Here is a 112,915-nt window from a genome sequence, read left to right as displayed (position 1 = left end):
CTTCGTCGTACGCGAAGAGTCGGTCGTCTTCGTCGTACGCGAAGAGTCGGTCGTCGTAGGTGAAGAGCCGGTGTCAGATCCGGACCTCGACCGTGCGGGCCAGCCGGTCGTGCAGGCCGCGGCCGTCGCGGTCCCAGATCAGGGCCGGGATCGCGACGCACAGCAGGGCCGAGCGCAGCAGGGCGCGCAGCGGGTTGACCGTGCCGGTCTCCAGGGTGACCACGCGCAGGCCGAAGAGGCGCTTACCCGGAGTGAAACCGATGGTGCCGACGGTCAGGACGCTCATCAGGAAGAAGAGCAGGAGGGCCCAGTTGCTGGTGGCCTGGCCGTAGCCGTCGGTGATGAGACCGTATGCGATCAAGACGCACAGACCCCAGTCGACCGCGAGCGCTCCGAGCCGCCGTCCTGGGCGGGCGATGGAGCCCGGCCCCTCCTCCGGCAGACCGAGCTGCTGCCCCCGGTATCCGAAGTCGACACCTGCGTCCTCGGCGGCCGCGCGAGGGCCCGAGAGCCAGGATCCGATTGCTTGCCTCTTGTCCACGCGTCCACGGTACTGGGCGCGTTTTGCGATACGGACAGGTGGGGTGCGGTACGGGATGTCCGGTTAACGTGGGCGAAACAAATGGGTCACGCCCGAGAAATCACCCGTCCCTAGGGTCGAAGACAGCGTGTGCCACCGCACTGGCCGCACGAACGAACTACCACCCCGGCACGGACGGTCGGGAGTAGGAGGAGCTGGATGTTCCAGAACGCCGACGAGGCCAAGAAGTTCATCGCGGACGAGGACGTCAAGTTCGTCGACGTCCGATTCTGCGACCTGCCGGGCGTCATGCAGCACTTCACGGTGCCCGTCGAGGCGTTCGACCCGGACGAGGAGCTCGCCTTCGACGGATCGTCGATCCGTGGTTTCCAGGCCATCCACGAGTCCGACATGGCGCTGCGCGCGGACCTGTCGACCGCCCGGGTCGACCCGTTCCGCCGGGACAAGACCCTCAACATCAACTTCTTCATCCACGACCCGATCACCGGCGAGCAGTACAGCCGTGACCCGCGGAACGTGGCGAAGAAGGCCGAGGCCTACCTCGCCTCCACCGGGATCGCCGACACGGCGTACTTCGGTCCCGAGGCCGAGTTCTACGTCTTCGACAGCGTGCGTTTCGCCACCACGTCGAACGAGTCCTTCTACCACATCGACTCCGAGGCGGGTGCCTGGAACACCGGTGCCCTCGAGGACAACCGTGGTTACAAGGTCCGCTACAAGGGCGGCTACTTCCCGGTCCCGCCGGTCGACCACTTCGCCGACCTGCGCGCCGAGATCTCCCTGGAGCTGGACCGGGCCGGCCTGAAGGTCGAGCGCCAGCACCACGAGGTGGGCACCGCCGGCCAGGCCGAGATCAACTACAAGTTCAACACGCTGCTCGCCGCCGCCGACGACCTGCAGCTCTTCAAGTACATCGTGAAGAACGTGGCCTGGCGCAACGGCAAGACCGCGACCTTCATGCCGAAGCCGATCTTCGGTGACAACGGCTCGGGCATGCACGTCCACCAGTCCCTGTGGACCGGCGGCCAGCCGCTCTTCTACGACGAGGCCGGCTACGCGGGCCTGTCGGACACCGCCCGCTACTACATCGGCGGCATCCTCAAGCACGCCCCGTCGCTGCTCGCCTTCACCAACCCGACGGTGAACTCGTACCACCGCCTGGTCCCGGGCTTCGAGGCCCCGATCAACCTGGTGTACTCGCAGCGCAACCGCTCCGCGGCCATGCGTATCCCGATCACGGGCTCCAACCCGAAGGCCAAGCGCGTCGAGTTCCGCGCGCCCGACTCCTCCGGCAACCCGTACCTGGCCTTCTCGGCCCTGCTGCTCGCGGGCCTGGACGGCATCAAGAACAAGATCGAGCCGGCCGAGCCGATCGACAAGGACCTCTACGAGCTGGCTCCCGAGGAGCACGCGGGCGTCGCGCAGGTCCCGACCTCGCTCCCGGCCGTCCTCGACTCCCTCGAGGCCGACCACGAGTTCCTCCTCCAGGGCGACGTGTTCACGCCGGACCTGATCGAGACGTGGATCGACTACAAGCGCGCGAACGAGATCGCCCCACTGCAGCTGCGTCCGCACCCGCACGAGTTCGAGCTCTACTTCGACGTGTGATCGACGCCTGATCGGTCTCGGACCCAGGCACCGCGCCCGCGCCCCCGCTGTCGTACCGACAGCGGGGGCGCGGGCGTATGTTCTATTCTTCTGCCGCTGACACGACACGGGGGTGGATCGGATGCCCGAGCACGAACAGGACGACCAGGAGCGCGAGTTCGACCTCAGGTGGGCGGACCAGGCCGAGCACAAGGAGCCCTCGGCCCGGGCCCGGATGCTCGCCGCGCGCTGGAAGGAGAACCCGCCCGGTCCGGTGCCGTTCCGGGCCGACCCCGAGCATGTGGCACGGCAGAGCCGCCGCTCGGGCTGGGTGTCCACGGCGATCGTCCTCGGCTGCGTCGCCGGGGTGATCGTCCTGCTGGGCTACATCAACTTCCGTACGTACTGAGACCACGTACCGAGATCACGTACCGAGACCGGGGTCTTTGCTGGTCCTAGGGCCGATCACGACCCGTTCATGGGCGTCGCCGGGTGCACACTGGGCAGTGGGACGAGTGCCTGAGTGCGCGGGGTGATGCGAGATGCAGAGCCGGTTCCGGAGTGATCGGCGGTTGACCGCCCGTATGGGGATCACGCTGTTCCTGCTCGGGTTGTTGTACGTGGGGTTCGTCGCCGCGTTGATCGTGCTGCTGAAGTCCTGGGTGCTGGTCGTGGTCGTGGCGGCGGCGCTGCTGGGGGCTCAGTACTGGTTCTCCGACCGGGTCGCGCTGTTCGCGATGCGCGGGCGGGTCGTGGAGCGGGAGGAGTATCCCGAGCTGCACGGGGTCGTCGACCGGCTGTGTGCCCTCGCCGACATGCCGAAGCCCGTGGTCGCAGTGTCGGACATGGAGATGCCGAACGCGTTCGCCACCGGGCGCAATCCCGATCATGCCGTGGTCTGTGTGACCACGGGGCTGCTGCGCCGGCTGGAGCCGGACGAGCTGGAGGGTGTGCTCGCGCACGAGTTGTCGCATGTGGCGCACAAGGACGTCGCCGTGATCACGGTGGCCTCGTTCCTCGGCGTGATCGCGGGGCTGATCGTGCGGTTCGCCTTCTACTCGCAGCTGTTCGGCGGCGGGCGCCGGGACCAGAACACCGCCGTCGTCTTCGCCGCCGTACTGGGCGTGTCGGCGGCCGTGTACGCGATCAGCTTCCTGCTCATCCGGGCCCTGTCCCGGTACCGGGAGCTGGCCGCCGACCGGGCCGCGGCGCTGCTCACCGGGCGGCCGTCGGTGCTGGCCTCCGCGCTGACCAAGGTCTCCGGCGACATCGCCCGGATCCCGACCAAGGACCTGCGGACGGCGCAGGCCTTCAACGCCTTCTACTTCACTCCGGCGCTGGGCCGGGAGCCGAGCGTCGCGCAGCTCTTCTCCACCCACCCGAGTCTGGAGCAGCGGCTCGACCAACTGGGGCGGATCTCGGCCGAGTTGGGTGAGGCGACGGCTCCCGGAGGGGCGTGAGATGGGGCTGCTGGACATCCTGCTCGGCCGTACGAAGCCGGTCGCGCCCGATCTCGACCAGCTCTTCGCGCTGCCGTCGGCGGCGGTGACGCTTCAGGCGGCGGCCGGGTTCCGGCCGACCGGGAGTGGAGCGGTGTGCTTCGCCCCGGTCGAGGGGGCGATCTTCGAGCAGACACACCGCGAGGTGCAGGCGCTGCTCGACGCGGACGCCGAGCGCGAGGGCCGGCCGGTGGAGCTGGCCCGGGACGGCTACGGCTACTCCTGGCTGGTCTCCCGGCGCACACCCGAGCAGCTGCCGGAGCTGGTCAACGACCTGCACGCGGTGAACAGCGCGATGGAGGTCAACGGCTTCGGGCCACAGCTGCTGTGCTCGCTGGCCGGGTTCGAGGACGAAGGTGACGAGGGCAGACGGCTCGCCCTCGTCTACCTCTACAAGCGCGGCACCTTCTACCCCTTCGCGCCACTGCCCGGCCGGGCGGAACGGCGCGACAACCCGCTGGAGCTGCGGGTGAAGGCGGCGCTCGCGAACGACCTGCGGATCGAGCAGGACCTGAACCGCTGGTTCCCGGTGTGGGGTGCCCCCGGCCTGTGACCGGGGGCACCTCGGGCTACCGGCCGAGCTGGTCTCACTTGCTCTTGTCGCGCTCCTGGCGACGGGCCTCGAAGGGACGCTCGCGCCGGTAGCGGCGCTCCCACTTGGCCTGCATGTCGCGGCGGTCGCGGTAGGAGCGGTAGTCCGCGGGCACGGAACCGCCCGACGAGGCCCCTCCCCCGGCCCCGCCGCTCGGCACGGAGGAGCTCCGGCCGTACTGCAGGTAGAGGAAGAGCACCGCGACGGCGGCCAGCCAGTAGAGGTGGTTGTCGAATCCTAAGATCACCAGGACGACGGTCCCGGACATGACGATGGTGCCCATCACGGGCCTCCGTGAGCGTGGTTCGATTCTGGATCTTGAGCGGTGACCGATGTTCCGGCGGGGCGCTGGGGAAGGGCGACCGTCCGTCGGTGCGTAGAGAGTAGCTCCGAGCCCTCAGGGTGGCGCCTGCCCTGCGGGAAGCGGCGTGAGCTGCTCCGTTACGCGTGTCCAGCGTAGGGATCCGGTCACCGGGCGTGCACCTCCTTTTCCCGGGACCCAAGTGCCGTGAATGAATGGGGCACATGACCGAGCTCTCCCCTTTCACATACGCCCACGACGGTGAACTGCTCAGCGGTGTGTACGGCGGTGACGCCGACGGCCCGGAGACCGCCACCGTCGTGCTGCTGCACGGCGCGGGCAACGGCAGCAAGGAGCGGCTGCTCCCGCTGCTCGCCGAGTTCATCTCCCGTGGCTGCCGTGGGCTCGCCTTCGACTTCTCGGGGCACGGTGAAAGCACCGGCGAGCTGCGGGAGTTGAGTCTGCGGCGGCGCCTGGAGCAGGCGGTCGCCGTCATCGACGCGCGTGTGCCGGCGGGCGGTGCGCTGATCGTGGTCGGCTTCAGCATGAGCGGGCAGACGGTGGCGGACCTGGTCGGCCACTACGGGGAGCGCGTGGTGGCGGTGGGGTTGTGCGCGCCCGCTGTGTACGCGCAGGAGGCGTGGGATGTGCCGTTCGGTGAGGGGAACGGGCGGTTCAGTGAGATCATCCGCAGGCCGGACGGCTGGCGTGCGGCTCCCGCGCTCGATGTGCTGCGGGCGTACGAGGGGCGGGCGGTGCTCGCGGTGCCGGGGACGGACGCGGTCATCCCGCCGGCCGTGACGGAGGCGGTGCAGGACGCGCTGGCCGCTCGCGCGCAGTTCACCCGGTTCGAGGTGCCGAACGCGGAGCACATGCTGGGGCTGTGGTTCCAGGAGCACGCGGAGGACCGCCGGCAGTTCGTGACGGCCGTACTGACCGGCCTGGGCGACCGGGGCTGGACGGCCACCCGGTCGTGGCTGGCCAAGCAGCTGCCGCAGGGGCGGACCGTCACCGGCACCGCCTTCGCCAAGGGCGGCTGGAGCTCGCAGATGCGGCGGCTCACCTTGGACGACGGCGCCGAGTTCGCGCTGCGTACGTTCGTGAAGCCCTTCTTCCGCGGCCACGCACCCGGTCTGCTCTCCCGTGAGGCGTCGATCCTCACGCTGCTCGCCGCCCAGGAGGGCATTCCCGCGCCCCGGTTGACCGCCGTCGACGCCACGGCCGAGCACTGCGACCACCCCTCGCTGCTGATGTCACTGCTGCCGGGCCGGGTGCGGGTCGACGAGGAGGACCTGGAGCGGCGCCTGGATCTGCTCGCGGACCAACTCGCCCGGATCCACCGGGTCGTACCGCAGGAGCGGCCGCGTACGTATCAGGCATGGACGTCTGCGGATCGGGTGCGGACGCCGGGCGGCGCGCTCTGGGAGCGAGCCGTGGACGTGATCCGCCAGCAGCCTCCGGCCTACGACGGCTGCTTCCTGCACCGGGACTTCCACCCCGGGAACGTCCTGTTCAGCGGTGTGGGCGCGGAGCTGCGGATCAGCGGTGTCGTCGACTGGGTGGAGACGTCCTGGGGCCCGGCCGACCTCGACGTCGCCCACTGCTCAACCGCGCTCGCTCTGCTGCACGGGCCGGAGTACGGGCTCGGCTTCCGGGCGCGGTACGAGGCACACGGCGGACGCCGACTCGCCGCCCCGGGAGACCACCTGTACTGGCGGTTGCTGGACGCCCTGGCCTACTCCCCCGACGCGGCCAAGCTCGCGGGGCCGTGGCGTGAGCTGGGGCGGACGGATCTGACGGTGGAGGTGCTGGGCGGGCGGTTGGCGGCGTATGTGGGCGGGCTGCTGGAGTGGTACGGCTGACGCCGCCCGATTACGTAGGGCTGACGCCATACCCCGGACACGTACGGCTGACGCCGCCCGTCGGACACGTTCGGCTGACGGCGTCGGACCCCGGGCTCGGGCCTGACCGCCGTTGTCAGTGGGGTCCGGGAGGATGCAGTCACTGGCGGAGTGACGGCGTGACGGGTGGAGGCCGGGATGGGTGGCGGGTTGCGGTACATCGGGGTGGCGGAGCGCCGGGCCCGGCTGGGGCTGCGGCATCGGCTGGCCGGGGCCGCCCGGGCGGCGGGGCCGGTCGAGGTCGCCGAGTCGCTGGTCGCGCTGCACGGCACCGATCCGGCGACCGTGTACCTGGCCGTGGGCGCGCGGCTGGCGGAGCCCGCGAGAACCGTCGCGCGGACCGAGCGGGCGCTGTACGAGGACCGGGCGCTGGTCCGGATGCACGGCATGCGGCACACCGTGTTCGTGTTCCCTGCGGAGCTGACGGCCGTCGTGCACGCCTCGACCGGCCTCGCGGTCGCCGCCCGGGAGCGGGCCACGCTGGTCAAGCACATGGCGACGGCGGGGGCGCCGGACGCGGCCTGGCTGGCGGAGGTCGAGGAGTCGACGCTGGCCGCGCTGGCGCGGCGCGGGCCGGCGACGGCTGCCGAACTCGCCGAGGACGAGCCGCGGTTGCGTGAGCGGTTCGTGTACGGGGCCGGCAAGAGCTACGAGGGGGTGCACACCGTCTCGACGCGGCTGCTGCGGGTGCTGGGCGTCGAGGGAAAGGTGGTGCGGGGGCGGCCGCTGGGCTCCTGGACGTCCTCGCAGTTCCGGTGGGCGGTGGCACCCGACCATCCCGAGCTGGACGTGTCCGAGGCCCAGGCGGAGCTGCTGCGGCGCTGGCTCGCGGTGTGCGGGCCGGCGACGGAGGCCGACCTCAAGTGGTGGACGGGGTGGAAGGTCACCGAGGTGCGCCGGGCGCTGGCGGCGATCGGGGCGCAGGCCGTGTCCCTCGACGAGGGGACGGGGTACGTCCTCGACGGCGACGTCGGTCCGGTGGCCGGGCCCACGGAGCCGTGGGCGGCGCTGCTGCCCGCCCTCGACCCGACGGCGATGGGGTGGCAACGGCGGGAGTGGTATCTGGCGCCGGAGCTGTGGCCGTCGCTGTTCGACCGGAGCGGCAATGTGGGGCCGACGGTGTGGTGGGACGGGCGGGTGATAGGCGGGTGGGCCCAGCGGCCGGACGGGGAGATCGTGTGGCGGCTGCTCGACTCCGAGGGCGTCGGGCGGGACGCGGAGGCGGCGATCGCTGCGCAGGCGGAGCGGTTGCGGGGGTGGGTGGGGTCGACGCGGGTGACACCGCGGTTCCGGACGCCGCTGGAGCGGGAGTTGTCGGCGTAGGGCGGCCGCCCGGAGTGGGCAGGGCAGTGCCGGGTGCCCTCGGTCATTGTGGGCACCCGGCGTCGTGGCTTACCTCGAATACCTCATGAACGCCCGCACCATGTGGCACGTCGTGTCCGACGGCGGATGGACGCCGATCGTCTGCGCGGTGCTTCGGATCGTGTCGTTGTGGGCCTGGTTGGGCATGAGGACGCCCGAGTCGAGCAGGGCGATCGCGAGGCGCATGGCCTTGAGGCGGCGGTTGTGGGTGATGTACCACTCGCGCGGACGGCCCGGCGGCAGCGGCCGCTTCTCCACGGGCGCGTACGGCAGGTCGAGCAGCACCGGGTGCTTCGCGGTGGACTGGGTGGGCAGCGGCTTGCGGGTCGGCTTCGGCTTCAGTGCGGCAGCGGGCACAGGCATCCTCCTGTCGCGGTCAGGGCGCTCGCCGGAGACTTCGGCGTCTTCGGCGATTCCCTCGAACACTGCTCCCAGTCTACCGGCCCCCACTGACAATCAGGGAGGCCGCGAAGTCCAGCAAACGTCCAGGTGAACAAGGGATTTGAAGCCCTGTCACACCTGCTCCGCGAGGTGCGCATGAGGTGGCGTCAAAATCGAACATGGCTTATGCGGGCTAACGTGTGCGGCATGGAAATCTGGATCAACCCGGCCTGCTCCAAGTGCCGCAGCGCGCTCACACTCCTCGACGCCGAAGGCGCCGACTACACCGTCCGCCGCTATCTGGAGGATGTGCCGACCGAGGACGAGATCCGGGAGGTCCTCGAACGACTCGGGCTCGAACCTTGGGACATCACCCGGACCCAGGAAGCCGTCGCCAAGGAGCTCGGAGTCAAGGAGTGGGCCCGGGACGCCGCGGGACGCGACCGGTGGATCAAGGCGCTCGCCGAGCACCCGAAGCTGATCCAGCGGCCCATCATCACCGCGGAGGACGGCACCGCCGTAGTCGGGCGCACCGACGAGGCCGTCCGGGACGCCCTGTCCCGCAAGAGCTGAACGATCGCCACCCTCGTGTGACGCAGGTTACGTAGGTGACTCCTGTAAACCGCTGAGTAACCTCGTTCGGTATCTCGTACATAGCGGCGTACGCTCCCCTACCTCTCAGGAGGCGCGCATGTCGCGTAGGAGAACTCTCGGCACGAAGAAAAAGCTCGCGTTGTTGGTGAGTGCGGTGGCGGTGGCCGGAGGCGGTGCCTTCGTCGTGGCCGGCACCTCGAACGCCTCGCAGAGTCCCAGGACTCTCTCGGCCGCGGACTCCGACGTCTGCCAAGGCCTTGCCACCGCTCTCGGCAACAACCAGAAGTTCATCGACGGTCAACGGGCCGATCCGGACGCGCAGTCCGAGGCGCGGATCGCCAACCGCGAGGCCGTCATCGCGCAGATCAAGGTCCAGCAGGAAGCGTCCGGGTGTGCGGTTGGGGAGTCGGCTCAGGACTCCCAGGCCTCGCAGCCGGCGCAGACCGCTCCCGCGGGGGAGGCCGGCGGCACGGGGGGCGCCGGCGACTCGGGGGACACCGGGAACGCCGGGAACACGGGGAACGCGGACGGTGGTGCCGCGGCCTCGGGGCAGCAGGTCTGCAACGGTTCGACCGTCACGCTCTCCGGCGAGGGCGGGGCTCCGGCCGCGTCCAGCAACCAGTTCCCGGCGGGTACGAAGCTGAAGGTCACCAATCTGGACAACAACAAGTCCACGACAGTTGAGGTCACTTCGGTCTCCGGTAGCTGTGTGCTGCTCAACAACGCCGCCTTCGAGCAGGTTCGTGAGCCCGGCAAGTTCCTGATCCGCCGGGCAGTGATCGAGAAGGTGGGGTGAGGGTCGGGTAACACGGCGTACGTCGCACCTCCGGCGGATGGGCGGGGATGCCTGCGGCAGCCCGTTGCTGTCCGGTGGGGGTGCGCGTAGCGCCTTGGGGTGCGTTGTGGGTCGGGGCCGTGTCGGGGGGTGCGGCCGCGTGGCTCATTCCCTTCGCATACGAGGCGTCGGGCCGTTCCTGACCAGGGGCCCGACGCCGCCGTATCGCCTTCGCGGGGGAGCTCACAGCGTGAGACGCGCCACACCACCACCAGGTAACACGGGGTTCACATTCGAGCAACGGGCGGGAAATCGCCTGTTGACAGGCTCGCGGGCATCAAGAGCGGCGCCTCAGTGCCGCAGCGCCGCAGCACCCGCAAGTGCGCCTAGACCCACCCCCGAAGGATGTGGCCCGTGACCTTCAAGGCTGAGTACATCTGGATCGACGGCACCGAGCCGACGGCCAAGCTCCGTTCCAAGACGAAGATCATGTCGGGTGAGCCCGCCGGTCTGGACGCGCTGCCGATCTGGGGCTTCGACGGGTCCTCCACGAACCAGGCCGAAGGCCACTCCTCGGACCGTGTCCTCAAGCCGGTCTTCACCTGCCCCGACCCGATCCGCGGCGGCGACGACATCCTCGTCCTGTGCGAGGTCCTCAACATCGACATGACGCCGCACGAGTCCAACACGCGTGCCGCGCTCACCGAGGTCGCCGAGAAGTTCGCCGCTCAGGAGCCGATCTTCGGCATCGAGCAGGAGTACACCTTCTTCCAGGACGGCTACCCGCTCGGCTTCCCCAAGGGCGGCTTCCCGGCCCCGCAGGGCGGCTACTACTGCGGTGTCGGCGCCGACGAGATCTTCGGCCGTGAGGTCGTCGAGGCCCACCTGGACAACTGCCTGGCCGCCGGTCTCGCGATCTCCGGCATCAACGCCGAGGTCATGCCCGGTCAGTGGGAGTTCCAGGTCGGCCCGGTCTCCCCGCTGGAGGTCTCCGACCACCTGTGGGTCGCCCGCTGGCTGCTCTACCGCACCGCCGAGGACTTCGGCATCGCCGCGACGCTGGACCCGAAGCCGGTGAAGGGCGACTGGAACGGTGCCGGTGCGCACACCAACTTCTCCACGAAGGCGATGCGCGAGGGCTACGACGCGATCATCACCGCGTGCGAGTCGCTCGGTGAGGGCTCCAAGCCGCTCGACCACGTCAAGAACTACGGCGCCGGCATCGACGACCGTCTGACCGGTCTGCACGAGACCGCCCCGTGGAACGAGTACTCCTACGGCGTCTCCAACCGTGGTGCGTCCGTTCGTATCCCGTGGCAGGTCGAGCAGGACGGCAAGGGTTACATCGAGGACCGCCGTCCGAACGCCAACGTCGACCCGTACGTGGTGACCCGCCTGCTCGTCGACACCTGCTGCTCCGCGCTGGAGAAGGCCGGCCAGGTCTGATACGCCCAGTGGCTCCGAGAGCCCAGTAGCTCCCGAGGGGGGCGCCCACCAGGACGGTGGGCGCCCCCCTCGCGTTGTCAGTGGGGCGTCAAGGAATCGTCCAAGCAGTGAGAGGAGGGTCCCTTTCCGTGGGCGGTGTCTGCTTCAATGGGGGCATGGCCAGCTTCCCGAAGTACTCCTCGACAGGTCGCCATGACCTCGAGCCCTTCTGGCCTTCCCGTCAGCACGACGACTTCGACCGGGTGTGTTGCCGCGCGGTGAACGCGCGGGCCCTGTAAAGCCGTAACTTCCCCGGCCTTCGGCCAGCGCGAAACGACGTACGTCTCCTCAACGGACTTCTCGACGGACTCCTCGCGCGAAAAGAGCTGACCTCTCATGGCGACCACTCGTTCTCTGTCCACCGCCGCCACGCTCAACTCCCCCGGCCCGAACGGTTCACGGCATCATCTACGTGCCGTGGACCGGGACGAGGTGATCGACGTCGCGGACCTCCTGCCGCCGGGTGCCACCTGGCTGCCCGCCCCCCAGCACTCCCTGCCCACGCTCCCGGGGCAGCCGCCGATGATCGGCTACCTGGTGCTCGTGCCGGCCGACCAGCAGGCGCCGGTTCCGGGTCCGGCCCGGGGCGCCGACGGCGACCCGCTCGTCACCGTCGACAACGTGCGGCGCACCGCGGCCGTCGACGGGCGTGAACTCGACCTCACCTACCTGGAGTTCGAGCTGCTCGCCCACCTGGTGGCCAACCCGCATCGCGTGCACACCCGGGACCAGCTGGTCACCACGGTGTGGGGATACGGGCATGTGGGCGACGGCCGTACCGTCGACGTCCACATCGCCCGGCTGCGCCGCAAGCTGGGCGCCGAGCACCGGGACACCATCCGGACCGTGCGGCGGGTGGGGTACAAGTACGCCCCGCCGACCGGGCGTTGACCTGCTCGGCCGCTCGGTCGAAAGCCTTCTGCTGACGGCAGAGTCCTGTTCCGTCCCGCGCCCGTGCCGGGCAGAGTCGGCGGTATGAGACTTCTGGTGCTGGGTGGTACGGAGTTCGCGGGACGGGCCGTCGTGGAGGCGGCCCTCGGGCGCGGCTGGGACGTGACCGTCTTCAACCGGGGCCGGCACGAGCCGCCGGCCGGGGTGCGGTTGCTGCGAGGCGACCGCACCGCCTCCGACGGGCTCGCCGCCCTCGCCGAGCACACCGGCGAGTGGGACGCCGTCGTCGACACCTGGTCGGCGGCGCCCCGCGCGGTGCGGGACGCGGCGCGGCTGCTGCGGGGCCGCGCCGGGCGGTATGTGTACGTGTCGAGCCGCTCGGTGTACGAGTGGGCACCGCCCGCGGGGTACGGCGAGGACGCGCCGCTGGTGGAAGGCGCCGAGGCCGGTGCGGACCAAACCGACTACCCGCGGGACAAGCGGGGCGGCGAGCTGGCCGCCGTCGAGGAGTTCGGGGCGGATCGCTCGGTGCTGGTGCGGGCGGGGCTGATCCTCGGGCCGTACGAGAACGTCGGCCGACTGCCGTGGTGGCTCGGTCGTATCGCGCGCGGCGGGCCCGTCCTCGCGCCCGGGCCGCGAGATCTTCCGCTCCAGTACATCGATGTCCGTGACCACGCGGAGTGGATCCTCGGTGCGGTGGAGCGGGAGCTCAGCGGGCCGTACAACCTGACGAGCCGGCAAGGGCACACCACCATGGGTGAGTTCCTCGACGCGTGTGTCGCCACCGTCGGCGGCAACGCCGAACTGCGCTGGACCGAACCCGAGGTGATCCTGGACGCGGGCATCGAGCCGTGGACCCAGTTGCCGGTGTGGGTGCCGCCGGGCAGCGACATGCACGACGCCCTGCACAGCGCCGATGTGTCCCGGGCCGTCGCGACCGGACTGCGCTGCCGGCCCGTCGAGGAGACCGTCGCCGACACCTGGCGGTGGCTGACGGACATCGGCGGCACGGCGCCCATGCGGCCGGACCGGACGTCGAAGGGGCTCGATCCGGAGGTGGAGGCGAAGGTGCTCGCAGGCGCGGGGGGTGTACCTGACACCACCTCCTGATCGGGGGGCTCGGCCCCGTGACCTGCTCCCCCGCCTCGTCCAGACTTGCGGCATGACGACCACAGAGACGAAGAGCGGCAGCAGGGCGCGGGGCATGGTGCTCGCGGCACTACGGGGACTGGGACTGGCGCTGGTGCTGCTGCCGGGGGCCGTGCTCTGTTTCACGCTCTCCCTGGTGTCCATCGCGCTGATCCCGATCGGCGTGGGCATCGTCACGACACCGTGGGTGCTCACGGGGGTTCGGGCGTTCGCGAACTGGCGGCGGGTCATCGCGGCGGAGTGGGGCGGGGTGCGGATTCCGCCGGCGTACCGCCCGATACCGAAGGACGCCAATCCCTGGGTCCGCACCTTCGGGATGCTGCGCGATCCGGCGACCTGGCGAGACCTGCGGTGGCTGCCGTTCGACATGACGGTGGGCTTCACCACCGCGCTGCTGCCCGCCGTGCTCGTGCTCTACCCGCTGGAGGGGTTCGCGCTGGCGGCCGGGCTGTGGCGGACCATGACGGGCGGACCGTATGTCGAGTACGGGCCGTACTGGTACGGCTTCGTGCCGGTGAGCGACCAGACGTCCGCGTTCGGCGCGGCAGCCCTGGGCGCCGTGCTCCTCGTCCTCGCCCACCGGTTCACCGTCCCGCTGTTGCACCTCCACTTCCGCCTCACACGGGCCGTCCTCGCCTCCAACCAAGGTCAACTTGCCGAGCGCGTACGGGTATTGACCGAGACCCGGCGCGACGCCGTCGACACCTCCGCCGCCGAACTGCGCCGTATCGAACGGGATCTGCACGACGGGGCGCAGGCCCGGCTGGTCGCCATGGGCATGGACCTCGGCACCATCGAGATGCTCGTCGAGAAGGACCCGGACCAGGCGAAGAAGCTCCTCGCACACGCCCGCAAGTCCTCCGCCGACGCGCTCGCCGAACTGCGCGACCTGGTCCGTGGCATCCATCCGCCGGTCCTCGCCGAACGCGGACTCGGTGACGCCGTAAGGGCGTTGGCGCTGCGGATTCCCGTGGCCACCGAGGTGACCGTGGAGCTGCCCGGGCGGGCGGAGGCGCCCGTGGAGTCCGCGGCGTACTTCGCGGTCAGCGAGGTGCTCACCAATGCCGTCAAGCACTCCGGCGCCGACCGGATCTGGATCGACCTGCATCACGTGTCCGAGGGCGCCGGCATGCTGCGCGTCACCGTCACCGACAACGGCAAGGGCGGTGCCGTGATCGGGGCCGGTTCGGGCCTCGCCGGGATCGAGCGGCGACTGGGTACATTCGACGGCGTCCTGGCCGTCAGCAGTCCCGTGGGCGGCCCCACCATGGTCACCATGGAGATTCCTTGCGCGTTGTCCTAGCCGAAGACCTGTTCCTGCTGCGCGACGGACTCGTCCGGCTCCTTCAGGCCTACGACTTCGAGATCGCGGCGGCCGTGGAGACCGGCCCCGAGCTGGCCCGCGCGCTGGCCGAGCTGGAGCCGGACGTCGCCGTCGTCGACGTACGCCTGCCGCCGACGCACACCGACGAGGGGCTGCAGTGCGCGCTGGAGGCCCGGCGGAAGAAGCCGGGGCTGCCGGTGCTGGTGCTGTCCCAGCACGTGGAGCAGTTGTACGCGCGGGAGTTGCTCGCCGACGGCAGCGGCGGGGTCGGGTATCTGCTGAAGGACCGGGTGTTCGACGCGGAGCAGTTCGTGGACGCCGTACGGCGGGTCGCGGCGGGCGGCACCGCGATGGACCCGCAGGTGATCCAGCAGCTGCTGTCCCGGCGCGCGGCCGACGACCAGCCGCTGGCGCGGCTCACGCCCCGCGAGACGGAGGTGCTGGAGCTGATGGCGCAGGGGCGGTCGAACGGGGCGATCGCGGAGCGGCTCGTCGTCACGGAACGGGCGATCGCCAAGCACACCGCCAATATCTTCGCCAAACTGGGCCTGGAAGTATCGGACGACGACAACCGTCGCGTGCTGGCGGTTCTCGCGTATCTCGACCACGGCCGGTGAAAACGGACCCGGCGTGCACCCGCCGTCAGGGATCAACAACTCCCGGTGTTTATGGGGCTGTTGAGCACACAGCGTTCTCACGAATCTCTCAACAATTTCCGAGGCGACTGAACACCCATGGGACGCCCTCCGTATGAATGGGAGCCGCTTCACTCCTGTCGGGCGCCTCGATGCCCCGAAAAAGGAAGTCAGAGGAGTTCCATGGGACGCAACACGAGAAAACGCCGTACGCCGCTGGCCACCAAGGCCATAGCCGCATCGGCGGCCCTAGCGCTCGGTGGGGGCGGGCTTGTATGGGCCAACTTCTATGCTTCGGCACACGAGGACAACTCTGGGTGGAACCAGACGAAGTCCACGAACGCCCAGGTCGCGACGATCAACTGCCCTGATGTCGGCCAGAAGCTGACGAAGGTGCCGAAGAGCGCGCGCAAGGGCGTCGCCAAGGAGCTGGCGCTGCTGGACAGGCAGGTCACGGACGCCTACAAGCGTCTCGCTGAGACGCGGCAGGCCCAGGCCGGGGACGCCAACTTCGTCAACAACGCCATCCTCGGCCCGCTGAAGTCCAAGCGCGTGGCCACGCTCGACCGGATCGGCATCAACATCAACCGGGCCGGCGGCCAGCGACCGCAGAACCTGGACCAGCTCGCCCAGTGCCAGGGCGTCCCGGCCGAGCAGCCGGAGACCAACGACGGTCAGCAGGGCGGGGACCAGAACCAGGACGGTCAGGACCAGAACAACGACGGTCAGGACCAGGGCGGCCAGGACGGCGGCGGACAGGACCAGGGCGGCAACGGCGGTCAGGCCGGCAACGGTCCGAACGCGGACGACTTCGTGGACATCACCCAGGTCCAGGGCAGCGCACAGCTGGGCGTCGGCGCGAACGGCCTCCCCGCGAACGGGGACAGCGGTTCGACCGGCAGCTTCACCACCAACTGCGGCACCAACGAGAACGAGAACCGCAACTCGGACAACGTGATCGTCGCTCCCGGTGTCAGCAACGGCGCGCAGCACCAGCACGACTACGTCGGCAACCAGGCCAACAACGCTTTCGCGAGCGACCAGGACCTGGCGAACGGCGACACCACCTGCCAGAACCAGGGTGACAGGTCGTCGTACTTCTGGCCGGTGCTGCGGGTGCAGGACGGTCAGAACGACATCGACGCGAACGCCCCCGGCGGCGGTCAGGACGGCAACGTCGGCACGATCGTCCAGCCCAGCGAGGCACAGCTGAAGTTCGTCGGCAACAAGACGAGCGATGTCGTCGCGATGCCGCAGGCCCTGCGCATCATCACCGGTGACGCCAAGTCCTTCGTGAACGGCAACAACAACGCCAACGCGAACTGGAGCTGCACCGGCTTCGAGGACCAGGTCCAGCTGCACGACAAGCTCCCGATCTGCCCCGAGGGCAGCTCCGTGGTGCGGACGTCCAACTTCCAGAGCTGCTGGGACGGCCAGAACATCGACAGCGCCAACCACCGCACGCACGTGGCGTTCGTCCAGGCCGACGGCACCTGCGCCAACGGCTTCCAGGCGATCCCCCAGCTCCAGGTCCGCCTGGTCTACGACGTGCCGGCCCCGCAGATCCAGAACGGACAGGTCCAGAACGCCTTCGCGGTGGACTCCTTCCCGGACCAGCTGCACAAGGCGATCACCGACCACAACGACTTCATCAACTTCTTCGACGAGAACACGATGAACGAGATGGTCAACTGCATCAACAGCGGCCAGGACTGCCAGTAACAGTCCTGAACCGGTAGCGAAAGCCGGCGGTGGGATCTCCTCCACCGCCGGCTTTCGTCTGTCCCGGATCTCTGCGGTCAGCCGTGGTGGCTGCCGCTGTTGTGACTGCCTCCGGGATTCATGTGCTCGGAGCCTTCCTCCATGGTTCCGCCCAGCTTGCTCTGCAGCGTGGTGACCGTCTTCTCCTGGCCGACGGCGACCCATTTGCGACCGACGAGGTAATAGCCGCCGTAGTCCTTCGCACCGCTCAGCCACTCGGCCTGGCCGCGGTCGGTGGCGAAGGTGGCGAGGATGTACTTGTCCTTGCCGGTCTTGCAGATGGCCTGCCGGATCTCGTCGGCGTCCGTCTGCATGTCGGGCTTGCACTTGACCTCGGCGGCCAGCTTCTCCAGGCTGCCGGTCGCCGTCCGCGGAACGGCCGCCTCGCTGTCCCCGCCGGATCCACAGCCCGCCAGTGCCAGTACCGTCGCCGCGCCGGCCAGCGCGAGCCTGGGTCGGGTCAACCTCATGTGTTCCTCCGGTCCATGCCGCACAGAGCCCCGGCGGGGCCCTCGTCTCCCATACGGCTGTGGCATGCGATGCGCTCAAATCCGAGGCTCTCACGGGCACGGGTGTGCGAGTGTGGGTCGGTGAACCAGGACTGGGAAGATCGCGTGGGCGCCGTCTGGGCGACCTTCGACGCCTACGCGGAAGCCGAGGCGGCCGACTTCCGCGCCGCCATCGACGCCCTCGTCGCCGAGCTGCCGGACGACAGCCCGCTGGGCCCCTTCGAGCAGGCATGTGCCTGGGACTCGACGGGTCACTCGGACCGGGCGGTGCCGCTGTACCGGGAGGCGCTGGCGCGCGGGCTCAGCGACGTGAGCGGCTACAAGGGGCGGCGGGCCAAGATCCAGCTGTCCAGCTCGCTCAGGAACATCGGGCAGGCCGAGGAGGGTGTCAAGCTGCTGACACCCGAACTTGACGCGCCCTCCGACGAGCTGGACGACGCGGTCCGGGCGACGCTGGCGCTGTGCCTGTCCAGCCTCGGGCGTGACCGCGAGGGGCTGGCCCTGGTGCTGGGCGCTCTCGCGCCGCATTTGCCGCGTTATCAGCGGTCGATGGCGAATTACGCCCGAGCACTGCTGGAGTCGGAGGACTGAGCCGTCTCGGGGAGGGCGCCCGGGCGGTCCGGGTACCGGTGACCAACGGACCATTCGCTCGTTCTGCTGAACGTGCAGTCACAGGATGTCGCCCCGCGCCCCGCCCCCTCCTCGGCCGACCCGGTCGTCGATATCGAGCGGGCCGAGGCCGCGCTCGTCGAGCACTATCCGCGTCTCGTCCGGCTCGCCTACCTGGTGCTGCCGCCGAGCCTCGGCCGCAACCGGCGTGTGGTGACCGCGCACTCCCTCACGCAGCGCGCGCTGCCCCGGGGCCGGGCGGCGGCCACGCCCGCGATCCCGGCCCAGTCGACCGGCCGCGACGGAGACCCCGGGTACGCCTTCCTCCGCCTCCAGGTCCTGCGTACGGCGCTGGAGGCGGGACTGCCGCTGCGGCGCCTGGCCTGGCCCAAGCGCTCCCAGCTGCCGCCCCTGCTGCCCCAGGTATGGGGCCTGCGCCTCTTCCCCCGGTCGGGCGGCGCCGACGAACTCGCCCTGGACCAGCAGTTGTCGGCGCTGTCCGGCCCGGCGCGGGCGGCCTACGTCCTGCGCGGCCTGGAGAAGCTGAAGGACGGCGCCGTACGCGACGTACTGTCGGCGGCCGGCGTCGAGGACGTGGACGACGCGCTCGACGAGGCGGAAACCGTGGCCGCGCGGTACGCCCTGCTCGACTCCCCGGAGTTCGACCCCTGCTCGCTCCAGGCCCGCCCCACCGACCTGATGCGGCGCAGGCAGCACACGAAGGCCGCGCTCGCCGCCGGAGCCGCCCTCCTGGTGTGCGGGGCACTGCTCGGTCTGCCCGGCGAGGGCTGGGGCCCGGGCGGTGCCGCCGCCCCCTCGTACGCGCAGAACCCGGCGGCCGAGGCCGCCCTCGATCCGGCCCAGTTGACGAAGGTCCCCGCCCTGGCCTGGCAGTCCTCCGCCCGCACCGACTTCTCCGTGTGGCCCGCGCGCGGCGACCTCACCGACGATTCGGCCCTGCTGCGCCGCGCCCTCGCCGTCTGGGCCCGCCCCGGCGAGACGGTCGCGGTCTCGGCGACCCCCGGCACCCCGGCGGGCGGCCCGCCCGGGGCGCCCCAGCTGCTGTACGCCGGTACCGTCGACAACGCGCACGTGGTGCTCATCTACGACGGCCTGCGCATCGTCCGCTACGCCGAGCCGAGGGAGGGCACGGCCGGCGCCGCCCTGGACTTCTCCCGGGTCGACGGCGCGACCAGGGCGGAGGCGAGCGCGGTGGTGCTGAGCCGGGCCGACGGCAACGTCCGCTATCTGGTGGCGCCCTGGGTGAAGAAGGCGGCCGAGCGGGATCTGCTGAAGCCACGCACCGGCGCGATGGCCCTCACCCTGACCGACGGCATCACCTCTCCGCTGGCGAGCCCCGCCACCCAGCAGACCGGCACCTGCACGTCGTGGAACGTCCTGCAGCTGACCGACAGCACCGGCACCCGCCTGCTGACCGACCTCGCCGAGCTGGTCCCGGCCCGCCTCACCACCGGCCGCCCCGGGTCGGTCAAGGACGCGGCCGGCCCGGCGGACTTGCGCACCTGGGCGCCGTACTCCTGCTGGCTGGGCGCGATGCGCTCCGCGGGCGTGCGCACGGTCAACGCCTGGGCGTTCGCCCGGCAGGCGCTGCCCGACGGGACCGGCTCGGCGGACTGGGTGTGCACACGCACCGAGACCTGGCGGGGCGGTGGCGAGCGGGTGCTCGCCCAGTTCCGGGCGCCGGGCGCGGCGCAGGCGACGGTGGCCGCGAAGGCCGAGAACGTATCGGCGTGCGGAGCCCGGGATCCGCATGTGCTGGCCGGGGTGTTGTGGAAGGCGAACACGGGCGGCTGGTATCTGCTCGCGGCCGGCACCCGGGACACGGAGTCGATCCGGGCCACGGGCGGGGTCCGCGGCAGCACCGAGGGCAGCCTTCTCACGGCGCGGGCCAAGCAGGGCGCGCAGAGTGAGCTGAAGGGGACGCTGGAGAGCGGGCGCACGATCAGCGGGCTGCGGTGAGGCCCGGCCGGGCGCCTTGCTGACAGGAATGTAAATAGGGGCGCGCGCGGGGGTTCACCCCAGACCTACCCGTCAGTACATTGACGCCATGTCTAATACGCAGGACCGGGTGCCGCTCAAGGCCCGCAAGGTGTCCTTCTCCTGGGACGACACCCCGTTGCACTGGGTGCCCGGGGATCCGCTCACCACGCACACCATCAATGTGCTGCATCTGCTGCTGCCCGCCGGTGAGCGATGGTTCGTGCACGTCTACAAGCAGGTGCTGCCGTACATACGGGACGAGCGGCTCCGCGAGGACGTCATCGGGTTCATCGGGCAGGAGGCGATGCACTCGCAGGCCCATGACGAGGTGCTGCCGCATCTGCGGGAGCAGGGGCTCGATCCGACGCCGTACACCGCACAGGTCGACTGGTTCTTCGAGAAGCTGCTCGGCGACCGCACCCTCCCGCCGGGCCGGGCGCGGCGGTGGTGGCTGATGGAGCGGGTCGCGCTCATCGCGGCCATCGAGCACTACACGGCCTTCCTCGGCAACTGGGTGCTGAACGCCGAGGAGTTGGACCGGCGGGGCGCCGACCCGACCATGCTGGACCTGCTGCGCTGGCACGGTGCCGAGGAGGTCGAGCACCGGTCGGTCGCCTTCGAGCTGTTCATGCACGTCGACGGGAGCTACCGGCGGCGCGTGCGGACCTGGGCCGCCGCCTTCGCCACGCTGGTGTTCCTCTGGCAGCGCGGGGCACGGTTCTTCATGGAGAACGACCCGACGCTCGCCGAGGGGAAGGCGAGCTTCAAGGAGTTCTACGTCCGCGGGCGGCGAGGCCTGCTGCCGACGACCGGGGACATGGCACGGTCCATCCCCCGCTATCTGAGCGGGAGTTACCACCCGTCGCAGGAGGGCTCCACCGCGCAGGCCGTCGCCTATCTGGCCTCCTCCCCCGCCGCCATGGCCGCAGAGAAGGGCTCCCGCTGATGCCGAAGCCGCTGACCGTCGCGGTCGTCGCCGGTGCCGCGCTGCTCACCCGGAGGGCGATGCGCCGCCGTATCAAGGTCTCGCCGCTGTGGCCGTGGCCCGCGCTGGAGGAGCCGGTCTCCGGGCGGCCCCGGTCCCGGGCGCTCCGGCTGACGGTGACCGCGCGGGAGGCGGTCGCCGAGGGGGTCGTACAACTCCGCCTGGAAGGCCACGACTTGCCGCGCTGGGAACCCGGCGCGCACGTCGATCTCGTCCTGCCGTCGGGGCTGGTGCGGCAGTACTCGCTGTGCGGGGACCCGGAGGACACCTCGTCGTACACCGTGGCGACCCGGCTGGTGGAGGACGGGCGAGGTGGCTCGCGCGAGGTGCACGAGCAGGTGCGGGAGGGAACGGAGCTGGAGGTGCGGGGGCCACGGAACAGGTTTCCACTGGTCACGGCCCCGTCGTACGTCTTCGTCGCGGGCGGTATCGGGATCACTCCGATCCTGCCGATGCTGCGGGCGCTGCCCGCCGGGACCGAGTGGCGGCTGCTGTACGCCGGGCGGACGCGGGAGTCGATGCCGTTCCTGGAGGAGGTCGAGAAGCTCGGCGGGGACCGGGTGACCGTCGTGGCGGGGCGGCCCGATCTCGACGCGCTGGACATCCCCGAGGGGGCCGCCGTGTACTGCTGCGGCCCGGAAGGGCTGATGACCGCCGTGGCGGAGAGGTGGCCGGGGGTCCACCTGGAGCGGTTCACGCCCCGGACCCTTTCAGGTGGCGCCTTCGAGGTCGAACTCCGGCGCAGTGGGCGGACGTTGACGGTTCCGGCGGACTCCTCCGTGCTGGCGGCCGTGCGGGCGGAGCTGCCGAACACCGCGTACTCCTGCGAGCAGGGGTTCTGCGGGACCTGCCAACAGCGGGTGCTGGAGGGCGAGGTGGACCACCGGGACGAACTGCTGACGGACGCGGAGCGGGCCGACTCCATGTTGATCTGCGTCTCGCGGGCGCGGAGTGACCGACTCGTACTGGATATGTGAACACCGGCGGTCGGTCCGGTCCGTTCGGGGCCGGATTCGATCGGTAAGGTGTTCGCATGACTACCGGGGTACGCCGAAGAATGGGAGTCGAGGAGCGGCGGCAGCAGTTGATCGGCGTCGCCCTCGAACTGTTCAGCCAGCGCTCGCCCGACGATGTCTCCATCGACGAGATAGCGTCGGCGGCGGGCATCTCCCGTCCGCTGGTCTACCACTACTTCCCCGGCAAACTCAGCCTGTACGAAGCCGCGTTGAAGCGTGCCGCGCAGGACCTGGCGGCCCGTTTCGTCGAGCCGCAGGAGGGGCCGCTGGGGGCCCGGCTGCTGCGGGTGATGCGCCGGTACTTCGACTTCGTCGACGAGCACGGCCCCGGTTTCTCGGCGCTGATGCGCGGCGGCCCAGCGGTCGGCTCGACGGCGACGAACGCGCTCGTCGACTCCGTGCGGCAGGCCGCGTATGTCCAGATCCTTTCGCACCTGAAGGTGGAGAACCCGCCCGCGCGCCTGGAACTGGTCGTCCGCTCCTGGATCTCGCTGGCCGAGTCGACGGCGCTGATCTGGCTGGACGGGCGGCGCATCCCGCGCGCCGAGCTGGAGGCCCAGCTGGTGCACGACTTCGCCGCGCTGGCCGCGGTCAGCGCCGCCCACGACGACGAGATGGGCGAGCTGCTGCGCCGCATGCTGAAGGAGGAGCCGGCCGACGATCCGTTCGGCGACCTGGTCACCCGGCTGATCTCCTTGGCATCCTAAGACCCTGTCGGACAGGGCCTAGCGTTCGAACTTGCGGTAGGACGAGTCGAGGTCGCGCACCTCGGCGGAGGCGTGCAGGACGAACGCGTCCTCCTCCACGTGCTTCCGCAGCAGCTCCAGGACGGCCTCGGTCAGCTTCGCCTTCGTCTCCTCGGTGCGGCCGGCCAGCAGTCCGAGCGTGACGTGCACGACCGCGTGGCCCTGCTCATCGGGGTCCTCGTAGCCGAACACCGTGTACTCGCTCCGACGGAACTGCGTCTTGCACGCCTCCGGCTTAGCCGCCGCGATCTCGACGGTGGCGGAGTGGAGCGCCCGCGCGAACCCCTCCCGGTCGAAGGCGTGGGCCAGTACGCCGGAATAGTCGACGGTGATCTGCGGCATGGGCACTCCTGTTCTACGGCAGCATCTGGGCTCACCCTAACCGCAGCGCCAGCATCGCGATGTCGTCCTCCCGGCCCCGCCCGAAGCAGCCCAGCAGCGTGTCGCACAGCGCGTCGAGGCCGTCCGGTGCCTCGGTGGCGGCCGTGCGCAGCTGCTCCATGGACGTGGCGAGGTCGATGCCGCGGGTCTCGATGAGGCCGTCGGTGACCATGAGGAGGCGGTCCCCCCGGTCCAGGACCAGCTCGCTGGGCTCGGGCCGGTCGAGGGCGAGCCCGAGCAGCGGGCCGTCCACCGGGACGTACTCGGCGTCGCCCGCGTCCCGCAGGATCAGCGGCGGAATGTGGCCCGCGTTGGCGATCCTGATGCGCCCGGTCCCGGGGTCGACCAGGGCCAGGCAGACCGTGGCGGTGACATCGGGGTGGTAGTGCTGAAGCATCCGGTCCAGCCGGGCCGCGAGCGCGCCGGGGTCGCTCTCCTCGACGCAGTAGGCGCGCAGCGCGTGCCGGATCTCGACCATCACCGTGGCCGCGTCCAGCGAGTGCCCGACGACGTCCCCGACGGCGGTGAGCACCCCGTGGTCGGTGCGCAGGGCGGCGTAGAAGTCCCCGCCGATCTCGGCCTGCCGGGACGCGGGGACGTACCGGACGACGACGTCCACGCCGGGCAGCGCGGGGAGCCGGTACGGCCGGGGCAGGAAGCTGTGCTGCAGGGTGAGGGCGATGTCCCGTTCCGCCTGGTACATCAGCAGCGGTTCGGCGGCGAGGGCGGTGGCTTGGGCCAGGCGCTCCGCGGCGCGCTCGGCGGGGAGTGACGCGGGGAGTGCCGCGATAGAAAGTGCCGCGTTGTGTCGTCGGGCGTCCGCGGGCACGTCGTGGTGGGTCGCGCCCCGCGGCGGAGCCGCATATCGATACCGCCCCGCGCCTCTTTGGGGCGCTGCACATGCCGGTGTCGCGATGCATACACGGGCTCGGCCCTCCTGTCCCGACGCCAGCACCAGGTGGGCCTCCTCCCGGATGCCGGGACGGAAGAAGCCGGCGGGCCATAGCGAGGCGGGCACCATCGTGCTGTGCACTCCGTTCCGTCCCTCCGCGATCCGGGTGATCAGCCGTGCCGCCGCCACGTGCGGGGCGGTGTCGGGCAGGGCGGTGGGGGTTCCCGCCGGGCGGGTGAAGCCGTGGCTCCGGGGCAGGTGGAGGGGGCTCGGGGAGCAGCCCCAGTGGGGTTCGCCGTCCGGGCCGATGACGAAGACGACGGCGGGCGTACCGCTGAGCCGGGCCGCCCCCGCGGCGGCCGCGTCGGCCAGCTCCCCCAGGCAGCGCGCCGTCTGCACGGTGACGATGGCCTCGGACAGCAGCGTCAGCCGGTGTGCCAGCGTCTCGGCCGCGGTGCGCCGGCGCGCCCGGCGCACCGCGGACCGGACGACGGCCTGGATCTCCCTCGGCTCGGCCGGCACGGTCAGATAGGCGTCGGCGCCCACGTCGAGCCCCCAGCACCGGTCCCCCACCTCCATGGCCGTGGCCGAGAAGTGGACGACGGGCAGCGCAGACGTGGACGGGCGGGCCTTGACCCGGCGGCACAGTTCGAAGCCGCTCATGTCCGGCAGCCCGACATCGACGAGGGCCACGTCGGGCAGGGCGCCCGCGCGCAGCCGCAGGTCGAGTTCGCTCAGCGCCTCGCCCGCGCTCGCGACCGGTACGACATCGTGGCCCGCGCGACGCAGCACGGCGCCCATGGCGTAGCGGCTGGCCGATACGTCGTCGACAACCATCACCGTCGTACCGGACTGCTTGCCGTAACCGTCCATCGTCCGCAGCCTTCGATACACGTGAGTGGGGCGGGCCCGTGGCCGGGGCCGCCCCACTCAAGTTAGCGCCGTGTCAGAGCGCCCGTGCGAAGACGGCGACAGTGCGCCCCGGAACGGCGAACGTGCCGGATTTCTCCTCGTAGGACGAGGACTTGACGATAGGGTCCGCCCCCGAGGCCTGTACCGGATGCAGTTGGTAGCCGTCGCCGACGAGCGAGGCGATGCGCTGCTCCTGCTTCTCGGGCGTCGCGTTGAAGACGACGACGAGGTCACCGAGGCGCATGGTGATCACGCCGGGCGTCTCGTCCTTGCCGGACAGCGGGAAGGACAGCTTCGACTGCACCTGGTCGGCGGTGTCGAGGGAGAACGCGCCCTCCGTCGTACGGATCTTGAGCAGGTCCTGGTACGCCGCCGAGGCGCCCTCGATCTGCCCGCAGCCGACCTGGACGGTACTCAACAGGGGCTTGGCATACGGCCACTTGGACGCGTTGTCGGCCGCCATCGGCAGCCCCCGTCCGAAGCCGTTGCCGTCGGCGCACTTCCAGTGGATGGCGTTGAACCAGTCACCGCTGTCGTAGGAGTTGCGGTCCAGCGACTTCGAGCGCAGCAGGTCGGTGCCGGCCTGGGACAGGGCCGGGCCCTGCGAGAGGGTGGCCGTGGCCATGGCGAGGACCTGCATCCGGGCGCGGTCGGCGGCGCTCGTGCCGATGGGCAGCTTGAACGCCAGCGCGTCGAACAGCGACTCGTTGTCGTGCGCGTCGACGTAGGCGAGGGCGTCGCCCGGCGCGTCCGCGTACCCGGCGGGCCGGCCGTTGTAGTCGACCTCGGCGCCGGTGACCTCCTTGCCGTCGGTGTCGGTGAACCGGTACTTCGCGAGGTTGCCGGAGAGACCCACCTTGATCAGGTCCTGGTAGTGCAGCAGGCGGGCCTTCTGCTCGGTAGAAGTGCCGTTGCTCGTGGACGAGTTGGGGTCGGTGTACAGGCCGGACGCGAAGCCCTGGACGCCGGGGTCCTCGTCGAAGGGCCCGCCGCCGCGTACGGCGTCCCGCGCGCGGTCGGAGAAGGTCGCGATGCCCGTCCCCGCCATGTTCTTCTGCGTGGCCTGCACGAAGCGGGCGTCGTCTGCGACCTCGCCGAAGTTCCAGCCCTCGCCGTACAGGATGATCTTCTTGCCGTCGACGCCGTCCTCAGCGAGGGTCAGCGCATCCAGGGCCTTCCTGACCGCCAGGATGTTGGCCTTCGGGTGGTGGCCCATCAGGTCGAAGCGGAAGCCGTCGACCTTGTACTCCTTGGCCCAGGTGACGATCGAGTCGACGACCAGCTTGCCCATCATGGCGTTCTCGGTGGCCGTGTTGGAGCAGCAGGTGCTGTTCGCGACCGAGCCGTCGGCGAGGAGCCGCTGGTAGTAGCCGGGAACGATCCGGTCCAGGACGCTCGTCCGCGCCTGCCCACTGGCCGCGGTGTGGTTGTAGACGACGTCCATGACGACCCGCAGGCCGTCGTCGTTCAGCGCCTTGACCATCTTGCGGAACTCGACCGTGCGGCCGGTGCCGTCCGGGTCGGTGGCGTACGAGCCCTCGGGGACCGTGTAGTGGTACGGGTCGTAGCCCCAGTTGTAGGCGTCCTTCGCGGCGATCTTCGCCACGCACTCCTGCTGCTTGTCGGAGTCGGCGGGGAAGGAGGCGAGGTCGCAGTCGGTGACCGCCTGGTCGGACTTCTTCTCGGGGATGGTGGCGATGTCGAAGGCGGGCAGGAGGTGGACGTATGACGTGCCCGACTTCGCCAGCGCGCGCAGGTGCTTGGAGCCGTCGCTGCCCTTGTCGGTGAAGGCGAGGTAGGTGCCCCGGTTCTTGGCTGTCCTGTCCTCGACCGAGAAGTCCCGGATGTGCAGCTCCTGGATCTGGGCGTCGTTCAGCGGTACGGCCTTGGGCTTGGTGTACGAGGACCAGCCGCTCGGCGCCAGGGAGCTGTCGTCCAGGTCGACGACGAGGCTGCGCTCGGAGTCGGTGGTCAGGGCGACCGAGTAGGGGTCTGTGACCTTGTTGGTGACGACCTTCTGGACGCTGGGCGCCCACACCTGGACGACGTACCGGTACGGCTTGCCCTTCCAGGACCGGGGGCCGGTGACCGACCAGACGCCGGTGGCGGTGTCGCGCTTCATCCGCACCGTGGAGCCGTCGAGCTCCAGCGCGACGTGCTGCGCGGTCGGCGCCCACACGGCCAGCGTGGGCCGGCCGCTCTTGTCGAAGGTCGGTCCCAGGTCGGCCTTGGTCGCGCCGGGGTGGAGAGCGTCGAGGACGCCGGCGATCTGGACGCCGGTCGCCGCGAGCACGGCTCCGTTCGCGGCCCGCTGTGAGGCGACGACCTGGCCGGTGAGTGCCTCGCGAACCCGGTCGCGGTCGCGTGGGTCGACGGTCCAGGCGGTGTAGTCCTTCAGGTGCGGAAACTTCGCCTTCTGGGCGTCGGTGAGGCTGGTCTTCGACAGCCGCAGCCAGCGCTCGTCGTCGCTGGTCAGCGTCCCGTCCTTCACCGCGATCGAGCCGTCGCGGCTGTAGAGCAGCTGGGTGGAGGCGGCGGCCTCGGAGCCGTTCCAGGCGACCGTGTTCCGGTCGATCCAGACGGCCTTGGAGGTGGTCAGGTCGAGCGCGGCCGCGGAGCCCGCGGGCTGCGGGAGCAGGTACTTCTCCTGGCCGCTCAACAGCCACACCTCATGGCCGTTCGCCGTGAGGTCGAGCGACTGGTCGGTGGGCAGGTCCTTCTCGTCGCCCTTGTGGAGGATGTAGCTGAGGCTGGTGGCACCGTCGGTGAGCGGTACCTCGAAGACTGCGCCATAGGCATCAGTCTTGACCGGCTTCAGGGGGTTCGACCAGTCGGTGGGGTGCGCGGCGCCCGTCCAGACGTGCAGGCCCCAGCCGTCGTAGCTGCCGTCGGCGCGGTGGTAGTGGAGGGTCGCCCTGGTCTTGTCCGGGGCCGGGTAGTCGGCCGTCGGCTTCTCGGTGCGTACGTCCGTCTTGCCCTGCTCGATCCAGACCTCGCCGGTCTTGGTGACATCGATCGTGCGGTCGGCGGAGACGTCCTTGTTGCCCTCCTTGTCGATGACGAGGAAGCCGACGTTCGAGGCGCCGGGCTTCAGCTTGACGTAGGCGAAGGCACCGTAGGCGTCACGGCCGACGAAGGGGTGGCTGTCCGGCCAGTTCGTGGCCTCGCCGTCGGCGAGGTCGCCCCAGGCGTACAGCCCCCAGTTCGCGTAGTCGCCGTCCGTGCGCTTGTAGTGGACGACCGCGTAGTCGCGGGAGGAGGCGGAGGGGATCTCGGGAGCGGGCGGGGTGCCGGTGGTGCTCTCGGCCGTCGCGCTCGCCGTGCGGCCCGCCGAGTCGATCACTACCGCCTTGTAGCGCAGGGCCGTTCCAGCCGGTACGTCCTTCCCGATGGCCTGCGTGACCTTGTACGGGGCGTGATCAGCGGAACCGAGCGTCTTCCACTTGCCGCCTCCGACCTGCGCGGCGAAGACGACGCGGTTGAGCTGTCCCCCGTCGACGTCGGCGCCGACCTCGACCGTGCCGGTGGCGCCGGTCGCGGGGGCCTTGAGGGTGAGCGTCGGCTCGGTGGCCGGCTCGGCGGGCTTGCCGGTCGCCTTGAGGACGATCGCCGAGCCGGCCGGGACGGTGACGGTGAGCTTCTTGTCGCCGTCGGACCTGACCTTCGCCTCGGTGCCGTAGATGCCCGCGTACGTCATGCCCGCGGAGCCGACCGGGACGGTTGCCGTCTTGGCCTCGCCGGCGTTGTTGAAGGCTACGAGGTACTCCGTGCCCGACTTGGCGGCGGTGCGGGAGAAGGCGTAGATGCCGGCGCCGTCGGCCGCGTACCGCTCGGTCTGGATTCCGTCGGCGAGGGCCGGGTTGGCCTTGCGGAGCTTGGCGAGCGCGCTGATCTGCCGGTACAGCGGCGCGGTTGTGTCATAGGCGTCGCTCGCGTGCGTGCGGTCGGTGCCGATCTCGTCGTCGTCGAGGTAGTCGGCCGTCTTCGACGCGAACATCGTCTGGCGGGCGTCCTTGTCGCCGCCGGCGCCGGTGAAGCCCTGCTCGTCGCCGTAGTAGACGACCGGGTTGCCGCGGCTGAGGAACATCAGCTCGTTGGCGAGCTGGTCCTTCTTCAGCAGTTCGGCGTCCGTCGCCTTCGGGTTGTCCTGGTTCAGGAAGTACCCGATGCGGCCCATGTCGTGGTTGCCGAGGAAGGTGACCTGCTCGTAGGCGTTGGCCTTGTCGGTCGTGTACTTGTAGTCGTCCCCGAAGACGGACGCCAGCTTCTTGGCGCTGCCGCCCTGGGAGGCGTAGCTGCGGGCCGCCTCCTGGAAGGGGAAGTCGAGCGTGGCGTCGAGGCGGCCCTGGGTGACGTACGGGGAGGTGATGTTCGTGTCGGCGGAGTACACCTCGCCGAACATGAAGAAGTCGTCGCGGCCCTGCTTGGCGGCGTAGGAGTCCAGCGCCGTGGCCCACTGGGTCCAGAACTCCGTGTTGACGTGCTTCACGGTGTCGATCCGGAAGCCGTCGATGTCGAAGTCCCTGACCCAGCGCTGGTAGATCTTCTCCATGCCCTGCACGACCTCGGGACGCTCGGTCCACAGGTCGTCGAGGCCGCCGAAGTCGCCGTGCGTGGAGCTCTCACCGGCGAAGGTGGAGTCGCCGCGGTTGTGGTACATCGTCGGGTCGTTGAGCCACGACGGGACCTTGGCGTTCTTCTTCCCGGCGGGGACGGTCGGGGTGCGCGGGAAGGAGTCGGTGTCGACCGCGGGGAACTCGGACTTCCCGTCCGCGTAGTCGGCGTCGTCGAAGGGCTTGCCGTCCTTGGTGAGGTACGGGAAGGCGCCCTTGGAGAGGTAGTCGTAGGACTTCTCCTCATAGTCGACGACATCGGCGGTGTGGTTGGTGATGACGTCGAAGAAGACCTTCATGCCCTTGGCGTGCGCCTTGGCGATGAGGGTCTCCAGGTCCTTGTTGGTGCCGAAGTGCGGGTCGACCTGGGTGAAGTCGGTGATCCAGTAGCCGTGGTAGCCGGCGGAGGCGTTGCTCCCCGTCCCCTGCACGGGCTGGTTTTTGAAGATCGGCGCCATCCAGATGGACGTGGTGCCGAGGCCCTTGATGTAGTCGAGCTTCTTCGTCAGGCCCTTGAGGTCGCCGCCCTGGTAGAACCCTTTGTCGGTGGGGTCGTAGCCGGTGGCGAGGCGCGAGCCGGTCAGGCCGCCCTTGTCGTTGCTCGCGTCGCCGTTGGCGAAACGGTCCGGCAGGACGAAGTAGAACTGCTCGCGGGTGGCGTCGTGCCGGGCCGGCTCGGCGGCGAGCTTGGCGTCGGACGGGGGCGGAGGCGGGGTGTCCGCCCGCGCCGCGAGAGGCTGGACGAGTGCTGCGGCCAGCGCGGTCACGGTGACCGCAGCGACCCGTCCGATATGGGCGGTTCGGCGCCTCGACGGCGTCGGCCATCTCGGTATCACAGATGGACTCCTTGCGATTGCGGCTCTCTTGGGTCCGACCCCGCGTGACCGTATCGCCGTCGAAAGGCTTACAGCAAGAGGCTTGAAACCATCGGCAAGAACTTTCAGCAGACCGCTCAGCAGGTGGAGTTGGTCTGCGTCAGCAGCCCGAGGCGCCACCCCACGGGCGGTTGACGTACACCATGCAGTACACGCCGTTATCGCTTGACGATGTAGGTGGACAGGGAGCGAGCGGGGACCGTGGCGGTCAGCGACCCCCCGCTCACGGCCACGGCGGACTGCTGGGCCATGCTGTTCGAGCCGTTGGTGAGGTACGGCGTCGCGGTGCCGGTCGTGATGCCGGTGTTCCGCAGGCTGTACGACACCCGCTGGGCGCTGGTGGCCGCGTTGAGCACCACGACGGTCAGCGTGCCGTCGGTGTTACGGAAGGCCGACAGCCTGAGGTTGGCGTCCGGGGTCGCCGCGCCGATGCGGGTCGCCCCCGGCCGGATGAAACGGCTGTAGTTGGCGATCGCCCACAGCCGCTTGGACACGTGATAGTTCGCCCCGTCCATCTGGATCAGGCCGCGCGTGGCACCGACCGAGGCGCCGTACCAGTACACGTATCCGCTGGTGTTGCCCTTGGTGAGGGCGTCGTGGACGGCGGAGGCGACCGTGAAGCCGTCGTAGCCGCTGCCGTCGTCCCAGTTCTCGTTCCAGGTGGTGCCGTTGGGCGACCACTCCGACATCCAGGTGCGCTTCGAGGTCGGCAGCGGGCCGTCGACGGCGCTGGCGTAGGTGTGGCCGGTGTGGGTGGAGACGTGGCCCCGGGCCGTGGCGTCGGCCTCGATCGCACCCGTGTAGGCCTTCTGCTGGTTCCAGCCGAAGGAATCGCAGCAGGCCACCTTGTATCCGGCCGCGTTGGCGATCGGCCCGAAGACCTTGGTGAACTCGACCGCCTGGGCGGGAGTGAGCCGCATGGAGTCGTACGTCGCCGTCCAGTCGGGCTCGTTGGTGAAGCCCAGGTCGGTGATGCCGATGCCCTCCTGGGCGTAGAACCGCGCGTACTGGACGAGGTAGTTCGCGTACGCCCGGCGCCAGTCGCCGCTCGCACAGGACGCGCCGCTCAGCCCGCACAGGGTGCCGCCGTTCGCGTCCGTCCCGTTGGTCTTCATATAGCCGGGCGCGGTCCACGCGTCGGCGAAGAAGCGGGTGACGCCGTACGCCTTGGCCTGCTGGGCGAGCCACACCTGGCCCTTGTCCTGGCGGTCCCAGAGGTACTTGGGGGTGGCGTTCGGGCCGCCGGGGTCGGTGGGCTGGATGCCCGAGTCGATGCCGAGGCGCAGGATGCTGAGGCCGGCGCCGGTGGTGCGGTTCAGCAGCAGGTCGAGGATCTCGCGCTGCTTCTGGGCCGGTAAGCCCTGCGAGCCGCGCATGATGTCGGCCCGTCCGAAGTGCTCGGAGAAGCCGAAGCCGTCGATGGGCTGGTAGGTGGTGGAGCCGTTGATGGTGGCCGTGGTGGCGGCGTGGGCGTTCGGTGTGCCGGCCGCGGTGAAGCCGGCGGCGGTCAACAGGACCGACAACGACGTCAGCGTCCATTTTCTGAGTCTGCGAGTCATGATCCGCCCAATCGTGGGAGCGCTCCCATTCACAGGGCGGAACGTAGGGCGATGTTCTGAACACGTCAACCCCGCGCGCACCGCACATAATCAATCGCCCCGCGCGGTCGCTCCGGCTACCGTCCCCGCATGGAGCAGGAACCACCCCTCGTTCGCGACGTCTTCCCGGAACTCGTCGACGAACTGGTCGGCCTCCTGGAGGAGGAGGGCGAACGCGAGCTGGCCATATGCGTGTGGGATGTCCGCATGGTCGCCGAGTGCGGCTGCGGCGACGACTTCTGCCAGAGCATCCGGACGACGCATCATCCGCCGGGGCAGCCCTACGGTGCGGGCCATCGCTGCGTGCCGCTCCTGCCCTCGTCGGGCGATCTGATCCTCGACGTCGTCAACGGCCGGATCGTGTACATCGAGATACTGGGACGGCCACCCCTGCGCCGGCGTGTAAGCCGTGACCAGGGGTGGCCGTCTTGAAGGCGCGGCAGCTCAGCAGCTCGACTTGCCGGCGTAGATCGCGAGCGCGGTGTTGGACCCGAGCGTGGCGGTGAACTGGCCGCTCGAGTTCACGGTCACCGTCGTGTTGTTCTGCACGTTGCAGTACGTGCCTGCCGCGAGGGAGGTCTGGTAGGTGCGGGTCAGGCTGCTCGACTCGTGGTTGATGGCGACGTAGCCCTTGCTGCCCCGCCCGAACGCGATGGCGTCGGCGCCGTTGTCCCACCAGTTGGTGACCGCCTCGCCGCGGGTGGCGTTGCGGAAGGCAACCATGCGGATGATCTCCGGCCAGGCGTGCTGGCACTTCCAGCCGTCCTGCCAGCAGGCCGTCACGGAGCCGCCGTTGGGCGGACCGGCGTCCGCGTCCGACCACTCGTAGCCGGAGTTGATGTCCGGGGCGCCGTACGGGTAGGCGAGCATGAAGACGTTGGCCAGTGTGTAGTTGGCGCCGTCCTTGTAGTTGAGCGTGGAGCCGTTGCGCTCGGTGTCGTGGTTGTCGACGAAGACACCGGAGACGCCGCTGCTCATGTAGCCCCAGCCCTCGCCGTAGTTCTTCAGGTAGGCGAGGTTCTCGTTGTTGAAGACGCGCTTGAGGTCGTAGGCGTAGCGGAACTCCTGCACATCGCCGTTGCCCGTGTACTCGGTGGGCTGGACGGCCTCGCCGCTGCCCTGGATGGCCTCCTGCTTCCAGTAGACCGATGGGTTGCTGAGGCGCGACTTGATGTTGGCGAGGTCGGCCGCCGGGATGTGCTTGGCAGCGTCGATGCGGAAGCCGTCGACGCCGTGGCCGAGCAGGGTGTTCATGTAGCCGGCGATGGTGGCGCGGACGTACTCCTCGCCGGTGTCCAGGTCGGCGAGGCCGACGAGTTCGCAGTGCTGGACGTTGGTGCGGTTGGTGTAGTCGCCGATCGTGGCCGTGCAGTCGTTCATGTCGGGCGAGGAGTACAGGCCGGGGTAGTTGTACTTCGTGTACGACGAGCCGCCGGTGCCGGTGCCGCTGCCCGCGGACATGTGGTTGATGACGGTGTCGACGACGACCTTCACACCCGCGTTGTGGCAGGTGTTCACCATGTTCCGGAAGGCGGTGGCGTCACCGAGACGTCCCGCGATCTTGTAGCTGACGGGCTGGTACGAGGTCCACCACTGCGAGCCCTGGATGTGCTCGGCGGGCGGGGAGACCTGGACGTAGCCGTAGCCGACGGGGCCGAGGGTGTTGGTGCACTCCTTGGCGACCGAGGCGAAGTTCCACTCGAACATCACCGCGGTGACGTCCTTGGTGCCGGGCGGGGAGGCATAGGCGGTGCTGCCGGGGGCCATGACGGCCGCGGCTACGGCGAGCGCGGTCAGGGCCGCCGGCGCGGTACGGCGCTTCGCGGGCGCCGGCCATCTCGATATCACGGGTGAACTCCTTGCGGTTGCGGCTCAGTCGGGTCCCCCCTGCGCCGCGGCGCGGCTTCGTTGCCGGGCGCCGGCGAGAACGTACCGCCAACGAAAGCTTTACAGCAAGAGGTTTGAAATTCACAGAAAGAACTTTCACCCGTTGCCTTGACGTGCCTTCACAACCGCCCCACTCTCACGAGCAGTTGAAACTCATACCTTCGTAGTTTCCTTCCGGAGCCGCACATGAAGCTCAGGCCCGACGTCCGTAGCCGACCGGCTCGACAGGCCTGTGGCCCACCACCGCGTGCGCGGGGTGGGCCACAGGCCGTGTTCCGATGCTGTCCGGACGGTCAGGCCGTCGTCCACCACACCGTCGTGTCCGCCGGCACCTTCGTCTCGCCATCCGCCTCGGTCAGCTCGCCGCTGGTGAGGAGGACGCGGCCGTAGGACGGGGTCGTCACCGACTCGCCGCTCGTGTTGGCGACGCAGACGAACTCGCCGCGGCGGAAGGCCAGGACGCCCTCCGGAGCCCGGAGCCACTCCACCGCGTCGCCCGCGCCCAGGTCGGGCTCGGAGCGGCGGATGCTCAGGGCGGCGCGGTAGAGCTCCAGGGTCGAGCCCGGAGCCCCCGTCTGCGCCTCGACACTCAGCTCACCCCAGCCCGCCGGCTGCGGCAGCCAGCTGCCGCCGGCACCGAAGCCGTACGACGAGCCCTCGCGCGTCCACGGGATCGGGACGCGGCAGCCGTCGCGGAAGCCGTCCTGGCCCTCGCCCCGGAAGTACGCCGGGTCCTGGCGCACCTCGTCGGGGAGGTCGACGACGTCCGGCAGGCCCAACTCCTCGCCCTGGTAGACGTACGCCGAGCCGGGCAGGGCCAGCATGAGCAGGGTCGCCGCCCGCGCGCGGCGCAGGCCCAGTTCGCGGTCGCCGGCCGTGCGGATCTGGGTGCCGAGGCCGGGCGGGTTGGCGAACCGCGTCGCGTGGCGGGTGACGTCGTGGTTGGACAGGACCCACGTCGCCGGGGCGCCGACCGGGCGCATCGCCTCCAGGGTGCGGTCGACGACCTCGCGGAGCTCCTCCGCGTCCCACTCCGTCGACAGGTACTGGAAGTTGAAGGCCTGGTGCAGCTCGTCCGGGCGGACGTAGTTCGCCGTGCGCTCGACGGTCGGGGTCCAGGCCTCCGCGACGAAGATCCGCTCGCCCGCGTACTCGTCGAGGATCGTGCGCCACTGGCGGTAGATCGCGTGCACGCCGTCCTGGTCGAAGAACGGCATGACATCGTTGCCCAGCAGCTTGAGCTGTTCGTGGGATCCGAGGTCCGGCAGGCCCTCCGCCTTCACCAGGCCGTGGGCCACGTCGATACGGAAGCCGTCGACGCCCATGTCGAGCCAGAAGCGGAGAATCGAGCGGAACTCGTCTCCCACCGCCGGGTGCTCCCAGTTGAAGTCGGGCTGCTCGGGGGCGAAGAGGTGCAGGTACCACTCGCCGGGGGTGCCGTCGGGCTCGGTGACCCGCGTCCACGCCGGGCCGCCGAAGATCGACTCCCAGTCGTTGGGCGGGAGTTCGCCGTCCGCGCCCTTGCCGGGACGGAAGTGGTAGCGGTCGCGCAGCGGGGAGCCGGGGCCCTCCGCGACGGCCCGCTTGAACCATTCGTGCTGGTCGGAGGAGTGGTTCGGGACCAGGTCGACGATGATCCGCAGGCCCAGCCCATGGGCGTCGCGGATCAGCGCGTCCGCGTCGAGCAGGTTGCCGAACATCGGGTCGACGGCCCGGTAGTCGGCGACGTCGTAGCCGGCGTCGGCCTGCGGGGAGGCGTAGAAGGGGCTGAGCCACACGGCGTCGATGCCGAGGTCGCGCAGGTACGGGAGTCGGGAGCGTACGCCTTCCAGGTCGCCCATACCGTCGCCGTTGCTGTCGGCGAAGCTGCGCGGATAGACCTGGTAGATCACCGCGTCCCGCCACCAGTCGCTGCGCTTGGCTTTGGCGGGGTTCGGGGCCGGGGCGATGGCGGAGTGCTGCTGGCTCATGGCGTCCTTGGTGCGGTGGGGGTCCCCCTGCTCGTCGAGCGAATTCGAGAGTGGGGGAAGGGGTCATGGGGTCAGGTGTGCATACAACGGTGATGACGAGACGGCCGCGGTGACAGCGGGGTCGGATGGACACCGCGACCGCCTCGGGTTCTGGTGCGGCGCCGCCGTGGCTGGACGCGCCCGCGCGGCGGTGGCCGCGAATTCAGTACAGCCCCGCGCCCCAACGGGGCGCTACCGAACCGGCGTTCTAGCCCTTCGTGCCGCCCGCCGTGAGTCCGGTCACCAGGTTCTTCTGCACGAAGTAGAAGAACGCGGAGACAGGTATGGCGATCAGCACCGCCGTCGCGGCCATGAGGTTGCGCTGCGCGTCGTGCTCACTGACGAAGGTCTGCAGTCCGACCGCGAAGGTGTACTTCGTGTCGGACAGCATGAACGTCGACGCGAACGCGACCTCACCGAAGGCCGTGAGGAAGCTGTAGAACGCGGCGACCGCCAGGCCCGGCTTGGCGAGCGGCAGGATCAGTCGCCCGAACGTGCCGAAGGGGGTCAGCCCGTCGACGCGTCCCGCCTCGTCGATCTCGAACGGGATCGTGTCGAAGTACCCCTTCATCAGCCAGGCACAGTACGGCACGGTCGTCGTGCAATAGACGAGGATGAGACCAAGGTAGTTGTCGACGAGCTGCAGCTCGGACAGGATCTGGTACATCGGCACCATGAGGACGGCCACCGGGAACATCTGGGTCACCAGCAGCACCCACATGAACTTCTTGTAGCCCGGAAAGCGCATCCGCGAGACCGCGTAGCCGGTGGTGGCGGAGATGACGACGCCGATGAGCGTGGTGCCCAGCGTGACGATCAGTGTGCTCGTCAGCCAGTCGAAGAACTTCGTCTCCTGGAGGACGTACGTGTAGTTGTCCAGCGTCATCTTCCCCCAGATGCCGCCTGGGTGGAGGTAGTCGTCCTTGTCCGGGCCGAGGGACAGGAAGACCAGCCAGGCCACGGGGAAGAGCGCGATCAGGCTCGCCACGATCAGGATGCCGTGGGAGGCGACGGACGTGCCGACGCTGTTCTCGCCGCGGCGGGTCCCGCGCGGGGCCGACTTGCGCGTGGAGGCCCGGTCCGCCGGAGCAGTTGTCTTGACGGTCGTGGTGCTCATGGGGACTCCTGCCTCAGATCGCGAGCTGCGGATCATTGCGGTTCAGCCAGCGGCGGTAGAAGGAGGTGAAGACGATCAGGACGGCCAGCAGCAGGATGCCGTAGGCGGCCGACTGCGCGAAGTCGCGCGGCTGCTGTCCGAAGCCGAGGTAGTAGGCCCAGGTGACGAGGATCTGGGCGTCGGGGGCGGTGTCGCCGAACAGCAGGAAGATGATGGCGAACTGGTTGAAGGTCCAGATGATGCCGAGGAGTACGACGGTGGAGCTGACGGACCGCAGCCCCGGCAGGGTGACGTACCGGAACTGCTGCCACCTGCTGGCCCCGTCCATCTCCGCGGCCTCGTACAGCGAGGAGTCGATGGACTGCAGCCCGCCGAGCAGCGAGAGCATCATGAACGGCACACCGCACCAGGTGTTCACCATGATCGCGGCGAACCGCTGCCAGAAGGTGTCCTCCAGCCACAGCGGCGTCGGCAGGTGGAGCGTCTCCAGGAACGAGTTGATGACACCGCCGTCGGCGAGCATGAACCGCCAGCCGAAGACGGTGACGAAGGTGGGCACGGCCCACGGCAGGATGAGGATCAGCCGGTACAGGGTGCGGCCGCGCAGCTGCTGGTTGAGCAGCAGGGCGAGGCCGAGGCCGATCGTGTAGTGGAGGGTGACGCAGGCCGCCGTCCAGAAGATCGTCCAGATGAAGTGCGACCAGAAGCGGTCGTATGCCGTCTCGCCCCACAGGATGTCGGCGTAGTTGTCGAAGCCGATGAACTTGTAGGTGGCCTCGATCTCGTTGACGCCGATCGTGCGGGCCGTGTTGAGGCTGGTGGCGTCGGTGAGGGTCAGGTAGAAGCCGTACACCAAGGGGTAGAGCACGAGGACGCCGAGGACGATCACCACCGGGGCGATCATCGCGTAGGCATACCAGTGCTTCTGGTAGCCGCGCTTCAGGCGCTGGCCGAGCCCGCGGCGTGGCCCGCGGTCACCTCGGGTTTTCCCGGTCGCGCGGTCGATGGCGACTGTCATGGTTCGACAACCTTCTCGAAGATCGGCAGATCAAGGGGTGTACGGCTCGGGGGCGTACGGCGCACAGGCCGGTGACCGCCGGATCGCTCCCCCCATCTCCAGGGCGATCCGGCGGCCACTCGGGGTCACTTGCTGAAGTCCGGGACCAGCTTGGCGATCGAGGTCTCGGCGTTGCTCAGGCCCTTGTCCAGGGACTCCTTGCCACCGGCGACCTTCAGCAGCTCGGTGTCCAGCGGGCCCCACAGGGAGCTGTACTCGGGCAGGGCCGGGCGCGGCTGGGCGGCGGCGAGGACGGTCTGGTAGCCGGCGATGCCCGGGTCGGCCTTGACCTCGGCGGTGTAGGCGTCGTCGCGGGTGGGCAGCGTGTTGTTCTTCAGGGCGATGGTCTCCTGGGCCTTCGCCGAGGTCATGAAGTTCACGAACTTCAGCGCGGCCTTCTGGTGCGCCTCGTCGGAGCCGGCGTACACGGAGAGGTTGTGGCCGCCGGTCGGGGCGCCGGCCTTGCCGGAGGAGCCGGCCGGGACGGTGGCGATGCCCAGGTTGGCCTTGTCCTTGAACGCGGAGCCCTTGTAGAAGTTGGTGATCTCCCACGGGCCCTGCATGATCGAGGCGACCTTGCCGTTGACGAACGCCTCCTGGATGTGGGCGTAGGCGTCGGCGGTGGTGTCGGCCTTGTGCAGGCCCTTGCCGTCGAAGAGGCTCAGCCAGGTGCCGTAGCCCTTCTTGGCCGCGGCGGAGGCGACGGTGATCTTCTTGGCGTCGGCGTCGACGGTGTCGGTGCCCTCGCCGTAGAGGAAGGTCTGGGCGTAGTAGGCCTGGGTGGAGCCCCAGTAGCCGTCGACGCCGGTCTTCTCCTTGATCGTGGCGGCGGCCTTCTTCAGGTCGTCCCAGGTCTTGGGGGCCTCGACGCCGGCCTTCTTGAACAGGTCCTTGTTGTAGACGAAGGCGAGGGTGTCCGTGGTGAACGGAACGCCGTACGTCTTGCCCTCGTACTTGGCCTGCTCGATGAGGTTGGGCTGGAACTTGGCCTGGTCGGTGAGGGCCTCGGTGCCGTCCAGCGGCAGGAAGAAGCCCTTCTTGGCGAAGGCGGGGGTCCAGCCGACCTCGGAGCGCAGGATGTCCGGGGCGCCCTTGGAGCCGGCGGCGGTGTCGAACTTGTTCTGCGCCTGGTCGAAGGGGACGTTGACGTACTTGACCTTGATGTCCTTGTTGGCGGCCTCGAACTCCTTGACCAGGGCCTGGTACGTCGGCGCCTCGTTGGTGGCGTTGGAGGTGTCCCACCAGGTGATGGTGACCGGCCCGTCGGCGCTGTCGCCGCTGTCACTTCCGCCGCAGGCCGTCGCCGCGAGGGCGAGGGACGCCACCAGCGCGGTGGCCGCTATGCCACGCCGCATGAGATCTCCTTGAGGGTGAAAGCCCGTGTAGTGCAGAGGCGGCCCCGTCTGCCTGCCCCTGCTGTCTTGCCGACTGCGCCGATGGGGGTCCCCCCGCTCGAGCACATTCGAGAGTGGGGGAGGCCGCCGGGCGACGTGAACGTAACAGCGCTGAAAGACTTACGAAAGACCTTGCAGAAAAAAAGTGCAAGAGGTCTCCGAAGTTATCCGCACGTGACCAGTCGGCGACCACCGTGAGACGCTTCTTTGCGCGGGTGGAGCGCTACACGACCCGCTTGTGCAAGACTCTGCAAGCTCTTGCCATCACTTTCACGAGGGAGCGCGATGACGCAGCAACCCGGACCGGGCCGGCCAACCGGTCGCCCCAGGCGTCCGATTGGTGTGCAAGGCGCCATGCGGCCGGTACAGTCCAGTGGCGTGACCACACGGCTTGCCGACATCGCTGCTCAGGCGGGGGTGAGCGAAGCGACCGTCAGCCGCGTCCTCAACGGCAAGCCGGGCGTCGCCGCCACCACCCGCCAGTCCGTACTGGCCGCACTCGACGTGCTCGGCTATGAGCGCCCGGTGCGGTTGCGGCAACGCAGCGAGGGCCTGGTGGGCCTGATCACCCCGGAGCTGGAGAACCCGATATTCCCGGCGCTGGCCCAGGTCATCGGCCAGGCACTGACCCGGCAGGGCTACACCCCGGTGCTGGCCACCCAGACCCCGGGCGGCTCGACCGAGGACGAGCTGACGGAGATGCTCGTCGACCGCGGAGTGGCCGGCATCATCTACGTCTCGGGCCTGCACGCGGACACCACCGCCGATATGCAGCGCTACGAACGCCTGCGCGCCCAGGGCGTTCCCTTCGTCCTGGTCGACGGCTTCTCCCCCAAGGTCCAGGCGCCTTTCATCTCCCCCGACGACCGCGCCGCGATGAACCTGTCGGTCACGCACCTCGCCTCGCTGGGCCACACCCGCATCGGCCTCGCGCTGGGCCCCAAGCGCTTCGTCCCGGTCCAGCGCAAGATCGAGGGATTCGTCCGCACGATGCAGGAGCAGCTCAACCTGCCGGCGCACGTCATAGAGACCGAGCTGATCCAGCACTCCCTGTACACCCTGGAGGGCGGCCAGGCCGCCGCCACGGCCCTGATGGACCGCGACTGCACCGCGGTCGTCTGCGCCAGCGACATGATGGCGCTGGGAGCGATACGGGCGGCCCGGCAGCGCGGCCTGGAGGTCCCGAAGGACATCTCGGTCGTCGGCTTCGACGACTCCCCCCTGATCGCCTTCACCGACCCACCCCTGACCACGGTCCGCAAGCCGGTCCCGGCGATGGGCCAGGCCGCGGTACGCACGCTCCTCGAGGAGATCGGCGGGACGCCGGCCCCGCACAGCGAGTTCGTGTTCATGCCGGAGCTGGTGGTGCGGGGTTCGACGGCTTCGGCACCAGGTAACAGGAACCATCCCTAAGTCGTCCGTAAGGCCGAGAATCCCCGCATCCGGCACTGCGTCGGCAGGAGGCCGGAGCTGTCCGCCCGTCGTACAACGTGCGTCCTGAACCCGACCGGAGGATGATCGGTCGGGGAAGTCTTTTCTGGCAGACTCTGTGCCCATGGGTGACACCACCGTGACGACACTGGAAGGCCGGGAAGCGGCCGTTCCGCCCCCCGTCGCGGACGAGACGGGGCGGAGCCCCTTGCGCCGCCTGCGCACTCCTCGCCGCCCCCGCCTCTGGTTCGAGATCCTGCTGATCGCGGTGAGTTACTGGACGTACTCACTGATCCGCAACGCGGTACCAGAACAGCGGGCCGAGGCCCTGCGCAATGCCGACTGGCTCTGGAAGCTGGAGCACCACCTCGGCATCGCCGTCGAGGAGTCGATCAACCACACCGTGAACTCGGTGACTTGGCTCATCGTCGGCATGAACTACTACTACGCGACGCTGCATTTCATCGTCACCCTGGCCGTCCTGGTCTGGCTGTACCGCAGCCATCCCGGCCGCTACGCGGCGACCCGCCTGGTCCTGTTCGCCACCACCGGCGTGGCCCTGATCGGTTACTACCTGTACCCGCTCGCTCCCCCACGGCTGATGACCAACACCGGCTTCATCGACACGGTGCTGGTCCACGACACCTGGGGTTCGATGGCCTCGGGCGACCTGAAGAACATGTCGAACCAGTACGCCGCGATGCCGTCGATGCACATCGGCTGGTCCGTCTGGTCCGGCCTGACGATCTTCGCCCTGGCGAAGATCCCCTGGATCCGCGTCCTGGGCCTCCTCTACCCCACGGCGACCCTCCTGGTGATCGTCGCGACGGCCAACCACTTCTGGCTGGACGCGGTGGGCGGCATCCTGTGCCTGACGTTCGGCTTCACGGTGGCCCGCCTCTGGTACGGAGCGCTGCCGCACGCCCTGCCGAAATTGGTGCCGCAGTCGCCCACGGCGGCAAGGGGACGGGCCGGGGGGTGTCCGCCCGCAGAGCCGAGCGTCAAGACACAGCACCTTCTCCCCAACCCCAACCGCCCGACCGAGGACGGACACCCCCCGGCGCGGACCCGACCCACGACGCACCGTTAGGCGCTACGCGCACCCCTATCCAGCCGCACAAGCCGCCGCAGGCACCCCCGGCCCCACCGCCGGAGGCATCACGCGCCGTAGAACAGCTCCTCCACGACACCCCGCGCCCGACGCGCGGTACGCCGATACGCATCGAGCATGTCCCCCACGTGACCGGGCTCGCACCCCAGGTAACGGCCCACGGCCGCCAGCTCACGCGGATCCGACGGAAACGTGTCCCCGGCCCGCCCACGCACGAGCATCACGGCATTGCGCACCCGCGTCGCCAGCACCCACGCCTCGTCGAGGATCGCCGCTTCCTCGGCCGGGATGAGCCCGGCCGCACACGCCGCGGCGAGGGCTTCCCGCGTCCGCGTCGTACGCAGACCCGGCTCGGCCCAACCGTGCTGGAGCTGGAAGAGCTGGACGGCCCACTCGACGTCGGAGAGCCCGCCGGGACCGAGTTTGGTGTGCAGCTTGGGGTCGGCGCCGCGTGGGAGGCGCTCGGACTCCATACGGGCCTTCAGCCGGCGGATCTCCCGCACGGCGTCCTCGCCGAGCCCCTCCGCGGGGTAGCGCAGGGGATCGATCAGTTCGATGAAACGGCGCCCCAGATCCTCGTCCCCGGCCACCGCCTCGGCCCGCAGCAGCGCCTGCGACTCCCAGACCAGGGACCAGCGGCGGTAGTACGCCTCGTACGAGTTCAGCGTGCGCACCAGCGGACCCGACTTGCCCTCCGGCCGCAGGTCGGCGTCGATCAGCAGGGGCGGATCCGAGCTCGGGATCTGCAGCAGCCGGCGCATCTCCGCGACCACCCGGTTCGCGGCCTGCGCGGCCTCCTGCTCCTCCACGCCGTCCCGCGGCTCGTGCACGAACAGAACGTCCGCGTCACTGCCGTAGCCCAGTTCGTGCCCGCCGAAGCGCCCCATGCCGATGATCGCGAAACGGGTGGGCAGGGTGTCGCCCCAGCCCTCCCTGACGACGGCCCGGAGCGTGCCCGCGAGCGTCGCCGCCGTCAGGTCCGACACCGCCGCGCCGACGCGGTCGACGAGGGCGCCCTGGTCGGCCTCGGCGGGCTTGGTCTCGGTGCCGTAGGAGTCGACGATGTCGGCGGCGGCCGTACGGAACAGCTCGCGGCGCCGCACGCCGCGTGCCGCCGTGACCCCTTGTACGGCACCGTCCGCGCGGTTCACCGCGGCGAGGATCTCCTGCTCCAGGTGGCTGCGTGAGCGCGGCTCCAGATGACCGGTGCCGCCGTCGCCGTCCCCGAGCAGCGCCACCGCCTCCGGTGCCCGCATCAGCAGGTCGGGGGCGAGGCGGCCCGCCGACAGGACGCGGGCGAGGTTCTCGGCGGCGGCGCCCTCGTCCCGCAGCAGCCGGAGATACCAGGGGGTCTTGCCCAGCGCGTCCGACACCTTGCGGAAGTTCAGCAGGCCCGCGTCCGGGTCCGCCGAGTCCGCGAACCAGCCCAGCAGGACCGGCAGCAGGGTGCGTTGGATCGCCGCCTTGCGGGTGACGCCGGAGGCCAGCGCTTCCAGGTGGCGCATGGCGGAGGCGGGGTCGGCGTATCCGAGCGCGATCATCCGTTCCCGCGCCGCCTCGGCACTCAACCGGGCCTCGCCCGGGGCGAGTTGGGCGACGGCGTCGAGCAGCGGGCGGTAGAAGAGCTTCTCGTGCAGCCGCCGTACGGCGCTCGCGTGCCGTTTCCATTCGCGGTTCAGCTCGGCGACGGGGTCGGTGCGCAGACCGAGGGAGCGGCCGATGCGGCGCAGGTCGGCCTCGTCCTCGGGCACCAGGTGCGTCCGGCGCAGCCGGTAGAGCTGGATGCGGTGCTCCATGGAGCGCAGGAAACGGTAGGCGGCGTCGAGCTGCGCGGCGTCGGCACGGCCGACGTAGCCGCCGGCGGCGAGCGCGCTGAGGGCGTCCAGGGTGGTGCCGCTGCGCAGGGAGGCGTCGTCGCGGCCATGCACCAGCTGCAGCAGCTGTACGGCGAATTCGACGTCTCTCAGGCCACCCGGGCCGAGCTTGAGCTGGCGGTCCAGCTCGGCCACGGGGATGTTCTCGACGACCCGGCGGCGCATCTTCTGCACGTCGGCGACGAAGTTCTCCCGCTCGGCGGCCTTCCAGACCAGGGGCTCCAGCGCGGCGACGTACTCCTCGCCCAGCTCGATGTCGCCCGCCACCGGGTGTGCCTTGAGCAGCGCCTGGAACTCCCAGGTCTTGGCCCAGCGCTGGTAGTAGGCGAGGTGGCTGCTGAGCGTGCGCACCAGGGGGCCGTTCCTGCCCTCGGGCCTGAGATTGGCGTCGACCGGCCAGATGGACCCCTCGACGGTCGTCTCGGAGCAGATCCGCATCATGTGCGAGGCGAGTTTCGTGGCGGACCGCAGCGCCTTGCCCTCGTCGGCGCCGTCGACGGCTTCGCCCACGAAGATCACGTCGACGTCGGAGACGTAGTTCAGCTCGTGGCCCCCGCACTTGCCCATCGCGATCACGGCGAGCCGGCACTGCGCGGCGTCCTGCGGGGCCGCCGTGCGGGCGATCGCGAGCGCGGCGCGCAGGGTCGCGGTGGCGAGGTCGGCGAGTTCGGCGGCCGTCTGGGCCACGTCGGTGGTGCCGCACACGTCACGCGCGGCGATGGACAGCAGGCAGCGCCGGTAGGCGACGCGCAGCGACACCGGGTCGGTGGCCTCGGCGAGACCGCGCTCGAACTCCTCCACCTCGGGGTGCAGGTCCCGCGGCTCGTACATGACCAGCGCCTGCCAGTCGCTCGGGTGCCGTGCGAGGTGGTCGGCGAGCGCGGTGGAGGCGCCGAGCACGCCGAGCAGGCGGTCGCGCAGGGGCTTGGCCGCTATCACCGTGTCGAGCAGTTCCCGCTGGGCGACGGGGTCGGGCTGTGCTTCGAGCAGCCGTACGAGACCTTGCAGGGCCAGGTCGGGGTCGGCGGTGGCACCCAGGGCCTCGAGGAGCACCGGGTCGTTCCTGATCGGAGCGACCTCGGCGCTGTCCAGGAGCCGCTCGGCGGCCGAGGGATCGGTGAATCCGTGCCGCAGCAGCCGCGTGAAGGTACTGCTCCTGCGCCCCGGCGCCGTCATGCTCGGCCTCCCGTCCGATCGGGGTCGTGCGCGCCCGATCAAGGTCGTACGCGGTTGAGCCTAACCGCTGCGCTGGCTTGGGCGGGATGCCTGCGGCGGCCTGTGCTGGTGGGGTGGGGGTGCGCGTAGCGCCTTTGGGTGCGTGGTGGGTCGGGGCCGTGCCGGGGGGTGTCCGTCCTCGGTCCGGTGGTGGGCCTTGCGCGAGAGGTGCCGTTTGTTGACACCGGACTCTGCGGGCGGACACCCCCCGGCACGTCCCCTTCCCGCCGTACGCGACTGCGGGCCCGTGGGGCTTCGCGCCGGGCCAGGCGATTCAGCCCGTCCGGCGTTTGAGGACGAGGCCCGTTCAGGTGGCGACGGGGGGTGCTGGAGGCCGGAGGCCCCAGCAGGGTCCGCAGCGACGCCGGTGCCTGGGCAGTTAGCGGAACCTGGTGTTCGCGTGGCGCAGAGCATCGTTTTCCGCTTCGGTGAGGGTGAGCCGTTCGGCCAGACCCGTCACCTTGGAGGACTAGCGATGGACTTCACGCTCGAAGTGATCCCGCTGCCCGTGAGCGATATCGACCGGGCCCGCGACTTCTACCGGGACAAGGTCGGCTTCCACGTCGACATCGACCAGGAAGTGATGCCCGGCATGCGCATCGTCCAGCTCACGCCTCCCGGCTCGGGCTGTTCGATCGCGCTCGGCGACAGCCTCTGGGACCTGACCAAGGGCGAGACCAAGCCCGAGCCCGGCTCCTACCAGGGCCTCCAGCTCTGCGTCGCCGACATCAAGGCGGCGCGGGCGGAGCTGGTGGAGCGGGGGCTGGAGGTGTCGGAGCCCGTCCAGTACTCCCCCGACGACGGCGCCACGTTCATGTACTTCACGGACCCGGACGGCAACGGCTGGTCGATCCAGGAGTACCGGCGCCGGGCGACTGAGCCGCTGCATCAGGTGCTGGCGGAGCTGGCGGCCGGACAGCAGTAGGCCGGCACGTCCTACGACTCCGGGCCGACGGCTGGAACGCCGTCGGCCCGGACGGCCGCCCGGCGGGAGAGACCCGCCGCCCGCGCCTACAGCACCGGCAGGTTCTTCCGCAGCTCGAACGCGGTGACCTCGGAGCGGTACTCCTCCCACTCCTGCCGCTTGTTGCGCAGGAAGAAGTCGAAGACGTGCTCGCCCAGTGTCTCGGCGACCAGGTCGCTGTTCTCCATGAGGGTCAGCGCCTCGCCGAGGTTCTGCGGGAGGGGCTCGATGCCCATCGCGCGGCGCTCGGCGTTGGAGAGGGCCCAGACGTCGTCCTCGGCGCCCGGAGGCAGCTCGTAGCCCTCCTCGATGCCCTTGAGGCCGGCGGCGAGCAGGACGGCGTACGCCAGGTACGGGTTCGCGCCGGAGTCCAGGGAGCGGACCTCGACCCGTGCCGAGCCCGTCTTGCCGGGCTTGTACATCGGGACGCGGACCAGGGCCGAGCGGTTGTTGTGGCCCCAGCAGATGTAGGACGGGGCCTCGCCGCCGGCGCCCGCGGTGCGCTCGGAGCCGCCCCAGATGCGCTTGTAGGAGTTCACCCACTGGTTGGTGACCGCGGAGATCTCCGCGGCGTGGCGGAGGAGGCCCGCGATGAAGGAGCGGCCGACCTTGGAGAGCTGGTACTCGGAGCCGGACTCGTAGAACGCGTTGCGGTCGCCCTCGAAGAGGGAGAGGTGGGTGTGCATGCCGCTGCCGGGGTGCTCGGAGAACGGCTTCGGCATGAACGTCGCCTGGACGCCCTGCTCCAGTGCCACCTGCTTCATGACCAGGCGGAACGTCATGATGTTGTCGGCCGTCGAGAGCGCGTCGGCGTAACGGAGGTCGATCTCCTGCTGGCCCGGCGCGCCCTCGTGGTGGGAGAACTCGACCGAGATGCCCATCGACTCCAGCATGGTGATCGCCTGGCGGCGGAAGTCCATGCCGATGTTCTGCGGGGTGTGGTCGAAGTAGCCGGAGTTGTCGGCGGGGGTCGGGCGCGAGCCGTCGAGGGGGCGGTCCTTCAGGAGGAAGAACTCGATCTCGGGGTGCGTGTAGAAGGTGAAGCCCAGGTCGGAGGTGCGGGCCAGGGCGCGCTTCAGGACATAGCGCGGGTCCGCGAAGGACGGGGAGCCGTCCGGCATGAGGATGTCGCAGAACATGCGGGCCGTGCCGGGGGCCTCCGCGCGCCAGGGCAGGACCTGGAAGGTGGAGGGGTCCGGCTTGGCGATCATGTCGGACTCGTAGACGCGGGCGAAGCCCTCGATCGCCGAGCCGTCGAAGCCGATGCCCTCGTCGAAGGCCTGTTCCAACTCGGCGGGGGCCACGGCCACGGACTTGAGGAAGCCCAGCACGTCCGTGAACCACAGCCGTACGAACCGGATGTCGCGCTCCTCCAACGTCCGGAGCACGAACTCCTGCTGCTTGTCCATCTTCCGCTTCCCCATCCTTGCTGGTCAGGCCGCCTGTCTCCGGTACGGCGGGAGGCGGTCGGGCACCTGAGCATCACACCACAACACCATTTCAGGCGCGTTGCGCACCTTGATCGCCGAGGCGACCTCGGGTCGAACGCCCGGCATACGGCAGGTGTCCTGCCATGGTGCCCGGTGAACTGCTCTGCTGCCCATATTGCCTGCTCGCACCGACATCCGTAATGCCCGGTCCCCGTCTGCGGCAGCAGAGGCCCGGCGGGGTCCGCGGTCACGGCGGCCACCGTCAGCGGGTCCAGCGAGGCGAAGAAGGCTGCGGCGAGCCGCATGAGGAGCCGCGGTGCCCAGGTCGGTGGAGCGCAACAGCCGCATGTGAGGCAAGGTGGATAGTGCGTATCTGCCGTTCAGAATTGTCCGGCGCACCGTTCCCGCCGACCGTCGGCCGGTCGGACAGGACGTCCGATCCGGACTTTCCTGTGCCCTCTCTACGAGAGGGCACACCTTCCCCATTACGATCAGCGGACCCGACCGTCCCTTTCCCCAGAAGGACCACACCTCATGGGCTCCGCCAAGAAACAGAGCAGCGCTTCGCGCAAGGCGCGAATAGAGGAGATGCGGCGTGCCGAGCAGGCCCGTGAGCGGCGCAACCGGATCCTCACGATCGCGGCCAGCGTGGTGATCGTCGCCGGTCTCGTCGTGGGCGGTGTCGTGCTCGTCCGGTCGCAGTCCGACAACAGCGACACGGCGGCCGACTCCAAGACCACCGGCAAGTTCGTCACCGGCAAGGACGGCGTGCGGACCTGGGAAGGGACACTGGGCCGCACCCACGTCACCAAGAGCGTGAAGTACTCCTCGGAGCCCCCGGTCGGCGGCGACCACAACCGGGCGTGGATGAACTGCAACGGCGACGTCTACACCAAGGCGCTGAAGAACGAGCACGCCGTGCACTCGCTGGAGCACGGCGCGGTGTGGGTGACGTACACCTCCAAGGCGTCCAAGGCCGACGTCGAGGCGCTCGCGGCGAAGGTGAAGCAGACGCCGTACACGCTGATGAGCCCGGACGAGAAGCAGAAGGACCCGATCATGCTCACCGCGTGGGGCCACCAGCGCACGGTGACGAGCGCGAGCGACCCGAATGTGAACAAGTTCTTCGAGACGTACGTCCAGGGCAAGCAGACGCCCGAGCAGGGCGCGGCGTGCACGGGCGGTCTGTCGGAGTGAAGTGGCACGTCGGCTGGACAGCGGGAGCCGCGGCGGCAGTGCTCGTCGCGGCCGGCGCGATCACCTACGCGGTCGCCGAGGACGGTGGGTCGAGCAGTACGCCGAGCGCCGGCTCGGCGGACGCCGGGTTCGCGCGTGACATGGCGGTGCACCATCAGCAGGCCGTGGAGATGTCGTACATCGTGCGCGACCGCACGAAGGACGAAGAGGTACGGCGGCTCGCGTACGACATCGCCCAGACGCAGGCCAACCAGCGCGGCATGCTGCTGGGCTGGCTGGACCTGTGGGGGTTGCCGAAGGTGTCGTCGGACGCGCCGATGACCTGGATGGGCATGGGCGACATGGCCTCCGGCAAGGACGGCGCGCTGATGCCGGGCATGGCGACCAACACGGAGATGAAGAAGCTCGGCGGTCTCAGCGGCAAGCAGGCCGAGATCTTCTATCTCCAGTTGATGACGGACCATCACAAGGGCGGCATCCACATGGCCGAAGGCTGTGTCGACAAGTGCGCGGTCGGCGTGGAGAAACGGCTCGCGCAGGGCATGGTCGAGGGGCAGCAGTCGGAGATCGACCTGATGACGGACATGCTGGAGGAGCGGGGCGCGAAGCCGCGGTCGTAGTCCTCCCATAGCCTTGTCATTATGCTCAAATGGCCTTGTCATTAGGTTAATTGGGGGCTTCTTGGCCCCCGCATTCCCCTGACATGAACGGTTCATCGCGAGAGTGGCGACTGTTCGAGTGATCCACTCGCGACGAACCGCACAGGGGGTTTCATGAGATCCAATCGCGCCACCCTGCGCGCCGGAGTGAGCCTGGCAGCGACACTGCCCCTGCTCGCCGGCGCGCTGGCGCTCGGCATACCCGCCGCGCACGCCTCGGACCAGCCGGAGCGGGACACGCTCGCGGGAACCAAGCCCGCGTGGGCCACGACCAAGGCCGACCTGGGCGCGACCTCCGACAGCGCCCAGGTGGCCGTACGCGTCTACCTCGCGGGGCGGGACGCGGCCGGCCTCGCCGCCTACGCGAAGGCCGTGGCGGACCCGACCTCGGCGTCGTACGGCAAGTACCTGAGCGCCGACCGGGCCCGGGCCCGCTTCGGCGCGACGAAGGCGCAAGTGGCCGCCGTCAAGGGCTGGTTGACATCGGCCGGGCTGAAGGTCACCGGTGTCACGCAGCACTACGTCGCCGTCTCCGGCGATGTGGCCGCCGCGGAGAAGGCGTTCGGGACACAGCTGCACAACTACACCAAGGGCGCGAGGACTTACCGCGCGCCCACGACGACCGTCTCGGTGCCGGACAGCGTGAAGGATGCCGTGCTGACCGTCACGGGCCTGGACAACGCGCCGCACCTGGCGAGCCACCAGGACCGACTCCCGCCGCCGGAGACCGTGTTCCGCAACGCCGGGCCGTTTTCGACGTACCACGGCTCGAACGTGGCGGGCACGCTGCCGGACGCCTACGGCACGAAGATCCCGTACGCCGTCAAGGGCTACACGGGCAAGCAACTGCGCGCCGCTTACGGCGCCGGCCAGCACACCGGCAAGGGCGTACGCATCGCCATCACCGACGCGTACGCCTCCCCGACCATCGCCTACGACGCGGGCACCTACGCGAAGCGGAACGGCGACGCCGCCTACAGCAGCGGCCAGTTGCGGCAGGTCCTGCCCGCGAAGTACACGCGGACCGAGGAGTGCTCGGCGGCCGGCTGGTACGGCGAGGAGACCCTCGACGTCGAGGCCGTGCACGCGGTCGCGCCCGGCGCGCAGATCACGTACGTGGGCGCCGCCTCCTGCTACGACGAGGACCTCCTCGACTCGCTCGGCAAGATCGTCGACAACCATCTCGCCGACATCGTCTCCAACTCCTGGGGCGAGGTGGAGGCCGCCCAGACGCCGGATCTCGCGGCCGCCTACGACCAGGTCTTCCAGTTCGGCGCGGTCGAGGGCATCGGCTTCTACTACTCCTCCGGCGACGACGGCGACGAGGTCGCGAGCAGCGGCACCAAGCAGGTCGAGATCCCGGCGAGTTCGGCGTGGGTGACGGCGGTCGGCGGCACCTCGCTGGCGGTCGGCAAGGGCGACACGTACCTGTGGGAGACCGGCTGGGGTACGGAAAAGGCGGTGCTGTCGGGCGACGGCAAGAGCTGGACCGACTTCCCCGGCGCCTTCAACTCCGGTGCGGGCGGCGGTACCAGCAGGACGGTCACCGAGCCGTACTGGCAGAAGGGCGTCGTGCCCGACGCGCTGGCCAAGGCCAACAGCGCCGACGGCAATCGCGTCGTGCCGGACATCGCGGCGATCGCCGACCCGAACACCGGGTTCCTGGTGGGCCAGACGCAGACCATGCCGGACGGGAAGACGCAGGCCTACGACGAGTATCGCCTCGGCGGCACCTCGCTCGCCGCGCCGGTGATCGCGGCCGTCCAGGCCCTGGCGCAGGAGGCGCGCGGCGGGAAGCCGATCGGTTTCGCCAACCCGTCGATCTACGCGAGGTACGGCTCGAAGGCCTACCACGACGTCACGGACGACCCGACGGGCTCCGGGCTCGCGGTGGCACGCGTCGACTACGTCAACGGCTACGACGCGACGGACGGCCTGACCACATCCGTACGCTCCCTCGGCAAGGACAGCTCCCTGCAGGCCGTGCGGGGCTACGACGACGTGACGGGCGTGGGAACGCCCGCGAGCGGTTACGTCGAGTCGTACCGCCGCCGCTGAGGCCGCGGTCCGGTGAGGTGGCGTGGGCACGCGCTCCGCGCCACCTCACCGCCGGCGCGCCCTGCCGCCGGCGCCCGGATCGCCCGCAGCGGTCAGTCGGGGAGGTCGCCGTTGCCGCGCTGATCGAGCGGCTGACCCCGCAAAGGCGAAAGGGGCGCCCCGCCGACGGGGGAAGATCGGCGGGGCGCTGTGGTGCCGCAGTGGTTCGGTGGGGTCGGAGCCCGGAAGGGCTCAGTGGACGGAGTGCTCCTCCAGCGGGAACGTTCCGCCGACCACGTCCTCCGCGAACGCCTTCGCCGCGTTGCCCATGACCTCGCGGAGGTTGGCGTACTGCTTGACGAACTTGGGGACGCGGCCGCCGGTCAGGCCCAGCATGTCCGTCCAGACCAGGACCTGCGCGTCCGTCTCCGCACCGGCGCCGATGCCGACCGTCGGGATGTGCAGAACCCGGGTGACCTCGGCCGCGAGCTCCGCCGGGACCAGCTCCAGGACGACCGCGAACGCGCCGGCGTCCTGGACCGACTTCGCGTCGCGCAGCAGCTGCTGGGCCGCCTCCTCGCCGCGGCCCTGGACGCGGTAGCCCATGGCGTTGACGGACTGCGGGGTCAGGCCGATGTGGGCCATGACCGGGATGCCGGACTCGACCAGCAGCCGGATCTGGTCGTGGGAGCGCTCGCCGCCCTCCAGCTTCACGGCACCGACGCCCGCCTCCTTGACCAGCCGGGTCGCCGAGCGCAGCGCCTGCACCGGGCCCTCCTGGTACGAGCCGAAGGGCAGGTCGCCGACGATCAGGGCGCGTGAGGTGCCCCGTACGACCGCGGCCGACAGCATGGTCATCTCGTCGAGCGTGACGGGCACGGTGGTGTCGTAGCCGAGGTGGCAGTTGCCCGCCGAGTCGCCGACGAGCATGACGGGGATGCCGGCCTCGTCGAAGACGGACGCGGTCATCGCGTCGTAGGCGGTGAGCATGGGCCACTTCTCGCCCCGCTCCTTGGCGAGGGCGATGTCCCGGACGGTGATGCGGCGGGTGCCCTTCCCCCCGTACAGCGCCTTGCTGCCGTCGGAGGGCTTCGCCTGAGGCGTCTGGGCAGCCGAAAGCTGCGTCATTGCAACGGCTCCTTCTGTCATCTCGAGGCGCCCTGACGGCGTCCCCGGACTCCCCTCCATGGTGGCACTTCGTGCCAGGGAGGGCTAGGCCGCCCCGTGTGAGTTCTGCCCCGCGCATCGCCCCCGCGTCGCCCACGCGCGTCGCCCACGTAAGGGCTCGGTAAAAATTTACGATACGAGACGGTGCCGTATCGTAAGTCCCCTACGCTCGACGGCATGACTTCTCCCGCCCCTGACACCGGCCCCCGCATACCGGAAGCCGTGCACCGGCGCCGCTGGGCGATCCTCGGCGTGCTGATGCTGAGCCTGCTGATCGTCGTCCTCGACAACTCGATCCTGAACGTCGCCATCAAGACCATCTCGACCCCGGCCCCGACCGGCCTGGGCGCCACCCAGAGCGAGCTGGAGTGGGCGATCAACGCCTACACCCTCGTCTTCGCCGGCCTGCTGTTCAGCGCGGGCATCCTCGGCGACCGGCTCGGCCGCAAGAAGGTCCTGCTCGGCGGGCTCGCGGTGTTCGGCATCGGCTCCGCGCTCGCCGCGTTCTCCGGCTCGCCCGGCGAGCTCATCGCCTTCCGCGCGGTGATGGGCCTGGGCGCCGCTTTCGTCATGCCGGCCACCCTCGCCGTCCTGATGAACGTCTTCGAGCGCGAGGAGCAGCCCAAGGCCATCGGCATCTGGGCGGGCGGCGTCGGACTCGCCATCGCCATCGGGCCGATCACCGGCGGGGTCCTCCTCGACCACTTCTGGTGGGGCTCGGTCTTCCTCATCAACGTGCCGATCGTGCTGCTCGCGCTCGCACTGATGCTGTGGCTGGTCCCGGACTCCCGCGACCCGAACCCGGGACGGATCGACCCGATCGGCGTCGTGCTCTCCGTCGTCGGCCTGGTTCTGCTGGTCTACGGCATCATCAAGGGCGGCCAGCTCGCCGACTTCACGGACCCGACGGTCCTCGCGACCATCGCCGCGGGCCTCGCCGTCCTCGTCGCCTTCGTCGTGTTCGAGAAGCGCAGCGACCATCCGTCCATCGACGTCACGTACTTCCGCAACAAGGTCTTCTCGGCCGCGATCGGCGTCATCGCGCTGGTCTTCTTCGCCCTCATGGGCGTGACCTTCTTCTCGGTCTTCTACACCCAGAGCGTGCGCGGCTACTCGCCCCTGCAGACCGGCCTGCTGATGCTGCCGCTCGCCGCGGCCCAGATGATCTTCGCGCCGCGCGCCCGGCTGGTCGTCGACCGGTTCGGCAACCGGGCCACGACCACCGGCGCCATGCTGCTCATCGCCGCCACGCTGGCCGCGTTCGCCACGTTCGAGACGGACACGCCGATCTGGCTCCTGGAGGTCGTGTTCTTCCTGATGGGCGCCGCCATGGCGCACATCATGACCCCGATCAGCGTCGTCATCATGCAGGCCATGCCGCGGGAGAAGGCCGGCTCCGCCTCCGCCCTCAGCAACACCTTCCGCCAGGTCGGCGGCGCGCTCGGCATCGCCGTACTGGGCTCGGTCCTGTCGACCGCGTACCGAGGCGGCATCGAGGACCGGCTCACGGCGCTGCCGGAGGGCGTACGGCACACGGCGGGCGAGTCCATCGAGGCCACGCTCGGCGTCGCCGACCGGCTCGGCCCGCGCGGCGAGGCCCTCGTCGGACCGGCCCACGACGCCTTCCTGCACGCCATGCACGTGACGGCGCTGTGGGGTGCGGGCATCGCGGTGCTCGGCGCGGTGGTCGTGGCGCTGTTCCTGCCGGGGCGGCCGACGGCGTCTCAGGAGGGAGAGGCGGAGCGGGAGTTGGCGGCAGCCGAGTAGGAGCGCAGTGGCCGCACCCGACACGCGCCTCGTACCCGCCGTCGCCGTACACCGCCGTACACCAGGAAGAATCAGCACAGCCCACCGAAAGGACCGAGCCAAGTGAGCCTCGCCGACAGCCAACCACGGCAGGACGGCCCCGCCCGGGGCCGACCCCGCAGCGAGTCCGTGGAGCGGTCCATCATCGAGGGCGTCATCAAGCTGCTGGAGGACGGCGTGCCGCTCGCGGAGCTGTCCATCGAGCGCATCGCCCGCACCGCCGGTGTCGGCAAGGCCACCATCTACCGCCGCTGGAGCGGCAAGGAGGAGCTCTTCGTCGACGTCGTGCGGGCCGCCGAACCCCCGGACCCCGAACTGCCCGGCACCTCGGTGCGCGACGACCTCGTGACGCTGGTGGAGCAGTTGCGCAGGCGCGGTCTCATGACGCGTTCGTCGGTGCTCCTGCACAACGTCATCGCCCAGATGAAGAGCAGCCCGAAGATCTGGGACGCCTACCACGCGATCGTCGTCGAGCCCCGGCGCAGGAAACAGCACGCGATCCTGCGCCGCGGGCAGGAGAACGGCGAGTTGCGCACGGACATCGACGTCGACGTGATGAACGACATGATCTTCGGCCCGATGCTGGTGCGCGCCGTCATGCGCCCGGACGCCGACCTTCCGGAAGGGCTGGCGGAGCAGATGGTCGACGCCGTGCTGGAAGGTCTACGACCCGTCAGTTCACGCACCCCGTAGATCGCATGTGCGCGTTACGTCACAGAGCGCGCTTTCCCTCGCCGTAGCCGGAACTCCTGAAGGCGACTTGTACGTCCTCGCCCCCGTACGGCCGTCATGAGTACGGCAGGAACGAGGCCGATCATCCCCTAGGGTTTCTTTGGGCGCGGGGGGACGACGGTGTGCACGGCAGGTAGTGAGGCGACGGTATGGCGCAGCAGGCGTACGTGACGGAGACGGACAACGGCGGCTCGGGTCCCGAGCGCCGGGAATCTGGGCTTCGGCGCCTGACGGACCGCCTGCAGGGCCTGGTGACGGGCCGGCGCGGCGACCCGCGCGTCTGGCGGCGCGGCATCGTGGTGGCCGCCCTCGCGGTGATCCTCGCCCTGGTGATGCTGCTGCACGCGCAGGTCCCGAACGCGGTGGGCAATCTCGGCAGCCTGACCGAGACGTTCCTGCCCTGGCTGGGCCTGTTCGTTCCGGTGCTGCTCCTGCTGGCTCTGGTCCGCAGGTCCGCGACCGCGCTCATCGCCGTGCTGCTCCCGGCGATCGTGTGGCTGAACCTCTTCGGCGGCCTCCTCGTCGACCGGACCGGTGCCGGCGGCGACCTCACGGTGGCCACGCACAACGTCAACGCGGACAACGCCGATCCGTCCGGCACCGCCCGCGACGTCGCCGCGTCCGGCGCGGACGTGGTGGCCCTGGAGGAGCTGACGGCCTCCGCGGTCCCGACATACGAGTCCGCGTTGGCGTCGACGTACAAGTACCACTCGGTGCAGGGCACCGTCGGCCTGTGGAGCAAGTACCCGCTGAGCGGCGTCAAGCCGGTCGACATCAAGCTGGGCTGGGTCCGTGCGATGCGGGCCGCGGTGACCACGCCGTCCGGGCAGGTCGCGGTGTACGTCGCCCACCTGCCGTCGGTGCGGGTGAAGGTGGAGGCCGGGTTCACCGCCCGGCAGCGCGACAAGAGCGCCGACGCGCTGGGCGAGGCCATCGCCCACGAGCAGCTGCAGAAGGTGGTCCTGCTCGGCGACCTGAACGGCACGATGAACGACCGCGCGCTCAACGCCGTCACCGCCCAGATGCGCTCCACGCAGGGCGCGGCGGGCAGCGGGTTCGGGTTCAGCTGGCCGGCGTCGTTCCCGATGGCGCGGATCGACCAGATCATGGTGAAGGGCCTGGAGCCGGAGAGCTCGTGGACGCTGCCGGAGACCGGGAGCGACCATCTGCCGGTGGCGGCGCGTGTGAAGGTCGACACAACCGCGTCCTGACGCGCCCTGAAAACCGCTGGTCAGCCCCTGGCCAGCCATGTCTGGACGGCCCCTGGCAACCGGAGCGTCATCTGCCGGAATACTGAGTCTGAGAGGCTTTGTTCCGCTACTGAACATACGAAGTACGGAACATCGCTCTCCCCTGAAAGGCAAAGGCTCTTCATGCCCCTGGCACTGTTCGCCCTGGCCGTCGGCGCCTTCGGCATTGGTACGACCGAGTTCGTGATGATGGGCCTGCTGCCCGAAGTCGCGAACGATCTGGGCATCTCGATCCCCACCGCCGGGCACCTGGTCTCGGCGTACGCGCTCGGCGTCGTCATCGGCGCCCCGCTGCTGGCGGCGGTCACGGCCCGCATGCCGCGCCGTACCGTCCTGATCGGCCTGATGGCCCTGTTCGTCGCGGGCAACGCCCTGTCCGCGTTCGCCCCCGACTACCACTGGCTGGTGGCCGCCCGCTTCCTGAGCGGCCTGCCGCACGGCGCCTTCTTCGGCGTCGGCGCGGTCGTGGCGACGAACATGGTCGCGCCGGAGCGCAAGGCCCGCTCCGTGTCGCTGATGTTCCTGGGTCTGACGGTGGCCAACGTCGCGGGCGTGCCGGTGGCCACGCTGGTGGGGCAGCACCTGGGCTGGCGGGTCACGTTCCTCGGCGTGAGCACGATCGGCCTGGCCGCGATGGCGGCGCTGGCGCTGCTCATCCCGCGCGGCGAGGCGCACGCCGCCCCGCCGGCCGGCCTGCGCGGCGAGGTGGCCGCCCTGCGCTCCCTGCCGGTGTGGCTGGCGCTGGGCACGACGGTCGCGGGCTTCGGCGCGCTCTTCGCCGCGTACAGCTACGTCACGCCGATGCTGACCGACTCCGCCGGGTACGCCGACGCCAGCGTGACGCTGCTGCTGGCGCTGTTCGGCGTGGGTGCGACCATCGGCAACCTGCTGGGCGGGCGCCTGGCGGACCACTCGATGCGAGGGACCCTGTTCGGCGGTCTGCTCTCCCTGGCCGCGGTGCTGGCCCTGTTCCCGCTGCTGATGTCCACGGCGTGGAGCGCGGCCCTCGCGGTGGCGCTGCTCGGCATGGCGGCGTTCGTGACCGGCTCCCCGCTCAACCTGATGGTGATGGAGAAGGCGTCGTCGGCTCCGTCCCTGGCCTCCTCGGCCAACCAGGCGGCCTTCAACCTCGCGAATGCCGGCGGCGCTTGGATCGGGGGGCTGGCTCTTGCGGCGGGGTTCGGCGTGACCTCCCCGGCATTGGCGGGCGCCGCGCTGGCCGTGCTCGGACTCGGGGTCGCGTCCGTCGCGTACGCGGTGGACCGGCGCCGGGTCGCTCCGCGGGGCGGGCGGGAGCGTGTGGTCGCGGGGCATGTCCCGCAGCAGGCCGAGGCTGTTCGGTACTGAGCTGCCGGGGCAAGGGCGCGACTACGGATGTGCCACGGTGCGTGGGGTCCGTCGACTGCCGCGGCGTCCGTGGCTCGTCGCGCAGTTCCCCGCGCCCCTTGGGCCCAAGGGGCCCCTCGGGGCGCTTCCGCCAGGTCGGCTGTCGGCCATGTCGGTGATCTGTCGGCCGTTTGTCGGTACGCCCTGACACCGTCATCGTCATGACGCGAATCGACAAGAAGCCGGGCGGCGTGAGCGCCGCCGTCTCTGTGCGGGGGTTGGTCAAGCACTACGGCGAGACCAAGGCGCTGGACGGTGTGGACCTGGACGTGCGCGAGGGCACCGTCATGGGAGTGCTCGGGCCGAACGGGGCCGGGAAGACGACCCTCGTGCGGATCCTGTCCACGCTGCTGGCACCGGACGCCGGGCAGGCCACCGTCGCCGGATACGACGCCGTACGGCAGCCTCGGCAGCTGCGCCGGGTGATCGGGCTGACCGGGCAGTACGCCTCCGTCGACGAGAAGCTCCCGGGGTGGGAGAACCTGTATCTCATCGGGCGGCTGCTGGACCTGCCCCGCAGGGACGCACGCGCGCGTGCCGACGAACTGCTGGAGCGGTTCTCGCTGACCGAGGCCGCCAAGCGGCCCGCGAGCACGTACTCCGGCGGTATGCGGCGGCGGCTCGACCTGGCGGCCTCCATGATCGGGCGGCCGGCCGTGCTGTTCCTGGACGAGCCGACCACGGGGCTCGACCCCCGCACCCGCAACGAGGTGTGGGACGAGGTCAAGGCCATGGTCGGGGACGGTGTGACCGTGCTGCTGACCACCCAGTACATGGAGGAGGCCGAGCAGCTCGCCTCCGAGCTGACCGTCGTCGACCGGGGCAAGGTCATCGCGGGCGGCGGGATCGAGGAGCTCAAGGCCAAGGTCGGCGGGCGGACCCTGCGGATCCGGCCGGTGGATGCCTTGCAGCTGCGGCCCCTCGCCGGGTATCTCGACGATCTCGGCATCACCGGGCTCGCCACGACGACCGTGGACACAGCCACGGGCACGCTCCTCGTGCCGATCCTGAGCGACGAGCAGCTGACCGCCGTCGTCGGCGCCGTGACCGCCCGCGGCGTCACGCTCGCCTCCATCAGCACCGAACTGCCCAGCCTGGACGAGGTGTTCCTCTCCCTCACCGGCCACCGCGCCAGTGCGCCCCAGGACACCGTGCCCACCGACGACCGCGAGGAGGTCGCCGTATGAGCGCCGCCACCGCCACCACTGCCCCCACCGCCACGACCGCCGACGACGCCCGCATCACCCTGCGCGGGCATCTGCGGCACACCGGCGCCCTCGTCCGGCGCAATCTGCTGTGGATCCGCCAGGACCCGGAGTCGATGGCCGACGCGCTGCTGATGCCGGTCATCTTCACGCTGCTGTTCGTGTTCGTCTTCGGCGGCTCGATCGGGCAGGCGCTGGGCGGCGGGCAGGACCAGTACGTGCAGTACGTGATCCCCGGCATGATCGCGATGATGAGCATGACGCTGTCCCAGGGCGTCGGCACCGGCTTCAGCCAGGACTTCAACTCCGGAGTCATGGACCGCTTCCGGTCCCTTCCGATCGGGCGCGGCTCGGTGCTCTTCGCGAAGATCTCGGTGGAGCTGCTGCGGATGCTGTTCGCGACCACCGTGCTGATGATCGTCTCCGTGGCGGTCGGGTTCGACATCACCAACTGGGCCGGGCTGTTCGCCACCGTGGCCCTGTCCACGGCGTTCGCCTCGTCGATCATGTGGGTGTTCCTCACCCTCGGCGTGATCATGAAGAACGCGCAGTCCGTGCAGGCGATGGGCTTCCTGGTGCTGTTCCCGCTCCAGTTCGGCTCGTCGATCTTCGCGCCGACGACGTCGATGCCGGGCTGGCTGCAGGCGTTCACCGACTACAACCCGCTCTCCACGCTCGCGGACGCGGCGCGCGGACTGATGGTGGGCGGGCCGGTCGCGCACGACCTGTGGGTGACGCTGGGCTGGTCGGTGGCGATCACGGCCGTGATGGCGCCGATCGCGATCCACAAGTTCCGGACGAAGAGCTGACGCATCCGGCTCCGCCTCGGTGTGCGTCGGAGTCGGTGTCGTCGGAGTCGGTGTCGTCAGACCAGGGCGGCGGCCTCCCGGGCGGAGAGGCCGCCGCCCTCCGCGTACGCCGCCTCGTACGCCGCGTCGTCGAGCGCGGCGCGCGTGCGCTGCACGGCCCGTTCGTACACCTCGCGCTCCTGGGACGTCGCGACGTGCCGCAGTGGCAACAGCGCGTCTGCGGCGCCGAGGCAGCGGGCGGCGTCGCGGGCCCGGCCGCCGCCGTCGATGCCGGCGAGGGCGTACGCGGCGGTGGTCAGATAGGCCGAGCGCATCTGCGGGGCGATGGCCTCGGACAGCGGGTCCTCGGCGCGTTCCAGCGCCCGCCTGATCCGGTCCAGGGACTGCGGGTAGCGGCCGTCGGCCGCGTCCAGCCAGGCCTCCGCGCCGAGGATGAAGGCGTCGAAGATGACGAAGTGGGCGATCTTGAACTGCTCGCGCAGCAGCCGGAGTTGCTCGCGTGCCTCGGGGATCCGGTCGCTCATGCCGAGCCGGCCGGCCAGGATCAGCCGGGCGAAGGGCATCGACTGGTCGTTCGGTCCGGCCGCCTGGTCGATGACCTCGCGCAGCAGGCGCTCTCCCCGCTCGGCCTCGCCCGCCTCGATCAGGACGCTGCCGAGCCGGGCGCTGAGCACGCCCAGCTGGGCGCGGGCGCCGAGACCTTCGGCGAGCTCCATCGCCGCCTCGTAGTCGACGGCGGCCGCACGGTAGTCGCCTCTGCGCTCACGCCCCTCGGCGCGCGCGGCGAACGCCTCCGCGGTGCCCCACCGATCGCCGAGGCGGCCGTAGATGGCAAGCGCCTCGTCGGCGTCGCGGGTGGCGTCGCCCGCCCACTCGGTGCGGTTGGCGAGCAGATTGGCCCGCATATGGAGGGCGGCGGCGAGGTCCCACTCGTATCCGGGCACGCCGCGACAGGTGTCCACAGCGGCGTCGACGATCGTCCGCACCCGTGCCATGTCCCCGGTGAGCAGGACGGCGTAGAACCAGAGGGAGCCGGGGAACCGGCATCCCTGCGGGAGTCCGGGCCGGTACGCCTCGCCGACGGCGCGCAGTTTCCGCTGCCCCTCGGGCGCCTGCCAGCGGTCCAACTCCGTGTCCATGCAGGCCAGATGGACCAGATGGACGCCCCGCCGGGCCTCCGCCAGGACCTCGCCGGTCCAGGGCGGCGGCGTGGCCGTGCAGCGCTCCCACAACGGGGCGGCGGGCCGGACGGGCTCGGCGAAGGGGTCGGGGCCGAGGTCATGGACCTCACGGGACCAGTTGCGGGCGACGATGCGCTGGTCGCGCATCTGCCAGTACCAGGCCATCGACAGCACCAGGCACATCGCCTCCTGCTCGTCGCGTACGGCGATGGCGTGGTGCAGGGCGGCGCGGATGTTCTCGCTCTCGCGCTCGAGCCGCTGGATGGCGGCGTGCTGGCCGGAACCGCGCAGCAACGGGTCGGTGGTGCGGGCGAGTTCGCGGTAGTACGTCAGATGCGCGCGCTCGGCCTCGGCGCGCCGCCCGGTCTCGTCGAGCCGCTCGCCCGCGTACTCGGCGACGGTCTCCAGCAGCCGGTAGCGCATCGCCCCGTCCGCCGAAGGGGCGGCCACCACGAGGGACTTGTCGACGAGCGAGCCGAGCGCCTCCAGCGCGACGGGTCCGCACACGGCCTCGGCGGCGGCGAGATCGCAGCCGCCGGCGAACACGGACAGCCGCCGCAGCACCTCTCGTTCGCCCTCGTCCAGCAGCTCCCAGGACCAGTCGACGACGGCCCGCAGGGTCTGCTGGCGGGGCAGCACGGTACGGCTGCCCGAGGTGAGCAGCCGGAAGCGGTCGTCGAGCCGCTCGGCTATCTGACGCGGCGTCAGCATGCGCAGGCGGGCGGCGGCGAGCTCGATGGCGAGGGGCAGTCCGTCGAGCCGCCGGCAGATCTCCGCGCACGCCTCCGGATCGTCGGCGACCCGGAACCCCGGCCTGGCCGCGGCGCCACGGTCGGCGAGCAGCCGCAGCGCGAACGGCTCGGGCAGCGGGTCCACGGGCCGCAGCAACTCCCCCGGTACGCCGAGGGGTTCACGGCTGGTGGCGAGCACCGTCAGCCGCGGGCAGCGCGCCAGCAGCTCCTCCACCAGCCGGGCGGCGGCCTCCACGACGTGCTCGCAGTTGTCGAGGATCAGCAGCATGCGCCGCTTGCCGCAGTGCTCGGCGAGCCGCTCGACGGGGTCGTCATTCCGCTCGGATCCGGCCCGCATGGCCTCGGCCCCGGCGCCGTACAGCACGGTCTCGCGGGCGCCGACGGCGGTCAGTACGGCCTCCGGTACGGCCTCGGGTTCGTCGACCGGCGCGAGCTCGGCCAGCCACAACCCGTCCGGGGCGCTGTCCCGGACACTCTCGGCGGCCTCCTGCGACAGCCGCGTCTTGCCCGCCCCACCGGGGCCGAGCAGGGTGACGAGCCGGGCGGTGGCGAGGTCGCCGCGGATGGCCTCGATGTCCGGTTCCCGGCCGACGAAGGAGGTGAGACGGGCGCGGAGGTTGCCGGTGGGCGGGGGCGAAGTGGGGGCGGGGGGAACCTCAGGGCCGTTCGAGGAACCGGAGGGCGTGCCCTGCCTCGGGTGGAGCAACTCCCCGTGCAGTGAGCGCAGTTCCGGTCCCGGGTCCGAGCCCAGCCGGTCCGCCAGGAGTCGTCGTACGTCCTCGTAGGCGGCCAGTGCCTCGGCCGTGCGGCCCGCGTCGCGCAGGGCGCGCAGGCGCAGGGCCTGGAGGCGTTCGTCCAGGGGGTGGGTGTCGCACAGGGCGGTCAGCTCGGGCAGGGACTGTTCGGCGTGGCCGAGGGCGAGGGCGGCGGTGTGGCGGGCGCGCAGCGCGTCCAGGCGCCGGGTCTCCTGGCGGGCCGCCTCGGAGGTGCGGTCGGGGAGGTCGGCGAGGGCGGGGCCGTGCCACAGGGCGAGGGCGTCGTCGAGGACGACGGCGGCCTTGGCGGGGTCGCCGTCGGCCAACGCGCGCGTGCCCTCGCCGGCCAGCCGCTCGAACCGGTGCAGGTCGATGTCGTCGGGCCCTGCGGCGAGCCGGTACCCGCCCTCCTCCGAGAGGATCGCGTCCGCCCCGAGGGCCCGCCGCAGACGTCCGACCAGCGCCTGTAGCGCGCCGGTCGCGTCGGCGGGCGGATCGCCGTCCCACACCTCGTCGACCAGCAGACTCGCGGGCACGGTCCGCCCGCCCCGCAACGCCAGCACGGTCAGCAGGGCACGCAGCCGCGCCCCGCCGACCGGAACGGGGCGGCCGTCGGGGCGAAGTACCTGGGTGGTGCCGAGGATGCGATAGCGCACGGGGTCCATTGTCTCTGTCGGGTTCGGGACGGTCACAGGGTTGCGGGGCGCGGCGCGGCAAGGGTGTGCGGCGCGGGAAGGGTCACGGCACCGTCATCCTGTTTCCGGGACCGTGCTCAGGGTCTCCAGCAGCTCGGCCAACGCGGCCGGCGCCAGGCCCGTCACCTCCGCGCCGGGTGCCGTGCCCGCGTGCGGAAGGCCCCGGGCCTCGCGCACCGCGTGGGACAGCCGGGAGTCCGTGCCCGGTACCTCCAGGGTCACGATCACGCCCGCGTCGGCGTCCGCGAACCACTTCGGGCACTCCCACACCGACCGCAGCGACCGCTCTCCGGGGACCGGCTCCCGGGTGAGCGAGCCCGGCGCCATTTCGGCGTAGCCCTGCCGAAGGACCTGGATCGCCCGTACCCGGCCCGGGGTCTCGGGCAGGTCGGGGTCGCCGTGGAACTCGGCCGTGAGCAGGCCGGACAGGCGGGGCCGGTCCCCCGGCCGCAGGTCACCCAGCTCCTCCTGCGCGAGGACGTCGACCGGATGCTGGTGCAGGGCCACCACGAGCCCGCTCTCCTCCCGCAGCACCCGCACCGCGCCCCCCTCCCCCGGCAGGTCCTCGACCGGACCGGCGACCTGGGTGAGCTGGTCGTGCCAGCCGCCGCCGAGGGCGTCGTCGGCGGGCTGGAACAGCAGCGGCCAGCTCGCCTCGTCCCCCACCTTGAACGGCGTACCGCAACACTCCATCTGCCAGTCCGCGTAGAACACATGCCAAAGCCCCATGTCCCCACCCTCCCCGGAACCACCACCCCACCGCGAGACGTTTTCCCCCTGCGCCCGGTACGGTCGGGCAGGCCCGACGCCCCGTACTCCCGTCGTCCCACAGGAGCCCTTCCTCATGACCACCGCGATCACCCGCTCCGGCGACCGGCGGATCAGCCCCGTCTTCGTCGGGATCCTGGCCGTCACGGCGGTGACGGGCTGGGCCACCTGGACCGGCTTCGCCGAGCAGCCCGGCCTCGCCGTGTTCCTGTTCGTGACCGCCGCCTGGATCGTGTCCCTGTGTCTGCACGAGTACGCACACGCGCGTACCGCCCTGCACAGCGGCGACATCTCGGTCGGCGCGAAGGGCTATCTCACCCTCAACCCGCTGAAGTACACGCACGCGCTGCTCAGCATCGTGCTCCCGGTCATCTTCGTGATCATGGGCGGCATCGGTCTCCCCGGCGGTGCCGTCTTCATCGAGCGCGGGCGGATCCGGGGGCGCTGGCGGCACAGCCTGATCTCGGCGGCGGGGCCCTTGACCAACGTCCTGTTCGCCGTGGTGTGCACCGCCCCGTTCTGGCTGGACGCGCTCGACGGCGTCCCGGCGGACTTCCGCTTCGCGCTCGCCTTCCTCGCCCTGCTCCAGGTCACGGCCGCGATCCTGAACTTCCTGCCGGTCCCGGGCCTGGACGGCTACGGCGTGATCGAGCCCTGGCTGTCGCACGGTGTCAAGCGCCAGGTGGAGCCGTTCGCCCCGTTCGGCCTGCTGTTCGTGTTCGCGCTGCTGTGGGTGCCGGAGATCAACGGCGTGTTCTTCGACGCCGTCGACGCCCTCCTGCGGGGGCTCGGCATCGGTGACGTGGACACGTACTGCGGCTTCGAGCTGTTCCGTTTCTGGGACACGGACCCGCGCTGCACCATCAGCCAGTGACGGAGCCGTCACGCGCGGCCCGGCCGCGCTTGACGTAGTACCAGGTCATGTTCGACGACAGCCCGGCCAGCAGCACCCACACGATCCCCAGCCAGCTGCCCTGCGTGAAGGAGATCACGGCCGCGGCCACGGCCAGCAGACAGACGATCAGGGCATAGACACCAAGGCGGGGCATTTCGGTCGACTCCTTCGGGGGACACTGCTACGGCGACCAGTGTCCCCCATCCCTCAGACGTCCGTGACGCGGAGCCCCGCGTGCGCCTTGTAGCGCCGGTTCACCGAGATCAGGTTCGCGACCAGCGACTCCACCTGGTGGGCGTTGCGCAGCCGCCCCGCGAAGACGCCGCGCATGCCGGGGATGCGGCCGGCCAGCGCCTGGACGATCTCTACGTCCGCCCGTACCTCCCCGAGCACCATCACATCGGTGTCGATCTCGTCGATCTCCGGGTCCTGGAGCAGCACGGCCGACAGGTGGTGGAAGGCCGCCGTCACCCGCGAGTCCGGCAGCAGGGCGGCGGCCTGCTCGGCTGCGCTGCCCTCCTCCGGCTTCAGCGCGTAGGCGCCCTTCTTGTCGAAGCCCAGCGGGTTGACGCAGTCGACGACCAGCTTGCCGGCCAGCTCCTCGCGCAGGGATTCCAGCGTCTTGCCGTGGCCCTCCCACGGCACGGCGACGATCACGATGTCGCTGCGCCGCGCGCACTCGGCGTTGTCGGCGCCCTCGACACCGTGCCCGAGCTCCTCGGCGGCGGACTCGGCCCGGTCGGCTGCTCGCGAGCCGATGATCACCTTCTGCCCGGCCTTGGCGAGCCGGTAGGCGAGGCCCTTGCCCTGCGGCCCGGTCCCGCCGAGCACGCCGACGACGAGCCCGGAGACGTCGGGGAGGTCCCAGGGGTCCTTGGCCGGGGCCTTCGCGGGGGCACCCGTGGGCTGCTGTGCACTGTCGGTAGAGGTCATGGCCCGACTTTACGGCTGCCGCGCCCGCCCCAGGGCTCAGGTGAGCTGCGTCACGGGCACCCGCCGGAAGGTGATGGTCTCGTACGGGCCGAAGTCGCCGGTCTCGTAGAGGAGTCCGACCGTCCCGTCGTCGATCCGTACGAGGTCCGAGTACGCGGCGGGCAGACCGTCCACCGTGTACGCGGACCGCCAGGTGATGCCGCCGTCGGTGGAGGCGCGGATCGTCATCAGGGCGCGGGCGGCGGGGTCGGCGGGACCGGAGAAGAGCAGGACGTCGGGGTCGCGCAGCTGCAGGACGCTGCCCTCGCAGATGGGGGCGGTCAGGCCGGCCTGCGGACGGAAGGGTTTCACCAGGGTCGTGCCGCCGTCCGCGGAGTGGGCGTCGGCCCGGTTGCCGGGGGACGGGGAGTCGTTGCGGGTGTTGAAGTAGACGCGGCCGTCGGGGAGTTCGGCGGCGGTGGTCTCGTTGACGTTGACGTAGCCGTCGGTGTTCTCGTCGATGTAACCGATCCGCCAGGTGGCGCCCCGGTCGTCGCTGAGCAGGCAGTGGCCGCTGTTGTACCTGGCCTCGTTGCCGATGTCGTCGCCGGTGGGCGGGATCGTGTGGTTGGCGGCGACGACGACCCGGCCGGTGCTCAGCTGGATGGCGTGGCCGGGCGTGGTGGCGTACCAGCGCCACCCCGGCTTCTTCACCTGCGCGGTGATCTCCTTCGAACTCGACCAGGTGACGCCGTCGTCGTCGCTGTACCGCACCCAGATCCGGCGGCCGTCGGCGTCGCTCACCTCGCCGCGCAGGATGGCGGCCTCGGTGGCGGTGGCGTGGTTGCGGATGTAGACGAGCAGGATGCGGCCGGTGTCGAGGACGACGGGGGCGGGGTTCCCGGCGAGGTGCCAGTTGTTGTCGGCGGCCACCGTCAGGGGGCCCCAGGTGCGGCCGCCGTCCGTCGACCGCTTGAGCACGATGTCGATCTGCCCGTGGTCGGCGGCGGACTCGACCCTGCCCTCGCAGAACGCGAGGAGCGTTCCGGCGGAGGTGGCGACGACGGCCGGGATACGGAAGGAGGCATACCCCTCCCGGCCCGCACGGAAGGGGACGCTGGTCTCGGTCATGGTCAGACTCCTCGAAGGTGGCCGCCGGGCCCATCTGCTTCCCCATACCGGGCGAATTCGTGGTGAACTCCGGGTCACAAGTGGCCGGTTACGGCAGGATGCGGTCGCATGGACGCCGTACGTGTCGCGTTGTTGCGCGAAGTGCTCGCCGGAACCGAGTGGTTGGGTGCCACACGGCGGTTCGCGGGGGCGCTGCGGTCGTCGGCGGTGTCGCACGAGGGCGGGCTGCTGCTGGTCGGCACACCGCAGTACGAGCCGTGGCATCTGGCGGCCCATCTGATGGACGAGGCCGCGTGGTCGGGGACGCCGGAGCTCGCCCCGACACTCGTACGGCATCACGCGCGCGCCTCCGCTCCGGCGCATCTGGCCGTCGGCCTGGGCCGGTTGGCAGCGGCGCGGCGCGGGGAGACACTGCTGGTGGTGTCGCCGGACGAGCCCGGGGCGCCGCTCCTGGAACGGGTGCACGACGTCCGGCGGGCCGGGGCGACGGTGCTGGCGCTCGGCGCCGACGAGTCGGAGCTGACGACCATGGCCCACGAGACGCTGACCGTGCCGGAGGGCGCTGAGCTGGACCTGGACACCGTGCAGCACCTGGTGAGCGCGGCCGCCGGCGAGAACCCGATGCCGGCCGCGAGGGGCCGCCGCCGCTGGCGGGACCGCCTGTCCCGCCTGGCCGAGTCATTGACCGCACCGCCACCCGCGCGCTGGTGACCTGGCCAGGACCCGCCCCCGCGCACAAAACCGCTTGCCTCCGACCCCGCCCCACCCGAGCATGACCCGTCGTGACGGACGACTCCCCCACCGCTTCCCCAGCTCCCCCGCCCCTTGCCCCTGCCTCGCGCCTCCGTGCCGTACTCCCCGACCTCTCCCCCTGGCGGGCCTCCGCCGACTTCCGGAGGTTGTGGCTGGCGGGCCTGATCTCCTCCTTCGGCAGTTTCCTGACGTTCGTCGCGCTGCCGGTGCAGATCAAGGAGCTGACCGGGTCCGCCGCGGCGGTCGGCGCGATCGGGGCCGTGGAGCTGGTGCCGCTGGTCGTTTTCGGGCTGTACGGCGGCGCACTCGCCGACGCGCTCGACAAGCGGAAGCTGATCGTGTGGACGGAGGCCGGGCAGGCGGTGCTGAGCGCGGCGCTGCTGGTCAACGCCCTGCTGCCGAGCCCCGCCGTCTGGCCGCTGTACGTCGTCGCCGCCCTGTCCTCCGCGCTCGTCTCGGTCCAACGCCCCGCCCTGGACGCCCTGTTGCCCCGGATCGTGGCCCACGACCACCTCCCGGCCGCCGCCTCGCTGAACGCCCTGCGCTGGCAGGTCGGCGGGGTCGCGGGCCCGGCGCTGGCCGGCGTGGTCGTCGCGTACGCGGGGCTCGGCTGGGCGTACGGCGCGGATCTGCTGACCTTCGTCGTCTCCGTCCTGCTCGCTCTCGGCATCGCCGCCTCCCCCGCCTCGCACGAGGCCGCGAAGCCGTCCCTCAAAGCGATCGCCGAGGGCGCCCGGTACGCCTGGAGCCGCAAGGAGTTGCTCGGCACCTACGTCATCGACATCGCGGCGATGCTCTTCGCGATGCCGCTCGCCGTACTGCCGTTCCTCGCGGACGAGTTGAACGCCCCCTGGGCCCTCGGCCTGATGTACGCCTCCGTCCCGGCCGGCGCGATGCTGGTGAGCCTGACCAGCGGCTGGACCTCGCGGGTGCACCGGCACGGGCGGGTCGTCGTCCTGTCGGCCGCGCTGTGGGGCATGGCGATCGCGGCCGCCGGTGTCTGCGGGAACGTATGGCTGGTGCTGCTGTTCCTGACCGCCGGCGGCGCCGCCGACATGGTCAGCGGCATCTTCCGCGGGGTGATGTGGAACCAGACGATCCCGGACGAGCTGCGGGGGCGGCTCGCCGGGATCGAGCTGCTGTCGTACTCGGTCGGCCCGCAGCTCGGCCAGACCTACGTGGGCGGCGTGGCCGCCTGGCAGGGCGTGCGCACGTCCGTCTGGTCGGGCGGGCTGCTGTGCGTGGGCGCGGTGGGGCTGCTGGCGCTGTGCCTGCCGAAGCTGCTGACGTACGACGCGCGGACGAACGAGCACGCGGTACGGCTGCGGGAGCGGCGGGCGGCGGCGACGACCGCGCCGGCGCCCGCGGAAGGTTGATCAGTCGTCGTCCGCCGGGCCGGTCGGGGCGTCGTGCCACCGCGGGTCGTTCTCCCACTCCAGGTTGCGTTCCCGTGCGAGGTCCATCGCGTGCTGGGCCTCCTGCCGGTCGGCGTACGGCCCGAAGCGGTCCTTGGCCGGGCACTCCGGCCCCTCCTCGACCTTCTTGTGCACGAGGCAGTAGTACCACTCGCCGGGCTTCCCGACCGTGCGCTTCTTGAACAAGGCCATGAGCGGCTCCTCTCGCCACCCACATGTTCCCCCACGGCCGCTGGTTAGACTCGCTGGCATGTCTGGCCAGTCGCTGCTTGTCCCAGGGGAGCTGTCCCCCACCCGTTCCGTGCCCGGAAACATCCGCCGCCCCGAGTATGTCGGCAAGCCCGCGCCGACGCCGTACACGGGTCCGGAGGTGCAGACCCCGGAGACCATCGAGGCGATGCGCGTCGCCGGCCGTATCGCCGCGCGGGCGATGGCCGAGGCGGCGAAGATCATCGCCCCGGGTGTGACGACGGACGAACTGGACAAGGTGGCGCACGAGTACATGTGCGACCACGGCGCCTACCCCTCGACGCTCGGCTACCGCAACTTCCCCAAGTCCCTGTGCACGAGCGTCAACGAGGTGATCTGCCACGGCATCCCCGACTCCACGGTCCTGCGCGACGGCGACATCATCAACCTCGATGTGACGGCGTACATCGGCGGGGTGCACGGCGACAACAACGCCACGTACCTGGTGGGTGACGTGGACGAGGAGAGCCGCCTGCTGGTGGAGCGCACCCGCGAGTCCCTGAACCGGGCGATCAAGGCGGTCAAGCCGGGCCGCCAGATCAACGTCATCGGCCGCGTGATCGAGTCGTACGCCAAGCGCTTCGGCTACGGCGTGGTCCGCGACTTCACCGGCCACGGCATCAACTCGTCCTTCCACTCGGGCCTGATCATCCCGCACTACGACAGCCCGCACGCGACGACGGTGATCCAGCCCGGCATGACCTTCACGATCGAGCCGATGCTGACGCTGGGCACGCACGAGTACGACATGTGGGACGACGGCTGGACGGTCGTCACCAAGGACCGCAAGCGCACCGCGCAGTTCGAGCACACGCTGGTCGTGACGGAGACGGGGACGGAGATCCTCACCCTCCCCTGACCCTGGCGGTCGCCGAGAACCCGTCCTCTGCGGAGGGCGGGTTTTCTCGGTACGCTTTTACCGACATGGCGTCGGCAACCCTATTGACTTAGGTAAGCCTAACCTCAGAAAATGGGTTCCATGGACTCCTTCTCGACAGTCATCCGCACCGCTTCCCACGAAGAGCACGTGGAGGCCGAGACCTCGACGTTCATGAGCGACCTGCTCGGCGGCAGGCTGGGGGTGGACGCGTACGCGCGCTACACCGAGCAGCTGTGGTTCGTGTACGAGGCGCTGGAGACCGACACCGAGCGGCTGGCGGCGCACCCGGTGACCGGTCCGTTCATCCAGCCGGAGCTGTTCCGGCTGGCGTCGCTGGAGCGGGACCTGGCGCACCTGCGGGGTCCGGACTGGCGGGCGGGAGTGTCGGCGCTGCCGGCGACGCGGGCCTACGCGGATCGCGTGCGGGAGTGCGCCCACGACTGGCCGGCCGGCTACATCGCCCACCACTACACCCGCTACCTCGGCGACCTCTCCGGCGGCCAGATCATCCGCGCCAAGGCGGAGAAGACCTGGGGTTTCGCGCGCAAGGGCGACGGGGTCCGGTTCTACGTCTTCGAGGAGATCTCCAACCCGGCGGCCTTCAAGCGGAGTTACCGCAAACTGCTGGACGCGGTGCGCGTGGACGACCTGGAGAAGCAGCGGATCGTGGCGGAGTGCAAGCGGGCGTTCGCGCTGAACACGGCGGTGTTCCGGGCGCTGGGCGAGGAGTTTCCACTGAGCGCCTGAAGCGGCCGGGCTCTGTCGGACATGCCCTGGGTCATGTCCGGCCTAGCGCTCCAGGAACACCCGGCCGCCGACCTCCACCCAGCCTCCCGGCTGCGGCGCCGTGAGGATCTGCGACCCGGTGCCCTGCGTGATGTTGAGGGCGCGGCCCAGGCGGTCCGTGAGGAGCAGCGCCGCCGCGCCCGTGGCCTCGTCCTCGTCGATGCCGTCGTCACGGCCGGGGAAGCCGCGGGCCCGGACCCGGCCGGCTGCCTCGTCCTCCCAGGCCCAGGCGTAGATCCACTCCCCGGGCGGGGGCACGGGAAGGTCGTCCACCTCGGCGGCCGTCGCGTACTGCCGCAGGGTGCGCGGCGGGGCCCACTCCGCGCGCGCCTCGATCCAGCTGAACTCCCCGTCCAGTCGCGCGCCCACCACGCCCGCCGGGGTGACCAGCTCGGGCACGTCGAGCAGCCAGGCCGTACCGACGCAGGGGTGACCGGCGAAGGGCAGGCGCAGGGTCGGCGTGTAGATGTCGATGACCCCGCGCTCGGGGTCATCGACGAACACTGTCTCGCTGAAACCGAGCTTCGCGGCGAACGCCTGCCGGTCGCTCCGCTCGGGGATCACGGAGCCCTCGCGGACGACGCCGAGTTCGTTGCCGTATCCGCCGGTCGGGCCGCAGAAGACGCGGAGGACGTCGTAGTCAGTCACGGAGGAATTGAAACATCACTCGTCGGACCCCTGGGGCCCCGTCCGCATGACGGTGGGGGCGACGGGGACGACACCGGTAGAACAAGAAGGGGAATGCGGCATGACCGTACTGGAGAAGGCCGCACCCGAGGCCGTGGCCGAGGCGCCGCCCCGCAGACGGCACACCGCCGCCTGGCTGCTGACCGTCGGCATGAGCGTCGCCCTCCTCGCCCTCGTCCCGGTCGCCGCCGGGATCGGCGCCTACCCGATCCCGGTCGGGGACGTCCTCGCCTCCGTGCAGCACAAAGTCGGGCTCGGCGGCGGCGAGTTGGACCGCGTCGCCGAGTCGGTGCTGTGGAACGTCCGCTTCCCGCGGATCGTGCTCGCGCTGCTCATCGGGGCCTCGCTGGGCTGCGCCGGGGCGCTGATGCAGGGCGTGTTCGGCAACCCGCTGGCCGAGCCGAGCACCATCGGCGTCTCCCTGGGCGCGGCGGTCGGAGCGGTCGCCGCCATCTCGCTCGGGCTGACCTTCCTCGGCAACTGGACCCTCCCCGCGATGGCCTTCGTCGCCGGTCTCGGCACGGTGCTGCTGGTGTACGCGATGTCCCGCTCGGGCGGCCGTACGGAGGTCGTGACCCTGATCCTCATGGGCATCGCCGTCAACGCCTTCGCCGGGGCGCTCATCGGCCTGTTCATCTTCCTCGCGGACACGGCCGCGGTGAACCAGATCACCTTCTGGCAGCTCGGCTCCCTCGCCCAGTCCACCTGGCCCAAGGTGACGGCGGTCCTGCCGTGCGCGGCCGTGGGGCTGGGGGTGGCGCCGCTGTACGCGCGCCGCCTGGACCTGCTCGCGCTCGGCGACCGGCCCGCCCGGCATCTCGGGGTGGACGTGGAGCGGATGCGGGTTGCGTTGGTCCTGGTCGTCGCGTTGCTGACGGCTGCGGCGGTGAGCGTTTCCGGGGTCATCGGGTTCATCGGGCTTGTCGTGCCGCATCTGTTGCGCATGGCCGCGGGGCCCGGGCATCGGTTTCTCATTCCGGGGAGTGCGTTGGGTGGGGCGGTGGTGTTGCTGGCGGCGGATCTCGCTGCGCGGACCGTGGCGGCGCCTGCGGAGTTGCCGCTCGGTGTCCTTACTGCCCTGCTGGGCAGTCCGTTCTTCTTTTGGCTGCTGCGTCGGACTCGGCGGCGGCAAGGGGGGTGGGCCTGATGGTTGTTTGCCGACCGCGGGTGAGTGGGGGTTGATCGCGCAGTTCCCCGCGCCCCTAGGTTCCCCCCGCCCCCCCGCCTCAAGAAGGAACCCCCTCCTATGAGACTGCTCCGCCCTCGCCCCACTCCCCCAGCCCCCTCCGAACCCGGCGACATCCTCGCCGCCGCCGAGTCGCTGCACGTTCGTCTCGGTGTGCGCGAGGTGCTGACCGGCGTCTCCCTCACCGTCCGCGCCGGCGAAGTTCTCGCTCTCGTCGGGCCCAACGGTGCTGGAAAGTCCACCCTGTTGAGCGCGCTGGCCGCCGACCTACCGGCCGCCGAGGGGGTCGTACGGATCCACGGCCGCCCGGCGAGCGACTGGTCCGCCCCGGAACTCGCCCTTCGCCGCGCCGTGCTCCCCCAGTCGGCGGCCCTCTCCTTCCCCTTCACGGTCGAGGAGGTCGTCCGGATGGGCCGTGCGCCCTGGGCCTCCCTCGGACGGGAGGACGACGACGCGGCCGTCGCCGAGGCCATGGCCGCCACCGAGGTGGCCGCCTTCGCCGTACGGTCGTTCTCCGCGCTCAGTGGTGGCGAGCGGGCCCGGGTCGCGCTCGCCCGGGTGCTGGCCCAGCGGGCGCCGCTGCTGCTGCTCGACGAGCCGACCGCGGCCCTCGACCTCAAGCACCAGGAGCTGGTGCTGCGGTTGTGCCGGGAACGGGCGCGGGCCGGGGACGCGGTGGTGGTCGTACTGCACGATCTGGGGCTCGCGGCGGCCTACGCGCACCGGGTCGCCGTCCTGCGCGGCGGACGGGTCGCGGCGGACGGTGCGCCCGGCGAGGTCTTCTCCGAGCGGCTGCTGTCGGAGGTGTACGACCAGCCCGTCGAAGTGCTTTCGCACCCTCGAACGGGAGGGCTGTTGGTGACCCCACTACGGAACCTTTGACTTCCCTTTGACCGCTCTATAGGGGCGTTTTTGGCCACTTAGGCGATCCTTATGGGCGTTAGGCAAGCCTCACCTTGCTTGTTGTGAGGCCCGTCACGCACACTTTCGGCCATCTGGAGCCCTCATGCGAGCCGTCAGACTCTCCGTCACCACTGCCATAGCCACCGCGGCGGCTCTGGCCGCCGTCACGGGGTGCACCGAGAAGGGCAGTTCGGCGGGCGGCGACCGGGTCGTCAAGGTGACCGCGACGGACGACAAGTGCGAGGTGTCGAAGAAGGAGTTCCCGGCCGGGCACGTCGAGCTCGCCATCGAGAACAAGGGCTCCAAGGTCACCGAGGTCTACATCCTCTTCCCGGACGACCGCATCGTCACCGAGCGCGAGAACATCGGTCCCGGCACCAAGCAGACGGTCACCGCCGAGGTGAAGGCGGGCGACTACACCATCGCCTGCAAGCCCGGCATGAAGGGCGACGGCATCCGGCAGACCGTGAAGGCCACCGGCAAGGGCGCGGCCGCCAAGCGCGACCCGCGCCTCGACAAGGCAGTCGCCGCCTACCGTGAGTACGCGCAGGCGCAGGCCGACGAGACGCTGCCGAAGGCGGAGGCGTTCGCGAAGGCCGTCAAGGACGGCGACATCGAGGCCGCGAAGAAGGCGTACGCCCCCTCCCGCATCGGCTGGGAGCGCACCGAGCCGGTCGCCGAGTCCTTCGGCGACATCGACCCCAAGGTCGACGTCCGCGAGGACGGCCTGGAGGAGGGCCAGGACCCGGCCACCGACTGGACCGGCTGGCACCGCCTGGAGAAGGCGCTGTGGCAGGACAAGAAGATCGGCGACCGCGAGAAGGAACTCGCCGACCTGCTCATCAAGGACCTGAAGGACTGGCAGAACCGGGTCGGCAAGGCCGAGATCACCCCGACCTCCATGGCCAACGGCGCCAAGGAACTCCTCGACGAGGTCGCCACCGGCAAGGTCACCGGCGAGGAGGAGCGCTACTCGCACACCGACCTGGTCGACTTCAAGGCCAACGTCGAAGGCGCCGAGAAGGCGTACGAGTTGCTCAAGCCGGTCGCCAAGGAGAACGACCCGGCGCTGGTCACCGAGCTCGACAAGCAGTTCGGCGCGCTGAACACGCTGCTCGACAAGCACCGGGCGGACGATTCGAATGCAGCACCGTACGACTTCACCTCGTACGACAAGGTCGGCGAGGCCGACCGCAAGGAGCTGTCGGACGGCGTCAACTCCCTCGCGGAGCCGCTGTCCAAGCTCGCCGCCGCCGTCGTCGTGAAGTAGGGGCACCCTCATGACCGAGACCCCGCAGTCCCCGTCCCGGCGTGCGCTGATCGGCTGGGGCGGTGCCGGGCTCGCGCTCGGTGCCGTCACGGCCGGCGGCACCGTGGCGATGACCCGTGACGGCGACTCCGCGGGCGACTCCGCCCCCGCCGGCGCCGCGACGGGCGCCGCCATCGCCTTTCACGGTGACCACCAGGCCGGCATCGCCACCCCCGTGCAGGACCGGCTGCACTTCGCCGCGTTCGACGTGAAGACCGACGACCGCGCCGAGTTCGTGCAGATGCTGAAGGACTGGACGGCGGCCGCGCGCCGGATGACCGCCGGGCAGGCGGTCGGCGAGGGGGCGTACGGCGGCCTGGCCGAGGCGCCGCCGGACGACACCGGTGAGGCGCTGGGCCTGAAGCCGTCGCGGCTGACGCTGACGATCGGTTTCGGTCCTTCGCTCTTCGAGAAGTACGGGGAGGCGTTCGGCATCGCGGACGCCCACCCCGAAGCCCTCGTCGAGCTGCCGAAGTTCGCCGGCGACAACCTCGACAAGAACCGCAGCGGCGGCGACCTGTGCATCCAGGCCTGCGCGGACGACCCCCAGGTCGCCGTGCACGCGATCCGCAACCTGGCCCGGATCGGCTTCGGCAAGGTCGTCATCAAGTGGTCCCAACTCGGCTTCGGGAAGACCTCCTCCACGACCCCCGACGAGCAGACCCCGCGCAACCTCATGGGGTTCAAGGACGGCACCCGCAATATCGCGGGGACGGAGACGGACCGGCTGAAGAAGTTCGTGTGGGTGGACGGGAAGGAAGGTCCCGCGTGGCTGGCCGGCGGCTCCTACCTCGTCGCCCGCCGTATCCGCATGCACATCGAGACCTGGGACCGCACCTCCCTGCAGGAGCAGGAGGACATCTTCGGCCGTGACAAGGGCGAGGGCGCCCCGGTCGGCAAGGCCAAGGAGCGCGACGAGCCGTTCCTGAAGGCGATGCTGCCCGACGCGCACGTCCGGCTCGCGCACCCCGACTCCAACGACGGGGCGACGATCCTGCGCCGCGGCTACTCCTTCACCGACGGCACCGACGGCCTGGGGCGGCTGGACGCGGGCCTGTTCTTCCTCGCCTACCAGAAGGACCCGCGCACCGGGTTCATCCGCATCCAGCGCAATCTGGCCCTCGACTCGCTCAACGAGTACATCCAGCACGTGGGTTCGGCGCTCTTCGCGGTCCCGCCCGGCGTCCGCGACAAGGACGACTGGTGGGGCAGCACCCTGTTCTCCAAGGAGGCGTGAGGACTTGTGTTCTCCAACTATCTGATCGGCCTGCGCGAGGGGCTGGAGGCCAGCCTCGTCGTGTGCATCCTCATCGCCTACCTGGTGAAGACGGAACGCCGGGACGCACTGAAGCCCATCTGGATCGGCATCGGTGTCGCGGTCGCCCTCGCGCTCGGCTTCGGCTGCGCGCTCGAATTCGGTTCGCAGGAGCTGACGTTCGAGGCACAGGAGGCGCTCGGCGGCTCCCTGTCGCTCCTCGCGGTGGGCCTCGTGACCTGGATGGTGTTCTGGATGCGGCGCACCGCCCGGCACCTGAAGGCGGAGCTGCACGGCAAGCTGGACGCGGCCCTGCAGATGGGCACGGGCGCGCTGGTGGCGACCGCGTTCCTGGCGGTCGGCCGGGAGGGCCTGGAGACGGCCCTGTTCGTGTGGGCGTCGGTGCGCGCGGCCGGCGACGGCAGCCCGCGCCCGCTGATCGGTGTCGCCCTCGGCATCGCCACGGCGATCGTCCTGGGCTGGCTGTTCTACCGGGGCGCGCTGCGTATCAACCTCGCCAAGTTCTTCACCTGGACCGGCGGCATGCTGGTCGTCGTGGCGGCGGGCGTGCTGGCGTACGGCTTCCACGACCTGCAGGAGGCGCGCTGGCTGCCGGGCCTGAGCAACCGTGCCTTCGACATCAGCGACACCGTCGATCCGTCGAGTTGGTACGGCACCCTGCTGAAGGGCGTGTTCAACTTCCAGCCGGACCCGACCGTCCTCCAGGTCACAGTGTGGCTGCTGTACCTGATCCCGACGCTCGCGCTGTTCCTGGCCCCGGTAGGGTTCGCCTCCGGGAAGGGGAAGGTGAAGCAACCTGATGAGCAGGGATCGCGGCCCTCGAAAGCTCCGCAGGCTTGACCGGAGCGCACTGATAGCGGCCTCAGTGACCGCTTTGTCGTTGACGGCGAGCGGATGCGTGGTGGTCCACGGGGAGAAGGAGATTCTCCCCTCGGCCACCAAGGGGGAGGCCGCCAAGGCGCTCCAACAGTTCACAACCGCGTACAACAAGGCGGACAAGGCGTACGACAGCTCTCTCGACGCCGACTACGTCACCGGGGCCCTGAGCGACATCGACAGCGCCCGGCTGAAGGCGGGCAAGGCGCTCAACCCCGGCGGCAACTCGGCGCACACCCCGCTGGTGCTGTCGGACGTCAAGTACACGATCCCGAAGAAGGCGGGCTGGCCACGCTGGTTCGTGGCCGACGCGGCCGGCAACAAGTACGGCAGCGCGCGCTGGATCTTCGTGTTCACCCGGGGCGGCCTGAACGAGCCGTGGGAAGCCGCGTATCTGACGCTGGTGGCCCCCGGCGACGTACCGAAGTTCAAGACCGACAAGGACGGCTGGGCCGAGGCCGTCCCCGCGAACTCGACCGAACTGGCCGTGCCACCGGCGGACTTGAGCAAGAACTACGCGGCCTACCTCAAGGACGGCAAGGGCGTCTTCGCGCCCGGCCGCCACACCAGCGGGTGGCGTGCCGACCGGGAGAAGGCCGCCAAGCGGCCGGGCCTGGTCAGCCAGTTCATCGACGAGCCGCTGACGAGCGGCGACTACGCCCCGCTGGCGCTGCGCACCACGGACGGCGGCGCGATGGTGTTCTTCACCACGCGCTACTACGAGAAGCGGACGGCCTATGCGGGCACCAGCGTCCCCTCCCCGGGCAAGGGGGTGGAGGCGCTGACGAAGGGCGAGATAAAGCAGTCGCTGACGATGGAGATCATCTCGAACGAGGTGGCCCTGGACCCGAAGGGCTCGGGGAAGGTGGAGGTCATCGGCCGCACCCAGGGCCTGACGTCGGCGAAGGGCGAGTAGCGCCGCCCGCTGCGGCGCCTCAGTTGCACCTCAGTGGCGCAGGGGCCAGGCCGCGGGGACGTGGTGGTCGGGCTCCTGGCCGGCGTGGCGGGCGCAGGCGTCGGTGAGGGTTTCCAGCAGGGTCAGCGGATCGGGCAGCGGGTGTTCGAGCCCGCGCACCCAGTGCACGCTCTGGCCGTCGCCGGGCAGCCGCGCGGGTGGTACGAGGACGTAGGACCCGCGGCAGTGCCAGCGCAGTCCGGGGTGTTCGTCCATGGTCTCGGGGTGGCAGTCCAGCTCGCAGGGCCACCACTCGTCCTCGTCCTCGGGGGTGCCGCGGGTGAGGGTGAAGAACAGCAGCCGGCCGTCGTCGCTCTCGGCGACCGGGCCGACCTCGATGCCGGAGGCGAGCAGCCGCTTCAGCGCCTCGCGCCCCGCCTCGACCGGTACGTCGAGGACGTCGTGCACCATGCCGGTCGCGGTGATGAAGTTGGCCTCGGGCTGGTGGCGGGCCCAGCGCTCGATCTGGGCGCGGTCGGTGGTGGACTGCGTCTGCCAGGCGAAGGACACGGGGTGCCGGGCGGGCGTGGGACAGCCGACACGGTCGCAGGAACATCGGTAGCCCGGGGCGGGGTGCGCGGCGGGCGCGAGCGGCAGTCCTGTCGCGGCGGCGGCGACCAGCAGGGCCTCCCGGCCGCCGTCGTCCGCGGCGGTGTCCTTCGGGCGGCGTCCGCGCAGCCACTGGGAGAGTTTGCCCCGCAGGCCGGTCCGGCCGCCCAACTCCGCGCTCATCTATCCCCTCGCCTCGCTGTCGTGCGGAACAGCATGCCCTATGGTCCCACCATCGTGCGCTCCGGGGGGCCGTAGCGGACAACCGGGGTAGGTGGGACGAGGCGTACACGGCACCTGGATCAGGGGGCATGGGGCGCTTTGGCGGGATTTACCCCCCTGGTGCGTGGGGGGCTCAGCGCGGGGCGAGACCGTGCAGGGCGTAGTCGACGAGGGTGTCGGTGTACTCGTACGAGATCGGGCCCGTGTGCTGGAGCCAGCGCTGGGCGAGGGGCGAGACGAAGAGTTCGAGCGCGATGCGCGGGTCGAGGTCGGGGCGCACCTGGCCGGCCTCCTGTGCGGAGCGCAGCCGGTCGACGTAGAGCTGGAGCGAGGGTGCGAGGAGCTTGTCCACGTACTCCCGGCCGAGTTGCTCGTTGACCAGCCCCTCCGCGGCGAGGGCGCGGGACGGGGCGGTGAAGCGGGGATCCTTCAGCTGGTCGACGGTGAGGCGCAGTACGGCCTTCAGGTCGGCCGCGAGGTCTCCGGTGTCCGGGATGACGTACGGCTCCTGCCCGGCTTCCTGCGCGGCCTGTTCCGCGAGGTCGAGGAACGCCTCCATCAGCACCTCCGCCTTCGACGGCCACCACCGGTAGATCGTCTGCTTGCCGACGCCTGCGCGGGCGGCGATGCCCTCGATGGTGGTTCTCGGGTAGCCGACTTCCGCGACGAGGGCGAGGGCGGCGTCGTAGATGGCTCGGCGGGATCGTTCGCTGCGGCGGGTGGAGTTGGGTGCGGGCTGCTTGACCATGTGCCGACGGTATCAAGGGGGTGAGACGGGGCGTCTCGCCACGTGTGGGGTCGGCCACGGGAGTTTCGCCCCCGCCGCCCCTACCCGTCCCATCCTCCAGGGGCTCCGCCCCTTCGACCCCGCTCCCTGGGGGCCTGCGGCCCCCAGACCCCCGCTCCGGCCCTGAACGGGCCTCGGCCTCGAACGCCGGACGGGCTGGATGGAACGGGCCGGCGTCAAGAGATGGAGCCCCCAGGGGGTGGGTGGGGGCTAGGGACGGTGCGGCCTCGGCCTCAAACGCCGGACGGGCTCAATGACGCGCGCCGGCGTCAAGAGATGGAGTCCCCAGCGGGTGGGTGGGGCCAGGGACGGTGCGGCCTCGGAATGAGGCCGGGGGCGGCGGCGTCACCTGTCCTGTGCTGCCGGTGGCCAGGCGTCGCCCCAGGCCGCGTCGCGGGCCGCCTTGTAGAGGTCGCCGTGGCGTTTGGTGACCGTGGTGCGGCGTAGGGAGGGCTCGGTTTCGCAGAGGTCGAGGAGTACCTGGCCCTTGCGGATCTGGGGTTTGCGTACGACGCGGGCCGGGGCCGGAGTGACCGGGAGGCGGGTGGCGGCGACGTAGCTGAACTTCTCGTCCTCGTAGGCGAGGGAACCGCCCTTGATCTGGCGGTGCAGGGAGGAACGGCTGACCCTTGCCGAGAAGTGGCACCAGTCGGTGCCGGGGGCGATGGGGCAGGCGGCGCTGTGCGGGCAGGGGGCGGCGACGTGGAAGCCGGCGGCGATCAGGCGGTCGCGGGCCTCGATGACGCGGGTGTAGCCGTCGGGGGTGCCGGGTTCGACGATCACGACGGCCTGGGCGGCGGATGCGACGGTGTCGAGGAGGGCGGTGCGGTCGGGGGCGGTGAGCTCGTTGAGGACGTAGGAGACGGTGACGAGGTCGGTGGGGTCGAGGGTGAGCGCGGAGCCGATTCGGGTGCGCTGCCAGCGGGCGTCCTTCAGGGCCGGGTTGGCGGTGGCGATCTCCCGGCCGATGGCGAGGGCGGGCTCGGCCCAGTCGAGCACGGTGACGCTGCGCTCGCCGGGCCAGGTGGCGGTGGCGGCCCAGGTCGCGGCGCCGGTGCCGCCGCCTACGTCGGTGTGGCTGGTGGGGGTCCAGTCCGGTACCGCTTCGGCGAATGCCTCCAGTGCGGAGTGGACCGCCTCGAAGGTGGCGGGCATGCGGTAGGCGGCGTAGGCGGCGACGTCGGCGCGGTCGCGGAGGATGGGGGCGTCGGTGGGGGTGGTGCCCCGGTAGTTGGCGATCAGCCGGTCGACGGCTTGGGTGGCCTGGCGGGGTGGGAGGCCGTCGAGGAGGGTGGCGAGACTGCTGCGGAGGGCGTCTGCCGGGGATACGGGGGCGTTCACCCGGCGATTCTACGAGGGCGCGCGGCGTCGGGGTCGGCCTCGGCTTTTATCGCCCCCGCCGCCCCTACCCGTCCCGTCCCTTCATGCGGGGGCGAAAAACGCGGTGTCGCTACAGCTCCCGTACCGCCCGTGCCACCCGCGTCCCCGCTCTCGCCCGCGGCCCGCTGTCCGGTGTCCGTCTCCGTGGATGCACCGTGTTCGCCAGCAGCACCAGGAACACGTCCGTCACCGGATCCAGCACCAGCGACGTCCCCGTGAACCCGGTGTGCCCCGCCGCCCCCCGCCCCGCCAGCTCCCCCATGAACCGCGGCTGGTCGACCGCGAAGCCCAGCCCCGGCGGGGTCAGGAGCAGCTCCACGAAGTCGGGGCCGAGGATGCGGGCGGGGCCGTAGGCGCCGCCGGAGAGCAGGGCGCGGCAGAACACCGCGAGGTCGCGGCCGGTCGAGAACAGACCCGCGTGGCCGGCCACACCGCCGAGCGCCCAGGCGTTCTCGTCGTGGACGGCCCCCCGCAGCATCCCCCGGTCCGCCTTGGCCCAGGGACGCCGTTGGTCCTCGGTCGCCGCCGCCCCGGGGCAGGGGCCGAAGTGGGTCGCGGTCATGCCCAGCGGGCGCGTGATGCCGTCGTGGACGAGGACGTCGAGTGTGCGGCTCGTGATGCGTTCCAGGACGTGCTGGAGGAGGAGCAGGTTCAGGTCGGAGTAGCAGTATGTGCCGGGCACCCCGACCGGCACTTCCGCCCGCAGCCGCTCCAGCCGCTCGGCGTCGTCGGCACAGTCGTACAGCGGGAGTTCGGGGCGCAGCCCGGAGGTGTGGGTGAGCAGCTGACGCACCGTGACGTCGTGCCGGGCGGCCCCGCGGAAGTCCGGCAGATACGCCCCGACCCGCGCGTCGATGCCGAGCGTGCCGCGCTCGATCTGCTGCACGGCGGCGACCGAGGTGAAGAGTTTGGTGAGGGAGGCCAGATCGAAGGGGGTGTCCGTGGTCATCGGGACCTGCGCCTCGGGCGGCAGTTCCACCCCGGCGTCCTTCTCCTCGTCGTAGGCGGCGTACCGCACCGCCCAGCCCGCCGCCTCCTCGACGGCGAGGTACGGCCCCCGCCCGACGACCAGCACGGTCCCGGCTGCCCAGGGGCGCGGGCCGGTGGTGAGGTCGTGGACCTCTCGGACGAGGCGACGGATCTCCTCGGGGTCGAGTCCGGCCCTTTCCGGCGTGTCCCCGCGCAGTCTCGGCGCGCTCAGTTCTCTGCTCCCTCCGCATCCGTACGTCCGTTCCAGGGACGGCACATTCCCATGAAGCAGGCCAGCGCCACCAGTGCTGCGGCCAGTTGGACGACCGCCATCGGGACGGCGGTGTCCTCCCCCGCGATGCCCACGAGGGGCGAGGCGATCGCGCCGATGAGGAAGGAGGACGTACCGAGGAGCGCGGAGGCGGACCCGGCGGCGTGCTGGGTGCGGAGCAGGGCGAGTGCCTGGGTGTTGGGGAGGGTGACGCCCATCGCCGACATCAGGACGAAGAGAGCGGCGGCCACGGGGACCAGTCCGACTTCGCCGAAGACGCCGAGCGACATCAGCAGCAACGCCGTCGCCGCCAGGCCGACGATCGCCAGGCCCACGCCCAGCACCCGGTCCAGGCTGACCCGCCCGACGAGCACCTTGCCGTTGATCTGGCCGACGACCACAAGGCCGACCGAGTTGAGCCCGAACAGCAGGCTGAAGGTCTGCGGCGAGGCCCCGTAGATCTCCTGGATCACGAAGGGCGACGCCGATATGTAGGCGAAGAGTGCAGCGAAGGCGAACCCGCCCGCCAGCGTGTACCCGGCGAAGGCCCTGTCGGCGAGCAGGCCCCGCATGGCGCGCAGCGCCTCGCCGACCCCGCCGCGGTGCCGGTCCTCCGGCGGCAGTGTCTCGGGGAGCTTGCGCCAGACGACCCCGGCGAGCAGCACCCCGACGACCGTGAGCACGACGAACACGCCCCGCCAGTCCGTCACCCGCAGGATCTGGCCGCCGATGAGCGGGGCCACGATCGGGGCGACGCCCGAGATCAGCATGAGGGTCGAGAAGAAGCGGGCCATGGCGACGCCGTCGTACAGGTCTCGTACCACCGCTCGCGCGATCACTATCGCCGCCGCGCCCGCGAGGCCCTGCGCCAGCCGGAAGGCGACCAGGAACTCGATGGTGGGCGCGAACGCGCAGAGTGCGGTGGCGACGACGTACACGGCGAGGCCCGCCAGCAGCGGGCGCCTGCGGCCCCATCGGTCGCTCATCGGGCCGACCACCAGCTGCCCGAGCGCCATGCCGACCAGGCAGGCGGTGAGCGTGAGCTGGACGGTCGCGGCGGGCGCGTGCAGGGAGCGGGTGACCTCCGGGAGCGCGGGGAGGTACATGTCCATCGCCAGCGGGGGCGTGGCGGTCAGGCCGCCGAGGACGAAGGTGACGAGGAGGCCGGTGCGGCGGAGGGAGCGGGGAGGAGGGGGCTGCTGCTCCGTCTTCCGTGTGCTCGGTATGGCCGACTGCGGCACGTCCTGTGCCTGGCCCCCAAGGTCGCCCATGCGCCCCTCCCTCTCCGAGTGATCCGCCCTCTATGCTCTCAGCTCGTACGGAGTGCCGAGGGTCACACGAGCGAGGGGCGGGGCCGCCATGGCGGAGCAGAGCGTGCGGTGGGGGATCCTGGCGACCGGTGGGATAGCCGCCACGTTCGCGGCGGATCTGGTCGATATGCCGGACGCGGAGGTGGTGGCCGTCGCCTCGCGGACCCAGGCCTCGGCGGACGCGTTCGCGGAGCGGTTCGGGATACCACGGGCGTACGGCGACTGGGACGCGCTCGCCCAGGACGGCGACATCGATGTCGTGTACGTCGCCACCCCGCACTCGGCACACCGGGCGGCCGCCGGGCTCTGTCTGGAGGCCGGGCACAACGTGCTGTGCGAGAAGGCGTTCACGCTGAACGCGCGGGAGGCCGGGGAACTGGTCGCGCTGGCGAGGGCGCGCGGAAGCTTCCTGATGGAAGCCATGTGGATGTACTGCAACCCGCTCGTCCGGCGGCTCAAGGCGCTGGTGGACGATGGCGCGGTCGGTGAAGTACGCCATGTGCAGGCCGACTTCGGGCTGGCCGGTCCCTTCCCGCCCTCGCACCGGCTGCGGGATCCGGCGCAAGGCGGGGGCGCGCTGCTGGACCTCGGTGTGTACCCGGTCTCCTTCGCCCAGCTGCTGCTCGGGGAGCCGTCGGACGTGACGGCGCGCGCGATGCTGTCGGCGGAGGGCGTCGATCTGCAGACGGGCGCCCTGCTCTCCTGGGACAGCGGCGCCCTGGCCTCGGTGCACTGTTCCATCGTCGGCGGTACGGCGACCTCCGCGTCGGTCACCGGCTCGGGCGGCCGGATCGACGTGCCGAACGGCTTCTTCTTCCCGGACCGCTTCGTCCTGCACCGCGACGGCCGTGACCCCGAGGAGTTCATGGCCGACCCGGCCGACGGGCCCCGGGGCAGCCTGCGGCACGAGGCCGCCGAGGTGATGCGGGCCCTGCGCGCCGGCGAGACCGAGTCGCCGCTGGTCCCGCTCGACGGCACGCTCGCCGTGATGCGGACGCTCGACGCGGTCCGGGACCGCATCGGCGTCCGCTACCCGGGCGAGGCGCCCGCTCAGGACCCCGACCAGGATTCCGGCGAGGACCTCGCGCCCGCGCTCACACCGGCGTGAGCCCCGGCTCCCCGGCCTCCGTGACGAAGGACGCGGCCGTCGTGACCGGCGCCCCGGGCGTGGTGACGTACGGCACCGTCTTGAAGTCGGCCCGCGCCTGCTCCTCCCCCAGCGCGACGGTCACATAGCCTCGCCGCCCGTTGTAGAACTTCATGTGCGGGTTGGCCTGCATGTACGTGTCCCAGTTGGCGGGCTTGTCGACGCCGTCCCGGCCGCTGGCGACCGACGTGGCCACGATCTCCGTGCCGAGCGTGGCGGAGTCGGGGTCGTCGAAGTCGTCCTTGATGTCGAAGCCGTACCCGACGTGCACGTCCCCGGTGAGCACCATCAGGTTCTCGATGCCGGCGGCCTTCGCCCCGTCCAGTACGCGGCGGCGGGAGGCGCGGTAGCCGTCCCAGGCGTCCATCGACACCCGTGCGGGCGTGGTGAGGTCGAACTTCCGCTGGGAGAAGGTGACCTGCTGCGGTACGACGTTCCACAGCGCCTTCGACGCGTGCCACCCGTCCAGCAGCCACCGCTCCTGCGTCGCTCCGGTCATCGTGCGCGCCGGGTCGTCGAGGTCGGGGCCGGGGATCTGGGCACCGTCGCCGTACGCCTGGTTGGAGCGGTACTGCCGGGTGTCCAGTACGTCGAACTGGGCGAGCCGGCCCCAGTGCAGGCGCCGGTAGAGCCGCATGTCGGAGCCGGTGGGCTGCTGCGGGCTGCGCAGGGGCTGGTTCTCCCAGTAGGCGCGGTAGGCGGAGGCCCGGCGCAGCAGGAACTCCTCCGGCGGGACGCTGTTCTCGGGGGTGTCGTCGGCGTAATTGTTCTCGGTCTCGTGGTCGTCCCAGGTGACGACGAAGGGGTGGGCGGCGTGCGCGGCCCTGAGGTCGGGGTCGGACTTGAAGAGGGCGTAGCGCAGGCGGTAGTCCTCCAGGGTCACCGTCTCGCGGTTGAAGAGGGCGGGGAGCGTGCGGTCGGTGTAGTTGCGGTAGCCGCCGACCGAGTTGACCGCGTACTCGTACAGGTAGTCGCCGAGGTGGAAGACGACGTCCACGTCGTCCTGCGCGAGATGGCGGTACGGCGTGAAGTAGCCGTCGGCGTACGCCTGGCAGGAGACGGCCGCGAGGGTCAGCGAGCTCGCCGTGCCGTCCGCGGGCGGCGCGGTGCGGGTGCGGCCCGTCTCGCTGATCCAGGTGCCGGTGCGGAAGCGGTAGTAGTACACGCGGTCCGCGTCGAGTTGGCCGACCTCGACGTGGACCGTGTGGTGGAACTCGGGGTGCGCGAAGGCGGTGCCGCGTCGGGCGATCCGGCTGAACTTCTCGTCGTGCGCCAGCTCCCAGTGCACGGTGACCCGTTCGGCGGGCAGTCCGCCGTCGGGCTCGTACGGAGCGGGGGCCAGGCGGGTCCACAGCAGGACGGAGCCGGGCCGCGGGTCGCCGGAGGCGACGCCGAGGGTGAAGGGGTCGTCGTCGATCCGGCGGGCGTCGAGCTCGGCGGCGCTCGCCGCGCCCGCGACCGGCAGGTTCACGGCGAAGGCGAGTGCGGCGGCCGCGGCGGTCACGGTCAGGAAGCTGCGGCGGCCGAGGTGGCGGGCGGCCGCGCGCAGATCGGGGGCGTGCTGGGGCGCGTGTCTGGTGATGGTCATCCGGTCCTCCCCTGCCTGATGGATGCATGAGGCATTGGAGTGGCCTGGGACGACACTCGCTTGGCGCGTACACAACACCCGGATGGCGGATGGATGAGTTCCGGATGGCGGACCCTCACGTACCCTGCGGGCTCATGAACGACAGTCGAACGGACACGAGGACGGACGCGAGGATCGCCGTGGTGACCGGGGCGGGCTCCGGCATCGGCCGGGCGGTCGCGGTGGAACTGCTGCGCGCGGGCTGGTCGGTGGCGCTCGCGGGGCGGCACGTCGAGACGCTGGAGGAGACGGCGGGGCTGGTGCCCGGCAGCGCCTCCCTCACCGTACGGACGGACGTGTCACGACCGGAGGACGTGGCCGCGCTGTTCGCCGCCGCCGTGGAGCGGTTCGGGCGGGTCGACCTGCTGTTCAACAACGCGGGGACGTTCGGGCCGGGCGGGGTGCCGGTCGAGGAGCTGCCGTACGACGCCTGGCGGCATGTGGTGGACACCAACCTCAACGGGGCGTTCCTGTGCGCACAGGCGGCGTACCGGCAGATGAAGGAGCAGGACCCGCAGGGCGGCCGGATCATCAACAACGGGTCCATCTCGGCGCACACGCCCCGCCCGCACTCGGTGGCCTACACGGCGACCAAGCACGCGCTGACCGGCCTGACCAAGTCGCTGTCGCTGGACGGGCGGCCGTACGACATCGCCGTCGGCCAGATCGACATCGGCAACGCGGCGACCGACATGACCGCGCGGATGCAGACGGGCGCCCTGCAGGCCGACGGGTCGGTGGTGCCCGAGCCCGTGATGGACGTCGCCGACGTGGCACGGACGGTGCGGCACATGGCGGAGCTACCGCTGGCGGCGAACGTGCAGTTCGCGACGGTGCTGGCGACGGCGATGCCGTACGTGGGGCGTGGCTGAGAAGCCCCCGGACTCTCGCCGCCTCCACAACTTGCACAAGCGGAATGTGAAGTTCCGATGCATCAGGGCCGGTCGGCGACTTATGCTCGACCCATCCTGCACCAGAGCTTCACATATGGAGCACAGGGCTTCCGCAGGCCACTCCGAGGGGGGAGGCGGCAGCCGTTCCACGATCACCGGGTGGGGGTGGACTTCGCGCGGGACCGCGAGGTACGCACCGGTGCGTGGAACGGCTGCCGCACAGTCCTCACGGTGAGGGTGCTCAGTGACCGAGGCCGGCTAGGGCCTGTCGAGAGTGCGTGCCAGGCGTCGCGGGGCAGGCGGGAATTTGACGACAGGCCCTAGGCCTGCCCGGTCTCGAAGCGGGAGATCCTGCCGTCGTCCTCGACCTCGAAGTGCCACCGCGTGCGCATCTCGCCCCAGGTGTCGTTGCGGTAGTGGGTCAGGAGGTCGCGGCCGTGGTTGGACTCCTTGTCGACCTCCATGTGGCCGTTGGAGGAGAAGATCTCCCGGTCGATCCAGTCGGCGAGGTCGCGGTCGGTGCCGTCGTCCGCCATGGTCACGCCGGGCGCGAGGAGGGTCAGGAAGCCCTCGCGGTCGTGGGCGTTGACGGCGGTGACGAAGGCGCGCACGGCGGGGTCGCTGAGTTTGGACGTCTGAATCGTCATAACGGTCAGCCTCACACCGGCCCCGTCGGCCCGCCACCCGAACGGCGGCGCGGGCAGGCCGACCGGGTGTCGTCGGTGCGACGGTGGATACGCGGGAGGGGTCCTGTTCATGCTGTCTGTTCCGGGAGTCACTGTGAGTGCTTACGACCGACGTGATCTGGGCCTGCTGTTGCTCCGGCTGGGTGCCGGCGGAGTGCTGGCCGCGCACGGTACGCAGAAGCTGTTCGGCTGGTTCGGCGGGCACGGCATCGAGGGGACCGGCCAGTTCATGGAGTCGGTCGGCTACCGGCCGGGCAAGGCGAGCGCGACGGCGGCGGGCCTCGCGGAGACCGGCGGCGGCACACTGCTGGCGCTGGGGCTCGCGACGCCCGGGGCGGGTGCGGCGGCGGCCGGTGCGATGGCGGGGGCGTCCGCGGTGCACGCCCCGAACGGCTTCTTCAACCAGGAGGGCGGCTACGAGTACGCGGCCACCCTCGCCCTGGCCGCGACCGGCCTCGCGATCGCGGGCCCCGGCCGGCTCTCCCTCGACCACGCCCTCGGCCATGTCCTCGACCGGGGCTGGATGGTTCCTACGGCCCTGGCGGCGACGGCCGCGGTGACGGCGCTGGTGGTGGGGGTGCGGAACAAGAGGCTGGACAAGGCGGAGAAGGAGGAGGGGGCGGGAGTCTTCGACGAACAGGAGGCGCTGTTCGGGGAGTAGACGGGTTCACCGCCGCCCGCCGAACTCCCAGTCATGGACCTCGATGCCGGCATACCGGTCCGCGGTCAGGACGGCGCGTGCCGTGTCCGGGTCCGGGGCCCGCAGCAGCGCGGCCGTACCCAGCCAGGTGGCGCCGTCGTCGGACAGCAGGGGGCCGTACGCGATCAGTTCGTCCCGGTCGGCCGGCACGGCGAGGTCGGCGGGCTGTCCCGCGCCGAGGCCGAGCACCAGGTACCGGTTGCCGCCGGTGCGGCCACCGGGGAAGTCCCACATGGTGCGCCCCAGCAGATTGCGCCACCGGCGCAGCAGCACGTCCCGGTATGCGCCCGCCTGGTAGTTGGGCTCGTCGAAGGCGAACGCCCGGGCGGCGGTGGGATCGGGCAGGTCGACGATGTGCACGCTGCCGGTGGGCGTCTCGCCGTCGGCGGCGAAGGTGGGGCCGCGGGCGATCAGCTCCTTCGCGTACTGGTCCATGTAGGACCAGTGCTCTTCCAGCAACTCCTCGCGCAAGGTGATGGAGCCGGCCCGGTCGCGGTGGTAGCAGAAGTACTCCATGCCACCAGACCCTCCCCGAGGTACGGCGGCATCTCAACGGAATTTCCGGGCCCCGGGTGGCCCTGTGCCAAGCTGCCCGCATGACTGATCAGGCCGCCCGTTCCGACGCCTTCGCCGAAACCAACGCCGGCGCCACCGCCGACCTGTGGGCATCCGTCGACGACCTGTGGACCTGGCTCGACACCAACCGGTCCGTCGACGGCAAGGAGGGCATGCTGCTGCGGATGCTGAAGCTGTCGGAGGAGGTCGGTGAGGTCGCCGAGGCGGTGATCGGGGCGACGGGACAAAACCCGCGCAAGGGCGTCACGCACAGCTGGGAGGACGTGCAGGGCGAGTTGTGCGACGTGGTGATCACCGCACTCGTAGCCCTGCGCACGTTGACCCCCGACACCCGTGAGGTCTTCACCCGGCACCTGGCCCGGGTGAAGGAGCGCTCGCTGGGCTCCGAGTCCTAACGAGGCGCAAGCCTCAGCACCGTCCCCTCCCCGCTGGCCGACAGCAACAGCGAACCGTCCGGCCCGGCCGACAGCCCCGCGAACCGGCGGGCCATGCACCGGTAGCGCAGTGCGCCGCCCCATCCGGCGGGCTCCGCACTCCGTACCAACTGCCGTGCGCGGGCGAGGACTTCGGCCACTCTGTCCGACGCTCCCGGTGACCAGCAGGACGGCCGGGCGGTCGGGCGGTCGGGCGGTCGGGGGCGAGGAGACGGCGACTGTGCCTGAGCGCGTCGGTGTCCGGCAGGGTGACATCGAGGATGACCAGATCGAACCGGCGCTCGGTGAGCCGGACGGTGGCCTCGGTGGCGCGGTCCACCGCGACGGTCCGGTAGCCGGCGAGCTCCAGCATCGCCGAGAGCGGCTCGGAGGTACGGGGATCACCGGCGACGAGCAGGACATCCGGTACCGCGTCGGTCGACGGCGGCTTCGGCATACGGTCACTTCAGCTGCGGATTGCCTGAGGCAAGGAAGCGCGGTGGCCCCTCACCGCGTCACGTCCAGGGCGTGGCGACGAGCCGGATCCGCGCGTCGCGGCCGACGAGCGATGCGGCGGTGGTGGGCAGTTCCATGTGCGCGACCCAGCGGCCGGGGGTGGGGTCCTCGTCGATCCGGGGCTCTCCGGCGACGCGGTGGTCGCGGATGGCGCCTTCGATGTCCGAGTTCCAGGCGGCCCAGATGCCGGGGCCGGCCTCCGGCGTGCCCACGTCGATGACGAGGGTGTCGGCGAAGTCGGCGGTCTGCTCCAAGTGGTCGCCGAGACGGAGGATGCCGTGCCGCTCACGCAGGGAGATCAGCCGCAGTTGGAGGATGAACCGCATCGGCTCGTCCGTCGACAGCCGCAGCCCGCTGTTGAGGAAGGTCGTCGCCAGCGACACCGACGCCTCCTGCCCGTCCGGGGCCGCGTCGAGCTGGATCGGGCACCAGTGGGCGGCGAGCCGCTCGTGCATCACCACGGGCAGCCCGCGCACCGACAGCCGGGCCTCGGCCTGCCATACGACGTCCTCGTCGTCGGACAGCCGGTAGTCGACCAGCGACGCCTCGATCCGGGTGTCGCCGAACAGGAACCGCCGCAGGTTCTGGTAGCCCTCCTCGGAGTTGACCATGCCGTAGCGTCCGCTGTGGCTGCGGTGCACGAAGGCCCGATGCGCGCCGGGCACATACGCCCGCTCGATCTGCACGAGCCCGTCGCTGTGCGGCCCGACGGCGGCGGAGGACAGCCCGAGGGCGACGTCGTAGTCCGCCGGGTTGGTCCCCACCAGACAGAAGACCCGCTCGACGGGGAGCGCCCCCGGCCCCGTGGGCATCACACGGGCGTCCCAGTCGGCGGGCGGGCCGTCGGGGTCCAGGTCGGCCTGTGGGGTGAGGTACTCGTACATCCGCCGGGGGCCGAAGATGTCGGCGCCCTGGACGCCGAGTGTGTCCCGGATCCGCTCCACCCATCCGCCGCCGACGTCGAAGCCGATGCCACCGTGCGGGGTGCCGTAGGTGAAGAACTTCGCGACACAGTCGGCGGCGGCGCGGCCCCGGTCCGGCAGGACCTTCTGCAGCAGGCACCGGCAGATCAGTCCGCCCATGGAGTGAGCCACGAGGATCACGGCGGGGGCCCCGCTCTTCTCCCGCAGCCGGTCGATCAGGTCGAGCAGGTCGGCGGCGGCGTGCTCCAGCTGGTACTCCTGGGGGCTGCCGCCCCACGTCGTCGCCGAGCGGTCGTAGAAGCGGTGGATCCAGATGGTGTTGGCGGGAATCTCCGCGTGGCCCACGAGGTAGGCCTCCTGGCTCCCCTTGACGAGCAGTTCGTAGCCCTCCTCCCGCAGCAGGCGCAGCAGCGGGCTCTCGAACTGGTGAAAGAGCGGCTGGTTGTGCGCGCCGACGCGGACGTGGGTGGAGCCCTCGTTGAAGCCGTAGAAAGGGTCGTCCACGGCCTTGTCGATCCCTCGGGTCCCGCCGGCGAAGCCCCGGACGTAGACGAGGGGCAGTCTGCGGTTGTCGTCCACGCGTTGCCTCCAGAGCACCGGGTACCGGGGGCCACTCCCCCTGAGGAACCCACTCCTCCTGAGTAGAGGAAGCCCGGGAGTCCGGCCTCCGGTGATAGGCCGAACGGTGAGGGACGGCGCTGTCACCCGTGGGGAGCAAGTCGCCTGGTCGGCGGGGAGCGGTCGTGTCGTACTGGAGGTTGACGAGGGAGGGCAGGAGGACGGGATGTGGGACACGGGGAAGGCCCGGCGGTTCTCCGTGGTGCGCCCGCCTCATCACTCCGGCGGCCGAGGCAATCTCGGAGCCTGGCGCGAGCTTCCGCTGACGGTGATCGCACGGATGAGAACTCAGCTCGCGAAAGAGGAACGCCGTGCCGTGGACGACACCGACGGCCGACGGCAGGCCGTGCTCGACGGAGTGAAAGGGCATCTCCAGCAAGCCGAGGAAGCGTGCCTGAACGCCTCACGGTTCCGGCCCAGATCCGGCACCCTCGAACGCGCCTGGTCGAACATCCGCGCCGCCGAGGCCGATCTGCTCTCCCTGGCTTCGGACGACGAGGTTCGGGCGCGTACTCCCGAAGTCCTGGGCATCGTGCGCCGGCACCTGCCGGAGGACAGTCCCCAGCGGCAGGCGGTCGAGGAGATCGCCGAGAAGGCCGAAGCCGGCGACGAGCCGCTCACCGACCAGGAGCGCAGCGCCCTGGTCCGGGCTCTCGTCTTCGCCCACGCGGCCCTGGGCGGCAAGTACCGGCGGGTGCGCGTGCTGGCCGACCTGCTGTGGATCGTCACGGGGGCGGCGACGCTGGGCCTGGTCGCGCTGGCGTTGTGGGGCTACTGGGACGAGGAGTCCCTGGATCTGTGCTTTCGCCCCCAGCCGCCCGGCAACCGGGTCGTCTGCCCCACCGGCGAGAAGGAGGTCCCTCCCGAGGGCCTGCCTCCGGCGGCCGAGGCCCCCGCCCCCACGGATGTCGTCACCGGCAGATTCTCCAACAGCCTGGACGTCCTGACCGTGGAGTTCGCGGGGCTCATCGGAGCGGCCCTGACGGTGGTCGCGGCGGTGCACCACCTCCATGTGAACCAGGCCACGCAGTACAAGTTCCGCCTGCCGCTCGCCACGGCTGTGCTGAAGTTCCCCGTGGGCGCGCTCTCCGCCGTGGCCGGAATCATGCTCATCAAGGGGGCTTTCGTACCCGGCCTGAGCGACCTCGACAGCTCCGCGCAGATCCTCGGCTGGTCGGTCGTCTTCGGAGCGGCCCAGCACCTGGTCACTCACATCGTCGACCAGCGGGCGGAGGAGGCGCTGAGCGGCGTACGGAAACCGCCCTAGGGCCTGTCGTCAAATTCCCGTCGTCGCCCGAAGGGCGGCCCCGCGGCGTCTGGTGCGTGCTCTCGGCGTGCCGGGCGGAAGTCCTCGTACTGGGCGTACGTGGGCTTTCGCCCGGTGCGGCGAGAGTGCGTGCCAGGCGTCGCGGGGCAGGCGGGAATTTGACGACAGGCCCTAGCGGCACGCCCGGAAATCCCCCGCGACGGACGCCCCTCCCTGGTGCGTAGAGCAGACGACAGTCGTCTGCAGGGAGGGGAACGGAACGTGGCAGGGAACGGAGGCAGAGCCGCCAGAGGTACGGCGGCGGCGGTGGCGGCGATGGTGGCGCTGACCGCGTCACAGGCACCGGGGGCGGTCCCGGCGCGGGCGTCGGCGCCGGCACCGGCGCAGGCGCCCAGGGAGCAGGGCCCGAGCGTCTCCGGCGACACCCCGTACCGCACGGAGCTGCCGCCGCTGCGGACCGGAAAGCGCGACGGCGACAAGGCACAGGCTTCGGGGCAGACGGGCGCCGCGCTGCCCGCGAGCGTGTTCGCCGCCTACCGACGGGCCGAGGAACGGCTCGCGCGCGAGGCGCCCGGCTGCCGGCTGCGGTGGCAGTTGCTGGCGGCGATCGGGCAGGTGGAGTCCGGGCAGGCGCGGGGCGGCCGGGTGACGTCGGACGGTACGACCGTGGCGCCGATCCTCGGCCCGCGGCTGGACGGCGTGGCCTTCGCGCTGATCCGGGACACCGACGGCGGGGCCCACGACGGGGACGCGGCGTACGACCGGGCGGTCGGGCCGATGCAGTTCATCCCGTCGACGTGGGCCCGGTGGGGCGCGGACGGCAACGGCGACGGGCGCAGCGACCCGAACAACGTCTTCGACGCGGCGCTCGCCGCCGGCCGCTATCTGTGCGCGGGCGGACGCGACCTGTCCGTCCCCGCCGAGCTGGACCGGGCGATCCTCGGCTACAACCACTCGACGGCGTATCTGCGCACGGTCAGGGCCTGGTACGCGTACTTCCTGGAAGGTCACCAGGTGGTGCCGGACAGCTCCACCGGCGCCCCGGCCCGCCCCGAGCCGTCACGGTCCCCCGGGAAGCCGGACGACGGCTCCTCGCCGGCACCCACCGCCCGGCGCCCGACCGCCACCCCGTCCCCCACGCCGCCGGCCCCCTCCTCGCCGGCTCCCGCCCCGTCCCGTCCGGCCACCGACCCCGAGGAGACGGACACACCGCAACTCCCCCTCCCGGCCTCGGACATCGACCTCCCCGGCGACGACCTGCCGCTCGGCGACGGCCCGCTGACCAGTAACAGCGCGGACTCGATGACCGCCACCCCCTCCACAACCGGGGATACTCGGCGGTAATGTCGCGCCCCGCCGGACGGTACGAGTCCGGTGAGTGAGCGCGAAGGGGCCCTCATGGCGACGGACATGCCTGCGGAGATGGACGCGGCCGACGAGCGTTGGCAGCGCATGTGGGGCCACCGCGAGCAGTTGCTCAAGGTGGCCCGGCGCAGGTCGATGAGTGCGGAGGACGCCGAGGACGCGGTGCACGAGGCGATGCTGCGCGCCGCCGAACGCCCCGACCTGGACGACGAGCGGCTCGCCGCATGGCTGACGACGGTGACGATGCGGCTGTGCGTGGACCGCTACCGGCAGGTCAACCGTGAGGCCGTGGTGCACACCAGCCCGACGCTCATCGCCCCCGGCCCCGTGCCCGTCGAGGAGGCGGTGTGCGACCGGGCCGAGGCGAAGTGGCTGGCCGTGCGCAGTGGTGAGCTGCCCGCACGGCAGGCCGAAGCGCTGCGGCTGAAGTCGGAGGACCTCGACGTCGGGCAGGTCGCCGTAAAGATGGGGCTCAGCTACCGGACCGTCGAGTCGCTGCTGGCCCGGGCGCGGCGGACGCTGCGGCAGTCGCTGGCGGCCACGCTCGGGTTCGCGCTGTTCCTGATCGGGTGGGGGCGGCCGAGGCCGGCCGGCAAGACCCCGGCCATGGCGGTGGCCTCGACGGCGGCGACCTTGGCGATGGCCGGGCTCGTGCTGCCGTACGCCCTCGACGGGAGCGACCGTGGAGGCGGTACGGCCCCTCGGCCCGCCGTCGCCTCGCCCGACGGGGAGGCGCTGCGGCCGGGCAGCGGCGATGGCGGCCGTACGCCTGAGGGGAACCGTCCCACGGCCGCGGGGGCCGAGCGGAAGGCGACCGGGTCGCCGTCGCGGGAATCGTTCCTGCCGCTGTCCGTGCCGTCAGTGCCGCAGGTCCCGGAGGTGTCGGTGTCCCCGCTGCCGGTGCTCTCCGCCCCGGAGGTCCCCCAGGTCCCCGAGGTGCCGGACGTTCCGGAGCTGCCCGCCGTCCCCGACCTGCCGGGCACCCCCTCCGCCGTCCCGACGGACACGGCCCTCCCGACGCTCCCCGACGCCTCCGCCGCCGTACCGTCCGACTCGCTCCCCGTGCCGACGGCTGACGCACTGCCATAGCCCCGGCCAGGCCGCTGCCGATGCTCTCCGCGCCGCAGGGCCCCGCAGGCCCCTCCGTCGATCCGACGGACACGACGGACATGACGGACACGACGGACACGACGGACGCGACGGCGATTCCGGGCATCTCCGCCCCCGCACCGGCGCCCTCCTCGCTCCCCGCGCCGACAGCGAGCTGACTGCCGTAGCCGCGGACACACGACCGTAAGCCGCCCCAAATCCCCCACCCCGAAACCCGCCCGAAAAAAATCCGCCACGGAAACGACGGACGCCCGCCCTCTCCCCGTAGAGCAGATGTCAGAGCTGCTCCACGGCTGAAGGGTGAACCGGATGGGTGTCGAGATCTGTGTGGAAGGGCTGACCAAGTCCTTCGGTCACCAGGTCATCTGGCAGGACGTCTCACTGACGCTGCCCGCCGGGGAGGTCTCGGTCATGCTCGGCCCGTCGGGCACGGGCAAGTCGGTGTTCCTCAAGACGCTCGTCGGACTGCTGAAGCCGGAGCGCGGGTCGATCACGATCCAGGGCCGGGACATCACCAAGCTCCGCGAGCACGACCTGTACGAGGTGCGCAAGCTCTTCGGGGTGCTGTTCCAGGACGGCGCGCTGTTCGGCTCGATGAACCTGTACGACAACATCGCCTTCCCGCTGCGCGAGCACACACGTAAGTCCGAGAGCGAGATCCGGCGCATCGTGCTGGAGAAGATGGACATGGTCGGGCTGATCGGCGCCGAGGAGAAGCTGCCCGGCGAGATCTCCGGCGGGATGCGCAAGCGGGCCGGGCTGGCCCGGGCCCTCGTCCTCGACCCGGAGATCATCCTCTTCGACGAGCCGGACTCGGGCCTCGACCCGGTCCGCGTCGCCTACCTCAACCAGCTGATCGTCGACCTCAACGCCCAGATCGACGCGACCTTCCTCATCGTCACGCACGACATCGCCTCGGCCCGCCAGGTGCCGGACAACATCGGGCTGCTGTTCCGCCGCGAGCTGGTGATGTTCGGGCCCCGCGAGGAGCTGCTGACCAGCGACGAGCCCGTCGTACGGCAGTTCCTGAACGGCCGGATGCAGGGCCCGATCGGGATGGCGGAGGAGAAGGACGCCGCCCAGGTCGAGCAGGAGCTCGCCGCCCTCGGCGACGACGGCAAGGGCCCACAGTCTCCCGGCAGCCAGGCTCTGACTCCCCGCCTGCTGCCGGGGCCGGGCATCACCCGCCCGCCCCGCTGGGAGGCGATCGCCCGGCGGGAGGCGGAGCTCAGGCACCGGAAGGTGGTGGCGGACGTATGAGACTGTCGCCCACCGGAGCCCTGCGGCAGTCGGGGAACCTGTTCGCGATGGCGCTGGACGTCGTCCGGACGATTCCCCGACGGCCGTTCCAGGCAAGGGAGTTCATCCAGCAGGCGTGGTTCGTCGCGAGCGTCACCATCCTGCCGACGGCGCTCGTCTCCATCCCCTTCGGCGCGGTCATCGCTCTCCAGATCGGCAGCCTGACCCGGCAGCTGGGCGCCCAGTCCTTCTCGGGCGCCGCCTCCGTACTCGCCGTACTGCGCGAGGCCTCGCCCATCGTCACCGCGCTGCTCATCGCGGGCGCCGGCGGCACGGCGATCTGCGCCGACCTCGGGGCGCGGAAGATCCGGGACGAGATCGACGCGATGCAGGTACTCGGCATCGATCCGATCCACCGCCTGGTCGTGCCGCGCGTGCTGGCGTCGATGGTGGTGGCCGTGCTGCTGAACGGCCTGGTGTCGGTGGTCGGCGTGGCGGGCGGCTACTTCTTCAACGTCGTCCTGCAGAACGGCACTCCGGGCGCCTACCTCGCCTCCTTCACCACGCTCGCCCAGCTGTCCGACCTGTGGGCGGCCGAGGTCAAGGCACTCGTCTTCGGCGCGATCTCCGGGATCGTCGCCTCGTACAAGGGGCTCACCGCGAAGGGCGGTCCGAAGGGTGTGGGCGACGCGGTGAACCAGTCGGTGGTGATCACCTTCATGTTGCTGTTCGTGACCAACTTCGTGATGACCGCGGTGTACTTCCAGGTCGTCCCCCAGAGGGGTTAGCCGATGAGACCTCAACGACTCATTGACCGCCCGCTGAAGTCCCTGGAGGCACTGGGCACCCAACTCTCCTTCTACGGCCGCTCGTTGGCCTGGACCGGCCGCACCCTGCGCCGCTACAAGAAGGAGATCCTGCGGCTGCTCGCCGAGGTGAGCTTCGGCCGCGGCGCGCTCGCTGTCGTGGGCGGCACGGTCGGCGTGATCGCCTTCCTGTCCTTCTTCACCGGCACCGAGGTCGGCCTCCAGGGCTACGCGGCCCTCAACCAGCTCGGCACCTCCAACTTCGTGGCGTTCCTCTCGGCGTACTTCAACACCCGCGAGATCGCCCCGCTGGTGGCGGGACTCGCGCTCTCCGCGACCGTCGGCGCCGGGTTCACGGCCCAGCTCGGCGCGATGCGGATCAGCGAGGAGACCGACGCCCTCGAAGTCATGGGCGTGCCCTCGCTGCCGTTCCTGGTGACGACGAGGATGATCGCCGGGTTCGTGGCGGTCATTCCGCTGTACGTGATCGGCCTGCTGTCCTCGTACCTGGCCGCCCGCACCATCACCACCGGCTACTACGGCCAGTCCGCCGGCACCTACGACCACTACTTCCAGCAGTACCTGCCACCGGTCGACGTGCTCTGGTCCTTCGGCAAGGTGCTCGTCTTCGCCGTCCTGATCATCCTCGTGCACTGCTTCTACGGCTACTACGCGAGCGGCGGCCCGGCGGGCGTCGGCGTGGCGGTGGGCCGTGCGGTGCGGACCTCGATCGTGGCGATCAACGTCCTCGACTTCTTCCTGTCGCTCGCGATCTGGGGCGCCAGCACGACCGTAAGGATCGCGGGGTGAGCCGCCGTATGAGAGTGCTGAGACTGCGGTTGTACGGGGTCGTTTTCCTGGCCGTACTCGCGCTGCTGCTGTCGTTGTCCGTGGCCGTCTACCGGCAGGTGTTCACGCCGGTCGTGCGGATCACCCTGGAGGCCGACAGCCTCGGCAACCAGCTCGATCCGCGGGCCGACGTCAAGCTGCGCGGGCTGCTGGTCGGCGAGGTGCGCGAGGTGCACGCCGACGGGACGAAGGCGACGCTGGACATCGCGCTGAAGCCGGAGCACGTCGCCCACATCCCGTCCGACGTGCACGCGCGCCTGCTGCCCAAGACGCTGTTCGGCGAGAAGTACGTCGACCTGGTGCCGCCCGCCGGCGCCGGGTCCTCCTCCGCCCGCCCGATCCGCGCCGGTGACGTCATCACCCAGGACCGCACCCGCGTCGGCATCGAGGTGCAGCAGCTGCTGAACGACCTGATGCCCCTGCTGCGGACGGTCCAGCCCGGCAAGCTCAACGCCACCCTCTCCGCCTTCGCCACCGCCCTGGAGGGCCGCGGCGACCGGATCGGCGACAACCTCACACGCCTGGAGGACTACCTGCGCCGCCTCAACCCCCATCTGCCCACCCTCACCGAGAACATCGCGCGCTTCGCCGAGGTCGCCGAGATCTACGGCGACGCGGCACCCGACCTGATGGAGATCCTGCGCAACACCGTCACCACCAGCCGCACGATCGTCGAGCAGAAGGACCGGCTGGCGGCGGCCCTGAAGACCACGGCGACCGTCGCGGGGACGGCCGAGGACTTCCTCGACAAGAACGGCGACCGGCTCATCACCCTCGGCCAGGTCTCCCGTCCGACCCTGGAGCTATTCGCCCGCTACTCCCCCGAGTACCCGTGCCTGCTGGCCGGTCTGGTCCGGCAGGAGAAGGCCTCGGAGGAGGCGTTCCGGGGCGGCAAGATGCACATCACGCTGGAGGTCGTACGGCCGCAGGGGGCGTACGAGCCGGGTGAGGAGCCGCGTTACGGCGAGCGGTCGGGGCCCGACTGCCACGGCCTGCCCCATCCTCAGGTCCCGTCACCGGGCGCCCACCTCGACGACGGTTCGAAGAAGGTGAGCTCGTCCTCGGGTCCGCTCGGTGTCTCCGCCACCCGGTCCGAGCAGCGGGCGGTCGGCTCGCTCGTGGCTCCGGCCCTGGGTGTGCCCGCCGACGAGGTGCCGCCGGTCGCGACGCTGCTGTTCGGGCCGCTGGCGCGTGGGACGGCGGTGAGTGTGGCATGAGTCGTACGAAAGCCAAGGGCGCACGGCAGACCGCCGCCCCGCTGATCAAGTTCAGCCTCTTCGCGCTGGTGACGATCCTGGCTACGGCCCTGCTCGCGGCCACGATCGTGAACATCTCCTTCAGCCCGAAGGACACCTACCGCGCGGTCTTCAGCGACGTCACGGGCCTGGAGGAGGGCGACGACATCCGGGTGGCCGGGGTGCGGGTCGGCGAGGTCGAGGGCATCCGGATCAAGGACCGGACGCTGGCCGAGGTCACCTTCACGGTCAGCCAGGACCGGCCGCTGCTCACCAGCACGGGCGCGGTCATCCGGTACCGCAACCTGGTCGGCCAGCGGTATGTCGCGCTGACCGAGGGCACGGGCGACGGCACCCGGCTGCTGCGGCCCGGCGCGACGATCCCGCTGTCCCGCACCCAGCCCGCTCTTGACCTCAACGCGCTGCTGAACGGCTTCAAGCCGCTGTTCGCCGCGCTCAGCCCGAAGGACGTCAACCAGCTCGCCACGGAGATCATCAAGACGCTCCAGGGCGAGGGCGGCACCGTCAACAGCCTGCTCGTGCACACGGCGTCGCTCACCTCGACGCTGGCCGGCCGCGACCAGCTGATCGGCTCGGTGATCGACAACCTCAACACCGTGCTGGGGACGCTGGACAAGCGCGGCGCCCGGTTCTCCGGTCTGCTCAAGCAGCTGCGCCGGGTCATCTCGGGGCTGTCCGCCGACCGCAAGCCCATCGGGCAGTCGCTGGTGAGCATCGGCGACCTGACGGAGGCCACCTCGGGTCTGCTGAAGGACGCGCGGCCACCGCTGAAGGACGACATCGCCGAGCTGACCGAGCTCACCGGAACGCTGAACGACAACGAGAAGACGGTGGAGGGCGTGCTGAAGCGGCTGCCGAACAAGCTGGGCGAGCTGACGGGGACGGCGTCCTACGGCTCGTGGTTCAACTTCTACCTCTGCGACTTCGACGGCCGGATCGTGCTGCCGAAGACGAAGACAGGGTCCCAGCAGGTGCTCACGCCCGATCTGCATGTGGCGAGGGCGAGGTGCGGGGCATGAGCCGTAGGACACGCCCGGCGCCGCTGTTCAAGGTGCGGGTCGAGCCGCCGAGGATCCTGCGGCTGCCACGGCTCCCCCGTATCCGGTTCCGCCGCCCGCACCTCTCCCCCTTCCGTGAGCGCAACCCCGTCGTCATCGGCGCCGTCGGCCTCACCGTCCTCGCCCTGCTGACGGTGGCCGCGTTCAACGCCGACCGCCTGCCGGTGATCGGCGACGGCGAGACGTACAGCGCGGCGTTCGCGGAGGCGGGCGGTCTCAAGCCCGGTGACGAGGTGCGGATCGCCGGAGTCAAGGTCGGCAAGGTGGAGGAGGTCGACCTGGACGGCGACCACGTCAAGGTCACCTTCAAGATCAAGGGCGAGCCGGGCTTCGGCACCGGGACCGGCGCGTCGATCCGGGTCAAGACGGTCCTCGGCGCGAAGTACCTGGCGCTGCACCCCAAGGGCGGCGGCCAGTTGGCGCCCGGCAGCGAGATCCCGCTCCGGCGCACTGTCCCGGCGTACGACGTCGTCCAGGCCTTCAGCGACCTCACCACCACGACGGAGGAGGTCGACACCGACCGCGTGGCGAAGGCCCTGGACACGATCTCCACCACCTTCGAGGACTCGCCCGAAGAGGTACGGGCGTCCATCAAGGGCCTGTCGCAGATCTCCCGGACGGTTGCCTCCCGCGACAAGGCGCTGCGCGAGCTGCTCGACCACGCCAACGGCGTCACGGGCGTACTGGCCGACCGATCGTCGGACTTCACCACCCTGGTCAAGGACGGCGACAAGCTGTTCCGGGAGATCAGCAAGCGACGCGAGGCGATCCACAAGCTGCTGAAGAGCTCCGCCGCCCTCGGCATCCAGCTCTCCGGCCTCGTCCAGGACAACGACAAGGAGATCGGGCCCGCGCTCACGGGCCTGAACCGCGTGGTGACGATGCTCGAACGGAACCAATCCAGCCTGGACCGGAGCATCAAGCTCCTCGCCCCTTATACGCGGCTCTTCACCAACACCCTCGGCAACGGCCGCTGGTTCGACTCCTACGTCCAGAACCTGGTCGCGGCTCCGGTCGTGCCGCGGACGCGGACGGGAGGTGCCCGGTGAGCGGCCGTTGGAGGAAGCGCCTGGCCCTGTTGACGGTACTGACCGTCGTCGCCGCGCTCGCCTGCGTACTGTGGCCCCGCCCCGAGCCGGTCCGCGTCACGGCGTACTTCCCGCGCACGGTCGGTATCTACCCGGGCTCGGACGTGCGCGTGCTGGGCGTCCGGATCGGCGAGGTCAAGGAGATCACGCCGGAGGGCGGCCGGGTGCGGGTGGATCTGGAGTACGAGGCCGGCCGCAAGATCCCGGCGGACGCACAGGCCGCCATCATCAACTCCTCGGTGGTCAGCGACCGTTACGTACAGCTGCTGCCGGTGTACCGGGGCAGCGGACCGGTGCTGCGGACCGGGGACGAGATTCCCGAGTCGCGTACGGCCGTACCCGTCGAACTCGACCGCGTCTTCGACAGCCTGCACACCACGGCCGAGGCGCTCGGCCCTGACGGCGCCAACAAGGACGGCTCCCTGTCGCGGCTGCTCGGAGTGAGCGCGGACAACCTGGACGGCCAGGGCAAGAACCTCAACCGGACGGTCGAGGACCTCGCGGCAGCGGTCACCACCCTGTCCGACGGCCGCACGGACCTGTTCGGCACGATCCGCAACCTCCAGGTCTTCACGGCGGCGCTGGCGGCCGACGACAAGAGCGTGCGGTCGTTCAACAGCAGCCTCGCGAAGGTGGCCGAGCAACTGGCGGGCGAGCGCAAGGACTTGGCGGCGGCGCTGAAGAACCTCGGGACGGCGCTGGGCGATGTGTCGGCCTTCGTGAAGAAGAACAAGAAGTCGCTGACCTCGAACGTGGAGGGTCTCAGCAAGGTGACCAAGGTGCTCGTCACCCAACGGGCCGCGCTGGAAGAGCTGTTGGAGGTGGCTCCGACCGGCATGTCGAACCTGAACAACGCCTACAACCCGTCGGCCGGCACCCTCGACACCCGCAACAACGCCGACCAGGCGCAGGATCCGGCGTCGCTGCTGTGCTCGATGCTGCGGACGACCGGGGACGAGGGCGGCGACAACCCCGACTGCGGGGAGCTGAGGGAGCTGTTCGACTCTCTGCCGGAGCTGCCGCAGGGCGGCCCGGCGGTCACGGGCACGGTCGATCGCACGCTCGGCGGAATTCTGGGGGCGAGCGCATGAGCATGCTGCGCAAGGGCGGGGTGACGGCGTGGGCGGCCGCCTGCTCGCTGCTGCTGACCGGCTGCGAGTTCAACGGCTGGTACGACGTCCAGCTGCCCGGCGGCGCTGCCTCGGACGGCAACGCGTACCACGTCACCGTCGAGTTCCGTGACGTACTGGACCTGGTGCCGCAGTCTGCGGTGAAGGTCAACAACGTGACGGTGGGCGCGGTCGAGAAGGTGGAGCTGGACGGCTGGCACGCGCGCGTGCACCTGCGGGTCGCCGACTCGGTGAAGCTGCCGGCGAACGCGATCGCCGAGCTGCGGCAGACGAGCATGCTCGGCGAGAAGTACGTGGCGCTGTCGAAGCCGGCAGGCACGGCGCCGGTGGGCCGACTCGGCGAAGGCGACGTCATCCCGCTGTCCCGCAGCGGCCGCAACCCGGAGATCGAGGAGGTGCTGTCGGCGCTGTCCGCCCTGCTCAACGGCGGCGGTGTGGCCCAGCTCAAGACGATCACCGTGGAGCTGAACAAGGCGCTGGAGGGACGGGAGAACCGGGTCAAGTCGCTGCTGAAGGAGCTGGACACGTTCCTGGGCGGCCTGGACGAACAGAAGCAGGACATCGTCCGGGCACTGAAAGCCGTGGACCGACTCGCAAAGCGCCTCGGCAAGGAGAAGGAGACCATCGCCGACGCGGTGGAGGAGATGCCACCGGCGCTCAAGGTCCTGGCCGACCAGCGGCGCGACCTGACGAGGATGCTCACGGCCCTGTCGAAACTGGGCCAGACCGGCACCAAGGTGATCAACGCCTCGCACGACGACACGGTCGCCAACCTCAAGCAGCTCCGCCCGATCCTGCAGCAGCTCAACAAGGCGGGTGACGACCTGCCCAACTCCCTTGAGCTGCTGACGACCTACCCCTTCCCGCGCAACGCGGTGGACGCCATCAAGGGCGACTACGTCAACCTCCACATCACCGCGGACCTCGACCTGGCCGGGATCTACGGCAACTTGACGGACGAGCCGGGCGACGGCCGCGGCGGCGACGGGGAGACCCAGGGACCCGGGCTTCCCGAGACCCCCGACCTGCCGGACGTACCGGACCTCCCGGAGCTGCCGGGCGTGCCCACGCCCACGGCGCTGCCGAGCGGTCCGAGCGTGCCGTCGTCCCCCTCGGCCCCGTCCGGGGGCGGCGGTGACCTGCTGTGCCCGCCGGTGTGCACGGCCGCCTATGCGGCCGGGGGCGACTGGCCCGAGGGGATCAACCTCGAACTCGCCGAGCTGATGCTGAAGGGGGTCCAGCCGTGATCACCCGTACGGTCAAGGTCCAACTGCTGGCCTTCGCCACCATCACCGCCGTAGGCGTGTCGTACGTAGGCGCCGAGTACACCGGCCTCGTCGACGCCGTCCTGGACCGCGGCTACACCGTGCGCGCCGACTTCACCGACTCCGGGGGTGTCTTCCCCGGCGCCGAGGTGACGTATCGCGGGGTGCCGGTGGGCAAGGTGGGCGCGCTGCACCTGACGGGCTCCGGGTCCGGCGGCGTGTCGGTCACCCTGGACATCAAGGACGGGACGCCGCGCATCCCGGCGGACACCCTTGCCGTGGTCGCGAACCGCTCGGCGGTGGGCGAGCAGTACGTCGACCTGCAACCCCGCACGTCCAACGGCCCGTACCTGCTCGACGGCAGCAGCATCCCGCGCCGCAACACCCGTGTACCGCTGCCGACGACGGAACTGGTCCTCAGCCTGGACCGGCTGGTGAACTCGGTCGGCAAGGAGGATCTGCGGGTCACCGTGGACGAGTTGGGCGAGGCGTTCGCCGGCACCGGCCCGAACCTGAGCCGCCTGGTGGACTCGGGCAACAGCCTGATCGAGTCGGCATCGGACGCCCTGCCCGAGACCATCGCCCTGATCGAAGACTCGAAGAAGGTCCTGAAGACACAGGCGGACCAGGGGTCGTCCATCAAGTCCTTCGCCCACGACCTGGCAGCGCTGACCGCCCAGTTGAAGGCGAGCGACGGTGACCTGCGCAAGCTGATCGGCAACGCGAGGCCGGCGGCGCAGGAGGTGAACTCGCTGCTGAAGTCGGTCGACCCGGAGCTGTCGGTGCTGCTGGCCAACCTGATCAGCGGCGGCCAGGTGACGCTGGCGAGACTGCCCGGCGTGGAACAGGCCCTGGTCACCTTCCCGGTCATGGTGGCCGGCAGCTACACGGTGATCCCGGGTGACGGCACCACCCACTTCGGCCTGGTCGTGAACGCCGACGACCCGCCGGCCTGCACCCAGGGCTACGGCACGGCGCGCCGCGACCCCGCCGACACGAGCACACGCGAGGCGAACACGAACGCCCGCTGCACGCTCCCGCGGGGCAGCCAGTCATCGGTGCGGGGCGCCCAGAACGCCCCCGGCGCGTCGGCCTCCGGCGGCGCCGCGAACCAGGCGGCATACGTCGCCCCGTACGACCCGGAGACCGGCACCACCACCGGCCCGGACGGAAGGAACGTCGAGATCGGCTCGACGGGCGGCCAGCGGGCCGTGTTCGGAAAGGAGTCGTGGCAATGGCTGCTCGTTGGCCCGATGGCATGAGGAGCGTGATGGGCTCCAGGGCGCTGGCGGTGGGACTGGTCGTGGCGACGGTCCTCACCACAGCACTGACGATCTGGCTGACCTTGGGCTTGTTCGAACAACGCGAGGCGGACCAGCGCCGCCAGGACATCCTGTCCGCGGCCCGCCAGTCGGCGCTGAACTTCACTTCGCTCGACTACCGGCACTACGACCGCGACAGCGCGAACGTCCTGGCAGGCGCGACCGGCGACTTCAAGAAGCAGTTCGCGGCGCAGACGGAGCAGCTGACGCGGCTGGTGGCGGAGAACAAGTCCGTCTCCGAGGGCCAGGTCCTGGAGGCCGGGATCGTCCGGTCCGACGAGAACTCGGCCCGTGTCCTGGTGGTGGCCGACAGCAAGGTGACGAACACGGCGGCCCCCCAGGGCGAGGCACGCACCTACCGGCTCCAGCTGGACCTGGTGCAGAGGGACGGCCGCTGGCTGACGTCCGACGTCGAGTTCGTCGGCTGACCGGCACGAGTGAGGAGTACGACCATGACGAAGACGACGACGGGCCGCGCCCCCGTTTCCCCCACCCGGCGCAGCATGACCGCGGCAGCCCGCGCGGCGGCCAAGCGGGCGGAGCGCGGCCACCGGGAGCCGGCCCCGGAGACCACCGTCGCCGGACGCACGGTACTCATTGAGGCCCCGAAGGACGGCTGGGACGACCCGCCCGAGCCGTCGCCGGAGTCGTTCGAGGAGGACGCCGCCGAGCAGCCGGAGGAGGAGGGCCGGCCCCGTAGGCGCCGACTGCTCACCGTGGTGCTCGGCGTTCTCTTCGTGGCCGGGCTGATCGCGGCCGCCGTACTGGGCCGGCAGTACGGGGACGGACGGCAGGCGGAGAGCGCCCGAGCCGAGGCGGTCGCGGCCGCTCGGAAGGCGGCGCCGGTCGTCCTGTCGTACGACTACCGCCACCTGGACAAGGACTTCGCGAAGGCCCGCGCCCATCTGACCGGCGATTTCCGCGACGAGTACGGCAAGACCACCAAGACGGTGGTCGGCCCGACGGCCGAGAAGTACCGGGGCGTGGTGAAGGCAACGGTCGCCGCCCCCGCGGCCGGCGGCCCGGCGGCGGCCTCCGTCGTCTCGGCCTCTGCGGACAAGGTCGTGGTACTGCTCTTCGTCAATCAGGTCACCGAGAGCACGCAGGTGTCGGGGCCCCGGTTGGATCTGAACCGGGTGCGGATGACGATGACGCGCACGGCGGACGGGTGGAAGGTGAGCGCGGTCGACGCTCTCTGACGTGGACCGGGCACTGGACAGGGATGGGGCACTGGACAGGGATGGGGGGCGACGGCATCAGGACGTCCCGCTGAACTTCGTCGTCTTCTCCAGGACGTCCGGCGCGTACAGGCGCAGGCCCTGGTGGAGCGCGAACTCCGCCAGGTAGGCGCGCAGTACGGACGGCGGCTCCTCGGCGAGGCCCAGCATCCGCCGGTTCGCGACCACCGCGGGGGCCGCCAGCTCTTCGACGGCGGCCGCGACCGCCGTGTCGAGGGCGGCGGGGTCGGCGGCGTCGACGATGGTGTCGCAGATCAGCCGGGCCTCCGGCTCGGTGGCGTGGATGCGCCGCCCGGAGAGGATGACCTGGCGCGCCAGGCGGCTGCCCGCGATGCGTGGCAGGCGCAGGTTGGCCACGCCCGGGATGATGCCTTCCTGTGCGGCGGGCAGGCTGAAGTAGGCGTCGGACGCGGCGATCACCCGGTCGAAGGCGAAGAGGAGCTGCATGCCGCCGCCGATGGCGAAGCTGTCGACGGCGGCGATCCACGGTTTCTGCACGGTCGGCGTGGACCAGGGGGCGTTCCGGCTCGTCACCGGGTTGCCGCTCGCGTCGGCCGGGAGCAGGCCGCGCTGCAGCTTGCTGAGGTAGCCCAGCTCGCGCCGCAGCAGGAAGTCCGTGTACGAGATCCGGCCCGCGTCGAGGTGGCGGAGGTTGATGCCGGCGCTGAAGACGCGGCGGCCCCGGTAGCGCGGATGCGTCATCTCTCCGCCGCGCAGCACCCCGACCTTGACGCGGTCGTCGAGGAGCGCCAGGTCGACACCGACGTCCATGGCGGCGATCAGGTCGTTGTCCTCGGCGTTGAGGGCGTCCGGATTGGTGACCGTCAGGTGGGCCGCGTCGCCGACGCGCTCGACGTGCAGCCGGCCGAGATCGACGCTGCCGCGCTCGGTGAACTCCGGCAGCAGTGCCAGGGCGCGGTCCGTGGGCCGCAGCAGCGACTCCATCAGGTGGAGGCCGGCCCGTTCGTGCCGCAGTACGCCGGAGAAGAAGACGGCCTGGTCGATCTCCCGCCCTTCCTTCTCGGCCTGCGCGAGCCCGGCCTCGGCCGCCATCTGCTCGCGGGTGGGCACCAGGCCGTCGAGCGACTCGGCCGCTGCGTCGAGGAGTTCGTCCAGCCAGAGGTAGCGGGTGCGGTTCCCCGTCAGTGCGTCGTACACGGCCTGCCCGTGCTCGGCCAGGAACGCGGTGCGCCCGCGCCGGGCGTCGTCCGTCGCGGCGTCCAGGCGTGCCCCCTGCTCGGGGGTGCGATCGGCCTTGCGCGGTGTGCGGGCCAGGACTTCCTCGGCGTGCACGGCCAGGGCGCGGGGGCCCTGCCAGGCCGCGGTCAGGGCGGCGGTCATCGCTCGTCTCCCGTCCCCGGGGCCGCGGCGCGCAACGCCCGGTCGCATGCGGCGAGATGGGTGCCGAGGGCGTCCTCGAAGGAGGTGCCGGAGGCGTCGAGGATCAGACCGCGCAGCAGCCGGGCCTCGGCGCCGGAAGGGCTGCCCGCCAGGGCCTTGGCCACGCGGTCGTCGAGCGCGTCGGTGATCTCGTCGACGACGCCGAGGTCGAGCGCCTGGTAGGACTCCAGCACTCCGGTGCCCGACATGCACAGGGTGAGTCTGCGGGCGCGGGAGACGCCGATGCGATGGGTGAGCCGGTGGACGGCCATGCCGGGCCAGAAGCCGCCGGCCGCGGTGGGCAGGGCGATCCGCAGGTCGGGCGCGGCGATCCGGATGTCCGCGGCCATGAGCAGGTCGAACGCGGGCCCGCCGCACGCGCCGGAGGCGGTCACGAGGGTGACGGCGTCCAGGCGTTCCCACTGCCGCAGGGCCCGCTCCCACTTGTTCACCGTGTGGACGTCGACGGAGCCCGGCCAGTCCGTGTGGCCGGGGCCGAGTTCGATCACCGCCGCCCCGGCCCGCTCGTCCTCGGCCCGCTCACGGAACGCGGTGATCGTCCTGGTGAGTCGCGCCATGCCCTGTGTGGCGTCGAGCCGTATGCGCAGCGTCGTCATCTGTCTGTTCACATCCATCCGTGTCACCACCGCACCAGCGCGGTTTCGATGGTCGAGCCGGGCCCCATGCTCATCAGGACGCCGAGGTCGCCGGGGCGCACCACGCCCTCGTCAAGGAGCCGCCGATAGGAGAAGAGAAAGGAACCGCTGGAGAGATTTCCGTGGTCGCGCAGCACGCTCACGGTGTGCCGCAGATCGTGTCGCGTCAGGCCGAGGTTCACCATGACGGAGTCGATGACCTTCTTTCCGCCGGAGTGCACGACCCAGTGCGCGATGTCGGTGCGCCGCACTCCGGTGCCGGCGAGCAGTGCGTCGACGGCCTGTTCGGCGTGGGCTCCGACGACGTAGGGGACATCGCGGTCGAGGAAGAAACTGAACTTCCCCTGGTCTTCGTCCCAGTCGTAGCGCATCGCCTCCAGCGCCTCGGTGATGAGCAGTCCGGCGAACTTCAGGATCTGCGCACCGCCGCCGGTTTCGCCGGACGGGTGGCCGCCGTCGTCGTCGGCGCGTACCGCCAGGGCGGCCGCGCCGTCGCCGAAGAGGCTGTTGACCACGGCGCTGCGCATCGTGTCGTCGAAGACGTACGCGGCCGAGCACGCCTCGACGCAGAGCATGATGGCGAGTTGCCCGGGGTGGGTCGCGGCCCAGCCGGCCACGGCGGTCAGGGCGTTGAGCCCGGCGTTGCAGCCCATGCCGACGATGTCGGCGCGCGCGCAGGTCCTCGGCAGCCCCGTCTCGCGAACGATCCGCGCGGAGAATCCCGGGGTGAGGAAGCCCGTGCTGGTCACGCACATCAGATAGCCGACGTCGTCGACGGACGCGCCGAGCTTCTTCAGGCAGTCCTGCAGGGCCGCCGAGCCCATGGCGATGCCGGATTCCCGGTGTTTGGCGAGGAGTTCGCCCTGGCTTTCCGGGCGTGGTCTGCCGGTGTCCGGGTCGATCGGCGGCAGGGTCAGGTGCCGCCGGTCTATCGCGCTGTTGGTGAAAAGCGACCGGATCCGGGGGTCCGAGATGCCGTAGAGGTCGAGTATCTCGGACTGGGAGTAGGACAGGGGTGGTGTGGCGGTGGCCAGGTCGAGTATGCGGGGCCGTGTTCCGGCCAGCAGTCCTGTGGGCGCTTCGGCGGTCGTCACCGCGCACCCACCGTGTCAGACAGCAACTTGTGGTTCCGTCCCTTCACTTGGCGGCTCCGTCTTCGTGGGGTGTGTCGCTGCCGCCCAGGTGGTGCGAGATTCGCGCCGCGATGTCGCGCAGCGGTTCGGGCTGCATCATCTCCTTGTGCGCGCAGTCGATTCGGTACGTCGTCATCCGCCCGTCCACGTAGGGGGCGAAGGCCCGCGCCGGTGACAGCGTGGGGTTCCGGGCGAGGTCGGCCAGGGGCTCGAAGAAGAGGACGTCGCCGTGGAACACGTCGGGCCGGTGCTCGCGCGCGAGCCGTTTTCCGGCGAGTGTCAGCTCGACCATCGCCCGGGCGGTGTCCTCCCGCATCCCGGCGAACTCCGGGTCGTTGCGGATGAGGAAGCGGGCCGCCTCGGCGATGCCCTGGGCGGCGGCCGCGACCTCGGGTGTCTCCGCGTCGACGGCATGGCCGAGTTCACGCAGCCCCTCGCGCAGTGCCGCCGGGATGTCGTCCTCCGGCCCGCGTTCCGTCGGCCGCTGTGGGTCGTCCGGGAGCCTGGCGTCGAGCAGCGCGAGCAGTTCCACCTTCTCGCCGTCCGTCTGGAGCCGGGTCGCCATGGCGTGGGCGAGCGTGCCGCCCATGGACCAGCCGAGCAGCCGGTACGGTCCCGACTTCTGTACGTCGCGGATGCGCCGGACGTAGTCGCCGGCCATCTCCGCGAGCGAGGCCGGGGCCCCGCCGCCCTCCGACAACAGGCGGGCCTGCAGTCCGTAGACGGGCACGTCGGGGGCGAGGTGCCGCAACAGCCCCGCGTAGCACCAGCTGAGCCCGGCGCCGGGGTGCACGCAGAACAGCGGTGCCTCGCCCGCCGCTCGCGTGCCGGGTTCCGGTTCGCGCAGCGGCAGCAGCACGTCGAGGGCGTCCCGTGCCGGGGGCGAGCCCGCGAGGCGTCGGGCGAGGGCTTCGACCGTGGGCGCCTCGAAGAGGGTCCGCACGCCCGCCTCGGCTCCGAGGACGGAGCGCAGGCGGCCGACCAGCCGCGCGGCCAGCAGGGAGTGTCCGCCGAGGTCGAAGAAGCTGTCGTCGATCGTGACGCTCGGCAGGCCGAGGGTTTCGGCGAAGAGGCCGCACAGCGCCTGCTCACGTGCGGTGCGCGGGCCGCGGCCCGCCGGTGACGCGGCGTGGCCGGGCGCGGGCAGTCGGCGGCGGTCGAGCTTCCCGCTGTCCGTGCGGGGCAGTTCGTCGAGGGTGACGACGGCGCCGGGCACCATGTGCTCCGGGAGGGTGGCCCGTACATGCTCCCTGAGCTCGGCGGCCTCGCACCGCGCGCCGGGCGCGGGCACGACGTAGCCCACGAGCCGGGCGTCGCCCGGGGTGTCCTCGCGGACGACGACGGCCGCGCGCGCCACGTCCGGATGGCCGAGCAGGGCCGCCTCGATCTCGCCCGGCTCGATGCGGAAGCCGCGCACCTTCACCTGGTCGTCGACGCGGCCCGCGAACTCCAGTCGCCCGTCCGGCAGTCGGCGCGCCAGGTCGCCAGTGCGGTACATGCGTTCACCCGCGCGTCCGGACGTCGCCGCGTACGGGTCCGCCACGAACCGCTCCGCCGTCAGGCCGGGCCGCCGCACATAGCCGCGCGCGAGTTGCGCGCCCGCCACGTACAGCTCGCCCACCACGCCGGGCGGTACGAGGCCGAGGCGCCGGTCGAGGACGTACACCCGGGTGTGCGGGACGGGGGTCCCGATGGGCACACCGCCCGGCTCCTGGTGCGACGTCGGGTGGCAGTCCCCCACCACCACGTCCACGGTGGTCTCGGCGGGCCCGTAGCAGTTGGTCAGGGTCGCGTCGAGCGTGCCGGCGAACGCGGTGACGGTCCGGCGTGTGAGGGGTTCGCCGCCGCTGAGGACCTGGCGCAGCGCGGTGCACTCGGCGGCCTCGCGGGTGTCCAGGAAGGCCTGGAGCATCGACGGCACGAAGGTCGCCGTCGTCACCGCGCGGTCGCGCGTCAACCGGGCCAGGTACTCCGGGTCGCGCTGCCCTTCCGGCCGCGCCACCACGAGCGCGGCTCCGTCGATCAGCGGCCCGAGGAACTCCGGCACGAACGCGTCGAAGCTCGCCGGCGTCTTCACCAGGGCGCGGTCGGCGCCGTTCAGCGGGGCGCGCTCCCGCATCCAGCGCAGGCGGTTGACGATGCCGCGTTGCGGGACCATCACGCCCTTGGGGCGGCCGGTCGAGCCTGATGTGTAGATCACGTACGCCGGGTGGGCGGGACGCAGCGGTCTCACGCGCGCCACGTCGGTGGGGTCGCCCGGGTCCTGGGCCGGGTCCGCGCCGCCCGGCAGGTCGTCCAGGACGAGGCACGGCAGCCCGGTCTCCGGCACGGCTGCGGCTGCCGAGGGACGGGTCACCACGCAGGCCGGGCGGGCGTCGGCGAACATGAACGCCACGCGTTCGGCGGGCAGACGGGGCTCCACGGGCAGAAAGGCGGCGCCCGCCTTGAGCGCGCCGAGCAGCGTCACGAGGAGCTCCGCCGAGCGCTCCATGACCACCGCCACCACGTCCTCGGGCCCCGTCCCGTGGGCGATGAGGCGGTGGGCGAGCCGGTTGGCCTCGGCGTTGAGCTGCGCGTAGGTCAAAGTGACGTGCTCACCGATGACGGCGGTGGCCCGTGGGGTCCGGGCCACCTGCTCCTCGAACAGCTCCGCGACGCCCCGCTCGGCCGCCGGCGCCCGGAGGGTTCCGCCGTCGCCGTCGGACGTCAGCCGTGCGCGTTCGTCCGCGGTGAGCAGGTCCACGTCCGCCACCCGCAGGCCGGGATCGCGGCTGACCGCGTCGAGCAGCCGGGTGAGGCGGTACGCGATGGCCTCGACGGTGGCGTGGTCGAACAGATCGGCGGCGTACGTGATGCCGCCCTCCACTCCGGCCGGGGCGCCGTCGGCCGTGAACCGTTCGGTGAAGTCGAAGGAGAGGTCGAACTTCGCGGCGGTCGCCCCGGGCGCCACCGGCTCGACCCGCAGACCGGGCAGTTCGAGGGCGTCACGGGCGGTGTTCTGCAGGGTGAGCATGACCTGGAACAGGGGGTGGCGGGCCGGCGACCGGACGGGATTGAGTGCCTCCACCAGCTGCTCGAAGGGCAGATCCTGATGCGCGAAGGCCGCCAGATCCACCGCCCGCACCCGCCCCACCAGCTCACGGAAACTCG

At 70.8% G+C, this 112,915-nt stretch carries 98 protein-coding genes and 1 pseudogene (1 of these 99 running past the window's edge); 61 read left to right on the top strand and 38 right to left on the bottom strand.

Annotated features, from left to right (window positions below):
* Positions 1 to 73 precede the first annotated feature (73 nt).
* Complete coding sequence (locus ACTMVF_RS35465; protein WP_441275163.1) at positions 74 to 541, bottom strand: RDD family protein; 468 nt, start codon at positions 539 to 541, stop codon at positions 74 to 76.
* Positions 542 to 739: 198 nt separating this feature from the next.
* Here ACTMVF_RS35465 and glnA (ACTMVF_RS35460) point away from each other — a divergent pair, with 198 nt between their 5' ends.
* The 4 genes from glnA (ACTMVF_RS35460) (at position 740) to pspAB (ending at position 4,180) form a co-directional block, all read left to right on the top strand.
* Positions 740 to 2,149 (top strand): type I glutamate--ammonia ligase, encoded by a 1,410-nt coding sequence (glnA, locus tag ACTMVF_RS35460; protein WP_128437170.1) that lies wholly within the window; start codon positions 740 to 742, stop codon positions 2,147 to 2,149.
* A gap of 121 nt (positions 2,150 to 2,270) precedes the next feature.
* Positions 2,271 to 2,537, top strand: a complete 267-nt coding sequence (locus ACTMVF_RS35455; RefSeq protein WP_441275162.1) for an SCO2583/SCO2584 N-terminal domain-containing protein — start codon at positions 2,271 to 2,273, stop codon at positions 2,535 to 2,537.
* 133 nt (positions 2,538 to 2,670) lie between these two features.
* Complete coding sequence (gene htpX, locus ACTMVF_RS35450; RefSeq protein ID WP_441275161.1) at positions 2,671 to 3,588, top strand: zinc metalloprotease HtpX; 918 nt, start codon at positions 2,671 to 2,673, stop codon at positions 3,586 to 3,588.
* Position 3,589: 1 nt separating this feature from the next.
* Positions 3,590 to 4,180, top strand: a complete 591-nt coding sequence (gene pspAB / locus ACTMVF_RS35445) for a PspA-associated protein PspAB (protein WP_441275160.1) — start codon at positions 3,590 to 3,592, stop codon at positions 4,178 to 4,180.
* Positions 4,181 to 4,214: 34 nt separating this feature from the next.
* Here pspAB and ACTMVF_RS35440 read toward each other — a convergent pair whose 3' ends face one another.
* Positions 4,215 to 4,502: a hypothetical protein gene (locus tag ACTMVF_RS35440; protein WP_441275159.1), complete on the bottom strand. Its 288-nt coding sequence runs from the start codon at positions 4,500 to 4,502 to the stop codon at positions 4,215 to 4,217.
* A 242-nt stretch (positions 4,503 to 4,744) separates the two neighbouring features.
* On the opposite strand from ACTMVF_RS35440, the gene ACTMVF_RS35435 reads away from it, so the two are divergent.
* Entirely contained in the window at positions 4,745 to 6,382 is a 1,638-nt protein-coding gene (locus ACTMVF_RS35435; RefSeq protein WP_441275158.1) for an alpha/beta fold hydrolase, read from the top strand.
* 177 nt (positions 6,383 to 6,559) lie between these two features.
* A complete protein-coding gene (locus ACTMVF_RS35430; RefSeq protein ID WP_441275157.1) occupies positions 6,560 to 7,744 on the top strand; it encodes a winged helix DNA-binding domain-containing protein in 1,185 nt (394 codons plus the stop codon).
* Between the two features lie 69 nt (positions 7,745 to 7,813).
* Here ACTMVF_RS35430 and ACTMVF_RS35425 read toward each other — a convergent pair whose 3' ends face one another.
* Positions 7,814 to 8,140, bottom strand: coding sequence for a hypothetical protein (locus tag ACTMVF_RS35425; RefSeq protein WP_441275156.1), 327 nt, complete (start codon positions 8,138 to 8,140; stop codon positions 7,814 to 7,816).
* 231 nt (positions 8,141 to 8,371) lie between these two features.
* Between ACTMVF_RS35425 and ACTMVF_RS35420 the strand changes: the two genes are divergently transcribed.
* From ACTMVF_RS35420 to ACTMVF_RS35385, 8 genes are all read left to right on the top strand, one after another.
* A complete protein-coding gene (locus tag ACTMVF_RS35420) occupies positions 8,372 to 8,737 on the top strand; it encodes an arsenate reductase family protein (protein ID WP_403327467.1) in 366 nt (121 codons plus the stop codon).
* 118 nt (positions 8,738 to 8,855) lie between these two features.
* Complete coding sequence (locus tag ACTMVF_RS35415; protein WP_441275155.1) at positions 8,856 to 9,554, top strand: hypothetical protein; 699 nt, start codon at positions 8,856 to 8,858, stop codon at positions 9,552 to 9,554.
* A gap of 393 nt (positions 9,555 to 9,947) precedes the next feature.
* Positions 9,948 to 10,979 (top strand): glutamine synthetase, encoded by a 1,032-nt coding sequence (glnII, locus tag ACTMVF_RS35410; protein WP_441275154.1) that lies wholly within the window; start codon positions 9,948 to 9,950, stop codon positions 10,977 to 10,979.
* A 375-nt stretch (positions 10,980 to 11,354) separates the two neighbouring features.
* Entirely contained in the window at positions 11,355 to 11,909 is a 555-nt protein-coding gene (locus tag ACTMVF_RS35405; RefSeq protein WP_441275153.1) for a winged helix-turn-helix domain-containing protein, read from the top strand.
* 84 nt (positions 11,910 to 11,993) lie between these two features.
* Entirely contained in the window at positions 11,994 to 13,019 is a 1,026-nt protein-coding gene (locus tag ACTMVF_RS35400; RefSeq protein ID WP_441275152.1) for an SDR family oxidoreductase, read from the top strand.
* Positions 13,020 to 13,071: 52 nt separating this feature from the next.
* Positions 13,072 to 14,361 carry a sensor histidine kinase gene (locus tag ACTMVF_RS35395; RefSeq protein WP_441275151.1) on the top strand — a complete coding sequence of 430 codons (1,290 nt, stop codon included), beginning with the start codon at positions 13,072 to 13,074 and terminating at the stop codon, positions 14,359 to 14,361.
* Positions 14,346 to 14,999: a LuxR C-terminal-related transcriptional regulator gene (locus tag ACTMVF_RS35390; RefSeq protein ID WP_441275150.1), complete on the top strand. Its 654-nt coding sequence runs from the start codon at positions 14,346 to 14,348 to the stop codon at positions 14,997 to 14,999. The genes ACTMVF_RS35395 and ACTMVF_RS35390 overlap by 16 nt, the downstream gene beginning before the upstream one ends.
* A 201-nt stretch (positions 15,000 to 15,200) precedes the next feature.
* Positions 15,201 to 16,739: a DUF1996 domain-containing protein gene (locus ACTMVF_RS35385; RefSeq protein WP_441275149.1), complete on the top strand. Its 1,539-nt coding sequence runs from the start codon at positions 15,201 to 15,203 to the stop codon at positions 16,737 to 16,739.
* Between the two features lie 77 nt (positions 16,740 to 16,816).
* Here the strand turns inward: ACTMVF_RS35385 and ACTMVF_RS35380 are convergent, their stop codons facing one another.
* Entirely contained in the window at positions 16,817 to 17,248 is a 432-nt protein-coding gene (locus tag ACTMVF_RS35380) for a hypothetical protein (RefSeq protein WP_441275148.1), read from the bottom strand.
* A gap of 69 nt (positions 17,249 to 17,317) precedes the next feature.
* On the opposite strand from ACTMVF_RS35380, the gene ACTMVF_RS35375 reads away from it, so the two are divergent.
* The 5 genes from ACTMVF_RS35375 (at position 17,318) to ACTMVF_RS35355 (ending at position 22,605) form a co-directional block, all read left to right on the top strand.
* The gene (locus tag ACTMVF_RS35375; protein WP_441275147.1) at positions 17,318 to 17,878 is read left to right on the top strand and encodes a tetratricopeptide repeat protein; all 561 of its coding nucleotides are present in this window, start codon (positions 17,318 to 17,320) and stop codon (positions 17,876 to 17,878) included.
* 72 nt (positions 17,879 to 17,950) lie between these two features.
* Entirely contained in the window at positions 17,951 to 19,876 is a 1,926-nt protein-coding gene (locus tag ACTMVF_RS35370) for a hypothetical protein (protein WP_441275146.1), read from the top strand.
* 88 nt (positions 19,877 to 19,964) lie between these two features.
* Positions 19,965 to 20,843 carry a metal-dependent hydrolase gene (locus tag ACTMVF_RS35365; protein ID WP_441275145.1) on the top strand — a complete coding sequence of 293 codons (879 nt, stop codon included), beginning with the start codon at positions 19,965 to 19,967 and terminating at the stop codon, positions 20,841 to 20,843.
* A complete protein-coding gene (locus ACTMVF_RS35360; RefSeq protein WP_441275144.1) occupies positions 20,843 to 21,859 on the top strand; it encodes a PDR/VanB family oxidoreductase in 1,017 nt (338 codons plus the stop codon). The genes ACTMVF_RS35365 and ACTMVF_RS35360 overlap by 1 nt, the downstream gene beginning before the upstream one ends.
* 56 nt (positions 21,860 to 21,915) lie before the next feature.
* The gene (locus ACTMVF_RS35355) at positions 21,916 to 22,605 is read left to right on the top strand and encodes a TetR/AcrR family transcriptional regulator (RefSeq protein ID WP_441275143.1); all 690 of its coding nucleotides are present in this window, start codon (positions 21,916 to 21,918) and stop codon (positions 22,603 to 22,605) included.
* 18 nt (positions 22,606 to 22,623) lie between these two features.
* On the opposite strand, the gene ACTMVF_RS35350 is transcribed toward ACTMVF_RS35355, so the two are convergent.
* From ACTMVF_RS35350 to ACTMVF_RS35335, 4 genes are all read right to left on the bottom strand, one after another.
* Positions 22,624 to 22,986 carry a 5-carboxymethyl-2-hydroxymuconate Delta-isomerase gene (locus tag ACTMVF_RS35350; RefSeq protein WP_441275142.1) on the bottom strand — a complete coding sequence of 121 codons (363 nt, stop codon included), beginning with the start codon at positions 22,984 to 22,986 and terminating at the stop codon, positions 22,624 to 22,626.
* Positions 22,987 to 23,017: 31 nt separating this feature from the next.
* Positions 23,018 to 24,790 carry a SpoIIE family protein phosphatase gene (locus ACTMVF_RS35345; protein WP_441275141.1) on the bottom strand — a complete coding sequence of 591 codons (1,773 nt, stop codon included), beginning with the start codon at positions 24,788 to 24,790 and terminating at the stop codon, positions 23,018 to 23,020.
* 73 nt (positions 24,791 to 24,863) lie between these two features.
* Positions 24,864 to 30,278, bottom strand: a complete 5,415-nt coding sequence (gene pulA, locus ACTMVF_RS35340; protein ID WP_441275140.1) for a pullulanase-type alpha-1,6-glucosidase — start codon at positions 30,276 to 30,278, stop codon at positions 24,864 to 24,866.
* 197 nt (positions 30,279 to 30,475) lie between these two features.
* Positions 30,476 to 31,876 (bottom strand): glycoside hydrolase family 30 protein, encoded by a 1,401-nt coding sequence (locus ACTMVF_RS35335; RefSeq protein WP_441275139.1) that lies wholly within the window; start codon positions 31,874 to 31,876, stop codon positions 30,476 to 30,478.
* Between the two features lie 129 nt (positions 31,877 to 32,005).
* On the opposite strand from ACTMVF_RS35335, the gene ACTMVF_RS35330 reads away from it, so the two are divergent.
* Positions 32,006 to 32,347 (top strand): hypothetical protein, encoded by a 342-nt coding sequence (locus ACTMVF_RS35330; protein ID WP_441275138.1) that lies wholly within the window; start codon positions 32,006 to 32,008, stop codon positions 32,345 to 32,347.
* Between the two features lie 12 nt (positions 32,348 to 32,359).
* On the opposite strand, the gene ACTMVF_RS35325 is transcribed toward ACTMVF_RS35330, so the two are convergent.
* The 5 genes from ACTMVF_RS35325 to ACTMVF_RS35305 all read right to left on the bottom strand — a co-directional run bounded on the left by ACTMVF_RS35325 (position 32,360) and on the right by ACTMVF_RS35305 (position 39,340).
* The gene (locus ACTMVF_RS35325) at positions 32,360 to 33,682 is read right to left on the bottom strand and encodes an alpha-amylase (RefSeq protein WP_441275206.1); all 1,323 of its coding nucleotides are present in this window, start codon (positions 33,680 to 33,682) and stop codon (positions 32,360 to 32,362) included.
* 413 nt (positions 33,683 to 34,095) lie between these two features.
* Positions 34,096 to 35,772 carry a glycoside hydrolase family 13 protein gene (locus ACTMVF_RS35320; protein WP_441275137.1) on the bottom strand — a complete coding sequence of 559 codons (1,677 nt, stop codon included), beginning with the start codon at positions 35,770 to 35,772 and terminating at the stop codon, positions 34,096 to 34,098.
* Positions 35,773 to 36,019: 247 nt separating this feature from the next.
* Positions 36,020 to 36,928, bottom strand: a complete 909-nt coding sequence (locus ACTMVF_RS35315) for a sugar ABC transporter permease (protein ID WP_441275136.1) — start codon at positions 36,926 to 36,928, stop codon at positions 36,020 to 36,022.
* A 13-nt stretch (positions 36,929 to 36,941) separates the two neighbouring features.
* Positions 36,942 to 37,946, bottom strand: coding sequence for a carbohydrate ABC transporter permease (locus ACTMVF_RS35310; RefSeq protein ID WP_441275135.1), 1,005 nt, complete (start codon positions 37,944 to 37,946; stop codon positions 36,942 to 36,944).
* A gap of 125 nt (positions 37,947 to 38,071) precedes the next feature.
* Positions 38,072 to 39,340, bottom strand: a complete 1,269-nt coding sequence (locus ACTMVF_RS35305) for an extracellular solute-binding protein (protein ID WP_441275134.1) — start codon at positions 39,338 to 39,340, stop codon at positions 38,072 to 38,074.
* A 417-nt stretch (positions 39,341 to 39,757) separates the two neighbouring features.
* On the opposite strand from ACTMVF_RS35305, the gene ACTMVF_RS35300 reads away from it, so the two are divergent.
* Both ACTMVF_RS35300 and ACTMVF_RS35295 read left to right on the top strand, forming a co-directional pair.
* Complete coding sequence (locus tag ACTMVF_RS35300; RefSeq protein WP_441275133.1) at positions 39,758 to 40,792, top strand: LacI family DNA-binding transcriptional regulator; 1,035 nt, start codon at positions 39,758 to 39,760, stop codon at positions 40,790 to 40,792.
* A gap of 142 nt (positions 40,793 to 40,934) precedes the next feature.
* Positions 40,935 to 41,900, top strand: a complete 966-nt coding sequence (locus ACTMVF_RS35295) for a phosphatase PAP2 family protein (RefSeq protein WP_441275132.1) — start codon at positions 40,935 to 40,937, stop codon at positions 41,898 to 41,900.
* 68 nt (positions 41,901 to 41,968) lie between these two features.
* Here ACTMVF_RS35295 and ACTMVF_RS35290 read toward each other — a convergent pair whose 3' ends face one another.
* Entirely contained in the window at positions 41,969 to 44,971 is a 3,003-nt protein-coding gene (locus tag ACTMVF_RS35290; RefSeq protein ID WP_441275131.1) for a bifunctional [glutamine synthetase] adenylyltransferase/[glutamine synthetase]-adenylyl-L-tyrosine phosphorylase, read from the bottom strand.
* A 514-nt stretch (positions 44,972 to 45,485) separates the two neighbouring features.
* Here ACTMVF_RS35290 and ACTMVF_RS35285 point away from each other — a divergent pair.
* Complete coding sequence (locus tag ACTMVF_RS35285) at positions 45,486 to 45,935, top strand: VOC family protein (protein WP_441275130.1); 450 nt, start codon at positions 45,486 to 45,488, stop codon at positions 45,933 to 45,935.
* 86 nt (positions 45,936 to 46,021) lie between these two features.
* On the opposite strand, the gene glnA (ACTMVF_RS35280) is transcribed toward ACTMVF_RS35285, so the two are convergent.
* Positions 46,022 to 47,383 carry a type I glutamate--ammonia ligase gene (gene glnA, locus ACTMVF_RS35280; protein ID WP_403327530.1) on the bottom strand — a complete coding sequence of 454 codons (1,362 nt, stop codon included), beginning with the start codon at positions 47,381 to 47,383 and terminating at the stop codon, positions 46,022 to 46,024.
* A 555-nt stretch (positions 47,384 to 47,938) separates the two neighbouring features.
* Between glnA (ACTMVF_RS35280) and ACTMVF_RS35275 the strand changes: the two genes are divergently transcribed.
* The 3 genes from ACTMVF_RS35275 to ACTMVF_RS35265 all read left to right on the top strand — a co-directional run bounded on the left by ACTMVF_RS35275 (position 47,939) and on the right by ACTMVF_RS35265 (position 51,318).
* Positions 47,939 to 48,601, top strand: a complete 663-nt coding sequence (locus tag ACTMVF_RS35275) for a DUF3105 domain-containing protein (protein ID WP_441275129.1) — start codon at positions 47,939 to 47,941, stop codon at positions 48,599 to 48,601.
* Positions 48,598 to 49,221 carry a DUF305 domain-containing protein gene (locus ACTMVF_RS35270; protein WP_441275128.1) on the top strand — a complete coding sequence of 208 codons (624 nt, stop codon included), beginning with the start codon at positions 48,598 to 48,600 and terminating at the stop codon, positions 49,219 to 49,221. Before ACTMVF_RS35275 ends, ACTMVF_RS35270 begins: the two co-directional genes overlap by 4 nt.
* Before the next feature lie 153 nt (positions 49,222 to 49,374).
* The gene (locus ACTMVF_RS35265; RefSeq protein WP_441275127.1) at positions 49,375 to 51,318 is read left to right on the top strand and encodes a S53 family peptidase; all 1,944 of its coding nucleotides are present in this window, start codon (positions 49,375 to 49,377) and stop codon (positions 51,316 to 51,318) included.
* Positions 51,319 to 51,549: 231 nt separating this feature from the next.
* On the opposite strand, the gene panB is transcribed toward ACTMVF_RS35265, so the two are convergent.
* Entirely contained in the window at positions 51,550 to 52,425 is an 876-nt protein-coding gene (gene panB / locus ACTMVF_RS35260; RefSeq protein ID WP_274238452.1) for a 3-methyl-2-oxobutanoate hydroxymethyltransferase, read from the bottom strand.
* 216 nt (positions 52,426 to 52,641) lie between these two features.
* Here panB and ACTMVF_RS35255 point away from each other — a divergent pair, with 216 nt between their 5' ends.
* The 6 genes from ACTMVF_RS35255 to ACTMVF_RS35230 all read left to right on the top strand — a co-directional run bounded on the left by ACTMVF_RS35255 (position 52,642) and on the right by ACTMVF_RS35230 (position 59,652).
* Entirely contained in the window at positions 52,642 to 54,231 is a 1,590-nt protein-coding gene (locus ACTMVF_RS35255; RefSeq protein ID WP_441275126.1) for an MFS transporter, read from the top strand.
* 102 nt (positions 54,232 to 54,333) lie between these two features.
* On the top strand, positions 54,334 to 54,963 hold the full coding sequence (locus ACTMVF_RS35250; RefSeq protein ID WP_441275125.1) for a TetR/AcrR family transcriptional regulator: 630 nt from the start codon (positions 54,334 to 54,336) through the stop codon (positions 54,961 to 54,963).
* 188 nt (positions 54,964 to 55,151) lie between these two features.
* A complete protein-coding gene (locus tag ACTMVF_RS35245) occupies positions 55,152 to 56,213 on the top strand; it encodes an endonuclease/exonuclease/phosphatase family protein (RefSeq protein WP_441275124.1) in 1,062 nt (353 codons plus the stop codon).
* Positions 56,214 to 56,375: 162 nt separating this feature from the next.
* Positions 56,376 to 57,599: an MFS transporter gene (locus ACTMVF_RS35240; protein ID WP_441275123.1), complete on the top strand. Its 1,224-nt coding sequence runs from the start codon at positions 56,376 to 56,378 to the stop codon at positions 57,597 to 57,599.
* Between the two features lie 200 nt (positions 57,600 to 57,799).
* Entirely contained in the window at positions 57,800 to 58,825 is a 1,026-nt protein-coding gene (locus ACTMVF_RS35235) for an ATP-binding cassette domain-containing protein (protein WP_441275122.1), read from the top strand.
* The gene (locus tag ACTMVF_RS35230) at positions 58,822 to 59,652 is read left to right on the top strand and encodes an ABC transporter permease (RefSeq protein ID WP_441275121.1); all 831 of its coding nucleotides are present in this window, start codon (positions 58,822 to 58,824) and stop codon (positions 59,650 to 59,652) included. The genes ACTMVF_RS35235 and ACTMVF_RS35230 overlap by 4 nt, the downstream gene beginning before the upstream one ends.
* Positions 59,653 to 59,708: 56 nt before the next feature.
* Here ACTMVF_RS35230 and ACTMVF_RS35225 read toward each other — a convergent pair whose 3' ends face one another.
* Together ACTMVF_RS35225 and ACTMVF_RS35220 are read right to left on the bottom strand one after the other, a co-directional pair.
* A complete protein-coding gene (locus ACTMVF_RS35225; RefSeq protein WP_441275120.1) occupies positions 59,709 to 63,005 on the bottom strand; it encodes a BTAD domain-containing putative transcriptional regulator in 3,297 nt (1,098 codons plus the stop codon).
* Positions 63,006 to 63,089: 84 nt separating this feature from the next.
* Positions 63,090 to 63,764 (bottom strand): DUF6578 domain-containing protein, encoded by a 675-nt coding sequence (locus ACTMVF_RS35220; RefSeq protein ID WP_441275119.1) that lies wholly within the window; start codon positions 63,762 to 63,764, stop codon positions 63,090 to 63,092.
* 115 nt (positions 63,765 to 63,879) lie between these two features.
* On the opposite strand from ACTMVF_RS35220, the gene ACTMVF_RS35215 reads away from it, so the two are divergent.
* The gene (locus tag ACTMVF_RS35215; protein ID WP_441275118.1) at positions 63,880 to 64,677 is read left to right on the top strand and encodes a site-2 protease family protein; all 798 of its coding nucleotides are present in this window, start codon (positions 63,880 to 63,882) and stop codon (positions 64,675 to 64,677) included.
* Here the strand turns inward: ACTMVF_RS35215 and ACTMVF_RS35210 are convergent.
* The 3 genes from ACTMVF_RS35210 to ACTMVF_RS35200 are packed head-to-tail and all read right to left on the bottom strand — an operon-like array spanning position 64,667 to position 66,741.
* A complete protein-coding gene (locus ACTMVF_RS35210) occupies positions 64,667 to 64,852 on the bottom strand; it encodes a hypothetical protein (RefSeq protein ID WP_441275117.1) in 186 nt (61 codons plus the stop codon). The genes ACTMVF_RS35215 and ACTMVF_RS35210 overlap by 11 nt on opposite strands.
* A gap of 53 nt (positions 64,853 to 64,905) precedes the next feature.
* Positions 64,906 to 65,631 carry an NADPH-dependent F420 reductase gene (npdG, locus tag ACTMVF_RS35205; RefSeq protein ID WP_441275116.1) on the bottom strand — a complete coding sequence of 242 codons (726 nt, stop codon included), beginning with the start codon at positions 65,629 to 65,631 and terminating at the stop codon, positions 64,906 to 64,908.
* Positions 65,632 to 65,667: 36 nt separating this feature from the next.
* The gene (locus ACTMVF_RS35200; protein WP_441275115.1) at positions 65,668 to 66,741 is read right to left on the bottom strand and encodes a sialidase family protein; all 1,074 of its coding nucleotides are present in this window, start codon (positions 66,739 to 66,741) and stop codon (positions 65,668 to 65,670) included.
* A gap of 108 nt (positions 66,742 to 66,849) precedes the next feature.
* Here ACTMVF_RS35200 and ACTMVF_RS35195 point away from each other — a divergent pair, with 108 nt between their 5' ends.
* Both ACTMVF_RS35195 and ACTMVF_RS35190 read left to right on the top strand, forming a co-directional pair.
* Positions 66,850 to 67,452, top strand: coding sequence for a hypothetical protein (locus ACTMVF_RS35195; RefSeq protein ID WP_441275114.1), 603 nt, complete (start codon positions 66,850 to 66,852; stop codon positions 67,450 to 67,452).
* Positions 67,453 to 67,523: 71 nt separating this feature from the next.
* Positions 67,524 to 68,870 (top strand): MFS transporter, encoded by a 1,347-nt coding sequence (locus tag ACTMVF_RS35190; RefSeq protein ID WP_441275113.1) that lies wholly within the window; start codon positions 67,524 to 67,526, stop codon positions 68,868 to 68,870.
* On the opposite strand, the gene ACTMVF_RS35185 is transcribed toward ACTMVF_RS35190, so the two are convergent.
* Positions 68,871 to 69,101: a hypothetical protein gene (locus tag ACTMVF_RS35185; protein ID WP_302001210.1), complete on the bottom strand. Its 231-nt coding sequence runs from the start codon at positions 69,099 to 69,101 to the stop codon at positions 68,871 to 68,873.
* 58 nt (positions 69,102 to 69,159) lie between these two features.
* Here ACTMVF_RS35185 and map point away from each other — a divergent pair, with 58 nt between their 5' ends.
* Positions 69,160 to 70,017 (top strand): type I methionyl aminopeptidase, encoded by an 858-nt coding sequence (gene map, locus ACTMVF_RS35180; RefSeq protein WP_441275112.1) that lies wholly within the window; start codon positions 69,160 to 69,162, stop codon positions 70,015 to 70,017.
* 120 nt (positions 70,018 to 70,137) lie between these two features.
* On the top strand, positions 70,138 to 70,785 hold the full coding sequence (locus tag ACTMVF_RS35175) for a heme oxygenase (biliverdin-producing) (RefSeq protein WP_441275205.1): 648 nt from the start codon (positions 70,138 to 70,140) through the stop codon (positions 70,783 to 70,785).
* A gap of 42 nt (positions 70,786 to 70,827) precedes the next feature.
* On the opposite strand, the gene ACTMVF_RS35170 is transcribed toward ACTMVF_RS35175, so the two are convergent.
* Positions 70,828 to 71,472, bottom strand: coding sequence for a PhzF family phenazine biosynthesis protein (locus ACTMVF_RS35170; protein WP_441275111.1), 645 nt, complete (start codon positions 71,470 to 71,472; stop codon positions 70,828 to 70,830).
* Positions 71,473 to 71,572: 100 nt separating this feature from the next.
* Between ACTMVF_RS35170 and ACTMVF_RS35165 the strand changes: the two genes are divergently transcribed.
* From ACTMVF_RS35165 to ACTMVF_RS35140, 6 genes are all read left to right on the top strand, one after another.
* Positions 71,573 to 72,658, top strand: coding sequence for a FecCD family ABC transporter permease (locus ACTMVF_RS35165; protein WP_441275110.1), 1,086 nt, complete (start codon positions 71,573 to 71,575; stop codon positions 72,656 to 72,658).
* Between the two features lie 99 nt (positions 72,659 to 72,757).
* On the top strand, positions 72,758 to 73,579 hold the full coding sequence (locus ACTMVF_RS35160; protein ID WP_441275109.1) for a heme ABC transporter ATP-binding protein: 822 nt from the start codon (positions 72,758 to 72,760) through the stop codon (positions 73,577 to 73,579).
* A 124-nt stretch (positions 73,580 to 73,703) separates the two neighbouring features.
* Positions 73,704 to 74,870: an iron uptake system protein EfeO gene (gene efeO, locus ACTMVF_RS35155; RefSeq protein ID WP_441275108.1), complete on the top strand. Its 1,167-nt coding sequence runs from the start codon at positions 73,704 to 73,706 to the stop codon at positions 74,868 to 74,870.
* A 10-nt stretch (positions 74,871 to 74,880) separates the two neighbouring features.
* Positions 74,881 to 76,146, top strand: coding sequence for an iron uptake transporter deferrochelatase/peroxidase subunit (gene efeB / locus ACTMVF_RS35150; RefSeq protein WP_441275107.1), 1,266 nt, complete (start codon positions 74,881 to 74,883; stop codon positions 76,144 to 76,146).
* A gap of 6 nt (positions 76,147 to 76,152) precedes the next feature.
* Positions 76,153 to 77,025 (top strand): iron uptake transporter permease EfeU, encoded by an 873-nt coding sequence (gene efeU / locus ACTMVF_RS35145; protein WP_441275106.1) that lies wholly within the window; start codon positions 76,153 to 76,155, stop codon positions 77,023 to 77,025.
* Positions 76,985 to 77,977, top strand: coding sequence for a hypothetical protein (locus ACTMVF_RS35140; protein WP_441275105.1), 993 nt, complete (start codon positions 76,985 to 76,987; stop codon positions 77,975 to 77,977). The genes efeU and ACTMVF_RS35140 overlap by 41 nt, the downstream gene beginning before the upstream one ends.
* Positions 77,978 to 78,007: 30 nt before the next feature.
* Here the strand turns inward: ACTMVF_RS35140 and ACTMVF_RS35135 are convergent, their stop codons facing one another.
* The 5 genes from ACTMVF_RS35135 to ACTMVF_RS35115 all read right to left on the bottom strand — a co-directional run bounded on the left by ACTMVF_RS35135 (position 78,008) and on the right by ACTMVF_RS35115 (position 83,465).
* Positions 78,008 to 78,748, bottom strand: coding sequence for a bifunctional DNA primase/polymerase (locus ACTMVF_RS35135; RefSeq protein ID WP_441275104.1), 741 nt, complete (start codon positions 78,746 to 78,748; stop codon positions 78,008 to 78,010).
* 172 nt (positions 78,749 to 78,920) lie between these two features.
* Positions 78,921 to 79,535, bottom strand: coding sequence for a TetR/AcrR family transcriptional regulator (locus tag ACTMVF_RS35130; protein ID WP_441275103.1), 615 nt, complete (start codon positions 79,533 to 79,535; stop codon positions 78,921 to 78,923).
* A 384-nt stretch (positions 79,536 to 79,919) separates the two neighbouring features.
* Positions 79,920 to 80,915 carry a small ribosomal subunit Rsm22 family protein gene (locus ACTMVF_RS35125; protein WP_441275102.1) on the bottom strand — a complete coding sequence of 332 codons (996 nt, stop codon included), beginning with the start codon at positions 80,913 to 80,915 and terminating at the stop codon, positions 79,920 to 79,922.
* Positions 80,916 to 81,024: 109 nt separating this feature from the next.
* Entirely contained in the window at positions 81,025 to 82,200 is a 1,176-nt protein-coding gene (locus tag ACTMVF_RS35120; protein ID WP_441275101.1) for a serine hydrolase domain-containing protein, read from the bottom strand.
* Positions 82,152 to 83,465: a multidrug effflux MFS transporter gene (locus ACTMVF_RS35115; RefSeq protein WP_441275100.1), complete on the bottom strand. Its 1,314-nt coding sequence runs from the start codon at positions 83,463 to 83,465 to the stop codon at positions 82,152 to 82,154. The genes ACTMVF_RS35120 and ACTMVF_RS35115 overlap by 49 nt, the downstream gene beginning before the upstream one ends.
* An 88-nt stretch (positions 83,466 to 83,553) precedes the next feature.
* Here ACTMVF_RS35115 and ACTMVF_RS35110 point away from each other — a divergent pair, with 88 nt between their 5' ends.
* Entirely contained in the window at positions 83,554 to 84,612 is a 1,059-nt protein-coding gene (locus ACTMVF_RS35110; RefSeq protein WP_441275099.1) for a Gfo/Idh/MocA family protein, read from the top strand.
* Here ACTMVF_RS35110 and ACTMVF_RS35105 read toward each other — a convergent pair.
* On the bottom strand, positions 84,599 to 86,239 hold the full coding sequence (locus ACTMVF_RS35105; RefSeq protein WP_441275098.1) for an alkaline phosphatase D family protein: 1,641 nt from the start codon (positions 86,237 to 86,239) through the stop codon (positions 84,599 to 84,601). The genes ACTMVF_RS35110 and ACTMVF_RS35105 overlap by 14 nt on opposite strands.
* A 134-nt stretch (positions 86,240 to 86,373) precedes the next feature.
* Here ACTMVF_RS35105 and ACTMVF_RS35100 point away from each other — a divergent pair, with 134 nt between their 5' ends.
* Positions 86,374 to 87,150 (top strand): SDR family oxidoreductase, encoded by a 777-nt coding sequence (locus tag ACTMVF_RS35100; RefSeq protein WP_441275097.1) that lies wholly within the window; start codon positions 86,374 to 86,376, stop codon positions 87,148 to 87,150.
* A gap of 341 nt (positions 87,151 to 87,491) precedes the next feature.
* Here the strand turns inward: ACTMVF_RS35100 and ACTMVF_RS35095 are convergent, their stop codons facing one another.
* Positions 87,492 to 87,818 carry a nuclear transport factor 2 family protein gene (locus tag ACTMVF_RS35095; protein ID WP_441275096.1) on the bottom strand — a complete coding sequence of 109 codons (327 nt, stop codon included), beginning with the start codon at positions 87,816 to 87,818 and terminating at the stop codon, positions 87,492 to 87,494.
* Positions 87,819 to 87,951: 133 nt separating this feature from the next.
* On the opposite strand from ACTMVF_RS35095, the gene ACTMVF_RS35090 reads away from it, so the two are divergent.
* Entirely contained in the window at positions 87,952 to 88,518 is a 567-nt protein-coding gene (locus tag ACTMVF_RS35090; RefSeq protein WP_441275095.1) for a DoxX family membrane protein, read from the top strand.
* Positions 88,519 to 88,524: 6 nt separating this feature from the next.
* Here the strand turns inward: ACTMVF_RS35090 and ACTMVF_RS35085 are convergent, their stop codons facing one another.
* The gene (locus ACTMVF_RS35085; RefSeq protein ID WP_441275094.1) at positions 88,525 to 89,073 is read right to left on the bottom strand and encodes a YciI family protein; all 549 of its coding nucleotides are present in this window, start codon (positions 89,071 to 89,073) and stop codon (positions 88,525 to 88,527) included.
* A gap of 80 nt (positions 89,074 to 89,153) precedes the next feature.
* Between ACTMVF_RS35085 and ACTMVF_RS35080 the strand changes: the two genes are divergently transcribed.
* Complete coding sequence (locus tag ACTMVF_RS35080; RefSeq protein ID WP_441275093.1) at positions 89,154 to 89,528, top strand: MazG-like family protein; 375 nt, start codon at positions 89,154 to 89,156, stop codon at positions 89,526 to 89,528.
* On the opposite strand, the gene ACTMVF_RS35075 is transcribed toward ACTMVF_RS35080, so the two are convergent.
* The 3 genes and pseudogenes from ACTMVF_RS35075 to ACTMVF_RS35065 form a co-directional block, all read right to left on the bottom strand.
* Complete coding sequence (locus tag ACTMVF_RS35075; RefSeq protein ID WP_441275213.1) at positions 89,525 to 89,707, bottom strand: hypothetical protein; 183 nt, start codon at positions 89,705 to 89,707, stop codon at positions 89,525 to 89,527. The genes ACTMVF_RS35080 and ACTMVF_RS35075 overlap by 4 nt on opposite strands.
* A 77-nt stretch (positions 89,708 to 89,784) precedes the next feature.
* Positions 89,785 to 90,003, bottom strand: a pseudogene (locus tag ACTMVF_RS35070) (response regulator); the annotation flags it as partial.
* Between the two features lie 58 nt (positions 90,004 to 90,061).
* Positions 90,062 to 91,564, bottom strand: coding sequence for an esterase/lipase family protein (locus ACTMVF_RS35065; protein WP_441275092.1), 1,503 nt, complete (start codon positions 91,562 to 91,564; stop codon positions 90,062 to 90,064).
* A 319-nt stretch (positions 91,565 to 91,883) separates the two neighbouring features.
* On the opposite strand from ACTMVF_RS35065, the gene ACTMVF_RS35060 reads away from it, so the two are divergent.
* The 14 genes from ACTMVF_RS35060 (at position 91,884) to ACTMVF_RS34995 (ending at position 106,557) form a co-directional block, all read left to right on the top strand.
* Positions 91,884 to 92,870, top strand: a complete 987-nt coding sequence (locus tag ACTMVF_RS35060; protein ID WP_441275091.1) for a hypothetical protein — start codon at positions 91,884 to 91,886, stop codon at positions 92,868 to 92,870.
* 315 nt (positions 92,871 to 93,185) lie between these two features.
* Complete coding sequence (locus ACTMVF_RS35055; RefSeq protein WP_441275204.1) at positions 93,186 to 94,214, top strand: lytic transglycosylase domain-containing protein; 1,029 nt, start codon at positions 93,186 to 93,188, stop codon at positions 94,212 to 94,214.
* Positions 94,215 to 94,268: 54 nt separating this feature from the next.
* Positions 94,269 to 95,324 (top strand): sigma-70 family RNA polymerase sigma factor, encoded by a 1,056-nt coding sequence (locus ACTMVF_RS35050; protein WP_441275090.1) that lies wholly within the window; start codon positions 94,269 to 94,271, stop codon positions 95,322 to 95,324.
* Between the two features lie 330 nt (positions 95,325 to 95,654).
* Entirely contained in the window at positions 95,655 to 96,605 is a 951-nt protein-coding gene (locus ACTMVF_RS35045; RefSeq protein ID WP_441275089.1) for an ABC transporter ATP-binding protein, read from the top strand.
* A complete protein-coding gene (locus ACTMVF_RS35040) occupies positions 96,602 to 97,372 on the top strand; it encodes an MlaE family ABC transporter permease (RefSeq protein ID WP_302001183.1) in 771 nt (256 codons plus the stop codon). Before ACTMVF_RS35045 ends, ACTMVF_RS35040 begins: the two co-directional genes overlap by 4 nt.
* 3 nt (positions 97,373 to 97,375) lie before the next feature.
* Entirely contained in the window at positions 97,376 to 98,200 is an 825-nt protein-coding gene (locus tag ACTMVF_RS35035) for an MlaE family ABC transporter permease (RefSeq protein ID WP_403327621.1), read from the top strand.
* An 8-nt stretch (positions 98,201 to 98,208) separates the two neighbouring features.
* Positions 98,209 to 99,456 carry an MCE family protein gene (locus ACTMVF_RS35030; protein WP_441275088.1) on the top strand — a complete coding sequence of 416 codons (1,248 nt, stop codon included), beginning with the start codon at positions 98,209 to 98,211 and terminating at the stop codon, positions 99,454 to 99,456.
* Positions 99,453 to 100,514 (top strand): MCE family protein, encoded by a 1,062-nt coding sequence (locus ACTMVF_RS35025; RefSeq protein ID WP_441275087.1) that lies wholly within the window; start codon positions 99,453 to 99,455, stop codon positions 100,512 to 100,514. The genes ACTMVF_RS35030 and ACTMVF_RS35025 overlap by 4 nt, the downstream gene beginning before the upstream one ends.
* Complete coding sequence (locus tag ACTMVF_RS35020) at positions 100,511 to 101,602, top strand: MCE family protein (RefSeq protein WP_441275086.1); 1,092 nt, start codon at positions 100,511 to 100,513, stop codon at positions 101,600 to 101,602. The genes ACTMVF_RS35025 and ACTMVF_RS35020 overlap by 4 nt, the downstream gene beginning before the upstream one ends.
* A complete protein-coding gene (locus ACTMVF_RS35015; RefSeq protein WP_441275085.1) occupies positions 101,599 to 102,732 on the top strand; it encodes an MCE family protein in 1,134 nt (377 codons plus the stop codon). Before ACTMVF_RS35020 ends, ACTMVF_RS35015 begins: the two co-directional genes overlap by 4 nt.
* The gene (locus ACTMVF_RS35010) at positions 102,729 to 104,018 is read left to right on the top strand and encodes an MCE family protein (protein ID WP_441275084.1); all 1,290 of its coding nucleotides are present in this window, start codon (positions 102,729 to 102,731) and stop codon (positions 104,016 to 104,018) included. The genes ACTMVF_RS35015 and ACTMVF_RS35010 overlap by 4 nt, the downstream gene beginning before the upstream one ends.
* Positions 104,015 to 105,298, top strand: a complete 1,284-nt coding sequence (locus ACTMVF_RS35005; protein ID WP_441275083.1) for an MCE family protein — start codon at positions 104,015 to 104,017, stop codon at positions 105,296 to 105,298. Before ACTMVF_RS35010 ends, ACTMVF_RS35005 begins: the two co-directional genes overlap by 4 nt.
* Complete coding sequence (locus ACTMVF_RS35000; protein WP_441275082.1) at positions 105,271 to 105,786, top strand: hypothetical protein; 516 nt, start codon at positions 105,271 to 105,273, stop codon at positions 105,784 to 105,786. Before ACTMVF_RS35005 ends, ACTMVF_RS35000 begins: the two co-directional genes overlap by 28 nt.
* Before the next feature lie 24 nt (positions 105,787 to 105,810).
* The gene (locus tag ACTMVF_RS34995) at positions 105,811 to 106,557 is read left to right on the top strand and encodes a hypothetical protein (RefSeq protein ID WP_441275081.1); all 747 of its coding nucleotides are present in this window, start codon (positions 105,811 to 105,813) and stop codon (positions 106,555 to 106,557) included.
* A 57-nt stretch (positions 106,558 to 106,614) separates the two neighbouring features.
* Here the strand turns inward: ACTMVF_RS34995 and dpgC are convergent, their stop codons facing one another.
* From dpgC to ACTMVF_RS34975, 4 genes are all read right to left on the bottom strand, one after another.
* Positions 106,615 to 107,937, bottom strand: coding sequence for a (3,5-dihydroxyphenyl)acetyl-CoA 1,2-dioxygenase DpgC (gene dpgC, locus ACTMVF_RS34990; RefSeq protein WP_441275080.1), 1,323 nt, complete (start codon positions 107,935 to 107,937; stop codon positions 106,615 to 106,617).
* Positions 107,934 to 108,611, bottom strand: a complete 678-nt coding sequence (gene dpgB / locus ACTMVF_RS34985; protein ID WP_441275079.1) for an enoyl-CoA-hydratase DpgB — start codon at positions 108,609 to 108,611, stop codon at positions 107,934 to 107,936. Before dpgB ends, dpgC begins: the two co-directional genes overlap by 4 nt.
* Before the next feature lie 5 nt (positions 108,612 to 108,616).
* Positions 108,617 to 109,699, bottom strand: a complete 1,083-nt coding sequence (gene dpgA, locus ACTMVF_RS34980) for a 3,5-dihydroxyphenylacetyl-CoA synthase DpgA (protein WP_441275203.1) — start codon at positions 109,697 to 109,699, stop codon at positions 108,617 to 108,619.
* A 70-nt stretch (positions 109,700 to 109,769) separates the two neighbouring features.
* Positions 109,770 to 112,915: the final stretch of an amino acid adenylation domain-containing protein gene (locus ACTMVF_RS34975; protein WP_441275078.1), read on the bottom strand. 7,381 nt of this gene lie beyond the right edge of the window; only the last 3,146 of its 10,527 coding nucleotides appear in the window; the start codon falls outside the window, past its right edge — the gene reads right to left on this strand; the stop codon is at positions 109,770 to 109,772.

The sequence above is a fragment of the Streptomyces sp. SD31 genome (assembly GCF_052068475.1).
GTDB lineage: Bacteria > Actinomycetota > Actinomycetes > Streptomycetales > Streptomycetaceae > Streptomyces.
This window is presented reverse-complemented; position numbering and strand designations above follow the sequence as displayed.

Bases quoted from the DNA above. Each gene is read 5' to 3' on its own strand.
- glnA (WP_128437170.1), top strand. From the start codon at position 740: ATGTTCCAGAACGCCGACGAGGCCAAGAAGTTCATCGCGGACGAGGAC.
- ACTMVF_RS35455 (WP_441275162.1), top strand. From the start codon at position 2,271: ATGCCCGAGCACGAACAGGACGACCAGGAGCGCGAGTTCGACCTCAGG.
- htpX (WP_441275161.1), top strand. From the start codon at position 2,671: ATGCAGAGCCGGTTCCGGAGTGATCGGCGGTTGACCGCCCGTATGGGG.
- pspAB (WP_441275160.1), top strand. From the start codon at position 3,590: ATGGGGCTGCTGGACATCCTGCTCGGCCGTACGAAGCCGGTCGCGCCC.
- ACTMVF_RS35440 (WP_441275159.1), bottom strand. From the start codon at position 4,502: ATGGGCACCATCGTCATGTCCGGGACCGTCGTCCTGGTGATCTTAGGA.
- ACTMVF_RS35435 (WP_441275158.1), top strand. From the start codon at position 4,745: ATGACCGAGCTCTCCCCTTTCACATACGCCCACGACGGTGAACTGCTC.
- ACTMVF_RS35430 (WP_441275157.1), top strand. From the start codon at position 6,560: ATGGGTGGCGGGTTGCGGTACATCGGGGTGGCGGAGCGCCGGGCCCGG.
- ACTMVF_RS35420 (WP_403327467.1), top strand. From the start codon at position 8,372: ATGGAAATCTGGATCAACCCGGCCTGCTCCAAGTGCCGCAGCGCGCTC.
- ACTMVF_RS35415 (WP_441275155.1), top strand. From the start codon at position 8,856: ATGTCGCGTAGGAGAACTCTCGGCACGAAGAAAAAGCTCGCGTTGTTG.
- ACTMVF_RS35405 (WP_441275153.1), top strand. From the start codon at position 11,355: ATGGCGACCACTCGTTCTCTGTCCACCGCCGCCACGCTCAACTCCCCC.
- ACTMVF_RS35400 (WP_441275152.1), top strand. From the start codon at position 11,994: ATGAGACTTCTGGTGCTGGGTGGTACGGAGTTCGCGGGACGGGCCGTC.
- ACTMVF_RS35395 (WP_441275151.1), top strand. From the start codon at position 13,072: ATGACGACCACAGAGACGAAGAGCGGCAGCAGGGCGCGGGGCATGGTG.
- ACTMVF_RS35385 (WP_441275149.1), top strand. From the start codon at position 15,201: ATGGGACGCAACACGAGAAAACGCCGTACGCCGCTGGCCACCAAGGCC.
- ACTMVF_RS35380 (WP_441275148.1), bottom strand. From the start codon at position 17,248: ATGAGGTTGACCCGACCCAGGCTCGCGCTGGCCGGCGCGGCGACGGTA.
- ACTMVF_RS35375 (WP_441275147.1), top strand. From the start codon at position 17,318: ATGCGCTCAAATCCGAGGCTCTCACGGGCACGGGTGTGCGAGTGTGGG.
- ACTMVF_RS35365 (WP_441275145.1), top strand. From the start codon at position 19,965: ATGTCTAATACGCAGGACCGGGTGCCGCTCAAGGCCCGCAAGGTGTCC.
- ACTMVF_RS35360 (WP_441275144.1), top strand. From the start codon at position 20,843: ATGCCGAAGCCGCTGACCGTCGCGGTCGTCGCCGGTGCCGCGCTGCTC.
- ACTMVF_RS35355 (WP_441275143.1), top strand. From the start codon at position 21,916: ATGACTACCGGGGTACGCCGAAGAATGGGAGTCGAGGAGCGGCGGCAG.
- ACTMVF_RS35350 (WP_441275142.1), bottom strand. From the start codon at position 22,986: ATGCCGCAGATCACCGTCGACTATTCCGGCGTACTGGCCCACGCCTTC.
- ACTMVF_RS35345 (WP_441275141.1), bottom strand. From the start codon at position 24,790: ATGGACGGTTACGGCAAGCAGTCCGGTACGACGGTGATGGTTGTCGAC.
- ACTMVF_RS35335 (WP_441275139.1), bottom strand. From the start codon at position 31,876: ATGACTCGCAGACTCAGAAAATGGACGCTGACGTCGTTGTCGGTCCTG.
- ACTMVF_RS35330 (WP_441275138.1), top strand. From the start codon at position 32,006: ATGGAGCAGGAACCACCCCTCGTTCGCGACGTCTTCCCGGAACTCGTC.
- ACTMVF_RS35325 (WP_441275206.1), bottom strand. From the start codon at position 33,682: ATGGCCCCCGGCAGCACCGCCTATGCCTCCCCGCCCGGCACCAAGGAC.
- ACTMVF_RS35320 (WP_441275137.1), bottom strand. From the start codon at position 35,772: ATGAGCCAGCAGCACTCCGCCATCGCCCCGGCCCCGAACCCCGCCAAA.
- ACTMVF_RS35315 (WP_441275136.1), bottom strand. From the start codon at position 36,928: ATGAGCACCACGACCGTCAAGACAACTGCTCCGGCGGACCGGGCCTCC.
- ACTMVF_RS35310 (WP_441275135.1), bottom strand. From the start codon at position 37,946: ATGACAGTCGCCATCGACCGCGCGACCGGGAAAACCCGAGGTGACCGC.
- ACTMVF_RS35305 (WP_441275134.1), bottom strand. From the start codon at position 39,340: ATGCGGCGTGGCATAGCGGCCACCGCGCTGGTGGCGTCCCTCGCCCTC.
- ACTMVF_RS35295 (WP_441275132.1), top strand. From the start codon at position 40,935: ATGGGTGACACCACCGTGACGACACTGGAAGGCCGGGAAGCGGCCGTT.
- ACTMVF_RS35290 (WP_441275131.1), bottom strand. From the start codon at position 44,971: ATGACGGCGCCGGGGCGCAGGAGCAGTACCTTCACGCGGCTGCTGCGG.
- ACTMVF_RS35285 (WP_441275130.1), top strand. From the start codon at position 45,486: ATGGACTTCACGCTCGAAGTGATCCCGCTGCCCGTGAGCGATATCGAC.
- glnA (WP_403327530.1), bottom strand. From the start codon at position 47,383: ATGGACAAGCAGCAGGAGTTCGTGCTCCGGACGTTGGAGGAGCGCGAC.
- ACTMVF_RS35275 (WP_441275129.1), top strand. From the start codon at position 47,939: ATGGGCTCCGCCAAGAAACAGAGCAGCGCTTCGCGCAAGGCGCGAATA.
- ACTMVF_RS35265 (WP_441275127.1), top strand. From the start codon at position 49,375: ATGAGATCCAATCGCGCCACCCTGCGCGCCGGAGTGAGCCTGGCAGCG.
- panB (WP_274238452.1), bottom strand. From the start codon at position 52,425: ATGACGCAGCTTTCGGCTGCCCAGACGCCTCAGGCGAAGCCCTCCGAC.
- ACTMVF_RS35255 (WP_441275126.1), top strand. From the start codon at position 52,642: ATGACTTCTCCCGCCCCTGACACCGGCCCCCGCATACCGGAAGCCGTG.
- ACTMVF_RS35245 (WP_441275124.1), top strand. From the start codon at position 55,152: ATGGCGCAGCAGGCGTACGTGACGGAGACGGACAACGGCGGCTCGGGT.
- ACTMVF_RS35240 (WP_441275123.1), top strand. From the start codon at position 56,376: ATGCCCCTGGCACTGTTCGCCCTGGCCGTCGGCGCCTTCGGCATTGGT.
- ACTMVF_RS35235 (WP_441275122.1), top strand. From the start codon at position 57,800: ATGACGCGAATCGACAAGAAGCCGGGCGGCGTGAGCGCCGCCGTCTCT.
- ACTMVF_RS35230 (WP_441275121.1), top strand. From the start codon at position 58,822: ATGAGCGCCGCCACCGCCACCACTGCCCCCACCGCCACGACCGCCGAC.
- ACTMVF_RS35225 (WP_441275120.1), bottom strand. From the start codon at position 63,005: ATGGACCCCGTGCGCTATCGCATCCTCGGCACCACCCAGGTACTTCGC.
- ACTMVF_RS35220 (WP_441275119.1), bottom strand. From the start codon at position 63,764: ATGGGGCTTTGGCATGTGTTCTACGCGGACTGGCAGATGGAGTGTTGC.
- ACTMVF_RS35215 (WP_441275118.1), top strand. From the start codon at position 63,880: ATGACCACCGCGATCACCCGCTCCGGCGACCGGCGGATCAGCCCCGTC.
- ACTMVF_RS35210 (WP_441275117.1), bottom strand. From the start codon at position 64,852: ATGCCCCGCCTTGGTGTCTATGCCCTGATCGTCTGTCTGCTGGCCGTG.
- npdG (WP_441275116.1), bottom strand. From the start codon at position 65,631: ATGACCTCTACCGACAGTGCACAGCAGCCCACGGGTGCCCCCGCGAAG.
- ACTMVF_RS35200 (WP_441275115.1), bottom strand. From the start codon at position 66,741: ATGACCGAGACCAGCGTCCCCTTCCGTGCGGGCCGGGAGGGGTATGCC.
- ACTMVF_RS35195 (WP_441275114.1), top strand. From the start codon at position 66,850: ATGGACGCCGTACGTGTCGCGTTGTTGCGCGAAGTGCTCGCCGGAACC.
- ACTMVF_RS35185 (WP_302001210.1), bottom strand. From the start codon at position 69,101: ATGGCCTTGTTCAAGAAGCGCACGGTCGGGAAGCCCGGCGAGTGGTAC.
- map (WP_441275112.1), top strand. From the start codon at position 69,160: ATGTCTGGCCAGTCGCTGCTTGTCCCAGGGGAGCTGTCCCCCACCCGT.
- ACTMVF_RS35175 (WP_441275205.1), top strand. From the start codon at position 70,138: ATGGACTCCTTCTCGACAGTCATCCGCACCGCTTCCCACGAAGAGCAC.
- ACTMVF_RS35165 (WP_441275110.1), top strand. From the start codon at position 71,573: ATGACCGTACTGGAGAAGGCCGCACCCGAGGCCGTGGCCGAGGCGCCG.
- ACTMVF_RS35160 (WP_441275109.1), top strand. From the start codon at position 72,758: ATGAGACTGCTCCGCCCTCGCCCCACTCCCCCAGCCCCCTCCGAACCC.
- efeO (WP_441275108.1), top strand. From the start codon at position 73,704: ATGCGAGCCGTCAGACTCTCCGTCACCACTGCCATAGCCACCGCGGCG.
- efeB (WP_441275107.1), top strand. From the start codon at position 74,881: ATGACCGAGACCCCGCAGTCCCCGTCCCGGCGTGCGCTGATCGGCTGG.
- ACTMVF_RS35140 (WP_441275105.1), top strand. From the start codon at position 76,985: ATGAGCAGGGATCGCGGCCCTCGAAAGCTCCGCAGGCTTGACCGGAGC.
- ACTMVF_RS35135 (WP_441275104.1), bottom strand. From the start codon at position 78,748: ATGAGCGCGGAGTTGGGCGGCCGGACCGGCCTGCGGGGCAAACTCTCC.
- ACTMVF_RS35130 (WP_441275103.1), bottom strand. From the start codon at position 79,535: ATGGTCAAGCAGCCCGCACCCAACTCCACCCGCCGCAGCGAACGATCC.
- ACTMVF_RS35115 (WP_441275100.1), bottom strand. From the start codon at position 83,465: ATGGGCGACCTTGGGGGCCAGGCACAGGACGTGCCGCAGTCGGCCATA.
- ACTMVF_RS35110 (WP_441275099.1), top strand. From the start codon at position 83,554: ATGGCGGAGCAGAGCGTGCGGTGGGGGATCCTGGCGACCGGTGGGATA.
- ACTMVF_RS35105 (WP_441275098.1), bottom strand. From the start codon at position 86,239: ATGACCATCACCAGACACGCGCCCCAGCACGCCCCCGATCTGCGCGCG.
- ACTMVF_RS35100 (WP_441275097.1), top strand. From the start codon at position 86,374: ATGAACGACAGTCGAACGGACACGAGGACGGACGCGAGGATCGCCGTG.
- ACTMVF_RS35095 (WP_441275096.1), bottom strand. From the start codon at position 87,818: ATGACGATTCAGACGTCCAAACTCAGCGACCCCGCCGTGCGCGCCTTC.
- ACTMVF_RS35085 (WP_441275094.1), bottom strand. From the start codon at position 89,073: ATGGAGTACTTCTGCTACCACCGCGACCGGGCCGGCTCCATCACCTTG.
- ACTMVF_RS35080 (WP_441275093.1), top strand. From the start codon at position 89,154: ATGACTGATCAGGCCGCCCGTTCCGACGCCTTCGCCGAAACCAACGCC.
- ACTMVF_RS35060 (WP_441275091.1), top strand. From the start codon at position 91,884: ATGAGAACTCAGCTCGCGAAAGAGGAACGCCGTGCCGTGGACGACACC.
- ACTMVF_RS35055 (WP_441275204.1), top strand. From the start codon at position 93,186: ATGGTGGCGCTGACCGCGTCACAGGCACCGGGGGCGGTCCCGGCGCGG.
- ACTMVF_RS35050 (WP_441275090.1), top strand. From the start codon at position 94,269: ATGGCGACGGACATGCCTGCGGAGATGGACGCGGCCGACGAGCGTTGG.
- ACTMVF_RS35045 (WP_441275089.1), top strand. From the start codon at position 95,655: ATGGGTGTCGAGATCTGTGTGGAAGGGCTGACCAAGTCCTTCGGTCAC.
- ACTMVF_RS35040 (WP_302001183.1), top strand. From the start codon at position 96,602: ATGAGACTGTCGCCCACCGGAGCCCTGCGGCAGTCGGGGAACCTGTTC.
- ACTMVF_RS35035 (WP_403327621.1), top strand. From the start codon at position 97,376: ATGAGACCTCAACGACTCATTGACCGCCCGCTGAAGTCCCTGGAGGCA.
- ACTMVF_RS35030 (WP_441275088.1), top strand. From the start codon at position 98,209: ATGAGAGTGCTGAGACTGCGGTTGTACGGGGTCGTTTTCCTGGCCGTA.
- ACTMVF_RS35025 (WP_441275087.1), top strand. From the start codon at position 99,453: ATGAGTCGTACGAAAGCCAAGGGCGCACGGCAGACCGCCGCCCCGCTG.
- ACTMVF_RS35020 (WP_441275086.1), top strand. From the start codon at position 100,511: ATGAGCCGTAGGACACGCCCGGCGCCGCTGTTCAAGGTGCGGGTCGAG.
- ACTMVF_RS35010 (WP_441275084.1), top strand. From the start codon at position 102,729: ATGAGCATGCTGCGCAAGGGCGGGGTGACGGCGTGGGCGGCCGCCTGC.
- ACTMVF_RS35000 (WP_441275082.1), top strand. From the start codon at position 105,271: ATGGCTGCTCGTTGGCCCGATGGCATGAGGAGCGTGATGGGCTCCAGG.
- ACTMVF_RS34995 (WP_441275081.1), top strand. From the start codon at position 105,811: ATGACGAAGACGACGACGGGCCGCGCCCCCGTTTCCCCCACCCGGCGC.
- dpgC (WP_441275080.1), bottom strand. From the start codon at position 107,937: ATGACCGCCGCCCTGACCGCGGCCTGGCAGGGCCCCCGCGCCCTGGCC.
- dpgB (WP_441275079.1), bottom strand. From the start codon at position 108,611: ATGGATGTGAACAGACAGATGACGACGCTGCGCATACGGCTCGACGCC.